The following is a 115,343-nucleotide window of genomic DNA, read 5'->3' as shown; positions in this document are numbered from 1 at the left end:
GAGCCCGTAGCCCGGCTGGCGGAGACGATGCGGGCCGAACGGTCGAGCGCGGCGGTGGCCCGCGCGCAGCGCGCCGGCGTACTGATCACCGCACCCGTCGGCTTGTGCTTTCTGCCCGCCTTCCTGGCGATCGGGGTGGCGCCGGTGGTGATCGGGCTGGCGACGGGGCTGCTTACAGCCGACTGACACAGGGCGACGGGTTCCGAGTGACGCCTGTCGGCTCCTGTCGGCTCATCAAAAAATCGACAAGTCTATTTCGGGGGTTGAAATGAGCAAGAACTTCATGGAGCGGGCGCTGGGTTCGGTGCGCCGGGTGTGGAACGGCAGGAGGGCGTGGCTGGGCAGGTTCGGACGGTCGGACCGCGGGATGACGACGTCCGAGTACGCCGTCGGAACCATCGCGGCCTGCGGGTTCGCCGCGGTGCTCTACAAGGTCGTGACGAGTGGGCCCGTGCTCTCGGCGATGCAGTCGCTGATCAAGGACGCGCTCGATGCGAAGTTCTGAGGACGGGACCGGGCGGAAAAACCGGGCGCGGGCTCCGGCCCCTCCCGGGCGGGACCGGGGTGCCGTGACGGCGGAGGCGGCGATGGTCATTCCCGCCCTTGTCGCCTTCGCGGTGGTTCTGGTCTGGGCCCTGGCGGCCGCGGCCGACCAGATCCGTTGTGTGGACGCGGCACGGGCCGGGGCGCGCGCGGCGGCCCGCTCGGAGCCCGCGGCGGCCGTGCTGGACGCGGCGCGAGGGGCGGCGCCCGGACAGGCGAGGGTCGAGGTGGAGCGGTCCGGGGAACTGTGGCGGGTCCGGGTCGAAGCGCCGACACCGGGTCCCGGCCCCTTGACGCTCACGCTGAGCGCGGAGGCGGCCGCGCTGGCGGAGGACACGGTGGGGGTGCAGCCGTGACGCGGACGGGCCAGGAGAGGGAGGCGGGGACGAGGCGCAATCCGGAGAGGGAGCCGGGGCCGAATCGGAGAGGGAAGTGCAGGCGGGGGCTGTGGCCGGGGGCCGGCGTCGGGAAGGGGTGCGGTTCCGGGGCGCGAGGGGGATGCCGGGCCGGCGATCGGGGGGTGGCGACGGTGTGGGTGGCGATGTCCACGGCCACCCTGTGCGCGGTGTTCGCGGTGGTGCTCGCCCTGGGGCAGGCCGTGGCGGCCCGGCACCGAGCCGGTGGCGCGGCGGACCTGGCGGCACTCGCTGCGGCCGACCGTGCCTTCCAGGGGCCGGCAGTCGCCTGTGAGGCGGCCGGCCGGGTTGCCAGGGCGCAGCAGGCGGTGGTGGTGCGGTGCGCCGTACAGGGGGAGATCGCCGACGTGACGGCCCGCGCCCGCTTCGGTCCGTACGAGCCGGAGATCAGGTCCCGCGCGGGGCCGCCGGGCGCGGCACGGGCTGGAGGAACGGTGGAGCCCCGGGACGGAGGGCAGTCACCGGCGCGAGGACGGTCCTGAAGGGGAGGGCTGCCGGGGGAGGGACTGACGTGGTGGGCGGCGGTCAGGGCAGCCCCGCGGCGGGCGCGGGGTGGTCAGCGGGCCTGAGGGGATTGGAAGGGGGCGGGAAGGGGGCTGGCCGCCGACGGTCGGAGGTGCGCTTCGTTACGGCTTCTGGGTGTCTTCCGGGTTTGGGCCCGAGTCCGGGTCCGGGGGTGCGGTGCGCAGGAGTTCGGTGAGGAGGCGTACGGCGCCCCGCTTGTGCAGCGGTTCGTTGCCGTTGCCGCACTTGGGGGACTGGATGCACGACGGGCAGCCCGCGTCGCACTCGCAGGAGGCGATCGCCTCACGCGTGGCCGTCAGCCATCTGCGGGCCGTGTGGAAGGCCCGCTCGGCGAAGCCGGCGCCACCCGGGTGGCCGTCGTAGACGAAGACCGTGGGCAGCAGGGTGTCCGGGTGGAGCGGCACGGAGACGCCGCCGATGTCCCAGCGGTCGCAGGTGGCGAAGAGCGGGAGCATCCCGATGGACGCGTGCTCGGCGGCGTGCAGCGCGCCGCCGAGGATCTCCGGGTTGATCCGGGCGGCGTCGAGCTGATCCTCGGTGACGGTCCACCACACGGCGCGGGTGCGAAGGGTGCGGGGCGGGAGGTCGAGCTTGGTCTCGCCCATGACCTCGCCGGTGATCACCCGGCGGCGCAGGAAGGAGACGACCTGGTTGGTGACCTCCACGGAGCCGTAACAGAGCCGCCCGTCCCCCCAAGGGATCTCGGTGTCGGTCTCCAGGACGGAGATGGCGGTGGTGTCACGTGCGGTGGTCGAGTACGGCGGACTCGCCTCCTCGACGAGGGCGACCGAGTCCTCCAGGTCAAGCTTCCGCACCAGGTACGTGCGGCCCTGGTGGAGGTGGACGGCGCCCTCGTGGACGGCGGTGTGTGCCGCCGACTCGTCGACGGTGCCGAGCAGACGGCCGGTGCCCTCCTCGACGATCTGGACGGGACGGCCGCCCCCGCCCCGGATGTCGGTGAGATCGGCCGCCCGTTCCCGGCGGGTCCAGTGCCAGCCCGCCGGCCGCTTGCGCAGCAGTTTCGCGGCCTCCAGCTGCGGCAGCAGACCGGGCACCGCGGGGCCGAAGAGTGCGATGTCGGAGTCGGTGAGCGGCAGCTCGGCGGCGGCCGCGCACAGGTGGGGGGCGAGGACGTACGGGTTGTCGGGGTCCAGGACGGTCGACTCCACGGGCTGCTGGAAGAGCGCCTCGGGGTGGTGGACCAGATACGTGTCCAGCGGATCGTCCCGGGCGACCAGCACGGCGAGTGCGCCCTGACCGGCGCGGCCGGCGCGGCCTGCCTGCTGCCACAGGGAGGCTCTGGTGCCCGGGTAGCCGGCGATGACGACGGCGTCGAGGCCCGAGACGTCGATGCCGAGTTCGAGGGCGGTGGTGGCGGCGAGGCCGAGGAGCTCGCCCGAGTGAAGGGCCCGTTCCAGGGCGCGGCGTTCCTCGGGGAGGTAGCCGCCGCGATAGGCGGCGACCCGCTTCGGCAGCGAGCTGTCCACCTCGGCCAGGCGTTCCTTCGCGATGACGGAGATGAGCTCGGCGCCGCGCCGGGAGCGTACGAAGGCCACCGAGCGGATGCCCTGGAGGGTCAGGTCGGTGAGAAGGTCGGCCGTCTCGGCCGTGGCGGTACGGCGTACGGGTGCGCCCTTCTCGCCGTGGAGTTCGGTCAGCGGGGGTTCCCAGAGGGCGAACACCAGTTCGCCGCGGGGGGAGGCGTCGTCGGCGACCTCCTTGACCGGGAGGCCGGTGAGGCGGCCCGCGGCGACCGAGGGGTCCGCCGAGGTGGCGGAGGCGAGGAGGAAGACCGGATCGGCACCGTAACGGGCACACAGGCGGCGCAGGCGGCGCAGCACCTGGGCGACGTGGGAGCCGAACACGCCCCGGTAGGTGTGGCACTCGTCGATGACGACGAATCGCAGGGCGCGCAGGAAGGAGGACCAGCGGGGATGGGAGGGCAGGATGCCGCGGTGCAGCATGTCGGGGTTGGTCAGGACGTAGTTGGCGTACTGGCGTACCCATTCGCGTTCCTCGACGGGAGTGTCACCGTCGTACACCGCCGGCCGGATCGCGTGCCCGAGGGGCGCCGCGAGGCTCTTCACGGACCGCCGCTGGTCGGCGGCCAGGGCCTTGGTGGGGGCGAGGTAGAGGGCGGTGGCCCCGCGCCCGTTCGGGGCCTGTGAGCCGTCGAGGAGGGCGCTGAGCACCGGCGCGAGGTAGGCGAGTGACTTCCCGGACGCGGTGCCGGTGGCGATCACGACGGACTCGCCGTCCAGGGCGTGCTCGGCGGCGGCAGCCTGGTGTGCCCACGGATGGCCGATTCCGGCAGCCTGGATTGCCGCGACGACTTCCGGGCGGATGCGATCCGGCCAGATGGCATGGGTTCCCGCTCGCGGGGGCAAGTGCTCCGTATGAGTGATGCGCGCGGACCGGCCCGCTCCTGCGGCGAGCCGGTCGAGGACCATGGCGGGAGAGGGGCGGGAGCCCCCGCTCTCGGGCGGTCGACTGGGGCGGTGATTCTTGGCCATCGGCACCGAGTGTGTCACTGGCGTGGCGGACAATGGTCCCAAGGCGTCGTGCATGGCTGCCGGTAAGTGATTGAATGCCATCGCGGCTGGCGATCCGTCCCCTGGCTCCGTCGGGGAGACCGAGGGGCGACCGCTCGATAGCAAGGTGCTGGAGGATCCGTGGACCTGTCCCTGTCGACTCGCAATGTGTCCGGCCCTGGTGGCGACCGTACGGTCGTCGAGGTCGGTGGCGAGATTGATGTGTATACCGCGCCCAAGCTGCGCGAGCAGTTGGTCGAGTTGGTGAATGACGGCAGCTACCACCTGGTTGTCGACATGGAAGGTGTCGATTTCCTCGACTCCACCGGCCTCGGCGTGCTCGTGGGCGGCTTGAAGCGTGTCCGAGCCCATGAGGGCTCACTGCGCCTGGTCTGTAACCAGGAGCGCATTCTCAAGATCTTCCGGATCACAGGTCTGACCAAGGTGTTCCCCATTCACACCACGGTCGACGAGGCTGTCGCGGCCACCGACTGACGTCGGAGCGGGCCGGCCTCATGGGGCCGGCCGACAGGCAGTGAGCAGTCCGGCACGCGGCAGCAGGCAGGTCGCGTCGAGCAGGTGGTCGGCCGTTGGCCGGCTGCCGGCTTTGTCGGTTTTCCGGAGGTTGGAGAGCAGGGGGACCGGGCGACACGCCCGGGCCTCTGAGAAGCACGCCCGTACGTTCGAGGGGGATCGCATGGCCACCGTTGAACTCCGCTTCAGCGCTCAGCCCGAACATGTCAGGACGGCACGCCTCGTGGCAGCCGCCGTGGCTCGCCGGGCCGGTGTCGACGAGGCGTTGCTCGACGAGGTCAGACTCGCCGTGGGCGAGGCGTGCAGCCGTGCTGTCGGGCTGCACCGCGGGCATGGCATCACCGCCCCGGTGACGGTCGTGCTCACCGACGAGGAGAAGGCCTTCTCCATCGAGGTCGGCGACGAGGTGCCCGGCCCCGGCAGCGAGGCGGCCGGCTCGTCCGGCGCCACGCCCGGCGCGCATGGCGGTTCCACGGATTTCGAGGCCGACGGTGAGGACGAGGACGAGATGGGCCTCGCGGTCATCAGCGGCCTGGTCGACGACATGGAAGTCAGGTCGGGCGCGGCCGGCGGAGTGATCCGCATGACCTGGCCGACGAAGTCCGCGGTGGCGGTTTCCTGAATCCGCGCCGCTCCGGCCGGGAGCGCGTGATCGGACGGAGGCGGGACGATCCGAGTCCCGTGTAGCCCGCCGCCCTTCCCGGGCGGCGAGTGATCGATTTCTTCAGGCCCTGCTGAGCAGGGCCTTTTTCCTTTTTGCTTGATCGGTGATCTCCCGGAAATGCTTCTGTCCCGTTACTGCATTCGGGTCAGAACGAGAGTGAGATCATTTGCCGATTGAGGGATGAAGGTCAATTCCATTACGCACCCACTGTTTTGATCGGGTTCTGCTCCCTACAATCCGTCCACGTCTTGAGCGCTGAGCGTCAAGGAGGACGTATGGCGGGGTTCTTCAACACACCACTGGCAGAACTGACGCAGTTTTCCGCACCTTCCGACCGTCCCACCTCACTCGCGGCCGCTGTTCTCACCGATGACAACCGGCTGATCATCATCGTGGTCGCGGTCGTCGCCGTGGCCGCACTGGTCGTCGCCCAGCTGCTGGTACGCCAGGTCCTGGCGGCCGGCGAGGGCACCGAGCGCATGAAGGAAATCGCGGCAGCCGTCCAGGAGGGCGCGAATGCGTATCTGGCGCGACAGCTGCGTACCGTCGGCGTTTTCGCCGTCGTCGTGTTCTTCCTGCTCCTTCTGCTGCCGGCCGACGACTGGTCGCAGCGCGCGGGACGGTCGTTGTTCTTCCTGGTGGGTGCGCTTTTCTCGGCGGCCACCGGATACATCGGTATGCGCCTCGCCGTACGCAGCAATGTGCGCGTCGCCGCAGCCGCGCGTGAGGCGACTCCGGAAGAAGGCGAACCGGAAAAGGATCTCACCGCCGTATCGCACAAGGCGATGAAGATCGCTTTCCGTACGGGAGGCGTGGTCGGCATGATCACGGTGGGTCTCGGCCTGCTCGGTGCCTCCGTGGTCGTCCTCGTGTACGCCGCCGACGCGCCCAAGGTCCTGGAGGGATTCGGTCTCGGCGCGGCGCTGATCGCCATGTTCATGAGGGTCGGCGGCGGCATCTTCACCAAGGCGGCGGATGTGGGCGCCGACCTCGTCGGCAAGGTGGAGCAGGGCATCCCGGAGGACGATCCGCGCAACGCCGCCACCATCGCCGACAACGTGGGCGACAACGTCGGGGACTGTGCGGGCATGGCGGCCGACCTGTTCGAGTCGTACGCCGTGACGCTCGTCGCCGCACTCATCCTCGGCTCGGCCGCCTTCGGGAACTCGGGACTGGCCTTTCCCCTGATCGTGCCGGCGATCGGCGTGGTCACCGCGATGATCGGCATCTTCGCGGTCGCCCCGCGGCGCGCCGACCGCAGCGGGATGACCGCCATCAACCGCGGGTTCTTCATCTCCGCGGTGATCTCGCTCGTCCTGGTGGCCGTGGCGGTCTTCGTCTATCTCCCGTCCTCGTACGCCGAACTGGAAGGCGTGACGGACAGCGCCATCGCCTCGCACGGCGGCGATCCCCGGATCTTCGCCCTGGTCGCCGTCGCCATCGGCATCGCGCTCGCCGCGCTGATCCAGCAGCTCACCGGCTACTTCACCGAAACCAACCGCCGCCCGGTCAAGGACATCGGCAAGTCCTCGCTGACCGGTCCGGCGACCGTCGTGCTCGCCGGAATCTCCATCGGCCTGGAGTCAGCCGTCTACACCGCGCTGCTGATCGGGCTCGGCGTCTACGGGGCGTTCCTGCTCGGTGGTACGTCGGTGATGCTGGCGCTCTTCGCGGTGGCCCTCGCGGGCACCGGCCTGCTCACCACCGTCGGGGTCATCGTCGCCATGGACACCTTCGGTCCGGTCTCCGACAACGCGCAGGGCATCGCCGAGATGTCGGGCGACGTCCAGGGCGCCGGGGCCCAGGTGCTCACCGACCTGGACGCCGTCGGCAACACCACCAAGGCCATCACCAAGGGCATCGCCATCGCCACCGCCGTCCTCGCGGCGGCGGCGCTCTTCGGCTCCTACCGCGACGCGATCGCCACGGCGGTCGAAGACGTGGGGGCGGGAGCGGGTGAGCTGGGGCTGAGCCTGGACATCTCGCAGCCCAACAACCTGGTGGGGCTGATCCTCGGCGCGGCGGTCGTCTTCCTGTTCTCCGGTCTGGCGATCAACGCGGTGTCCCGGTCCGCCGGGGCCGTGGTCTACGAGGTGCGGCGGCAGTTCCGCGAGCACCCCGGGATCATGGACTACACGGAGAAGCCGGAGTACGGACGTGTCGTCGACATCTGCACCAAGGACGCGCTCCGCGAGCTGGCCACGCCCGGACTGCTCGCCGTGCTGGCGCCGATCGCGGTCGGCTTCAGTCTCGGGGTCGGGGCACTCGGCTCGTATCTCGCCGGTGCCATCGCGACCGGCACGCTCATGGCCGTCTTCCTCGCGAACTCCGGTGGTGCGTGGGACAACGCCAAGAAGCTCGTCGAGGACGGTCATCACGGCGGCAAGGGCAGTGACGCCCATGCGGCGACCGTCATCGGCGACACGGTCGGAGACCCGTTCAAAGACACGGCCGGGCCCGCGATCAACCCGCTGCTCAAGGTGATGAACCTGGTGGCGCTGCTCATCGCTCCGGCGGTCGTGCAGTTCAGCTATGGGGAGGACGCGAGCGCCGGTGTGCGGGCGGTGGTGGCCGTGTTCGCCATCGCCGTCATCGTCGGTGCGGTGTACGTGTCCAAGCGGCGTGGGATCGCCATGGGAGACGAGGACGATTCCGAAGGCGGCGGAGACGGCGGGGACGACGGTGGCCGCCCCGCCAAGTCGCCGGACCCGGCGGCCATTTCCTGATCCGGGCAGGCGGCCTGGTCGCCCGGAGGGATTCCGGAGGCCGTGGTCCGAGAGCAATCGGCGGGCGGGCAAACCCTTCTGAGGGGGCGTCCGCCCGTTGTGCTGCGGTTCTTCATCCGGACCGGTGAGTTACCGCACGTGTGATCGAGCATTTGGGTGAGTTGTATCTCCTTGATTTCCCTTGGTGCAAATGGCTGCAAAAGCCCGTACATCCGACGCCCGGCGCCAGAATGTCGCCCACTTGGCGTGTAAGTTCCGGGGCCGAGAGCCTTGGAAGGGACCCAATCCGGTGAACAAGAAGCTTGCAGCCGCACTGTCCGGCGGTGCGGTACTCGTACTGACGCTGTCGGGCTGCAGCGACGACAGCGACGACAAGGTCAACGACTGGGCCAAGGAGGTCTGCGACCAGGTCCAGCCCCAGTTGCAGAAGATCGCGGACGCCAACGCCGACATCCAGCAGCAGACGCAGGACAACAGCACGCCGGCCGACGTCCAGGCGACCGACTCGGCCGCCTTCCAGCAGATCTCGCAGGCGTACAAGGCGCTGGGTTCGGCCGTGGACTCGGCGGGCCCGCCGCCCGTCGACGACGGTGAGACCACGCAGCAGGAGGCCGTGAAGGAGCTCAACGCCTCCTCGGCCGCCTACGCCGAGCTGAAGACGAAGGTCGACGCCCTCGACACGAAGGACCAGGCGAAGTTCGCCGACGGTCTCAAGGGCATCGCCGACGAGCTGAACAAGATCAGCACGAGTGGTGACCAGGCGCTGAAGAAGCTCCAGTCCGGTGAGGTCGGCGCCGCGATGGCCAAGCAGAAGGGCTGCCAGAAGCCGAAGGCGTCCTCCTCGCCGTCCGCGGGTTCCCCGGCGTCCCCCTCCGCGTCGGCGAGCAAGAAGGCATAACTGCCGCCGGGGGGAAGCCTGGCTGCGCCAGGGAAGCGTGTGACGGACCGCCCGGCAGCGGCCCGGTTGCCCTTGATGGGCGCCGGGCCGCTGCCGTTGTCGGTGGGAGCGGACACAATGGGCGGGTGAGTACGACCAGCCTTCCCGCATCCGACCGTATCCCCGCGCTCCGCGAGGCCCTGCTCTCCGCCGCGTTCACCGCGGACGGGCTTCTCGACCGGCTCGGCGCGTCCGCCTACGCCGCGCTCGCCCGCAGCGAAACGGTTCCCGCCCTGCGGGCGACCCGGGGCGAATCGCCGCTCGACACGCTGGTGCGGCTCTTCCTTCTCCAGCGCTCCGTCTCCTACGAGCGGGCCGGCGCCGCGCTTCCGGTGGAGGAGTGCGTCGAGGACGGCTGGCTGAGACGTGACGGCGACGAGGTCCGGGCGACCGTCGACGTCCGGCCGTACGGCGGACCGGAGGGCGAGGACTGGTTCATCGTGTCCGACCTCGGCTGCGCGGTCGGCGGCGCCGGCGGCATCGGGTCGCACGAGGAGGGCGTCGTCCTCGGCGTCGGCGGCGCGTCGACCACCCTCGCCGGAATCACCGTCCGTGAGCCGGTGGCCTCCGCCCTGGACGTCGGTACGGGCTCGGGCATCCAGGCGCTGCACGCATCCCAGCACGCCACCCACGTCACGGCCACGGACCTCAACCCGCGTGCCCTGGCCTTCACCCGGCTCACCCTCGCCCTGTCCGGCGCCGCCCCGGCCGATCTGCGCGAGGGGTCCCTCTTCGGACCGGTCGCCGACGAGACGTTCGACCTGATCGTCTCCAACCCGCCGTTCGTGATCTCTCCGGGCGCCCGGCTGACGTACCGGGACGGCGGAATGGGCGGCGACGACCTGTGCCGGACCCTGGTGCAGCAGTCGGGCGACCGGCTGAACGAGGGGGGTTACGCCCAGTTCCTCGCCAACTGGCAGCACGTCGAGGGCGAGGAGTGGCAGGACCGGCTGCGCACCTGGGTGCCGCGCGGCTGCGACGCCTGGATCGTGCAGCGCGAGGTGCAGGACGTCACGCAGTACGCGGAGCTGTGGCTGCGCGACAGCGGCGACCACCGCTCCGACCCTGCCGAGTACAGCGCCCGCTACGAGGCGTGGCTCGACGAGTTCGAGGCCCTGGGCACGAAGGCGGTCGGCTTCGGCTGGATCACACTCAGGAAGACCTCCGCGGCCGAGCCGTCGATCGTGATCGAGGAGTGGCCGCACCCGGTGGAGCAGCCGCTCGGCCCCGCGATCGAGGCGCACTTCGCCCGCCAGGACTACCTCAGGGAGCGCGACGACGCGGCCCTGCTGGCCGCCCACTTCACGCTCGCCGCCGAGGTCGTGCAGGAGCAGGTCGGCATGCCGGGCGCGGAGGACCCCGAGCATGTCGTGCTGCGCCAGCACCGGGGGATGCGCCGCGCGACGAAGGTCGACGCCGTCGGCGCAGGGTTCGCCGGGGTGTGCGACGGATCGCTGCCCGCCGGCCGGATTCTCGACGCCATCGCCCAGCTGATGTCCGAGGATCCGGTCCTGCTGCGCGACCGCACCCCGCAGGCGATCCGCCTGCTGGTGGAGGAGGGCTTCCTGGAGCCGATCCGGGACGGCGTATGACGTACGGGACCCGCAGGGAGCGCGAAGCCCGTGTGAAGCAGGAGGCCAGGGAGACGTGTACGGCCCGCGCGGGGTGTGGGGGCCGGGAGACGCGTACGACGTGTGAGGCGGGGCGCCGATGATCCGTATCGAACTGGACGAGGCCTCGCTCGGCGCGACACGGATCGCCGTCAGCCCGCTGTGGGACACCTTCTGCAGCATCCATCTGGCCCGCCCGCACCGGACGGTCTCCTGGCCGTACGAGGAGTGGGTGGGCCGGGCACGCGAGGTCCTGCGAGAGGACGAGCGGACACACGCCCTGCGCCTCCTGATCGAAGGTCCGGACGGCTTCCCCGATTTCATGGTGCCGAAGCCGGTCGGTGCCTCGTCCATCGGGACGGAGCTCGACATCGTCCGGGCCACGCCCGCCGATGCCGTACGGGCCGGCATCGCCGAGCACTACGCCGAACTCGGTGAACACCCCTGGGTCCGCCCCTATCTCGATGACCCCGAGGCGGCCTGCGCCGCGCTCGCCGACGCGTACGCGGCGTACTGGGAAGGCGCACTGGAACAGCACTGGCCGACCATGCGCCGCCTCGTGGAGGACGAGGTCCTCATCCGCGCGCGCACCTTCGCGACGGAGGGCGTCGACGCGCTCTTCGCCGGGCTGGAGACCCGGGCCAGATGGACACCGCCCGTTCTGGAGCTGACCAAGCACATCGACGCGGAGTACCGGGCGGGGGAGCGGCGGCTGCTGCTCGTCCCCCTCGTCTTCGCCGAGGGCTGCCGCCTCTACTCCACCGACGACCCCGAGGTCCTGACCGTCTCCTTCCAGGCCAGAGGTGCGGCAGCCCTGCGCGAACGGCCCGCCGAGCCGGCGTCGGACGGCGCCGACCGGCTGGGGCTGCTGCTCGGACGGGGCCGGGCGTCGGTCCTGCGCCAGCTCGGCGCGCCACTCACCACCGCCGGGATCTCCGACCGGCTCGGCCTCGCCCCGAGCACGGTCTCCGAGCACCTGTCGGTCCTCGCCGACTCGGACGTCGTGACCCGGCACCGCGTCGGCCGCAGCGTCTACTACCAGCTCACCGACACCGGTCGCGCCCTGCTCGCTCTCCTGTCCGGGGAGGACGTCCTGCGCGCCGTGTCCTGACGGCCTGTCCGTACGACGATTCGGTGGCCCCCGAATTGATGGCCGGAGCGGCGGCCGCCGCTCTAGCGTCGCCGCCATGCTTGCCATCGAGGCGAAGAACCTCCGCCGCACCTACACCGCCCGCACGGGCTTCCTGCGCCCGCGCCGCACCGAGACCGAGGCCGTTCGCGGTGTCACGTTCCAGGTGGCGCGCGGTGAGCTCTTCGGACTGCTCGGGCCCAACGGCGCGGGCAAGACCACGACCATCAAGATGCTCAACACCCTCCTCCTGCCGACCTCCGGGACCGCGAAGGTGCTGGGACACGACGTGGCGGCCGACCCCGTGGCCGTGCGCCGCAGGATCGGGTACGTCTTCGGGGGCGACCGGGGCCTCTACGACCGGCTCTCCGCACTCGACAACCTGCGCTACTTCGCCGAGCTGTACGGCGTCGGGCCCCGCGAACAGAAGGCCCGGATCGGCGAACTGCTGGAGCTGGTCGGGCTCACGGGCCGCGAGAAGGAGCGGGTCGAGGGCTACTCGCGCGGTATGCGCCAACGCCTGCACATCGCCCGCGGCCTGCTGCACAAGCCCGATGTCCTCTTCCTCGACGAGCCGTCCATCGGCGTCGACCCGGTGGCGGCACGCGATCTGCGCCGAACCGTCGCCGGCCTGCGGGCGGGCGGCACCACGGTCCTGCTGACGACCCACTACATGGCCGAGGCCGACGAGCTGTGCGACCGGATCGCGGTGATCGCGGGCGGCACGATACGGGCGCTCGGCACACCCGGCCGGCTCAAGTCCCGGGTCCAGGACCGCGACGTGCTGGAGATCGAGGCGTACGGGGCGTCCGACGGCGACCTCGACCGCGTCCGGGCCCTGCCCGGCGTGCGGGGCGTGGCCGTGGAGGAGCGCGGCAGCGGTCAGACCGTCACCGTGCAGACAGGGCGAGGTGCGGGCCTTCACACCGGCGTGCTGGCGGCGCTCGAAGGCGTCCGGGTCGGACGGGTCGTCACCCGTGAACCGACGCTGGAGGACGCGTACATCGCGATCGTCGAGGAGGCGAACGGACCGGGGCCCGAAACGGGCTGCCGGGAGGGCGGAGAGTCGGACGTGAGCTCCCGGGACGAGCAGGGGGCCACGGTATGAGGACCGGAACGAGCCCGCGCCGGGCCCTGCGGCTGACCCTCGTCGGAGTCCGCACGCACGTCTCGTACATGAGCAGGTCACCGCTCGAAATCACCTTCGCCGTCCTCCTGCCCCTGGTGTACGCGACTCTCGCCGTATATCTGTTCCGCGCCGCCGACGACCCCGACCGGCTCCTCACCGCAGCCGTCGGAGCGGGGCTGATGGGCATCTGGTCCTCGGTGCTCTTCGGTTCGGGCGGCGCCGTGCAGAACCAGCGCTGGCTCGGCACGCTGGAGACGCTGGTCGCCGCCCCGGCCCCGCTCTCCCTGGTGCTCCTGCCGATCACGCTCGCCACGGCCGTCATCGGTACGTATTCCATGGGCGCGACTGTCCTCTGGGGCGCGTTGCTCTTCGGCGTACCGCTGGACTTCGCGCACCCGCTGCTCTTCCTCGTCGCCGTGCCCGTATGCGTCCTGTCACTCGGCATGATGGGGCTGCTTCTGGCCGCCACCTTCGTCCTGCTGCGCAACGCGAACGCGCTCGCCAATCCGCTGGACGCGCCCGTGTGGCTGCTGTCCGGAATGCTCGTCCCCGCCACCGTCCTGCCGGACTGGACCCGTCCGGTCTCCTGGGCGCTGCCCACCACCTGGGGCTCGCGGGCCGTGCACGCGGCGACCTCGGGCGGGCCCGCCGTCGCCGAGGTGCTCGTACCGATGGGGGCGGCCCTCGCCCTCGGCGGGTGCTACGCACTGCTCGCGGTGCTGGTCCTCGGCCGGGTCGAACGCCGGGCCCGGGCCGCCGCCACCCTCTCCCTCGCCTGATGACCGGGTTGTTCCGAACCTCCAGGAGCCCTCGCATGTACTCGTCGGTCCCCGCGCCCGTGGCGGCCCTCGCCTCGGGAACCGTCCGCACGGCACGACTTGTCGTGGTCGGCGGCGCCATCTCCTACCGCGCCCTGTTCAACTGGACGACGCCGCCCATGTACGTCGGCACCCTGCTGGCCGGGCCGCTGCTGCAACTGCTGTTCTTCGTCCACCTGGGGCGCCAGCTGGGGGTGGCGGACGACCGCTTCCATCTGATCGGCAACGCGGTGCTCGCCTCGTCGACCGCCTGTGTCTACGGCGGCACCATGGCCATCTCCAACGAGCGCCGGTTCGGCACGCTGGGAGCGGTCCTTCTCAGTCCCCGCCACCGCGCTCCGCTCTGGTTCGGCCGCGCCCTGCCCTACGTGCTCAACGGGCTTCTGATCAGCAGCTTCACCCTCGCCGCCGCGTCCTTGCTGCTTGGCTTGCGGATTCCGCTCGGAGCCGTCCCGGGGCTCGCGGCGGTGCTGCTCGCCGCTTCCGCCGGCTGCTCCGCCTTCGGGCTCGCCCTGGGGGCGCTCGGGCTGCGCTTCCGCGATGTCTTCCTCGTCTCGAATGTGGCCTGTTCCCTGCTGCTCCTGCTGACCGGGGCGAACGTGCCCCGGACCGGGCTCCCTGGATGGATGGGCGGCCTCGGGGAGGTACTGCCGCTGACCCACGCCGCGGACGCGGCCCGGCAGTTGTCCGCGGGCGGTCCGCTGGACACGGGGCTGCTCGGGGCGGAGCTTGCGGTCGGCGCCGGCTACGCGCTGCTCGCCGTGGCGCTCCTCGCGCTGTTCGAACGCGGCAGCCGGCGCCGCGCGACCCTCGACGTGATGTGAGGGGGCGGGAGACGGGGCCGGGTGAGTGCTGTTCACCCGGGGTTCGTGTCGGCGACGCCCGGGCGTGGAAGCCTCCCACTGCCGGGGCGCATCACGACGACGAGTGACTTCGAGGGGCAGGCGTACGGACATGGAGAACGTCACCGCCGTTTTCGCCGGTACGGCATTCGCACTGTTCGGTGCCGCACTCCTGGTCTGGACGGGGGCGCGCACCCTGCACCGCGCGCCGGTGGCCCACGGTGTGAGCCCCGTCGCCTCCACGGCGCTCGCCACGCTCTTCGGCGCGACGTTCCTCGTCGTCGGCGTCTGGTGCTTCACCCGCGTCTGATTCCCGGTGCCGGAAGGGCCTGACCCCGGACGGGGCGCCCCCGGACGACTCCGGCGAGGGCGCATCGGCGGCACCCCGGAAAGCGCAGGCAGGAGCCGTGCGCACCGCGGACCGAGCGGTCCGGGCGGCAGGAATGGCGGAAGTCGGGTTACCGTTCGAGTGGCCGTTGCGGGCTTTTGCCGTTTGACACGGGGGCGGGTTGTACCGTCACACTCCGCAGCGACAGCACCGCGGGCAGCGTCATTGCGCTGCCCGGATGCCCACTGAGTGCCGACCGGAGAGAAGAGCGAAGTTGTCCCCGACCAGCGAGACCGCACAGGGCGGCCGCCGACTCGTCATCGTCGAGTCGCCTGCCAAGGCGAAGACGATCAAGGGCTATCTCGGCCCCGGATACGTGGTCGAGGCGAGCGTCGGGCACATCCGCGACCTCCCGAACGGCGCGGCCGAGGTGCCGGACGAGTACACCGGTGAGGTACGCCGTCTCGGCGTGGACGTCGAGAACGACTTCCAGCCCATCTACGTCGTCAACGCGGACAAGAAAGCCCAGGTCAGGAAGCTCAAGCAGCTGCTGGCCGAGTCCGACGAACTCTTCCTCGCCACCGATGAGGACCGCGAGGGCGAAGCCATCGCGTGGCACCTGCAGGAAGTCCTGAAGCCCAAGGTCCCGGTCCACCGGATGGTCTTCCACGAGATCACGAAGGACGCGATCCGGGCCGCCGTCGCCAACCCGCGCGAGCTCAACCAGCGCATGGTCGACGCCCAGGAGACCCGCCGGATCCTCGACCGCCTCTACGGCTACGAGGTGTCCCCGGTCCTCTGGAAGAAGGTCATGCCCCGTCTCTCGGCGGGCCGTGTCCAGTCCGTCGCGACCCGCCTCGTCGTCGAGCGGGAGCGCGAGCGCATCGCCTTCCGTTCCGCCGAGTACTGGGACCTGACGGGCACCTTCGCCACCGGCCGCACCGGTGACGCGTCCGACCCCTCGACGCTGACCGCCCGCCTCAGCGCGGTCGACGGCCGTCGCATCGCCCAGGGCCGCGACTTCGGTCCGGACGGGCAGCTCAAGCCGGCCTCCGGCCAGACGCTGCACCTGGACGAGACGAACGCCCGCGCCCTGGCGGCGGCGCTCGCCGATTCCACGTTCGCGGTCCGCTCCGTCGAGTCGAAGCCGTACCGCCGCTCGCCGTACGCCCCGTTCCGTACGACCACCCTCCAGCAGGAGGCCAGCCGCAAGCTGGGCTTCGGGGCCAAGGCCACGATGCAGGTCGCGCAGAAGCTGTACGAGAACGGCTTCATCACCTATATGCGTACGGACTCCACGACCCTCTCGGACACCGCGATCACCGCGGCCCGGGCGCAGGTCACGCAGCTGTACGGGGCGAACTACCTGCCGGAGAAGCCGCGCACGTACGCCGCCAAGGTCAAGAACGCGCAGGAGGCGCACGAGGCGATCCGTCCCTCGGGCGACCGCTTCCGCACCCCCGCGGAGACCGGTCTCACCGGCGACCAGTTCCGGCTGTACGAGCTGATCTGGAAGCGGACCGTCGCCTCCCAGATGAAGGACGCGGTCGGCAACTCGGTCACCGTCAAGATCGGCGGCCGCGCGAGCGACGGCCGGGACGCCGAGTTCTCGGCCTCCGGCAAGACGATCACCTTCCACGGCTTCATGAAGGCGTACGTCGAAGGCGCCGACGACCCGAACGCCGAGCTCGACGACCGCGAGCGGCGTCTGCCGCAGGTCGCGGAGGGCGACGCGCTGTCCGCCGACGAGGTCACGGTCGACGGTCACGCCACCAAGCCGCCCGCCCGCTACACCGAGGCCTCGCTGGTCAAGGAGCTCGAAGAGCGCGAGATCGGCCGCCCGTCGACGTACGCCTCGATCATCGGGACGATCCTGGACCGCGGCTACGTCTTCAAGAAGGGCACGGCGCTCGTTCCGTCGTTCCTGTCCTTCGCCGTGGTCAACCTGCTGGAGACGCACTTCGGCCGGCTGGTCGACTACGACTTCACGGCCCGCATGGAGGACGACCTCGACCGCATCGCGCGGGGCGAGGCCAAGTCCGTGCCGTGGCTGAAGCGCTTCTACTTCGGTGCGGGCGCGGACCCGGCCGGTGCGGGTTCCGCCTCCGACGCGGGCAACGGCGACGGCGACCACCTCGGTGGCCTCAAGGAGCTCGTCACCGACCTCGGTGCGATCGACGCCCGGGAGATCTCCTCGTTCCCGGTCGGCAACGGCATCGTGCTGCGTGTCGGGCGCTACGGCCCCTACATCGAGCGCGGCGAGAAGGACTCCGAGGAGCACCAGCGCGCGGACGTGCCCGAGGAGATGGCACCCGACGAGCTGTCCGTGGAGTACGCGGAGGAGCTGCTTGCCAAGCCGAGCGGTGACTTCGAGCTCGGCGCGGACCCGGTCAGCGGGAACCAGATCATCGCGAAGGACGGGCGCTACGGCCCGTACGTCACCGAGGTGCTGCCCGAGGGCACCCCGAAGACCGGCAAGAACGCGGTGAAGCCGCGGACGGCCTCGCTCTTCAAGTCGATGTCGCTGGACACGGTGACGCTGGCCGACGCGCTCAAGCTGATGTCCCTGCCGCGGGTCGTCGGTGAGGACGCCGACGGTGTCGAGATCACCGCGCAGAACGGCCGCTACGGCCCGTACCTCAAGAAGGGCACTGACTCGCGGTCGCTGACCTCCGAGGACCAGCTCTTCGACATCACGCTCGAAGAGGCCCTCGCGATCTACGCCCAGCCCAAGCAGCGCGGCCGGGCCGCCGCCAAGCCGCCGCTGAAGGAACTGGGCAACGACCCGGTGAGCGGGGCGCCGGTGGTCGTGAAGGACGGCCGCTTCGGCGCGTACGTCACGGACGGCGAGACGAACGCGACGCTGCGCAGCGACGACAGCGTCGAGGAGATCACGCCGGAGCGCGGCTACGAGCTGCTGGCCGAGAAGCGCGCCAAGGGACCCGCCAAGAAGAAGACGGCGAAGAAGGCCCCGGCCAAGAAGGCCACGGCGAAGAAGGCGACCACGGCCGTCAAGAAGACGGCGGCGAAGAAGACCGCTGCCAAGAAGACGACCACGGCCAAGACGACGACCGCGAAGAAGACGACGGCCAAGAAGACCACGGCGAAGAAGACGGCCTCGTCGGCGTCCACGGAGGACTGACCGGGGTCGAGCGACCTCACGTGCAGGGGACGGCGGGGCCTTCGGGCCCCGCCGTTTCGCGTGGGGCCACGCCCTGCGGCGGATCGTCCCGGGTTCGCCCTCCGGGCCGGGCGAGCCGGGGCCGAGGCGCTGCCGGCCGGGTTCCGGGGCGCTCGGCCCACCCCCGGCGGCCGTATGTTCGGACGGGGCCGACGGTGACCGCGCCGCTCCGGATAGGCTGGGCGGATGACGCGAGCCGAGCAGCCAACGGTCGTGAGCCCCACCTCCGACACACTTGCCGCAGACTCACGCGAGCGCGCCGTACGAGCCCTGTTGCGTGTTCCCCCGCTGAAGCGGTTGTGGAGCGCCCAGCTCGTCGGCGGTATCGGCGATGCACTCGCCCTTCTCGTGCTGGTGCTGTTGTCGCTGCAAGTGGCGGTCCTGGAGGGCTCATTCGGAGCCGGATACCGAGGGGCGGCCTTTGCCGTCGCGGCGGTGTTCGGGGTCCGGATTATTTCCACGGTGCTCTTCGGAGCCGTACTCCTGGGGCCACTCACGTCGCTCGTGGGACCCGGCGGACCGGTGGATCGGCGCTGGCTGATGATCGGGGTGGACGGGCTGCGGCTCGCGCTGCTGGTCGTCGCCCCGCTGTGGATCGACTGGGTGCCCGACAAGGCGCTCATGATGATCCTGATCACCGTCTTCGTCACCGGCGTCGGTGAACGGCTGTGGACCGTCGCGAAGGAGAGCGCGGCCCCCGCGCTGCTGCCCGCCCCGCCCATCGAGGGCGCCGCCGTGCGCCCGCTGCCCGACCACCTCGACGCACTCCGCAGGCTCTCCCTGCGCACGAACTTCCTCGCCATCCCCGCCGCGGCCGCCGCCCTGCTGATCGCCACCCTGATCGGCAATCTGCTCGGCGCCGGACTCGACTGGTTCTCGTTCCACCAGGCGGCGCTGGGCTCGTACGTCGCGGCCGGACTCTTCTCCGCCTCGATCTCGGTCCTGTACTTCCTCGAACTGCCCGCCACCCCGACGCCCCGCCCGCGCTCGCCCCTGGAGGGGCTGCGCCGTCCGGTCACCGGAACGGGACCCGACAAGGGCCGCACCGGCACGGTCCCGCTGATCGTCGGCGCCTGCGCCGCGGTCGCCGGGGCCATCGCCGCCGCCGCTGCGGTCTCCGTACTGCACGCGATCGACTTGGGCGGCGGCCCCGCCACCTTCGCGCTTCTCGTCCTGGCGCTGACCGGCGGCACCGGCCTCGGTATCCGTACCGCGCAGAAGGTGCTGCCCACCCTCTCGCGGCGCCGTCTGCTCGCGTTCTCCACCGCCGTCACCGGAGTCGCGCTGCTCGTGCTCGGGCTGGTGCCGGACACGGCGACGGGGCTGCTCCTCGCGCTCCTCGCCGGCTACGCGGCCGGTGTCGCCGCCGGTACGGGGCACACGCTCATCGACCAGGAGACGGAGGAGTTCCGGCAGGCCAGGACCACCGAACACCTCCAGGCCGTCGTGCGGGTGCTCATCGCGCTCGGTGCCGTCGGCGGCCCGCTGCTCGCCGCGGCCATCGGCCGGCACCGCCTGGCCTCCGGTGACTTCGTCTTCGCCCACGGCGGCGCCGCCTTCGCGCTGATGCTGATCGGCGCGCTGCTGCTGCCCGTCGCCGCGGTACTTCTCGCCAGGACCGACGACCGCGCGGGCGTGCCGCTGCGGCGTGACCTGCGCGAGGCGGTTCGCGGCGGCGACCCCACGGTCGCGCCCGCCGCCACCGGCTTCTTCCTCGCCCTGGAGGGCGGCGACGGAGCAGGCAAGTCCACCCAGGTCGAGGCGCTCGCCGAATGGATCCGGGCCAAGGGCCACGAGGTCGTGGTGACGCGTGAGCCGGGAGCGACGCCGGTCGGCAAGCGGCTGCGCTCGATCCTGCTCGACGTCTCTTCGGCCGGGCTGTCCAACCGGGCCGAGGCCCTGCTGTACGCCGCCGACCGTGCCGAGCACGTCGACTCGGTCGTGCGTCCGGCGCTGGAGCGCGGTGCGGTCGTCATCTCCGACCGTTACATCGACTCGTCCGTCGCCTACCAGGGCGCGGGCCGCGACCTGTCCCCGACCGAGATCGCCCGGATCTCGCGCTGGGCGACGAGCGGTCTCGTACCGCACCTGACGGTGCTGCTGGACGTGGACCCGCAGACCGCGCGCGAACGGTTCACCGAGGCGCCCGACCGGCTGGAGTCGGAGCCGCCGGAGTTCCACGCCCGGGTACGTTCCGGTTTCCTCACCCTCGCGGCGGCCGACCCGGTCCGCTACCTCGTGGTGGACGCGGGCCAGGAACCGCAAGCGATCACCACCGTCGTACGTCACCGGCTCGACCGTCTGCTTCCGCTCTCCGAGGCCGAGATCAGGGCCCAGGAGGAGGCGCGCAGGGCTGCCGAGGAGGAGGCCAGGCGCAAGGCCGAGGAAGAGGCGGCCCGCAAGGCCGAGGAGGAGCGGCTGGAGCGCGAGCGCCAGGAACAGCTCGCCAGGCTCCGCGCCGAGGAGGAGGAGCGCAAGCGCCGCGAGCTGGAGGAGGCGCGGCTGCGTGAGGCCGAACGGCAGGCCGAGGAGGCCCGGCTGCGCGCGGAGGAGGCCCGCAGGCTCGCGGAGGAGGAGCGGGTCAGGCGCGAGGCCGAGGAGCGCGTGCGCGAGGCCGAGCAGGAACGCCTTCGCAGGCAGGCCGAGGAAGAGGCGCGGCTGCGCAAGGAGGCCGAGGCACGGCGTCTGGAGAAGCAGCGCAAGGCCGAGGAGGCCCTGCTGAGGGCCGAGGAGGCACGGCGTCAGGCGGAGGCCGAGGCCGCGGCGAGGGCTGAGGCGGAGGCCGCTGCACGGGCCGAGGCCGAGGCCGCGTCCAGGGCGGAGGCCGAGGCAGCCGCCGCGGCGGAGCGTGCGGAGCGCGCACGGACGTCCGAGCGTTCCGGGCCGTCCCCGGCCGACAACGAGCTCACGGTGCCGACCCCGATCGTCGGGGCCAACGAGGTGACGCAGCCGGTGCCTTCGCCGGTGGCGCCCCCGGCCGGCCGGCCGTACTCCGACCGCTCGCACTCCGAGGCGCCCCGCCCCGGCCGTCCGGCGGCGGACGACGCCGAGACAGCCATGCTGCCGCGCGTGAACGACCCGGCCGGGCGCCGCCCGGCACGGGACGCGGACGAGACGGCGGTGCTGCCGCCCGTACGGGACGAGGCGCCGTCCGACCGCGTGCCGCCGGGAATCTTCCGTGACGAGCGCCCCGCCGCGGAGAGCGAGAACGAGCGCACGCGCGAGCTGCCGCAGATCAGCGAGGACCCCCGGGCGGCGAAGGACGCACCCGACCGTCAGGCCCGCCAGAAGCGCCCCCGTCCCGACTGGGCCGAGGAGACGCCGCTGGACGACCTGCCGTCCCTGGCCGACGAACTGCTCGGAGGCCAGGACGAGGACCCGGGCCCGTCCGGCCGGGGCCGCCGTCCGCGCGGCTGACCGATCCGTCCATCCCCGTCGGCGGGCCCGGAACTCCGGGCCCGCCGACGGCGTGGGGCGGCCGTTCCGGCAGCCGGAAAGCCGGGATTGTCAGACCCTTCCCGCACAATGGGAATCCGGCGCGGGCACCGCACGACCACACCCGCGCTCGACGCACGACCACACCACCGGAAGGGCGGTGACCCATGACCGTATGGGACGACCTCGTCGGACAGGACCGGGTCCAGGAGCAGCTCGCTGCCGCCGCCCGGGACGCCGACGCGCTGGTCACCGCCATCTCCACCGGCGTGCCCGTACCTCCGGGCTCGAAGATGACGCACGCGTGGCTCTTCACCGGGCCGCCGGGGTCCGGGCGGTCCACCGCCGCCCGTGCCTTCGCCGCCGCGCTCCAGTGCACCAGCCCGGACCGGGCGCTCGGCGGCATCCCGGGCTGCGGATTCTGCGACGGCTGCCACACCAGCCTGGTCGGTACGCACGCCGACGTCGACGTCATCCGCACCGACCAGCTGTCGATCGGTGTGAAGGAGACCCGGGAGCTGGTCCGCCGGGCCCAGCTCTCACCGGCCATCGGCCGGTGGCAGGTCATCGTCCTGGAGGACGCCGACCGCCTGACCGAAGGCGCGGGCAACGTCCTGCTGAAGGCCGTCGAGGAGCCTGCCCCCCGTACGGTGTGGCTGCTCTGCGCGCCTTCGCTCGAAGACGTCCTGCCCACGATCCGGTCCCGCTGCCGCCACCTCACCCTGCGCACACCGCCCGTCGACGCCGTCGCCGACGTCCTGATCCGGCGGGACGGCATCGACCCCGAGCGTGCCGCGTCGGCTGCCCGCGCCACTCAGGGGCACATCGGCCGGGCCCGCCGTCTGGCCACGGACGAGCGGGCCAGGGCACGCCGTGCCGCCGTACTCAGACTGCCGCTGCGGATCGACGACGTCGGCGGCTGCCTGAAGGCCGCCCAGGAGCTGATCGACACCGCGACGGAGGAGGCCAAGCAGGTCTCGGACGAGGTCGACGGCAAGGAGACCGAGGACATGAAGGCGGCCCTCGGCGCCGTCGCCGGGGGCCGGATGCCCCGGGGCACGGCGGGGGTGATGAAAGATCTGGAGGACCGGCAGAAGCGCCGCAAGACCCGTTCGCAGCGGGACAGCCTCGATCTGGCGCTCACCGACCTGACCGGCTTCTACCGCGACGTGCTGGCCCTCCAGCTCGGCTCGCGCATCGCGATCGCCAACCTCGACGCGGAGGACTCGCTCGACCGGATCGCCCGGTCGTCGACCCCCGAGCGCACCCTGCGCCGGATCGAGGCGGTGATCGCCTGCCGCCAGGCGCTCGACCGCAACGTATCGCCGCTGCTCGCCGTCGAGGCGATGACGATGGCGCTGCGGGCGGGCTGACACAGCGCGCAGGACGACGGCTCTCCGGGCCGGCTGACACAGCGGTGCAGGTGGGGCGGGTATTCACCCGAATGAGCAGGGAATCGGACGAGTCGTCACCCGGGGACTACGCTCCGGGGATGGACACCAGGCGCCTGCTCCGCACCTCCGCCATCGCGCTCGGCACTGCCGGCCTCCTCGTCTCCGGCTGCAGCAGCGGATCGTCGACGACGCGTGCGTCGGCCGCCGGAGCCTCCGCCGCCCCCGAGGATCTCAGGCCGTACTACGCGCAGAAGCTGAGCTGGCGGGAGTGCGGGGTGGAGGGTTTCCAGTGCGCCACCATGAAGGCACCGCTGGACTACGCGAACCCCGAGGAGGGGGACATCGAGCTGGCCGTCTCCCGTAAGAAGGCCACCGGGCCGGGCAAGCGGATCGGCTCGCTCCTGGTGAATCCGGGCGGCCCGGGCGGGTCGGCCATCGACTACCTCCAGGGGTACGCGGGCATCGGGTACCCGGCGCCCGTCCGCGCCCGCTACGACATGGTGGCGATCGATCCGCGGGGGGTGGCCCGCAGCGAGCCCGTCGAGTGCCTGACCGGCAAGGAGATGGACGCCTACACCCAGGTCGATCAGACTCCCGACGACGACGCAGAGGTCGGCGAGCTGAGCGCGGCCTTCGAGAAGTTCGCCGACGGCTGCGAGAAGCGCTCCCCGAGAATCCTCCCGCACGTGTCCACGGTCGAGACGGCCCGCGACATGGACGTCCTGCGCTCCCTGCTGGGCGACGAGAAGCTGCACTACGTCGGGGCGTCCTACGGCACCTTCCTCGGGGCGACGTACGCAGATCTCTTCCCGGACCGCACCGGCCGGCTGGTCCTCGACGGCGCGATGGACCCGTCCCTCCCCGCCATCGACATCAACCGGGACCAGACGGCGGGCTTCGAGGCGGCGTTCCAGTCCTTCGCCGCGGACTGTGTGAAGGAGGAGGACTGCCCTCTCGGCACCACGACCACGCAAGCGGCGGGCACCGCGCTCAAGAAGCTCTTCACCGACCTGGACGCCAAGCCGATCCCGACCGGGGAGAGCCGGAAGCTGACCGAGTCGCTGGCCACGACCGGTGTGATCGCGGCCATGTACGACGAGGCGGCCTGGCCACAGCTCCGTGAGGCCCTCGCGGGCGCAGAGAGCGGTGACGGCTCGGGGCTGCTGGCTCTCGCCGACAGCTACTACGAGCGCGACCCGAACGGCTCGTACGCCAACCTGATGTTCGCCAACGCGGCCGTGAACTGCCTCGACCTCCCCCCGGCCTTCGACTCCCCCGCAGCGGTCCACAAGGCCGTCCCCGGCTTCGAGAAGGCTTCCCCGGTGTTCGGCAGGGGCTTCGCCTGGGCGGCCCTGAACTGCGGTTACTGGCCGGCCGACCCCACCGGAACCCCTCACCGCACCGAGGCGAAGGGCGCCGCGCCGATCGTCGTGGTCGGCACCACCCGCGACCCGGCCACCCCGTACAAGTGGGCCGAGTCGCTCGCGGACCAGCTCGCCTCGGGCACCCTCCTCACCTACGAGGGAGACGGCCACACGGCGTACGGCCGGGGCAGCGACTGCATCGACACGGCGATCAACACCTACCTCCTGGAGGGCACGCCTCCCACGGACGGCAAGAAGTGCTCCTGACCGGCGACCGGCCCGTTTCCGGCCTGTGCTGACCAGGAGCTGATCCGCCTCCGGCCGGGCGTCAGGACGCGCGCCCGATCTTGTGTCCGAGCCGCGTCTGGCCCGCCCCCGACCGCCTCTGCCTCGCGTCTGACCTGCGGATACGCCTCCAGAGGCGGCCGGTACGGAGCACCCCCGGAAACTGTGTAGACTTGGGCCCGCTGCTGATCGCACCATGGTGTGTCAGGGCGTGCCGCCTTAGCTCAGTTGGCCAGAGCAACGCACTCGTAATGCGTAGGTCTCGGGTTCGAATCCCGAAGGCGGCTCAGAAAGGCCCAGGTCGGAGTACATCCGACCTGGGCCTTCTGCGTGCGGGTGGAGCCGTCGCGGCGGCCGGGTGCCAGGGGGAGACGCGTGGGTGTGGTGGAGCTTTCGACGGACCTTCCGGGGCCGCTGGTCCCGGTGGAGTGGCTCGCGGAGCGGCTGTGCGCACCGGGCGTCGTGGTGCTCGATGCATCTGTGGGTGCGGACCGGGAGGCGGACCGGCGGATCCCGGGGGCTCGGCTCTTCGACATCGACGGGGTGCTGTCCGATCACTCCGGGCCTCTGCCGCACACCATGCCCGGCGCGGATGTCTTCGCCCGGGAGATGCGGGTGCTGGGCGTCCGGGACTCCGACACCGTGATCGTCTACGACGGTGCGGGTATCTACTCCAGCGCCAGGGCCTGGTGGATGCTGCATGCGATGGGCTTCGGCCGGGTCGCCGTGCTCGACGGCGGGATGCCGGCCTGGGCCGGGGCCGGACTGCCGCTGGAGAGCGGCGGGCCGGTGTCCGCCGTGCCGGAGGGTGACTTCACCGCCCGGCCGCGTGCGGGGTTCGTCGTCGGGAGCGGTGAGGTGCTGGTGGCGCTCGCCGACCCGGGTGCTGTCGTGTTCGACGCCCGCGCCCGGGAGCGGTTCGCCGGTACGGCGCCCGAGCCGCGAGCGGGGCTGCGGGGCGGCCATATGCCCGGGGCGGTGAACCTGCCCTTCGTCGAGCTTCAGCGTGAGGGGCGGATGCTGCCGGTCGCGGAGCTGCGGGCCGCCTTCGAGGCACTCGCGGGGGAGCGGGAGAGGCTGGTCTTCAGTTGTGGGTCAGGTGTCACCGCCTGCGTACTGGCCCTGGGCGCCGAACTGGCGGGCTATCAGAACCTGTCCGTGTACGACGGATCCTGGAGCGAGTGGGGCCTTCCCTCACCGGACCGGCCCGTGGTGACCGGGCAGTGAAGGGCTGAGGCGGGGTTACTCGCGCATTCCCGCCAGTTCGACCGGCCGCGTACGCAGGGCCGCCAGGGCCGGGAGGACGGCGGAGACCGTGGCCAGGGCCGCGCTCGCCGCCAGGATCGCGCCCACGGCGCCCCAGGGCACGAGCACCGGTGAGCTCACGGAGAGCAGTTCCAGGGCGCTTTTGACGCCCAGCAGGTTCAGGGCGGCGACAGCGCCGCCGAGAAGGGCGCCCACGCTCACGACCACCAGTGCCTCGACGGCGACCACTCGCAGGACCTGTGGTTTCGTCGCCCCGGCGAGACGTAGCACCGCGAGGTCGCGGACCCGGTCCGACGTGGCCATCACCAAGGTGTTGGCGAGGGCGATGCCCGTGTACAGCAGGGCGATGCCGAGGATCAGCAACATGCCCGCGCGGGTGTTCCCGCCGGTGCGCGGGTAGTGCGCGCTCACCCAGGCGTCCTTCGTGAGGACGGGGGTGGCTGTCGGCTGTCCGGCCTTCGTGAGCAGGGCGGCGGTGGCCGAACGGTCGGCTCCCGTACGGAGTTTGATGTCGATACGGTCGATCCCGGCGCCCGCCGCGTTCTTCGGGGTCACGTACACCCCGTTGGAGCCGGTGCCGACGCGCAGGACCGCGGCGATGCGCAGCGTCACCTTGCGGCCGTCGCCCAGCCAGACGCTCACCCGCTGCCCGACGGTCCGGGTCTCCCACTCCTCGTTGACGACGATGGAGCCGTCGTCGAGATCGGTGACGCTGCCGGAGGCCACGGGGAGGGTGGCGACCTGGGCCAGGGCGGACGGGTCGACGGCCCTGGCATCGGACCGGATGAGGGCGGTGCCCTCTTCGAGGACGGTGACCGCGCTGGAACGCGAGGTGCTGGTGATCACGCCCGGGACCTCCTGGGCCCGGGCCAGGAAGCGCGGGTCCAGTGTCCGGCCCTCGTCCGCCGTCACCACCCAGTCGGCGCCGGTCTGCGCCGCCGCTTCGGCGGCCTTAGCCCCGTTGACGGTGGCCACGGTCCCCAGCAGCGAGACGGCCAGGGCGACGGTGATCAGGACCGGCGCCGCGACGGCGGCGGTGCGGCGTACCGATGTGGAGGCGTTCTGCCCGGCCAGCAGGCCCGTGGCGCCCGGGAGTCGCGCGGCCGGCCAGGTCAGCAGGCGGGTCAGCGGGCGGACCAGGAGCGGTGCGAACAGCGCGAAGCCGACGATCAGCCACATCGGCTGGAGGATGTACGTCTTCCGCTTCAGTACGTCCCCCGGATCGGTGAACAGGGCCCAGGCCAGGAGAGCCGGTCCGGTCAGCAGGACGGCGGAGCCCACCAGGAGGCGGCTCAGCGGCATGGTCCGGCTGTCGACGGAGGATTCGCGGAGTGCTTCGGTGGGGCCGATGCGCCCCGCCCGGTGGGAGGAGACCGCCACACCTGCCAGCGCGACGCACAGGCCCGTCCAGAAGGCGGTATGCAGCGGCCATGTCACGTCACTGACGGCGAACCACTCCGGCGCGATACCCGCACCCGTCATCCAGGAGGCGAGCCGGGGCGCCGCGGCGTCACCGAGCAGGCAGCCCGTCGCCGAGGCGAGCACACCGATGACGGCCGCCTCGGCGACCACCATGCGCCGGACCTGACCCGGCGTCGCGCCCGCCGTGCGGAGCAGCCCGAACTCGCGCCGCCGCTGCGCCACGGTGAAGGAGAACGTCGACGCGACGACGAAGACCGAGACGAAGCCGGTGATGCCGGCCGCGGTACCCAGCATGGCGTTGACGGCCACCAGGGCCTCGCTGTCCCGGTCCGGGTCGGGGTCGGCCCTGCGACGGTCGGCCCCGGTGAGGACGGTCATGCCGGGCACGGTCGCGACGACCTGGCGTACGGCGGTGGGGTCGGCGTGCACCACGAGCGCGTCCAGCGGCGGGGAGATGCGGGCCGCCTCGGCGTCGTCGAAGAACACGGCGCTCTCGAAGCCGGTGGCCGGAACGGTCCCCACGACGGTCCTCCGGGCGACCGTCTCGGGGGTGTCCCGGGAGGCCACACCGACCTCGACACGGTCGCCGACGCGGAAGCCGCTGCCGGGATCCGTCGCCATGACGATCTCGTGCGGGGCCTGCGGCGCACGGCCGGAGGAGAGGCGGTACGGGGTCGCGGCGGCGATCGACCAGGGGTGGCCGACGCGCGCCTCGTCCCCGACGGCCATCCGGACGGGGAACGTCCGGTCCTGCGCCGTACGGCCCAGAGCGGCGAGCCGGGAGGCCAGCCCGGCGGGCACCGGCCGGGGGTCGGCGAGTCGCTGTGTGCGTTCCCCGACCGGCGTCGCGATACGCAGTGTGTCGGACGCCCGCACCACGACCGGCGCCCCGGCGAACCGTTCCGGCCCGCGCTCCGGTGCGCCGAACGTCGCCGCGAGCGCCGTTCCCGTGGTGGCGATCAGCCCGACGCCCAGCGCCAGGGCGATGAACGAGCCGACGAACGTGACCCAGCGGGTGCGCATCGAGCGCAGTGCGAGGCTCAGCACGCGGCCACCACCCGTGCGGTCATGCGGGCGGCGATCTGTCCCGCGGTCGGCCCGTACAGCTCGTCCCGCACCGATCCGTCGGCCAGGAACAGCACCCGGTCCGCGTACGAGGCGGCCACCGGATCGTGCGTCACCATGATCACGGTCCGGCCCCGGTCGGCCATGGAGCGCAACAGGGCCAGCACCTCCCGCCCGGTCTGTGAGTCGAGCGCCCCCGTCGGCTCGTCGCCGAACAGCACCTCGGGGCGCGTGACGAGGGCCCTGGCCAGGGCCACGCGCTGCTGCTGCCCGCCGGACAGCTCGGCGGGCCGGTGACCGGCACGGCCGGCGAGACCGACCTGCTCCAGCACGTCACGCACCTCGGACCGCTTGGGCCGCCGGCCCGCCAGCCGCAAGGGGAGCGCCACGTTCTGTGCGGCCGTCAGGGAGGGCAGCAGGTTGAACGCCTGGAAGACGAATCCGATGCGGTCGCGGCGCAGCAGCGTCAACTTCCGCTCGCTGAGACCCGTCAGGTCCGTGTCCCCGAGGAGGATCTGGCCGCTGGTGGGCCGGTCCAGACCCGCCGTGCACTGGAGCAGCGTCGACTTCCCTGAGCCGGAGGGGCCCATGACGGCGGTGAAGGTTCCGGCGGGGATGGTGAGGCTGACGTCGTCGAGCGCGGTGACGGCGCCGGCGGACCTCCCGAAGGAGCGGGTCACCGAGCTGAGTCGCACGGCGGGCGGGGCGGTGGCTGGTCGCTGTTCCATGCGGACCACTCAACCGCCGCCGCGCGCGCCACACATCAGGGCGAGGGAGAGTCTTGGGGGTAGTGCCTGCCCTACCCCCAACCCCGCGCGGAACTGCTCCCGGCAGCGGGACCGGACCCCGAACGGAGGGGTTCGTGGACGGGCTCCAGCGGGTCGCCGGCGGCGGCACGGCCATGGACCCGGAGGGCGTACGCCAACTCCTCGGCCGCCGCTGCGAACCGCTGTCCCGCGCGCTTCGGATCGCTCCTGACGGAGCTGGGCCTCTCGCTCACCGGACGGGACGAACCGCCGGTGCCGGCCGTACCGCCCCTCTGCGGGGGTCGCGCCGGTCAGCCGGCCGACGAGGTGACCAGCCGGGTCGCCTCGTCCAGTACCCGCAGCTCGTCCGGGGTCTGGCACGGGTCCGCCGCCCGCAGCCGTTGCGCCCGGGCGAGTGCCTCGGGGGGTACGCCGCCGTCCTCGGCGAGCCGGCTGAGCAGTTCACCCAGCAGGGCCTGGAGGGCGGGCCCGGCGGGAAACGAAGGGTCCAGCGATACCTGGGCCAGGATCAGGCACGACATGGCCCGGTCCAGTTCAGGCGGCCCCTCCGAGGCGTTGCTCCAGTCGATCACCATCGGCCCGTGGGGCGTCAGCATCACGTTCTCGGGATGCAGGTCGAGGTGGAGGATCCGGTCGTCCGGGTCGTGGGACAGCCGGGGCGGGATCGTGTGCAGTTCGCGGAGCAGCCGTGCCAGCGTCTCGGCGCCCTCAGGCCCGCTGAGCGTGCCCGCGAACAGGGCCTCGGCCATGGTCGGACCGGTGAGCCGTTGCAGCACAAGATCGGAGACCGGCATCGCGGGACCGACGGGCGGGCCTATGCGCGGGACCGGGAATCCGGTGGCGGCGAGGTAGGCCATGACGGCCAGTTCGGGCGTGGCGTCGGTGCCGTCGCGGTAGCGGCGCAGGACCCAGGACTCGTCGATCGCGTACACATCGGCGGTGCGTCCCGAGCCCAGTGGTTGGCCTGTGTGCATGAGGGGAACCTACCCGGGCCGCCGCCCGAGGGGGGAGGCCGTACCACGTCACAGGTCGGCGGAACTGTTCCGGCCACGGTACGGGCAGTGCCCGGTCCCTGCGGAGGAGCGCTGCGGGAGGGCGTCGGTGGCCCCCATAACGCGACGTGAGGGGGCGGACGGGATCTCCTCGGACGTTCGTGCGCGCGGCTACGGTTTCGGCAATCCCCCACCCCCCGGACTCCTCGCCCCGGAGCCCGATCCCCTCACACCAAGGAGAGTTACGTGGAGATCACCGCACTCCGCAGACGCGCGCTCGCCGCGTGCACCGCCACCGCGGCGGTGGGCGCGCTCGCCCTCGCGGGTCTGACCGGAACCGCGTCCGCCGACCCGCCCGGAGCCGACACCCCCTCAACAGCCGCGGCCGAGCGGGTGTCACCCGGCCTGATCGAGGCCATGCGGCGCGACCTCGGTCTGAGCGAGGAGGAGGCGAGGAGCCGGGTGGGCAAGGAGTACCGGGCCGCGGTCGTCGCCGCGGGGCTGGAGAAGTCCCTCGGCGCCAGCTTCGCCGGAGCCCGGGTCAGCGGTGCCGGCGCCGCGCTCACCGTCGCCACGACCGACGCCGCGGAGACCGGCCGCATCACCGCCGCGGGAGCCGAGGCCGAGGTCGTCGGCCACAGCCTGGACCGCCTCGAAGCGGTCAAGGCCGCCCTGGACAGCGCGGCGCAGCGCAGGACCCCCGAGCGCGTGCCGTCCTGGTACGTCGACGTGCGCACCAACCGGGTCGTCGTCAACGCGGCGGACGCCTCTGCCGCGAACGCCTTCCTCGACACCGCCGGTGTCTCCCGCTCCCTCGTACGGGTCAACCGGTCCACCGAACGGCCCCGCGCCCTCGCGGACCTGCGCGGCGGCGACGCGTACTACATGAACGGATCGGGCCGCTGTTCCATCGGATTCCCCGTCAGGCGCGGTACGCAGAACGGCTTCGTCACCGCAGGCCACTGCGGCAGGGCCGGTACGACCACCACGGGCTCCAACCAGCAGGCGCAGGGCTCCTTCCAGGCATCCACCTTCCCCGGCCGTGACTACGCCTGGGTCGCCACGAACGCCAACTGGACGCCGCGCCCCCTGGTGAACGGCTACGGCAGGGGTGACGTGACCGTCACCGGGTCCACCGAAATGCTCGAAGGGGCCTCGGTCTGCCGTTCCGGATCGACGACCGGCTGGCACTGCGGCACCATCCAGCAGCGCAACACCAGCGTCACCTACCCCGAGGGCACCATCTCGCCGGTGACCCGCACCAGCGTGTGCGCCGAACCCGGCGACTCCGGCGGCTCGTTCCTCTCCGGCAGCCAGGCGCAGGGCGTCACCTCGGGCGGCTCCGGCAACTGCTCGTCCGGCGGTACGACGTACTTCCAGCCCGTGAACGCCGCGCTCCAGGTCTACGGGCTGACCCTGATGACCAGCGGCACACCGACGGATCCGCCCACCACCCCGACGGACCCGCCGACCGAGCCCGGTGGCACCTGGGCCGCGGGCACGACGTACGCCGCCGGTGCCACGGTGACGTACGGCGGAGCGACCTACCGCTGCCTCCAGGGCCACACGGCCCAGCCGGGCTGGCAGCCGCCCAACGTACCGGCGCTGTGGCAACGGGTCTGACGACCGCCCCGCTCGTCCGAATCCGTACCCGCACCCCGCACCACCACTCCGTACCTCCTCACCATCCGATCCGAGGAATACGCCATGACCCCAGCAGCAGGCGACGGCCCACCGGACGCGTTCGCCTCCCGTGACAGCCGGATCAGCCGCAAGAGCCTCCTGAAGGCCGCGATCGCCGCGAGCGCCGTCCCCCTGCTCGCCGGAGGAGGCGTCGCCCTCGCCCGTGACACCGGCTCCGGGGGCCGGCCGCTCGCCCTCACCCCCGCCTGCGACGACGGGGACGACCCGACGCCGCCGCAGATGGAGGGCCCGTACTTCAGGCCCCACTCCCCGCGCCGCACGAGCCTGGTGACGGCGGGGACCCCCGGCGTGCCGCTGACCGTCAGCGGTTACGTCTTCGGCCGGGCCTGCCGGCCTGTCCCGGGAGTGCTCCTCGACTTCTGGCAGGCCGATGCCAACGGGGCCTACGACATGGCGGGTTACGCGTTCCGCGGTCACCAGTTCACCGACGCGAACGGGGCCTTCACCCTCACCACGGTCGTGGCCGGGCTCTACCCCGGGCGCACCAGGCACATCCACGTGAAGGCGCAGGCGCCCGGCCGCCCGGTGCTCACCACCCAGCTGTACTTCCCGGGCGAACCGCGCAACTCCACCGACGCCCTCTTCGACCCCGCCCTGCTGATGGACGTGCGGACCGCCGGCCCCGGCCGCCAGGGCTCCTTCGACTTCGTCCTCGACATCGCCCAGACCCCCGGACCCACTGATCCGCCCACCGACCCGCCCACCGATCCTCCCGGCGGCACATGGGCTGCCGGGATCACCTACCGCGCGGGAGACCGCGTCACCTACGGCGGGGTCGCGTACCGCTGTCTGCAGGGCCACCTGGCCATGACCGGCTGGGAACCGCCCCGGGTCCCCGCGCTGTGGGAGCGCGGGTAGACGCGGCAGCAGGCGCGCACCACCGCCTCGAAGGGTTCCGTCCGCGCGGTCAGCCGCGTGGGCGGGACCCTTTGCCGCGCCGCCGGGAGCGCGCCCGGGCTCGTCGGGCGCGTCCGGGTCGCCGCCGGACGGTGCCTCCGGCGGTGAGACAGCGCACCCGCACGCGTCGTCAGTCACCCGGCCTCATTTGGCTTCCGAGTACCGCTCCACGACCGCCGTCGTGAAGGGGAACCGCACCGGTGTCTCACCGAAGGCGGTCCGCCCGGCCAGTTCCCCGGCCGCCCGGATCGCCTCCACCACGCGCTCCGCCTCCTCGGCGGGGCAGTGCACGATCACCTCGTCGTGCTGGAAGAAGACCAGCTCGGCTCGAAGCCGTTCCGCGGCGAGGGTCCGCCGCAGCGCCGCGAGCAGCAGCAGGGCCCAGTCGGCGGCGCTGCCCTGCACCACGAAGTTCCGGGTGAAGCGGCCTCGCGCCCGGGCGTTCGACGAGGCGTAGCCAGGGGTGAGTTCGGTGTCGCCCGCATCCCCGCCCCCGCCCGGTGTCTCACCGGGCTCCTGCGGAATGCCCGCCTCCTCGGCCTCACCGGCCCCGGCGGCAGGCGGGCAAGTCCGGCCCAGCCAGGTCCGTACGAGCCGGCCCTCCTCGCCGGCCTTCGCCGCATCGTCGACATAGGCGACGGCCTGCGGGAACCTCCGGCGCAGCGCGGCCAGGTTCTTCAGCCCGTCGCCGGACGTCTGGCCGTAGATCGCGCCGAGCAGGGCGATCTTCGCGTGGTCACGGTCACCGTGGAACGCCCGGTCGGAGAGGGCCTTGTAGAGGTCGCCGTCATGCCCGGCCACCTCCATCAGCCCTCGGTCCCGGGAGATCGCGGCCAGGACGCGCGGCTCCATCTGGTCGGCGTCGGCGACGACCAGCCGCCAGCCCTCGTCCGCGACGACGGCCTGCCGTATGACCTTGGGGATCTGGAGGGCGCCGCCGCCGTTGGTCGTCCACCGCCCGCTGACCGTGCCGCCCGGCTGGTACTCCGGCCGGAAGCGGCCGTCACGCACCCAGTCCTGGAGCCAGCTCCAGCCGTGCGCCGTCCAGATGCGGTACAGCTTCTTGTACGCGATCAGCGGCTCGACGGCCGGGTGGTCCAGCTCCTCCAGCTCCCAGCGCCGGGTCGACTTCACCCTGATCCCGGCCTGCGCGAACGCCTTCAGCACATCGGCGGGAAGATCGGGCCGTACCCGTCTGCCGAAGGCCGCCGACACCTCGTCCGCCAGCTCGGCCAGCCTGCGGGGCTCCCCGCCGCCCGCGTACCGCTCGCCCAGCAGCTCCTGCAGCAGGTCCCGGTGGACATCCGCCCGCCAGGGCAGCCCCGCCCTGTTCATCTCGGTGGCGACGAGCATCCCGGCCGACTCGGACGCGGTGAGCAGCCGCATCCGGCCGGGATGCTCCGCCGCGTCATGACGGCGTACCTGCTCGGCGTAGACGGCGAGCAGCGCCTCGAACGGCAGCTCCGTGCCGGACCGCGGCTCGAAGAGGGAGGACTGCGATCCCGGTTCGGCGGACCGGGGCGGCGGGTCGGCGGGTACGGCGGCGTTGTGCAGGCGGGCGAAGGCGGCGGCCGCTGAGCGGGGCTCCCCGAAGCGACCCTCGTGGCCGAGCAGGAGGAGCTCGGCGCACTCCACGTCGTAGCACCGCTCGACCCGGACACCCGCCGCGAGCAGCCGTGGATAGACCTCGGTGGTGGACCGCCAGACCCAGCGCGTCACATCGGGCCGTGACCGGACGGCCCGGACGAGGTCGGGCTCGGCGTGGACGGGTCCGGCGGGCAGCCCGTCCCGGTCCAGCGGTGCGAGCACCGCGCCCCCGCCCTCCGTCGTGGCCAGAGCCCAGCGTTCGGTCATGGTCCGAGTCTGGCACCCGTCACTGACAACGGACCGGACCCGGCGGCCCCGGCCGCCGGCGCTCAGGCGGCCGGTCCCCGGTGCCCGGCGGCCGGAAGGGCTCACGTTCCCGGGCCCCGGCACCCCACCTACCCTGACCTCATGGAACCGGTGATCGACCAGGCATTCGCAGCAGCCCTGTACGCGCGCGACGACACGGGCCTGGACACCGGCGCCTCCCTTCTCGCCGCCGCACCCGCCGCCGACGACGACGTGCACGTCCGCGGCGAGGAGTTCGTGCGCCGCGCCTGGACCCGCGGCTGGCAGCCCGCCGACGTCGTCCGGATCGTCCGCCGGGAGCTCGACGAGAGCGCCGTCGCGCTCGCGGCCGCCCTGATCACCGCCGAGACCGCAAGGTACCCGCACCTCCCGCCGCGCTGGGCCGGTCAGCTCGCCGCGCTGCCCGCCCCCGCACCCCGCAACCGGCCCGACCGCTTCTCGTACGCCTCCGCCCTCCTCGGCCTGTACCGCCTGCTGCTGGGCCTTCCCTCCATCGAGCCCGTCGGCCCGGCCCCCGGGACCGCCGCCGACCGTCTCCACCAGGCGCCCGTCCACGGTGAGTCCCGGATGCTCACGCGCATCCGCGCCCTCCTCGCGAAGGCGGAGGGCACCGGCTTCCCCGAGGAGGCCGAGGCGCTCACCACCAAGGCGCAGGAACTGATGGCCCGGCACAGCATCGACGAGGCCCTCCTCGCCGCCAGGACCCACAGCGACGAGACGCCGGGCGCGTGCCGGATCGGGGTCGACGCCCCGTACGAGACGGCGAAGGCGATCCTGCTCGACGCCGTCGCCACCGCGAACCGCTGCCAGGCCGTGTGGAACAGCGAGGCCGGCTTCTCGACGGTCGTCGGTTTCGAACCGGACCTGGAGGCCGTGGAGCTGCTGTTCACCTCCCTGCTGGTGCAGGGCACGTCCGCGATGACGAAGGCCGAGGCCGGCCAGCGAGCCGGCGGACGCAAGCGGACCAAGGCGTTCCGGCAGTCGTTCCTGATGGCGTACGCCCAGCGGCTCGGCAGCCGTCTCGCGTCCGACACGGCCCGGGTCACCGCCGCGGCCGACGCGGGCGGCGCCGCGGACGACATCGCGGGCGGCGCGGAACACGCCGCTCCGGGCAGCCTGCTGCCGGTCCTGGCGGCCAGGGACGTCGCGGTCACGGACGCGGCGGAGCGGATGTTCCCGAAGACGACCACCACCCGGGTGCGGGGCGCCACGGACATCGACGGCTGGACCCACGGCACGGCGGCCGCCGACCGGGCCCGCATGGGAGGAAGCGGCCCGGGGATCGACCGCTGAGCGGGGAGCGGGCGGCCTGGGACCGCCGAGCGGATGGCAGGCTGTCCGGTATCCGAAGCCCTTGAGCGCCCTTGCATCCCTTAAGTCGACTTTGTCGGATTACGGCTAGGCTCGGCCCATGAGCTGGCTCCGGGCGCTGAAGGAGACCGCCCGCTCGGGGCTGGCGGTCGAGCGGCGGCGCCTCGAACCGCTCATCGCGATCCGTGGGGCCGCCGGTCTCGCGCTCGTCCTCGGCACGAGCCTCGCCCTCTTCGGGCCCGTGATCGCCGCCAGCTCCGCTTTCGGTGCCTACCAGGCGGCCATCGCCACCTTCCAGCGCAGCTGGCGGCCCAGGCCCGTCCTCGCCCTGGTCTCCGGTGCCAGCCTCGCCGCCTCGACGTTCATCGGCTACCTCACCGTCTCGCACACCGCCCTGTTCGTCGCCGTGCTCGTGCTCTGGACGTTCGTGGCGGGTCTGGCCTGGGCGGCGGGGCCGACCGGCGGCATCATCGCCTCGTCCAACGTCGCGATCATGCTGGTGACGGTCACCCTGCCCACATCCGTCGCCGAGGCAGCCGTGCACGCGGCGATGATCGCGGTCGGCGGAGTGGTCCAGGCCGGGCTGATCGTCCTGTTCCCGGTACGCAGATGGGGCGCCCAGCGCGACGCGCTCGCCGACGCCCTCGCGGGCGTGGGTGACTACGCCCGACGGCTGCGCCACGACCCGCTGGCCGACTTCGACCCGGTCCTGATGATGACCGCCCGCAGTGCGGCAGCCGTCACGCCCCGGCAGGCCCGCCGCAGGCCCGCCGAACTGCACGGGGCCCGCGGGGTGGCCGAGCGGATCAGGCCGGTGCTGGCCTCGCTCGCGGACCCCGCGCTCGGCGTCCCGGTGGAGGGGCCGGAGCGCGACCGGGCCCGCGAACTGCTCGCCGCCGCCGCTTCCGTGCTCGACGCGGCGGCCCGCGCGATCCGCCACGGTGACCCGGTGCGGCTTCCCGCGCCCGCACTCGCCGCGCTCAGGACCCCCGACACCGAGGTCATCTTCACCGGCCCGCCGCGCCGCGCCGCCGACCGGCTCACCGCCCTGCTCGACGACGTCATCGAGATCGCCGAGGGCGGGGGCACGGACGAGGGGGCGTCCGCCGTCCCCGACGCCCCGCACCGCCGCCGCCCCACACTGCTGCGGCTGGTGCCCCTCGTACTGAGGTCGATGCGCCGCGAGGTGCGGCGCGGTTCACCGATCCTGCGCCACGCCATCCGGCTCTCGGCGGTCGTCGCGGCGAGCTACCTGCTCGGTGCGGCCCTGCCCTTCGGCCACGGCTACTGGGCGCCGATGGTCGCCGTCATGGTGATGCGTCCGGACTTCTCGCAGACGTACTCCCGTTCCGTGGCCCGTTTCGGCGGCACGGTCGTCGGGGTCGCCTTCGCGGGCGTCATCGTGCAGGCCGCCCACCCGGGCACCACGCTCCTGGCCGTCCTCTCGGTGCTCTGCGCCCTGCTGATGTACCTGCTGATGCGCACCGGCTACGTGATCAGTCAGATCTGTGTCTCCGCCTACGTCGTCTTCCTGCTGGGCATGGCGGGCGACGACTGGTCCCAGACCGTCACCGAGCGCGTCGGTCTGACCTTCGCGGGCGGCATCCTCGCGATGGCGGCGTACGCCGTCTACCCGGCCTGGGAGACGCCCCGGCTGCGCAACCGCCTCGCCGACTGGCTGACATCGGACGGACGCTACGCGGCCACGGTCGTCGACCAGTACGCGGATCCGGAGTCACGGAGCAACGAGGACGTGCGCAACGCCCTGCTGGCCACCCGGGAGGCCAGGGTCGCCTGGCAGGAGGCGCTGGCGACCGCACAGCACGAGCCCGTACGCCACCGGGGTATCTCCCGCTCGGCCGCAGACGACGCCCAGCACGCGCTGGCGCGGCTCGGCAGGGTGGCGATGGTGCTGGAGGCGCACCTGCCGACGGGCTCGGCCGCCCCCGTACCGGGGGCGGCCGAGCTGGCCGCCGCCCTGCGCAGGTCGACCGAGAAGGGGGCGAAGGCGGTACGGGAACGCCGCGTACCGGAGTGGGAAGCGGTGCGCGAGACGGTGGCGCACTGGGACGGCGCGGAGTCGGGCTCGCACGCCGTGACGGGAGAGGACTCCACCGGGGCGGGCCCCGCCCCGGTGGCCGCCCCCGTCGTGCGTGAGGGGGCGGGCCTGCTCCTGGAAGCGCTGGAGGAGTTCTCCCGGAGCCTCGACGCGCCGGCCACCCGGGACGACGGCAGTCGCACGCCGGGGCCCTGAGCGCACCGCGGTCGTCAGGGGGTCGGCAGGGTCGGCAGCCCGGGGGGCGGTGTCGCGCCGTCGGTCCTGGTGAGTGTGTCCTGGATCCCGGCGTCCCACGAGACGACGACGGTGGTGCCGTCGTCGGACTCGACGGACCCCGTGGTGCGCTCGGTGCCGCCGTCGGCGCACTTCAGCGTCAGCAGCACCTTGCCCTGGTCCTTCACGTCGCCCTGACAGACGTCCTGCTCGGCGACGAGCGCGACCTTGCCGGAGGCGACGGACAGCATGACGGCCTTTCCGTCGGTGAGCCCCGCCCAGGTGCCTTCGAGCTTCGACGCACCGGCACCGGGCTTCCCGGCCGGACCCGGACCCGATCCCGAGACGGAACCGGAACCGGAATCGGAATCGGAGCCGGAATCCGCACCGGAGATGGATCCCTTGCCCGGGCCGCCCTTCCGGCCGCCGTCACCGTCCCCGTCACTGCCGCAGGCCGTCAGTGCGAGTGTGGCCACAAGGCTCGCGGCGACCACGGCTCCGGTACGTACAAACCTGTCCATGCGGACCTCCCCCTGTTGGTTTCCGGTCGAAAGACCGCGCCGAACTACCAGCGCGGGAAGAAGCAACTCCCTTATCAGGGAGCCGAATAGGCGTGCCGTTCGTCTCTTCAGCGTGAGGGCGGGCGGGTGGGGCGGAAAGCTGTAATCAAAGGAACACCCCGCGTGCACGTGCATCTGCTCATGCATTGGCATATGAACACAGCTATGATCCGAGCTAGTTGACACTTGCACCTTGCAAATCGGGGAGCGTCCTGTGCACCACGTGTACAACGGCATGGCGGCCACAGAGCTTCGCGGAGTCGTCTGGCAGAAGAGCAGACACAGCAACTCCCAGGGCTCCTGCGTGGAGTTCGCGAAACTGCCCGGAGGGAATGTGGCGATGCGGAACTCACGCCACCCCGACGGGCCCGCCCTGGTCTATACGCCGGCCGAGATAGAGGCGTTGCTGCTCGGCGTCAAGGACGGGGAGTTCGACCACCTGGCGGCGGGCGCCTGACCACGCCCCCGGACGCGTGCGGCCGGCCGCGCCCGCCCGCACGGCCTTCCGCGCCACCGCCGACCGCGAGGTCTACGCGCGTCGGCGCGCAGCCGTTCACCGCCCGTCGTCGGCCGCCGTACCGTCCGGCAGCCTGAACAGTGCCCAGACGACCTTGCCGCGCAGTGCGCCCGCGGGCAGCTGCTCCCCGGCGAGTACGGGGGAGGGGTGCCAGCCCCACGAGTCGCTGAAGGACTCCACGAGGAACAGGCCGCGGCCGGATTCCGCCGAGTCTGCCGCCTGGCCGGCCACCGGTCCGCTCCGGCTGGGATCGCGCACCGCGCACACCAGGCGTGACGTCCAGTGCATCAGGTGGAGCCGCACGGGCGGGTCCTGCGGGTCCCGGGCGGCATCCGCCGGCAGGGCGTGGCGCAGGGCGTTGGTGACGAGTTCGGAGACGACCAGGGCGACGTCGTCGAACCGCTCCGTCAGCTCCCACTGGGTGAGCGTCTTCCTGGTGAACTGCCGTGCCCCGCCCACCGCTTCGTAGCGGGCCGGCAACGTGCAGGAGGCCGACCCGGCGACGGCCGAGGGGTCGGTTGGTGGAAGCCCCTGCCGTAACGGCTCGAGCATCGTCGATCCATTCGTCCCCATGCGAGGCACTCCCGGGATTCGCGGCTGTAGCGGCACTGCCTGTAGCGGTACTGCGGGGGGTACAGCGGCACAACACGAACGAGCACGCAGGTGCGCGAGGGCCATGGTTCCGAATGCGCAGGGCAGATGCAAGGGCAGATGCACGTGCACGCGCCGGACCTGCCCGACAGCGTGCCGGTTCTTACTCATTTCTTCCCCTGGGCAGATTCGAAGCTTTCTGCAAGTCTTCCCATTTCCGTAATCGAATGAGTACGGGCTGAAGCGTTTTGGTGGCAGAATCCGGCACTCGGGGTTCGGGGGAACCCTGGTGTCCGGGAAGCGATGGGGAGGGTTGGACCAGTGCCGGCAGGCGAGTCGAGTGGTTCTGTGGTGCGGCGCATCCTGCTGGGCTCTCAGCTCAGACGCCTGCGCGAGTCGCGCGGCATCACCCGTGAGGCGGCCGGCTACTCCATCCGCGCCTCCGAATCGAAGATCAGCCGCATGGAGTTGGGACGGGTGAGCTTCAAGGCCAGGGACGTCGAGGACCTGCTCACGCTCTACGGCGTCGCCGACGAGGTGGAGCGCGACTCCCTCCTCGGACTGGCCCGTGAGGCCAACGTGGCGGGCTGGTGGCACAGTTTCGGCGACGTGCTGCCCGGCTGGTTCCAGACGTACATCGGTCTGGAGGGAGCGGCTTCGCTCATCCGGATCTATGAAGTGCAGTTCGTCCACGGCCTGTTGCAGACCGAGGCGTACGCCCATGCCGTGGTCTCCCGGGGTATGCGCGGCGCCCCCGCGGCCGAGATCGACCGCCGGGTCGCGCTGCGCCTGGAGCGGCAGAAGGCGCTCGTCTCCGAGCGGGCCCCCCGCTTCCATGCCGTGCTCGACGAGGCGGCGCTGCGCCGCCCGTACGGCGAGCGCGAGGTGATGCGTGCGCAATTGCGGCATCTGATCGATATGTCGGAGCAGCCGAACATCACGCTCCAGGTGATGCCCTTCAGTTTCGGTGGCCATGCGGGAGAGAGCGGCGCTTTCACGATGCTGCGATTCCCGGAATCCGATCTGTCGGACCTGGTCTATCTGGAGCAGCTGACAAGTGCGCTTTATCTGGACAAGGCCGAGGAAGTCGCCCAGTACGAAAAGGCCATGATTCGGCTCCAGGAGGACAGTCCCGGCCCCGAGGAGAGTCGCGATCTGCTTCGCGGTCTTCTTCAACTGACGTGATTTATCAGTACGATGACGTCGTATCAGCCGTACCGGGCAGTCTGCGTCTGCAGTAAGGGATTGCATGTCCTACTTCAATGAACTGGCCCACCAGTACATCGACGGCGAGTGGCTGACCGGCAGCGGCTCGTGGGACATCATCGATATCAATCCCTACAACGGCGAGAAGCTGAGCTCGATCACCGTCGCCACCTCACTGGAGGTGGACAGGGCCTACCGCGCCGCCGAACGCGCGCAGCGGGCCTGGGCCGAATCCGGTGGGTACGCACGCCGTGCCGTCCTGAGCCGCGCCGTGGAGATCATCGAGGAGCGCGCCGACGCGATCGTCGAGACGATCGTCGACGAGCTGGGCGGCACCCGCTTCAAAGCGGAGTACGAGGTCGGCGTCTGTCAGGAGTTCCTGCGCGCCGCCGCCGGCCAGGCGCTGCGTCCCATGAGCCGGCTGCTGCCCTCACCGGTGGACGGCAAGGAGAACCGCCTCCACCGGGTGCCCGTCGGGGTCATCGGCGTGATCTCCGCCTTCAACTTCCCCTTCCTGGTGACCATGAAGTCCGTGGCGCCCGCCCTGGCCCTCGGTAACGCGGTCGTCGTCAAGCCCCATCAGAACGCGCCCATCGTCGGCGGCGCCCTGGTGGCCAGGATCTTCGAGGAGGCCGGACTTCCGGCCGGGCTGCTCAACGTGGTCGTCACGGACAGCGCGGAGATAGGCGACGCGTTCATCGCGCACCCCGTGCCCAAGGTGATCTCGTTCACCGGATCCGACCGCGTCGGCCGCCACATCGCCGCGACGGCGAGCGGTCTGTTCAAACGGGTCATCCTCGAACTCAGCGGCAACAGCGCCCTGGTGGTGCTGGAGGACGCGGACATCGACTACGCGGTCGAGGCCGCCGTGTTCAGCCGGTTCCTGTACCAGGGACAGGTCAGCATGGCCGCCAACCGCATCCTGGTGGACCGGCCGGTCGAGGCCGAGTTCACCGAGCGCTTCACCGCCGCGGTGGCTGGTCTCAGGACCGGTGACCCCCGGGATCCGGACACCCGCATAGGGCCGGTGATCAGCGCCTTCCAGGCGGACTCCCTGACGGCCCTGGTCGACCAGGCGATCGCCGACGGAGCCACGGCGCTGGTACGGGGCCGTACGCGGGGCAACCTCGTCGAGCCGACCGTGCTGGCCGGGCTGTCGGAGGACTCCCCGCTGCTGGTGCAGGAGATCTTCGGCCCGGTGGCGCTGCTGGTGCCGTTCGAGGGCGAGGACGAGGCCGTGCGGATCGTCAACGACAGCCCGTACGGACTGAGCGGCGCCGTGCACACGGGGGACGTGGAGCGCGGTGTGCGCTTCGCTCGGCGCATCGTCAGCGGGATGTTCCACGTCAACGACTCCACCGTCCAGGACGACCCGCTCGTGGCGTTCGGCGGCGAGAAGATGTCCGGGATGGGGCGGCTGAACGGCGAGGCCGCGGTGGAGGCGTTCACGACGCAGAAGTGGATGTCCATCCAGCACGGACGGACGCACTTCCCCTTCTGAGGGGGCATCTGGCGTTCCGTGTCCGGAGCCCGGCGCCTCACGTCGTGCGTCGAGGACAGTAGGTGACCGCAAGGGTTCGTAACGTGGCCGGTGTCAGGAAGAAGACGTCGGCACGGATCCCAAGGCGGTCACCATGGTCACTCACGTCCCCTCCGAGGCGCACGGCGACGAGCGCGGCGCCCTCCTGTCCTTCGTGGAGGCGCAGCGCGGCGCCCTCCGCCGCTCGGTCATCGGTCTGTCCGAGGAGCAGGCCGCGAGCCGTCCGAGCGCCAGCGGGCTCTCCCTCTCCGGGCTGCTCAAGCATGTGGCCGAGACCGAGCTGAACTGGCTCCGGATGGCGCAGGGGCGGCCGAACGAGAAGGCGCGCACCCAGGAGACCTGGGCCGACAGCTTCCGGCTGGTCGAGGGCGAGTCGGTCCCGGAGGTCCTCGCCTTCTGGGCGGACGTCGCGGCGGAGACGGAGGAGTTCATCGCCTCGGTGGACAGCATGGACGACACCTTCCCGCTCCCCGAGGCGCCCTGGTTCCCGAAGGACGGCCGGGTCTCGATGCGCTGGCTGCTGCTGCACCTCGTGGAGGAGATCGGCAGGCACACCGGTCATGCGGACATCATCAGGGAGAGCCTCGACGGCAGGACGGCCTTCGAACTGGTCGCTCTGGACGCGGGCTACGCTGAGGATGCCCCTAGTCAAAATTGAATAGAAACACTGATCGGAAAGAGTGTGGGAATGTCCGCGATCCGGCTGCTCGTCCTCGGCGCCGTGCGTCAGCACGGCCGCGCGCACGGCTATCAGGTCCGCAACGACCTGGAGTACTGGGGCGCGCACGAGTGGTCCAACGCGAAACCCGGATCGATCTACCACGCTCTCAAGCAGATGGCGAAGCAGGACCTGCTGATCGCGCACGAAGTGGCGCCGTCCACGGCCGGGGGCCCACCGCGCACCGAGTACGAGATCACAGCGGAGGGCACGCGGGAGTTCCGGGACCTGCTGCGCGAGGCGATCACCTCGTACGACCAGAAGATGGACGTGCTCTCGGCGGCCATCGGCTTCATCGTCGACCTGGAGCGCTCCGAGGCGGTCGCGCTGCTGCGGCAGCGGGTCGCGGCCATCGAGGCGTGGCGGACCGCGGTGACCGAGCACTACGTCCCCGAGGACGGCCCGGAAGTGCTCGGTCACATCGGCGAGATCATGCGCCTGTGGGTGCACTCGGCGGACTCCGGTGCCGAGTGGACACGCGGCCTGATCGACCGGATCGAGGGGGGCGCGTACACCTTCGCGGGCGAGGGGGAACCCTTCGTCGGGGTGCTCGGCGAGGGTGACGAGAACCCCTATGCCACGGGCCTCCCCGACCCCGGGGACGACCACTAATCAAGTTTGACGAATGGATCCCGGTGGGTTACCTTCCTCCGGCTAGTCAAATTTGACTACATAAGGACGGGTGAAGAGCGTGACCGACGCGATCGTCGTAGAAGGCGTTCACAAGCGGTACGGGGACAAGCGGGCGCTGGACGGGCTGGACCTGGCCGTCCGGCGCGGCACCGTGCACGGCGTACTGGGACCCAACGGGGCGGGCAAGACCACGGCCGTACGCATCCTGTCGACGCTGCTCAGGCACGACGAGGGCCGCGCCGAGGTGGCGGGGCTCGATGTGCGCGCCGACGCGCGCGGGGTCCGGCGGCGGATCGGCCTGCTGGGGCAGAACGCGGCGGTGGACGAGGAGCTGGGCGGCCGGCAGAACCTGGAGATGTTCGGCCGGCTGTACCACCTCGGCGCACGCCGGGCGGGCCTCAGGGCGGACGCGCTGCTGGAGCGGTTCGGGCTCGCCGACACCGGCCGCAAGCCGGTCAGGCAGTACAGCGGAGGGATGCGACGGCGGCTCGATCTGGCCGCCTCGCTGATCACCGACCCGGAGGTGCTGTTCCTGGACGAACCCACCACCGGCCTGGACCCCCGCGGCAGGGCCGAGGTGTGGGGCGCGGTGCGCTCCCTGGTCGGCGGCGGTACGACCGTCCTGCTGACCACGCAGTACCTGGAAGAGGCGGACCAGCTGGCCGACCGCATCTCGGTGATCGACCGGGGGAGGGCTGTCGCGGACGGGACGGCGGACGAGCTCAAGGCGATGGTGGGCGGCGACCGGATCGTCGTGGTCCTGCGGGACGCGGCCCGGCTCGGGGAGGCGGCGCGGCTCCTCGGGGACGGCGTGGCCGTGGACCAGGACCGGCGGCTGCTCAACGCACCGGCCCCGGACCGGATCGCGGCACTGACCCGGACGGTGCGGGCACTGGAGGACGCGGGCATCGAGGCCGAGGACATCGCGGTCCGGCGCCCGACCCTCGACGAGGTGTTCCTCTCCCTCACGGAACAGACGGCACACGACACGGAGGCGGCGGCATGAGCGCGGGTACGGCGACGGTGACGGTGGCGAAGGAGAGCACGGCCCGGGGCCGCGTCGGCTGGGCGCTGGCCGACTCCTGGACGATGACCCGGCGCGAACTCTCGCACTGGGCACGGCAGCCGGTGCAGGTGGTGGTCGGCCTGGTCTTCCCGGTGATGCTGCTCCTGATGTTCAACTACCTGGTCGGCGGGGGCCAGGGAGTGGACGGCGACACCACCGAGTTCCTGGTGCCGGGGATGCTCGCGCTCACCATGGCCTTCGGCCTGGAGGGGACGATGCTCGCCGTCACCCAGGACCTCGGCAAGGGTGTCATCGACCGCTTCCGCTCGATGCCGATGGTCTCCGGCACGGTCCTGGTCGGCCGGAGCGTCGCGGACATGCTCCAGTCGGTGGCGGGGCTCGCCGTGATGATGGGCGTGGGGTACGCGATCGGCTGGCGCTGGCACAACGGCCCGGCGGCCGCGCTCGGCGCGATCGGCCTCCTGCTGCTGCTCCGGTTCGCGATGCTGTGGGTGGGCATCCAGCTGGCGATGGTGGCGGGCAGGCCGGAGATGGTGCAGGCGGTACAGATCCTGGTCTGGCCGGTCGGCTTCCTCTCCAACGTCTTCGCGACCCCGGAGTCGATGCCCGGCTGGCTGGGCGCGGTCGTGGAATGGAACCCGATGTCCGCCACGGCCACGGCGGTCCGCGACCTGTTCGGCAACCCCGGTGCGGCGGGCGGCAGCTGGGCATCGGACCACGCGGGACTCCTGGCGCTGGTCTGGCCCCTGGCGCTGGCGGCGCTGTTCCTTCCCCTGGCGGTGACCCGCTTCAGGAACCTCGACAAGTAGGGCCACGCCCCCGCGGCCGGCCGGACCGCCCACCCGGTCCGGCCGCGTCCGGCCCTCAGTGGTGGAAGGCCGTGACGGCCCCCGGGTCCCGGCTCATCGGCCGGGACTGCGCCCGCAGGTCGGGCAGTACCCGGTTCAGGTCCTCCATCAGCAACTCGGCGAGATCCGACGAGAACCCGTTGCGGCACACCACCCGGAGCACCGACAGATCCTCCCGGTTGGCCGGGAAGGTGTACGCCGGCACAAGCCACCCGGACTCCCGCAGCCGCCGTGACACGTCGAACACGTCGTACGCCGTCACGTCCGGCGCCGTCGTGAACGCGAACACCGGCAACTCGTCGCCCCGGGTCAGGAGCTGGAAGTCGCCCAGGCTCTCGATCTCGGTCGCCAGCCCTCGCGCCACGTCCCGCGAGGCCTGCTGCACGGCCCGGTAACCCTCGCGCCCCAGCCGCAGGAACGTGTAGTACTGCGCCACCACCTGCGCACCGGGCCGGGAGAAGTTCAGCGCGAACGTGGGCATGTCGCCGCCCAGGTAGTTGACCCGGAAGACCAGCTCCTCGGGCAGCTCCGCGGCCGTACGCCACAACGCCCAGCCCACCCCGGGGTACACCAGCCCGTACTTGTGCCCGGAGGTGTTGATCGACGAGACGCGGGGGAGCCGGAAGTCCCACACCAGGTCCTCGTCGAGGAACGGCGCCACCATCGCCCCGGACGCCCCGTCCACATGGACGGGGATGTCCAGGCCGGTGCGCTCCTGCAGCCGGTCCAGCGCCGCGCACAGCTCCGCGATGGGCTCGTACGAACCGTCGAACGTGGAGCCGAGGATCCCGACCACCCCGATCGTGTTCTCGTCGCACAGGTCCGCGGCGGCCTGCGGGTCGAGGTGGAAGCGGCCGCCCTCCATCGGGACCTGGCGGGCCTCCACCTCCCAGAACGTGCAGAACTTGTCCCAGCAGACCTGCACGTTGACGCCCATCACCAGATTGGGCCGTGCGGTGGACGGGTAGCGGTCGGCGTTCCGGGCGGCCCAGCGCCGTTTCAGCGCCATCCCGGCCAGCATGCAGGCCTCGCTGGAACCCGTCGTCGAACAGCCCACGGCAGCCGCCGGATCCGGCGCGTGCCACAGGTCGGCGAGCATCGACACACAGCGCCGCTCCAGCTCGGCCGTGCGCGGGTACTCGTCCTTGTCGATCATGTTCTTGTCGCGGCACTCACCCATCAGGACCCCGGCCTGCGGTTCCATCCAGGTGGTGACGAACGTGGCGAGGTTCAGCCGGGCGTTGCCGTCGAGCATCAGCTCGTCGTGCACGAGCCCGTACGCCGTGGACGGCGGGAGCGGGCCGTCCGGCAGCCGGTGCCTGGGCGGCGCCGAGGTCATCCCCGCGGTGGGATCCGCCTCACCGAGGAACGGGTTGAGGGCCAGCCTGCGCCGCTCCTCCGGGGGTTCGTCCTCGTGCCCGTGGGCACCTTTGTGAAGCGGCATCGGCGGCAGCCCCTCTCGGCTCTCGGCGGTCGGGGTCTGCGCCGGACGGGATGCCGACCGGACGAGACCGCCCGAATGGGACGATACGGATATTTGCCTCAATCGGCGCGCCGGGCGGGCGTTTCCGGATCCGCCCGTCCGTCACTTCAGCGGTGTGCCGTCCTCGCGCAACTGCATCTGCGGGCGCCCCGTCACCAGCAGCCAGGCCGGCAGCGAGGCGATGCAGAGCATGGGCAGTACGGCCGTGTCGCTGACCAGGACGGCCGCGGTGAACAGGCTCAGCCAGCCCTGCCGGGTCACGGCGAGCAGGACGCCGAGCACCGCGCAGGACACGGCGAGCGCGGGCGGTACGGAGCCGACCAGGGCGTTCGCGCAGAGCCCGAGCGCGACGCCGACGAAGACGGCGGGGAAGATCCGGCCGCCCCGGAAGCCGCAGGTCGCGGCGACGACCAGCGCCGCCGTCTTGACCACCGCCATGACGGCGAACTCCCCGGCCGTCCAGTCGCCGGGATGCGCGGCGAGCACTTTCACCTCATCGAGCCCCTTGAAAAGGGTGAGGTGGCCGCCCAGCGCCCCCAGGAGGCCGAGCAGCAGCCCGCCGAGCGTCATCGCGAGCACCGGGTACCGCAGTGCCTCGAACAGCCGGTGGGCCACCGGGAACGCGTACACCGCCAGAAGTCCGAGCAGCGCGCCCGCGGAGGCGATCACGACCGAGGAGAGCAGGTCGCTCCAGGCCGGGTTCGTGTACGCGGGCAGCGAGAGGTCGAAGCTCGGGTTGGCGGTCAGTGTCATGGTGAGCGAGCCCGCCGCGCCCGCCGCGAGCGGGGCGAAGAGCCGGTCCCAGAGCGCCCCGGGGCCCGGGCGGGATGCGATGTTCTCGGTGAGGATCAGCGCTGCGGCAATGGGGGTGCCGAACAGGGCGCCTACGGTGCCGGCCGCCGCGAGGAAGATCCACATCTCGGCGGGTGCCCCGGGCAGCGCGCGGCGGCCGAGCCAGTAGGCCAGCGCGATGTTCGCGGCCGTGATCGGGTTCTCGGGCCCGAGGCTCACCCCGCCGGCCAGCGACAGCGTGGTCACCAGGAGCAGGCCGGGGAGCACGCCGGGCGCCATCGGGGTGTCCACCAGCCCGGTGGTGGCCGGGTCGGGCCCCGCGTGTCCGTGCACGGTGCGGACCACCAGGCCGACCGCGAGGCCGGTCGCGGTGAGCATGACGATCATCCACAGCGAGGAGTACCCGCCCACCCCGAGCGCGTCGGGAAGGGTCTCCCAGAGCACGTCCTGGAGCTCCTCCGCGAGCAGGCTGACGCCCAGCAGTACGAGCGCGGAGGCGACTCCCACGGCGAGCGCGGGCACGATGGCCGTCAGCAGCCGGAGGGCCGGCGAGGGTGCGGCGGGTGCGGGGGAAGGTGATTCGGTGGCCACCGGGTCACCATAACGGCGTAAAAGCCGCATACCCCTCGCGGTGTGTCCGAGGGTCGCGGGATTTCCGCCTTGCACCTCACGTGACGTCAGGCCCCAGGCTGAGGGGCGTACCGAGCAACAGAAGGGAGCGGGGAGCCGTGCACCACTCCGTGGGCCAGGTCGCCGAGTTCGCCGGGATCACGGTGCGCACACTGCACCACTACGACGGAATCGGCCTGCTGTCACCCAGCGCGCGCAGCCACGCGGGACACCGCCGTTACGACGACGACGACCTCGACCGGCTGCAGCGGATCCTGTTCTACCGGGAGCTCGGCTTCCCGCTCGACGACATCGCGGTCCTGCTCGACGACCCGGAGGCGGACCCGCAGGAGCACCTGCGCCGGCAGCACGCGCTGCTCTCCGGCCGGATCGCCGCACTGAGCAGGATGGCGGCCGCCGTCGAAACAGCCATGGAGGCGAAGAAGATGGGCATCAACCTCACACCCGAGGAGAAGTTCGAGGTCTTCGGGGGCAAGGACCCGGAGGAGTACGCGGAGGAGTCGGAGCGCCGATGGGGCGGCACCGACGCCTACGCCGAGTCGCGGCGCCGGGTCGCCCGCTACACCAAGGACGACTGGAAGCGGATGCGGGCGGAGGCCGCCGACTGGGGCGAGCGCTACAGCGCGCTGATGGCGGCGGGCGAGCCCGCCACCGGCGAGCGGGCCATGGACCTGGCCGAGGACCACCGGCAGCACATCACCACGTGGTTCTACGACTGCACGCCCACGATCCACCGCGGACTGGGCGAGATGTACGTCTCCGACCCGCGGTTCCGCGCCTCCTACGAGTCGATGAGGCCGGGTCTGGCCGAACACCTGCGGGACGCGATCGACGCCAACGCGGAGCGCCGGGCGTAGGACCCGCCGTTACGGGGGCGGGGCGCCCGCCCCCGTACCGCTCACAGCTTGCTGATCACCGCGGCCGTCCCGTACGCGCAGACCTCTGTCCCCACGTCGGCCGCCTCGGACACGTCGAACCGCATCATCAGCACCGCGTTGGCTCCGCGGGCCCTCGCCTGCTCGACGAGCCGCTCCATCGCCTGGTTGCGGGTCTCGACCAGGGTCTTCGTCAGCCCTTTCAGTTCTCCGCCGATCATCGACTTCAGCCCGGCGCCGATCTGGCTGCCCAGGTGGCGCGAGCGGACCGTCAGCCCGAAGACCTCGCCGATGACCTGTGTCACCTGATGGCCGGGAACGTCGTTCGTCGTGACGATGAGCACATCGGCGTGAGCCGTCTGTCCCCCGCCGTAATCCTCAATGCCCATGGTGGTGGCACCTCCTGGGGACAGCTTTGCCCCGGTTCGCACCCCGTGCATTTTCGCGTACGCCGTTGGAACCCGGAGGCGCTCCGCAGCGTTGATAGCTTGGGGCGGCCACGCAGCCGCCATCGATCGATCCTGGAGCCCGGACCCTTGAATACGCTTGCGCTCGGCCCGAGCTGGCTGGACCCGGATTATCTGATCAACCAGTTCGGTCTGATCGGCGTCCTCGCCATCGTCTTCGCCGAGTCCGGTCTGCTGATCGGCTTCTTCCTGCCCGGTGACTCCCTGCTGTTCACCACGGGTCTGCTGGTGACGACGGGGAAGCTGACGACCCCGCTGTGGCTGGTCTGCACCCTGGTCGCGCTGGCCGCGATCATCGGTGACCAGGTCGGCTACCTCTTCGGCCGGAAGGTGGGCCCGGCCCTCTTCACGCGCCCCGACTCCCGTCTCTTCAAGCAGGAGAACGTCGAGAAGGCCCACGACTTCTTCGAGAAGTACGGCCCGAAGTCCCTGGTCCTGGCCCGTTTCGTGCCGGTGGTGCGCACGTTCACGCCGATCATCGCCGGTGTGAGCCGGATGAACTACCGCTCGTTCATCACGTACAACATCGTCGGCGGCATCCTCTGGGGCGTCGGCGTCACCGTCCTCGGCGCCATGCTCGGCAAGATCGACTTCGTGCACGCGCACATCGAGATGATCCTCATCCTGATCGTGCTGATCTCGGTGCTGCCGATCGCCATCGAGTTCCTGCGGGCCCGTGGCAAGTCGAAGAAGGAAGCCGCACGCGGCCAGGACGACCAAGGGCAGCCCGGCGGCGGTCCCGGCTACCCGGGCGGCCCGGGTAACTCCGGCGGCCCCGGGCACTCCGACGGCGGCAGCCCGCCCTCGGGCCAGCGCGGCCGGCACGCCAAGCGCTGACCCGCCGGGCGTACGGGGCCGCCGGATCCGGTCCGCCGGACCCGGGCCCCGGAGATGTCCCGGCGCCGGAGGGCGGGTGACAGCCCTTAGAAGCCGCGCGTCCGCTTGGCCGCGCGGCGGCCCGCGCCTCCGACGGCGCCCGGCACCCGCATGAACAGCCGGGAGATCTCGCTTCCCAGGTTCACCCCGATCGCGATGGCCAGCGCCGTCGCCACCGCGGTCGACAGGGAGGCGAGACCCGCGTCCAGCTCCCCCTGGGCCACGCCCAGCAGACCGAAGTACGTCGCCGAGCCCGGCAGCAGCGGTCCGATCGCCGCCGTGATGAACGGCAGCGACGAGGTGTACCGGTAGCGGGAGAACAGCTGGCCGAAGAGCCCCACGAGCCCGGCCGCCACCGCCGTCGCCGCGACCGGGGAGATCTCGCCCGTGCGGGCCATGGCCCCGTAGATGATCCAGGCCACGCCGCCGTTCAGGGTGACCATGAGGACGGTGGAGCGCTCCTGCTGGAGCAGGACGGCGAAGGCCAGGCTCAGCGCCATCGAGGCCAGGATCTGGATCACGGGCCGGTCGACGGCCACGAAGCGTGCCTCGGGGTTCAGGCCGACCCCCAGCTGGACGCCCAGATAGAGGATCAGCAGCACCCCGGTGACGATGCCGATGAAGAAGTACATGACCTCCAGCAGCCGGGCGGCGGCGGTGATGTAGTAGCCGGTGAGGCCGTCCTGCACCCCCGCCACCAGAGCCCGCCCCGGCAGCAGCGCGAAGAGCCCACCGGTGATCACCGCGGACGGGCGGATGTCCGTGGAATGGGTCAGCGTCAGCAGGACGCCCATGGCCGCGGGCGGCATCGCCGCGACGAGGAACTGGTAGAACTCCGGCAGCCCGCGCCCCGCGCAGAGCCACGCCAGCCGGTCGCCGAGCATCGCGCCGGCCGCCGCCACGATGAAGACCAGCGCGCCACCGCCGACCAGCACCGACGCCGCACCGGCCAGCAGACCGGCCGCGCACGTCAGCACCCAGCCGGCGTACGGGTGCCGGTTACGGCGGATCTCCGCGAGCCGCCCGTAGGCGTCCTCCAGCGAGACCTCGACGTCCTCCGTCGTGATGTCGTCGACCAGCCGGAACACCGCGGCCAGCCGGGTGTAGTCCGTGCCGCGGCGGCGTACGGTCCTGCTCGCCGTCACCGGGTCGTCCACCAGCGACGGCTGGTGCGAGATGGACAGCAGCGTGAACGTGACCGTCGGCTCGCACCGGTCGAGGCCGTACGAACGCGTCACCGCGAACATGGCCGCCTCGACGTCCTCGGCACCCTCGCCACCAGCGAGGAGCAGCTCCCCGATACGCAGCGTCAGGTCGAGCACTCGGGGTACGGCCGGCCCGGTGTCGTCGGTCTTCTGGATGCTCTCGGGCGCGGGCCGCTCGGTCACCGGCATCCGCAGCATCGTGCGCATCCGGTCCTGCCAGGGGGCTTCCTTGGTCAGCCGGATCATCGGGCTGCCGTGCGCCGGGGTGAAGGCGGGCGGCGCGTGCTGGGCGCTGTACGCGCGCGGCGGCACGAAGGCGGACGTCAGCGTGTCCGAGCCCGAACCCCCACCTGTGCCCGCCCCCGGCGCCGAGGGATCCGTGTGCAGACCCGGCGGAAGGGCGAACTCCGACGTGGGATGGTCGTCCTCGCCGTGCGCGGCGGGCTTGTCCACGCCCGCGGGTGGCGCGAAGGCGCTGCGTGCCTCGTCGGACTGGGGCTTCTGGTCCTCAGGACCGCCCTGTTCCGCCACCACTCGACCTCGCTCTTCATCGGCTGCGCTTCCTCGGCTGCGCCCAGGGCTCTGTCTCGTGCCCAGTATGTGCACGGACATGACCCGGTACGCGAAACGGGCGGCACACCGGTGATGGTGTGCCGCCCGTACGCCGCCCCGCCCGGACCGTCAGGCCCGGACGGGAACCGGGGTGTTACGTCAGTGCGCGCCGCCCTGCGCCTCAAGGCGCTTGTAGGACGCCTCGATCTCGGCCTCGGCCTCGGTGCGGCCGACCCAGTCGGCACCCTCGACGGACTTGCCGGGCTCCAGGTCCTTGTAGACCTCGAAGAAGTGCTGGATCTCCAGGCGGTCGAACTCCGACACGTGGTGGATGTCGCGCAGGTGCTCCACGCGGGGGTCGGACGCCGGGACGCACAGCAGCTTGTCGTCGCCGCCGGCCTCGTCCGTCATGCGGAACATGCCGATGGCGCGGCACTTGATGAGGCAGCCGGGGAAGGTCGGCTCCTCCAGGATGACCAGCGCGTCCAGCGGGTCGCCGTCCTCGCCGAGGGTGTTCTCGACGAAGCCGTAGTCGGCCGGGTAGCTGGTCGAGGTGAAGAGTCGACGGTCCAGGCGGATCCGACCGGTCTCGTGGTCCACCTCGTACTTGTTCCGCGAACCCTTAGGGATCTCGATAACGACGTCGAACTCCACGAGTGGCTCCTCCATGATCAACACATACGACTGGTGATTAAGTGTCCCCCACGCAGATGGGTGCTCGCGAAAGGGGCTGGTCAACGGTGGCCGAGCCGGTGGAAAGACCGTCGATCCGTCCGTCGAACATGTGGGACAGGCTGAAAGACCCGAAGAACCGGAAACGGCTGATCGGGCCGGGCAGTCGGCAGTTCGTAGCAGGCTCCGTGGTGCTCGGGCTGCTCGTCGCCACCGGCGCCGTCGTCGCCGCCGGTCCCTGGGACTCCGGTCAGCGTAAGGCCGAGCGGGACCGGGTGGTCGCCGGGGAACGCACAGGTGGCGCACATCACGAGCCGGGAACCCCCGACGCGCCGCGACCGGCGCCCAGCGCCCCCGCCGTACTCACCGCACTGGGCGGCCCCGTCACCCGTACGGTCCCCGAGGACGCCGCCGCCCTCGCCGCCGCCCTCGGCCCCCTCCTGAACGGCCCCGCCCTCGGGACCCGCCCCACCGGCGCGGTCATCGACACGGCCACCGGGAAGCAGTTGTACGGACAGGGCACCGGCACCCCCATGACGCCCGCGTCCACGGTGAAGATCGCCACGACCGTCGCCGCGCTCGGCGCCCTCGGCCCCGACCACCGCATCGCCACGACCGTCCGGGCGTCCGCGGACTCGCGGACCCTCACGCTCGTCGGCGGCGGCGACCCCACCCTCGACAAGGCCGCCCTGCGCCGTCTCGCCGCCGACGCGGCGGACGCGGTGCGCAAGCAGGAGATCAGCACGGTCGAGCTCACCTACGACACCTCCCGCTACACCGGGCCCCCGCTGCACCCGATCGGCCCCAACGAGAACATCGCGCCCGTCAGCGCCCTGATGATCGACGAAGGGCGGCTCGACGGCTCCACCCACGGGCCCGCCCCGCGGACCGCCGACCCGGCGGGGGACGCCGCACGCGCCTTCGCCGCCCTGCTCGACAAGGCCGGGATCGCCACCGAGGCCGCCCCCGCCCACCGCCGCGCCCCGGCCAGGTCCCGGACCGTCGCCACCCACCGCTCGAAGCCCCTGTCGGCGCTCGTCGAGCGGGCCCTGACCAACAGCGACAACGACATCGCCGAGGCCCTCGTCCGCGAGACCGCCCTGGCGACGGGCGAGCGGGCCGACTTCGCGGGCGGCCGACGGGCCGTCACCGCACAGCTGAAGAAGCTGGGCGTGCCCACGGCCGGCGCCGACCTCGCCGACGGCAGCGGACTCGACCGCGACGACCGGGTGACGGCCGCCCTGCTCGCCGGCCTGCTGGCGCGGGCGGCGGATCCCGCCCACCCCGAGCTCCGCTCCGTCCTCACCGGCCTCCCGGTCGCCGGATTCAGCGGCACCCTGAAGGGCCGCTACACCGAGAAGTCCCGGGGCACCGGCCTGATCCGCGCCAAGACCGGCACGCTCACCGGGGTGAACACACTCGCCGGAACGGTCGTCGACACGCGGGGCAGGCTCCTGGCCTTCGCCTTCCTGGCCACCGGCACGACATCCCCGTCCGAAGCCCAGTCCGCGCTCGACACCCTGGCCACCGCTCTCGTCGACGGCTCCCGGTGAGCGGCCCAACACCACACCACCGGGCGACACCCTCACGTACGGTTGACGCATGACGAGCATCGGTGGTGCCGAGATGGTCGACTGGAATCTCGCGGTGGCGACCGCGACCCGGCTCGTACGGCCGGGGCCCGAGATCAGCCGCGAGGAGGCCCGCGCCGTCGTCGCGGAGCTCCGGCGGCACGCCAAGGCCTCGGAGGAGCACGTCCGTTCCTTCACCCGGATGATCCCGGACGGGCACGAGCCGGAGGACACCCCGGTCCTCGTCGTGGACCGGGCAGGCTGGATCAGGGCCAACGTCGCCGGCTTCCGCGAACTGCTGCGCCCCCTGCTGGGCAAGATGGAGGACCGGCGCCCCGGTGGCGCCGGCGGCGCGGTGCTCGGCGCGGTCGGCGGCAAGGTGACCGGCGTGGAGCTGGGCATGCTCCTGTCGTTCCTGGCCTCCCGAGTGCTGGGGCAGTACGAGACGTTCGCCCCCGCCACGCGTGAACTCCCCGCCTCGGCCAAGGGCGGCGGCCGACTCCTGCTCGTCGCCCCGAACATCGTCCACGTCGAGCGCGAACTCGACGTCGAACCGCACGACTTCCGGCTCTGGGTGGCACTCCACGAGGAGACCCACCGCACCCAGTTCACCGGCGTGCCATGGCTCCGCGACCACCTGAAGGGCGAGATCCAGTCGTTCCTCGAGGAGACGGACGTCGACCCGATGACCGTCGTGGAGCGGCTGCGCGAGGCGGCCCAGACGCTCTCGGGCGCGAGTCGTCCCGAGGGTGAGGAGGGCGAGGGCCGCAGCCTCGTCGAACTCGTCCAGACCCCCGCCCAGCGCGAGATTCTCGGCCGCCTGACCGCGGTGATGTCCCTGCTCGAAGGACACGCGGACTTCGTGATGGACGGCGTGGGTCCCGAGGTCGTCGGCTCGGTGGCCGAGATCCGCGAGAAGTTCCAGCAGCGCAGGGCCCGCGGCGCGAGCCGCCTGGACCAGGCGCTGCGCAAGCTCCTGGGGCTCGACGCGAAGCTCCGTCAGTACCGGGACGGGGAGCGGTTCGTCAGCGCCGTGGTCCGTGAAGTCGGTATGGACGGGTTCAACCGGGTCTGGACCTCGCCCAACACCCTCCCGACCAAGGCCGAGATCGCCGCACCGGCGGACTGGGTCGCGAGGGTGCACCGTAAGCCAGAGTCGTGATCTTGCCCCGCCCGCAGGCCGAAGAATGGCCCTTCAATCACCCATCCGAGGGACCATAGGGGCATGGGAAGGCGTGCAATGCTCGATGAACAGCTTGGCTCTGTCACCATCGACGCACTCTGAGTGACGGGACTCACGTTCTGTCCCTTCGAGGCACCCCCCGAAAATCCTTCACGAAGGGCACCGGACATGGGTCCCCATCCTGCGGTCGCGGCGATACGCCTGGCGGTTCGCCGCGTACTCCACGACGTACTCACCGAATACGACCGACACACCGACAAGACCGGCCGTGCCGAGTTCGCCGAAGCCGGCGTCGGCAGGCAGCGCGCCACACTTCCCGAACGACCCGACACCCCACTCGTGCTGGTGGCGTGTTCAGGCGGCGCCGATTCCATGGCGCTCGCCTCCGCCCTCGCCTTCGAGTCCCGCAAACTCGCCGTCCGCGCCGGCGGAATCACCGTCGACCACAACCTCCAGCCGGGGTCGGCCCTGCGCGCCGCCGAGGTCGTCACCCGGCTCGGCGCGATGGAGCTCGACCCGGTCGAAGCGGTCTCCGTCAGCGTGGGACGGGAGGGCGGCCCCGAAGCCGCCGCCCGCGACGCGCGCTACGCGGCCCTGGACGCGGCGGCCGAGCGCCACGGCGCCGCGGCGGTCCTGCTCGGCCACACCCGTGACGACCAGGCGGAAACCGTCCTGCTCGGCCTTGCCCGCGGCTCCGGCATCCGCTCGCTCTCCGGGATGGCCGCCGCCTCAGGCCCCGCCGGTCGCTACCGCCGCCCCTTCCTCCAGCTCGACCGGCAGACCGCCCGCAAGGCGTGTCTCGTCCAGTCGCTGCCCGTCTGGGACGACCCGCACAACATCGACCCGGCCTACACCCGCTCCCGGCTCCGCCACGAAGGGCTGCCCGCTCTGGAGAAGGCCCTCGGCAAGGGTGTCGTCGAAGCCCTCGCCCGTACGGCCCAGCTCTCCCGCGACGACGCCGACGCCCTCGACACCTGGGCCGCCGAGGCGGACCGTTCCGTACGCGACGACGCGGGGCAGCTGGAGTGCGCCAAGCTCCACGTCCTGCCGCCCGCGGTGCGCCGCAGGGTGCTGCGCCGGGCCCTGATCGAGGCCGGCGCCCCCGCCGGGTCGCTGTTCGCCCGTCATATCGAGGAAGTCGACCGTCTCATCACCGGATGGCGCGGCCAGCGCGCCATCAACCTGCCGGGCCGCGTCGAAGCCCAGCGGCAGGGTGGCAGACTGGTCATTCGGCAGAGCTGTAGCGCAAGCGGCTGAAGTGCAGGCGAAACGGCCCACCGGCCCGGGGCACGACTCCGGGACCGGCGGGCTAAGAAAGAGACGCGGGTGAACGAGAAGGACATGGGTACCGACCTTCAGTCGGTGCTCCTCACCAAGGAAGAGATCGACGCGAAGCTCGTCGAGCTGGCCGCGAAGATCGACGCGGAGTACGCGGGCAAGGACCTGCTCCTCGTCGGCGTCCTCAAGGGCGCGGTGATGGTCATGGCGGACCTGGCACGCGCCCTGTCCACCCCCGTCACCATGGACTGGATGGCCGTCTCCTCGTACGGCGCCGGCACCCAGTCCTCCGGGGTCGTCCGCATCCTCAAGGACCTGGACACCGACATCAAGGGCAAGCACGTCCTGATCGTCGAGGACATCATCGACTCCGGCCTGACGCTCTCCTGGCTGCTTTCCAACCTCGGCTCGCGCGAACCCGCGTCGCTCGAGGTCTGCACCCTGCTGCGCAAGCCGGATGCCGCAAAGGTCGCCATCGACGTGAAGTGGATCGGCTTCGACATCCCCAACGAGTTCGTCGTCGGCTACGGGCTGGACTACGCGGAGAAGTACCGCAACCTCCCCTTCGTCGGCACGCTCGCGCCGCACGTCTACGGGGGCTGACGGCACCGGCCGCCCGCCCTGCCCGGCCGCCCGCCCAACCGGGACGGGCGGCGGGGAACCCTCACCGGCTTCCCGCCGTTGGAGCTTCGAAGGCGGGATTTGTCAGACGTCCCCGGCAGTCGCGGGTGACAATGCTGGGGTACCGTCCGAAGAACAGTCTTTTCTCACAGCAGCATTTACCTACGGGCAGGAGGGACGGGGCGACTTCGCTCCGTATGGATGGACGTGAAGCGATACTTCCGTGGGCCGGTCATGTGGATCGTGCTGGCCGTCCTCGCCGTGGTCGTGTTGATGCAGGTCGTCGGCTCGTCGGGCGGCTACAAGACGGTAGACACCGGCGAAGTGATCCAGGCGATCAGTAAGAACCAGGTGGAGCAGGCCAAGCTCACCACTGGTGACGAGCAGATTCTCAAGATTGAGCTGAAGGACGGCCAGAAGCTCGAAGGCGAGTCCGGCAGCAAGTTCCAGGCAAGCTACATCGGCAACCAGGGCGTCGAGCTGGCGGACACCCTGCAGCAGAAGTTCGAGAACGGTGACATCGAGAAGGGTTACACCGTCTCGCCGTCGAAGCAGTCCCCGTTCGTCTCGATCCTCCTCTCGCTGCTGCCGTTCGTTCTGATCGTGGTCGTCTTCCTGTTTCTGATGAATCAGATGCAGGGCGGCGGTTCCAAGGTCATGCAGTTCGGCAAGTCCAAGGCGAAGCTGATCACCAAGGACACGCCGAAGACGACGTTCGCCGACGTGGCGGGGTCGGACGAGGCTGTCGAGGAACTCCACGAGATCAAGGAGTTCCTCCAGGAGCCGGCGAAGTTCCAGGCCGTCGGCGCCAAGATCCCCAAGGGTGTCCTGCTGTACGGGCCTCCCGGTACGGGCAAGACGCTGCTGGCCCGCGCCGTCGCCGGCGAGGCGGGAGTCCCGTTCTACTCGATCTCCGGTTCCGACTTCGTCGAGATGTTCGTCGGTGTCGGTGCCTCCCGAGTGCGTGACCTCTTCGAGCAGGCCAAGGCGAACGCCCCGGCGATCGTCTTCGTCGACGAGATCGACGCAGTAGGCCGGCACCGCGGTGCCGGAATGGGCGGCGGTCACGACGAGCGCGAGCAGACCCTCAACCAGCTGCTCGTCGAGATGGACGGCTTCGACGTGAAGGGCGGCGTCATCCTGATCGCCGCCACGAACCGGCCGGACATCCTCGACCCGGCGCTGCTGCGCCCGGGACGCTTCGACCGGCAGATCGCGGTCGACCGTCCGGACATGCTGGGCCGTCTCGAAATCCTCAAGGTGCACAAGAAGGGCAAGCCGGTAACCGACGACGTCGATCTCAACGCCGTCGCCCGCCGTACCCCCGGCTTCACCGGTGCCGATCTGGCGAACGTGCTGAACGAGGCCGCGCTCCTCACGGCGCGCAGCAACAAGACGCTGATCGACAACGCCATGCTCGACGAGGCCATCGACCGCGTCGTGGCGGGTCCGCAGAAGCGGACCCGGATCATGTCCGAGAAGGAAAAGAAGATCACCGCATACCACGAGGGCGGACACGCCCTGGTCGCGGCGGCTTCTCCCCAGTCGGACCCGGTCCACAAGATCACGATCCTCTCCCGCGGCCGCGCCCTCGGTTACACGATGGTGCTCCCGGAGGAGGACAAGTACTCCACGACGCGCAACGAGATGCTCGACCAGCTCGCGTACATGCTGGGCGGGCGCGCGGCCGAGGAGCTGGTCTTCCACGACCCGACCACCGGCGCTGCGAACGACATCGAGAAGGCCAGTGCCACGGCCCGCGCGATGGTCACGCAGTACGGCATGACGGAGCGGCTCGGCGCGATCAAGTTCGGTGGAGACAACACCGAGCCGTTCGTGGGCCGTGAGATGGGCCACCAGCGCGACTACTCGGAAGAGGTCGCCGCGCTGGTCGACGAAGAAGTCAAGAAGCTCATCGAGACCGCGCACAACGAGGCCTGGGAGATCCTCGTCGAGAACCGCGACATCCTCGACGCCCTGGTCCTCGAACTCCTCGAGAAGGAGACGCTCGGCAAGGAGCAGATCGCCGAGATCTTCGCTCCGATCGTCAAGCGTCCCGCCCGCCCGGCCTGGACCGGCTCCTCGCGGCGCACGCCGTCGACGCGGCCGCCGGTCCTCTCTCCCAAGGAGCTGGCCCTCACCAACGGCATCACCACCGCCAACGGTTCGGCCGCCCCGGCGGAGATCGCCCCGAAGGACATCGCCCCGGCAACGGAGTCGATCCCGGAGGAGCGTCCGGAGAGCTAGTCCCGTACCGACACCGGTGGGGCCCGTCACGGGCCTCCCACCAGGCCCGGAATGGATGCCGCGTCCCCCAGGTTTTAGCCTGTGGGGGCGCGGCTTTTCGTATGCCTGCGAGGTTTGCGCGAGCACGCGCACGTGACAGCACGAGGAACGAGGACAGATGACCGACCCGGTGACGCTGAACGGCGAGGGCACGATCGGCGAGTTCGACGAGAAGCGGGCCGAGGCCGCCGTACGCGAACTGCTCATCGCGGTCGGGGAGGACCCGGACCGCGAAGGCCTGCGCGAGACGCCGGGACGGGTGGCGCGTGCGTACAAGGAGATATTCGCCGGGCTGTACCAGGAGCCCGAGGACGTCCTGACGACGACGTTCGATCTCGGCCACGACGAGCTCGTGCTGGTGAAGGACATCGAGGTGTTCAGCACGTGTGAGCACCACCTGGTGCCGTTCAGGGGTGTCGCGCACGTCGGATACATCCCGGCGACCACCGGCAAGATCACCGGGCTGTCCAAGCTGGCCCGCCTGGTCGACGTCTACGCGCGCCGTCCGCAGGTCCAGGAGCGGCTGACCACGCAGGTCGCCGAGGCGCTGATGGAGATCCTGGAGCCGCGGGGGGTCATCGTCGTGATCGAGTGCGAGCACATGTGCATGTCGATGCGGGGGATCCGCAAGCCGGGTGCCAAGACGATCACCTCGGCGGTCCGTGGCCAGCTCCGCGACCCCGCGACACGCGCCGAGGCCATGAGCCTCATCATGGCCCGCTGACGCCCGGAGGGCGTCCGCCTAGGCGGACGCCGCGCTCCGGTCGCCGTCGTCCTTGTCCTCGGGCAGTTTGCAGACGCGCTCCAGGAACAGGGCGGCGGCGATGACCGCGATGCCCGCCAGGACCGCGAAGCCGGCGTAGATGGCCTGCTCGCGGCGGGGCGGGATGTCCAGGGAGGCGAGCAGGAAGGCGCCCGTGCCCCCGTACATTCCGGCGACGATGGCTGCGACGAGGGCGCTGGCCTGTCCGAAAACGACCGCGCGGGCCGCCATCAGCGGCTCGACCCCCTTGGCACCCGGCCGCCGTTCCCGCTGGGCCCGCAGCCGGGTCCGGATGGAGAGCGCCGTCGCGAGCAGGATCACGGCGATGGCGCCGAGAACCACCGGGGCGGCGAGGGGGACGGCCGGCAGGGTCCCCAGGGAGTCCCAGAGCCGGGCCGCGCCCCAGGACAGCACGCCGGCGGCGGCGAAGAGTCCGGCCAGTACACCGAGCCGTAGTTGCTTCACCGAGAGAGCCGCCCTTCGCCGCCGGGTGTCCGTGGAGTACCTGTGATGCGTGTTCGTCGAGCCTAACGACTACTCGGGCAGACGAAGTTCCAGGTCGGCCCGGGGGAGTACGCCCGCATCGCCGATGCCGGTGAGCAGGTCGGCGACCGTACCGGCGCCCGGCAGCTCGGCGTCGGGATCGACGTCGTGCCAGGGAGCGAGCACGAAGGCCCGCTCACGGGCGCGGGGGTGGGGCAGCGTGAGCTGCGGGTCGTCGGAGACCACGTCGGCGTACGCGACGATGTCGACGTCGATGGTGCGCGGACCCCAGCGCTCCTCGCGGACCCGGTCGAAGGCTTCCTCGATGGCCTGGCCGCGCTCCAGCAGAGAGGAGGGGGGCAGTGTCGTCTTCACGACGACCACCGCGTTGAAGTACGAGGGCTGCGAACCGGGAGCGACGCCCCAGGGCTCCGTCTCGTACACCGGGGAGACCGCCTTGACCCGGAGGCCCGGGGTGTCCTCCAGGGCGTCGATGGCGCCCTGGAGCGTCTCCAGGCGGTTGCCGAGGTTGGAGCCCAGGGAGAGTACGGCCCGTTTGGGGTTGGAAAGGGTCATGTCCGCGGCATCCACCTGCTCGACGACGGCGGCGGGAACCGGCTGTACGGTCGGGTCGCTCTGCCCCTCGGTGGAAAATGCAGTCATGCTCGGCTCCGGGTGATGGTGATGGTCACGTCGTCGAAGGGGACGGTGATGGGGGCGTCCGGCTTGTGGACGACCACCTCGACCTCCTGGACGCCCTGGTGCCTGAGGCACTGCTGGGCGATGCGTTCCGCGAGGGTCTCGATCAGATCGACCGGTTCGCCCTTGACCACGTCGACGACCTCTTCCGCGACCACGCCGTAGTGCACGGTCTTCGTCAGATCGTCGGAGGCCGCCGCGGGGCGGGTGTCCAGACCGAGCACCAGGTCGACGATGAACGTCTGACCTTCCTCCCGCTCCTTGGGGAACACACCATGGTGCCCACGGGCCTTGAGGCCGCGCAGCGCGACACGATCCACGCGAATCACTCCTGCTGTCGTTGGTCTTGGGGCACCCGGCTGCGTGCGGGCGGCGAAGTGCCGTCTTTCGAATCTACCCGCGAGCACCGACAGCGCCCGCTCGCGGGGCTTCCGACAGGCCACTGCGGGCTGGTAGCCGCCCCTACCCCAGAGCCTGCGAACCGAACCTCATATGAACACGTACCCACTCAGGTGGGGGTGTCTTCGTCCTCGTCCTCACCGGTTTCGGCCAGTACGGGCGAGCCGTGGTGGGACCACAGCTTCCAGCCGTCGGGTGTGCGGCGGAACACGTTGGTCGCGACGACGAGCTGGCCGACGAGCGGGCCGAGCGCGTTGCCCTCCTCGGCCGGTCCGCCGCTGAGGATGTTCTCGGTGCAGGTCACGAGGGCCGTGTCGCCGGTCATGGAGACGCCGACATCGGTCAGGAAGAACTGGATGTACTCCGTGTTCGCCATGATCAGCGCGTAGCTGCGCAGCACCTCGCCGCGCCCGGTGAGCACCGGCCATCCCGGGTGCACGCAGGAGATGGTGAGGTCCTCACCGGGCAGCCAGAGGCCGGAGAGCGTGTCGTAGTCACCGCGTTCCATCGCCTCGTAGAAGGCGGTGTTGGCCCGTTCGACGGCCTCGATGTCGGCCGCTGCCTCGGCGTGCTCGTCGTGCTGCCCGCTCACGCCGCTCCCTCGATGGCGCGGGCGACCCGTACGGCGTCGGCGGTGGCCCGGACCTCGTGCACCCGTACGGCCCACGCGCCCGCCTGGGCCGACAGGGCGGAGATCGCCGCCGTGGCGGCGTCGCGTTCGCGGGCGGGGGGCGGAGCGGCTCCCTCGCCGGCCAGGACGTGGCCGAGGAACCGCTTGCGGGAGGCGGCCACCAGCAGCGGGCGGCCCAGGGTGTGCAGCGCGTCGAGGTGGGCGACGAGGGAGAGGTCGTGGGAGGCGTCCTTGGCGAATCCGAGACCGGGGTCGATCACGATCCGTTCGGGGGACACCCCGCCCGCGATCACGGCCTCCATCCGGGCACGCAGTTCCGAGACGACCTCGCCGACGACGTCCTCGTACACGGCTCTGCTGTTCATGGACTCGCTGAAGCCGCGCCAGTGCATGACGACGAACGGGACGTCCGCCGCCGCGACGACCGGGACCATGTCCGGGTCGGCGAGGCCGCCGCTCACGTCGTTGACGAGTGCCGCGCCGGCGGCGACCGCCTGCTCGGCGACGCGGGCGCGCATGGTGTCGACGGAGACCGTGACCCCCTCGGAGGCCAGCCCCCGCACGACCGGGACCACGCGCCGCAGCTCCTCGGACTCGTCCACCCGGCTGGCGCCGGGGCGGGTCGACTCACCGCCGACATCGATCAGGTCGGCGCCCTCACCGGCCAGCACGAGGCCGTGCTTGACCGCGGCCGTGGTGTCGAACCACCGTCCTCCGTCGGAGAAGGAGTCGGGCGTCACATTGACGACCCCCATGACCGCACACCGGTCCCACTCCGGCAGGTCCTGCACCGTGCCGCGTCCGCGCAACGTACTCATACGCCCAGCGTAGGCCCGCCGGGAGCCCTCTCGCGCCGCGCCGTGCGCGCGTTCCCGGCGCGCCGGGAGCGGGCGGCGGCCGTCAAGGGGCCGTCGCCGTCACGCCCGCCACGCTCTCCACGGCGACGTTCGCGCGCGGTACGTCCTGGGCGTCCGCGTCGATCGAGCGGCGCAGCGCCTCGTGGAGGCGGGCGGGGGTGAGGACGCCGAGGAAGCGGCCGGCGCTCTCCTCGTCGATCACCGCGATCCAGCCGGCGTCGTGCTGGAGCATCGTGGCGAACGCCTGTTTGAGCGGCGCGCCGATCGGGAGCCACGCCTCCATCCGGCGGGCGTGCTCGCGGACGGTGCCCCTGGAGTCGGCGGTGGCGGCGTCGACGGCCGGGATCCAGCCATGGAGATTGTCCTCCCCGTCGAGCACGACGGCCCAGCGCGCGCCCTCGGCCCGCAGCCGCCCGGTCGCCTTCGCGAGGGGGTCGTCGAGGTGGACGACCGGCGGCTGCTCCAGGTCGCTCTCCTCGATGGGGGTGACGGAGAGCCGCTTCAGCCCGCGGTCGGCGCCGACGAAGTCCGCCACGTACGGGGTCGCGGGGGCGCCGAGGACGGTGGCGGGGGAGTCGAACTGGTCGATGCGGCCCTGCCCGTACACGGCGATCCGGTCACCGAGCCTGACGGCTTCCTCGATGTCGTGGGTGACGAACAGGATTGTTTTGCGGACCTGTGCCTGGAGCTTCAGGAATTCGTTCTGCAGGCGTTCCCGTACGACGGGATCGACCGCGCCGAATGGTTCGTCCATCAACAGCACGGGCGGGTCGGCGGCCAAGGCGCGTGCTACGCCCACGCGTTGACGCTGACCACCGGACAGTTGTTCCGGATAGCGGTCACCATAGACGGAGGGGTCGAGTCCGACGAGGTCGAGGAGTTCGGCGGCCCGTTCGCGCCCCTTTCCGCGTTTCCAGCCCAGGAGATGGGGGACTGTGGCGGTGTTCTCCAGCACGGTCCGGTGCGGGAAGAGGCCGACCTGCTGGATGACATAGCCGATGCGGCGCCGGAGCTGGACGGGGTCGATGGCGGATATGTCGTCCCCGTCGAGGAATATCCGTCCCTCGGTCGGTTCGATCAGCCGGTTCACCATCTTCATGGTGGTCGTCTTGCCGCAGCCGGAAGGTCCGACGAGCGTGACCAGTTCACCCTCGCCGACCTCGAAGGAAAGGTCGTCGACGGCGGTGGTGCCGTCGGCGTACCGCTTGGTGACGTGCTCGAAACGGATCATGGTTCCCCATTGTGAAGCGCGTTCTGTGAAGGCCGTGTTGCCGGAATGCGACGGCCTCGGCGATTGTCAGTGGTCGAGGATAGGGTCGCCAGACATCAGTTCGGTACAGGAATCGCGACGGTGAATCAGGGAGGTGGGGACGGGTGGCCGGAGAGAACTGCCTCGTGGCGAACGACTGGATCTGCGGTGAGTATCTGCGTTCCCGCAGCCAGGAGTTGACCGACGCGACCGTCCAGCACATCTGGATCACGGGCGTCTCCGTGCTGATCGGACTGGCCGTCGCCTTTCCGCTGGCCCTTCTCGCCCGGCGCGGACGGCACTTCGCGGGACCGGTGCTCGGACTGACGACAGTGCTCTACACCGTGCCGTCGCTGGCGATGTTCTCGCTGCTGCTGCCGCTGTTCGGGCTCTCGGCGGCCCTCGTCGTCACCGGCCTGGTGCTCTACTCGCTGACCATCCTCGTACGGAACATCCTGGCGGGCCTCGAAGCGGTCCCCCAGGAGGCGAAGGAAGCCGCCAAGGGCATGGGGTACGGGCCGGCGCGGATGCTGTGGGAGGTCGAACTGCCCCTCGCGCTGCCCGCGTTGATGGCGGGTCTGCGCATAGCCACCGTGTCGACGGTCGCGCTGACGACCGTCGGCTCGCTCGTCGGCAAGGGCGGCCTCGGCAATCTCATCGAGGACGCGCTGCCGAGCCTCTTCAAGGCCCAGGTGCTCACGGCGTCGGTGCTCTGCGTGCTGCTCGCGGTCGCGGCCGATCTGCTGCTGCTCGGCCTGCAGCGCCTGCTCACGCCCTGGACCCGCGTACGCGCGACCCCCGGCCCCGGCAGCGGGCCCCTGGTCGCGAAGGTGGAGGCGGGCTGATCCGTGGGAGTCGTCGCAGACGCCTGGACCTGGCTCACCACCGGGTCGAACTGGTCGGGGGAGAGCGGTGCCGCCCACCGGCTCGCCGAGCATCTGTACGTCAGCGGGGTGGCGCTGGCCCTGGCCTGCGCGCTCGCACTGCCGCTCGCGCTGTACCTGGGACACCTCGGCAAGGGGGGCGCGCTCGCGGTCAACATCTCCAACGTGGGGCGCGCCGTACCCGTCTTCGCGGTGCTGGCCCTCTTCATGCTGACACCGCTCCGCAACTCCGGCTACTGGCCCACGATCATCGCGCTCGTGCTGTTCGCCGTGCCGCCGCTGCTCACCAACGCCTACGTCGGGATGACGGAGGTGGACCGTTCCGTGGTCGAGGCGGCGCGAGGCATGGGGATGTCCGGTCCGCAGCTCTTCGCCCGGGTCGAGCTCCCGCTCGCCTACCCCATGATCATGACCGGGCTGCGCTCCGCCGCCGTGCAGGTGGTGGCCACCGCCTCCATCGCGGCGATGGTCGGCCTCGGCGGCCTGGGCCGGATCATCACCGCCGGCTTCAACACGTACGACACCGCGCAGGTCTTCGCGGGCGCGGTGCTGGTCGCCGGGCTCGCCCTGGTGGTCGAGGGGACGCTGATGGCGCTGGACCGGCTGCTGTCCCCGCTGCGCCACCGGCGGAGCGCCTGATGCGGCGCAGCTTTTTGTCACCCTTTCGCTGTGGACGGAGAACATCATGAGCAGGACCTCGCGCATAGCGGGTGCGATCGTCGGAGTGGTCGCGCTGGCAGGGTCGCTCGCCGCGTGCGGCGGCGACAGCCTGGAGGAGGAGAAGGGCGGACCGGCCGCGGCGCCGGACGCCAAGAAGGGCTCGCTCGTCGTGGGCGCCGCGTCCTTCACCGAGTCCAAGGTGCTCGCCGAGCTCTACGCGCAGATTCTCGGCGACGCCGGATACAGCACCTCGATCACCACGGTGAAGAACCGGGAGCTGTACGAACCCTCCCTGGAGAAGGGCGAGATCGACGTCGTACCGGAATACGCGGCGACGATCGCCGAATTCCTCAACGCCAAGGTGAACGGGGCGAGTGAGGCGGCGAAGAAGCCCGTCGCCTCCGGGGACGCCGCCGCCACGGTCGCCGCGCTGGAGAAGCTCGCCACGCCCCTCGGTCTGAAGGTGCTCCCGGCGGGCGAGGCCGTCGACCAGAACGCCTTCGCCGTGACCAAGGAATTCGCCGAGAAGAACAAGCTCACCACGCTTTCGGACCTCGGCAGGTCGAAGATCAAGGTGACGATCGCCGCCGGTGACGAGTGCGAGGTCCGGCCGTTCTGTGCTCCGGGTCTGAAGAAGACGTACGGCATTGATGTCGCCGGAATCGACCCGAAGGGCGTCGGCACTCCTCAGTCGAAGCAGGCCGTCAAGGACGGCAAGGACCAGCTGGTTCTGACGACGACCACCGACGCGGTGCTGGAGAGTTACGGCCTGGTGTTCCTGGAGGACGACAAGAAGCTCCAGAACGCCGACAACGTCCTGCCGGTGCTCAATGCGAAGGACGCGGGCGCGCAGGACATTGCCGATGCGCTCGGGAAGCTCACCGGGGCACTCACCACCGAGGACCTCGCGGAACTGAACCGCAAGGTCGACGCCGAGCGCGCCAAGCCCGCGGATGTCGCCAAGGAGTATCTCCGGGCGAAAGGCTTGCTGAAGAAGTAGAAGCGAGGATTCCGGTGCTTCGGGAGGCCGTCAGGTAACCGGCGGGGAACAGATTGCCGGGCGGTCTCCCAAGTAACCCGTACGCACGGTAAATTTTGAGCCATGCCACGTGGACGTCACCGCCATTCGCCGCCCCTGCACAGGATCCTGCCGCCTTCCCTTGTGGCCGGAGTGTCGGTCGTCTGTGCCGCCGGAGCCTGGCTGCTCGCCGAACCGGTCGCCCTGCGCGGCCTGGTGGCGGCCACCGCGGCCGCCGCCGTCTCCGGCGCGTACCTGATGCGCAGCTGGGACCGGGCCGCGGGGCTGCGCGTCGCGGACCTGACGCGCGCCCGCGCCAGCGACGAGTGGAAGACCGAGGAACGCATAGCCGAACTGGAGTCCGACCTGGAGGAGTCCAGGGAGCTGCGCACCCGGCTGGAGACGAAGCTGCGCCGCAAGCGGGTGGAGCTCGCCGGACTGCGGGGCGAACACGCCGCGCTGCTGCGCCGGTACGCGAACGCCGAGACGGAGCGGGCCACCGCGCTCGAGGGCCGCAGGCAGCTGGCGCTCGAAGCCGCTGCCACGCCCCGGGAGCTGCCGGCCGCGGGCTCGACGCCCACCCCGGGCGCGTACCTCCGTGCCTCCGAGGCGCTGCGGGACCTCACACGCAACGGCGCCCTCCAGGAGGCCCGCCGCACCGCCGAACGGGCCAGGCAGCGCGACCTCGCCGAGCGGGCCGGCACCCGGGACGCGGAGGCGGACGGCCCGAAGGGGAAGCACGCGGCGGCCGCCGGGGAGGGCGACCATCAGCACCGCCGCCCGTCGGCCGCCCTGCCCGCCCCGCAGCTCGCACCCGTCCCCGCGCCTCGTCCGATCCCGGCCGCGTCGGCCATCGTCCCGTACGCGGCCGCGCGCCGGCACCTCGTCCCGCAGGGCAGCTTCGACTTCTTCGGTACGCAGAAGGTGAACGCCGCGATCGAGGCCGTGCAGAACGAGGACCTGGCCGACGTGGTGGGCGAGGAAGCGCTCGCCGCCCACCGGACGGGAACGGCGGAGAACCGTGCCGTGGGCAAGGTCATCGACCTCACCGCGCACGACGAGACGGAACAGCTGGACGTCGCCGGGCTGCGCAGCGCCATCTCCTCGTAGCGGCACTCCCGGCGAGGGCTCCCGCGGGCCCTACTTGTCGATGTCGCCGACGACGAAGAAGAGCGATCCCAGGATGGCCACCATGTCGGCGACCAGCGTGCCGGGCAGCAGCTCGGTCAGGGCCTGGATGTTGTTGAACGAGGCGGAGCGGAGCTTCAGCCGGTACGGGGTCTTCTCGCCCTTGGACACCAGGTAGTAGCCGTTGATGCCGAGCGGGTTCTCGGTCCACGCGTACGTGTGGCCCTCCGGTGCCTTCAGCACCTTGGGCAGCCGCTGGTTGATCGGTCCGGGCGCCAGAACGGCCATCCGGTCCAGGCAGGCGTCCGCGAGATCCAGCGCGTTGTGCGACTGGCCCAGCAGGCACTCGAACCGCGCCAGGCAGTCGCCCTCGGTCGCGGTGACGACCTTGAGCGTGTCCTGGAGCTCCCCGTAGGCGAGATACGGCTCGTCACGCCGCAGGTCGAAGTCGACCCCCGAGGCGCGGGCGATCGGACCGGACACCCCGTACGCGTGCACGGCCTCGGCGGAGAGCACACCCACTCCGCGGGTCCGGGCCCGGAAGATCTCGTTGCCCAGCACCAGGTCGTCGTACACGTTCATCCGGGAGCGCACCGAGGCGATCGCGTCGCGGGCGCGGCCGAGCCAGCCCGCGGGAAGGTCCTCCTTGAGCCCGCCGACGCGGTTGAACATGTAGTGCATCCGGCCGCCGGAGACCTCCTCCATCACGGCCTGGAGTTCCTCGCGTTCCCGGAACGCGTGGAACATCGGGGTGATCCCGCCCAGTTCGAGGGGGTAGGAGCCGAGGAACATCAGGTGGTTCAGTACCCGGTTGAGTTCGGCGAGCAGCGTCCGCGTCCACACGGCGCGCTCGGGGACCTCCATGCCGAGCATGCGCTCGACGGCCATGACGACACCGAGCTCGTTGGAGAACGCCGACAGCCAGTCGTGGCGGTTGGCGAGCATCACGATCTGCCGGTAGTCGCGCGCCTCGAACAGCTTCTCGGCGCCCCGGTGCATGTAGCCGATGACCGGTTCGGCGTGCTGGATGCGCTCGCCGTCCAGGACGAGCCGCAGGCGGAGCACCCCATGGGTCGAGGGGTGCTGGGGGCCGATGTTGAGCACCATGTCGGTGCTCTCTGCCGCGCCGCCGATGCCGACCGTCGTCTCCGTCATGCCGGACAGTATCCCCCGGGTCCCCGGGGCTTCGCCCGTGACCCCGCTCCTCAGCCGCCGGAGGCGGCGGACGGCACACGTACCCGCTGCGAGAGCCAGCCGAAATCGCCCAGTCCGCCGCGCGCGGTGAGCTCCGCCGCCTCGCCCGACGAGGAGAGCGCCCGGAGGTACCCGGCCGGGTCGGCCGACGCCATGGAGAGCGGTGGCCTTTCACCGCTGACCCCCAGCTCCCGGAGCGCCGCGCGCTGGTCACGCACCTCGGCCGGTACGCCGGCGACGGCGCTCCCCGCCTCCGCGCACGCGTCCAGCGCCACATGGGACGTGAGGTCGCAGCTGCCGTCCGGCACCGGGTGTACCTCGCGCCCCGCCCGGAAGCCGGTCAGCGTCCCGAACGGCGGCCTCGACTCCCGTACGTGCGCGTAGTCGACCGCCACCGCCAGGCCCTCCGCCAGCGAGGCGACCGCCCGCGCCCACGCCTCGTCGCGCGGCCGGCCGATCTCCGCACGGTCGCCCGGGTCCGTCAGCGGCCACCAGCGCCGCAGCCATTCCGCGTCCGCCGCACCGACCGGGTCACCCAGCCGTTCCGTGCCGTCCGCCCGCACGAGGACCTGGCGCGCCACCCCGTCGGCGTCGGCCTCCGCGATGTCCACCGGGACGTTGTCCAGCCACTCGTTGGCGAACAGCAGCCCGGTGACGCCCTGCGGAGGCTCGGCACACCACTCGATCCGCGGGTCGAGACCGGGTGGGCGCCCGGCGATCTCCACCGCGTACGCCCGCACCTTCAGCCCGGCGGGCACCGCCGCCAGCACCCCGGTCAGCAGCTCGCCGCGCCCCGCGCCCACGTCCACCAGGGCGACCTCTTCGGAGTCCAGCTCCCGCGCCGTCCCTGCGAGCAGCCGGGCTACGGCGGCGGCGAAGAGCGGGGAGGCGTGCACCGACGTGCGGAAATGTCCCGCGGGTCCTTCCGGCCGCCGGTAAAAGCCCTCGTCCCCGTACAAAGCGGTCTCTGCCGCTTCCCGCCAACCGCACCAGTCATCCATCACGTAGGCAAGTCTCCACCTTGGGGAGTACGGTCCCAGGATCTGGATCGGCCCTCCGGCTGACCCGGTCACCGATCTGCTGTCCCTACGCTGGGTTACGTGCAGCGCCTCTACGACTTCATCCGCAGACACCCGACGGGCGTCGACAGTTTCTGGGCTGTCTTCCTCCTCGGGCTCTCCGGCGTGTCGATCGTGGCCGGCCAGAACGGCGGCGGACGGGAGATGGCCCTGGCGGTGCCGGTCACGCTCGGCCTGTGCACGGTCGTCGCGCTGCGCCGGCGCGCTCCCGAGAAGATGCTGCTGCTCGCCGTGGCGATGGGGCTCGCACAACTGGTCCTGGACGTCAGGCCGGGCATCGCGGACTTCGCCCTCCTCGTGATCACGTACACCGTGGCCACCGTCGGGGAGCGCTGGGCCTCGCGGCTCGCCCTGGCGTGCAGCCTCGTCGCGGCCGGGCTCTCGCACCTCCGCTGGCCGGAGCGCACCGATGAGCACTGGGCGCAGTCCATCTTCGTCGTGGTCGTGATGACGGTGCCGTTCGTCCTGGCCTGGGTGCTCGGCGACTCGATGCGGACCCGCCGTGCCTACTTCGACCAGCTGGAGGAGCGCGCGGCCCGGCTGGAACGGGAGCGTGAGGCGCAGTCGAAGGTCGCGGTGGCCGCCGAGCGGGCCCGGATCGCCCGCGAGCTGCACGACGTCGTCGCCCACAACGTCTCCGTGATGGTGGTCCAGGCCGATGGCGCCGCGTACGTCATGGACGCAGCGCCTGAGCAGGCGCGGCAGGCGCTGGAGACCATTTCGAGCACCGGCCGCCAGGCACTCGCGGAGATGCGAAGGCTGCTCGGCGTGCTGCGCACCGGCGATGCCCCGGAGAGCGGGGAGTACGTGCCGCAGCCCGACGTCGGGCAGATCGAGGACCTGATCGAGCAGGTCAGGCGGACCGGCCTGGCGGTGGACTTCAAGATCGAGGGCACGCCGCGCCCGCTCCCGAGCGGGGTGGAACTGACCGCGTACCGCATCGTGCAGGAAGCCCTCACCAACACGCGTAAGCACGGCGGCCCGGACGCCGGTGCGAGCGTGCGGCTGGTCTACTTCGACGACGGCCTCGGGCTCCTCGTGGAGGACGACGGCCGGGGGGCCGCGCACGAGCTGTACGAGGACGGCGGGGCCGACGGAGCCGGCCACGGCATGATCGGTATGAGGGAGCGGGTCGGCATGGTCGGCGGCACGCTGGACGCGGGCCCGCGTCCCGGCGGCGGATTCCGGATCAGCGCCCTGCTGCCGCTGAAGCCCGGCCACTAGACATCCGTGACCCACCCGCTGGAAGCCCGACCCATCCACTGACCAGGAGAACAGGACACCTCATGGCGATCCGCGTGATGCTCGTCGACGACCAGGTGCTGCTGCGCACCGGATTCCGGATGGTGCTCGCCGCCCAGCCGGACATGGAGGTCGTCGCCGAGGCCGGTGACGGCGCCGAGGCGATCGAGGTGCTGCGGGCCACCGCGGTGGACGTCGTGCTGATGGACGTCCGTATGCCGAGGCTGGACGGCGTCGAGGCGACCCGGCGCATCTGCGCGCAGACCGACCCGCCCAAGGTGCTCATCCTGACCACGTTCGACCTGGACGAGTACGCCTTCTCCGGGCTGAAGGCGGGGGCCAGCGGCTTCATGCTCAAGGACGTGCCGCCCGGCGAGCTGCTCGCCGCGATCCGCGCCGTGCACAGCGGGGACGCGGTCGTCGCGCCGTCCACCACGCGCCGGTTGCTCGACCGCTTCTCCTCGATGCTGCCGACCAGCGGCAAGGACCCCAGCCACAAGCACATCGAGAAGCTCACCGAGCGGGAACGCGAAGTGATGATGCTGGTCGCGCAGGGCCTGTCGAACGGTGAGATCGCCGCGCGGCTCGTGCTGTCCGAGGCGACCGTGAAGACGCATGTCGGCCGCATCCTGACGAAGCTGAACCTGCGCGACCGGGTGCAGGTCGTCGTGCTCGCGTACGAGACGGGCCTCGTCCGGGCCGGCGGCGGAGCGGGCTGAGGGTGACTGCGGCCTCGCCGGCCCCCGACCCGCCCTAACGCAGGATCCCCTCCAGGAAGTCGCTGCCGAGCCGGGTCACCGCGGTCAGGTCCAGCTGGTGCAGCACGTAGCGGCCGCGCCGCCGGGTGGTGACCAGACCGGCCTTCTTCAGTACCGAGAGGTGGCGCGAGACCTCGGGAGCCGTGATCCCGTGCGAGTCGGCGAGTTCGCCGGTGGAGTACGGGGAACGGGCGAGGTTGCGGCACAGGCGCATCCGCATCGGGTGCGCCAGGGCCTCCATCCGGAGCTGGAGCAGCTCGACGGAGGCGGGGGACGGCAGGTCGGGCCGGTGCACCGGGTAGTGGATCACCGGCCGCCAGTCCGGGGCGTGCAGCACCATGAGGTGCGGCCAGCCGAACGTGGTCGGGATGAGCGTGAGTCCGGGGCCGACGGCCGGGTCGGTGGCGTTGGTCCGGCCCTCGGACAGCTTGTCGACGCCGATCCTGGTCCCGTCGTCGTTCAGCGACAGGGCGGCGGAGACCGCACGCACCGCCTCGTCGAGCCCCTTGCGCCGCAGCAGTTCCGTCTTGTGCCGGGCGTCGGCGACGAGCTGGACCCGCACCCGCCGCCAGGTGTCCGCGAAGAACGCCTGCTCGCAGTCCTCGAAGAGCCGCCGGACCCAGCCGCGTACGGCGAGCGGATCAGCCAGCAGCTGCTGGGTGAAGTGCGCCTGCTGCGGTCCGCGGGCGGCCGCCATGTCCAGTGCGCGGGCCCGCATCGTCGCGTCGGTCAGCGGGGACGGCGCCCCGGTGCCGTAGTGGCTGGCGCAGGTGAATTCCAGAGCGGCGGCGACGAACCGCTCGTCGTCCAGTTTGTCGAGGATGTCCAGGTCCTCGGCGAGCGTCGCCCCGGTCCTGCCGTCACCGCCGCGCACCCCGGCGAACGGCATGAAGATGTCCGAGAAGGTGTTGCGCCAGAGGAACTCGGCCTCGTGGAGCCGGTCCGCGAGGGCGGGCTCCAGGGAGGCGGCGGTCGCTGTCGCCCAGCCGTGCAGTCCCGGATGGTGGCCGGGCTCCGAGAGCGCATGGAGAGCCAGCCCCAGCTCGGCCAGGGGAGAGGTCTCGAAGACGATGGCTTCGGCGGGCAGACCCGCGATGTCGATGTTCACGCTCACGCCTCCATAGTGCGGGGTGCCGGGACGGAGGCCCCCGACGTTTGACGGTGCTGGTCAATCGACGCGCCGGCCGGCCGCGACCGGCTCACGCTGGAGACATGGACGCGATTCAGCAGCACATGCTCGACAGCTACCGCGCGGCCCGGCACGGCGAGCCCCCGCCGCCACCGCCCGGCCGTCACGACCGTGAGGTCCTGCGGGCCCTCCGGGACCGTCTTCGGTCCCGGACGGCCGCACCCCGTCCGCGGCCCGGCCCGTAGACACAGGCGAACCACCGCCTGACATCACAGGGGCATCCACCGCCCGTGATCCCAGGCGATCCACCGCCCGCGGCAACCGCCCGTGATCGCAGGCGATCCACCGCCCCGCGGCAACCACCGCGATCACCGCTCGTCCCGCCGGCGGCCGTCGGCGCTCCTCCTGCCTGCCGGTGTCCGTCGTGGGACGATCGACGTCCGGGCGACCGACAGCGCGCCCGGCGCCGTCCGACCGGATTTCCGCCGGAGCCGCAGAGTTACCCACAGGCTGTGGACAGCCGTGAGGCGGCGCGAAACGCTGGCGTAGCATTCAGAGAAATCGTCCGGTACCCCCCGCGGACTGGAACGGAAGGCCATCGCCGCGTGAATACGACAACTTCGAAGGACCCCCTCGACGCGAGGGACCGCCCCGCCCGCCTCACGGTCGGCGTCGTCGGTGCCGGACGGGTCGGCCCCGCCCTCGCCGCCTCGCTCCAGCTCGCGGGACACCGCCCGGTGGCCGTATCGGGCGTCTCCGACGCATCGGTACGCCGAGCGGCCGCCCTCCTGCCCGACGTACCCCTGGTGACGCCCGCCGAGGTGCTGGCGCGCGCCGAGCTGGTGCTGCTGACCGTCCCCGACGACGCGCTGCCCGGCCTGGTCGAAGGCCTCGCCGAGACCGGGGCCGTACGGCCGGGACAGCTGATCGTCCACACGTCGGGGCGCTACGGGACCAAGGTGCTCGATCCGGCCAGGCGGGCCGGGGCGCTGCCCCTCGCCCTGCACCCGGCCATGACGTTCACCGGCAGTTCGATCGACGTCCAGCGGCTCGCGGGCTGCTCGTTCGGTGTCACCGCACCCGGGGAGCTCAGACTCGCCGCGGAGGCGCTGGTCATCGAGATGGGCGGCGAGCCCGAATGGATCGCGGAGGAGTCCCGCCCGCTCTACCACGCGGCCCTCGCGCTCGGCGCGAACCACCTGGTCACGCTGGTCGCCGAGGCCATGGAGCTGCTGGCCAAGGCCGGGGTGTCCGCCCCCGACCGGATGCTCGGCCCGCTCCTCGGGGCCGCCCTCGACAACGCCCTGCGCTCCGGCGACGCGGCACTGACCGGACCCGTCGCCCGCGGCGACGCGGGCACCGTGGCGGCGCATATCGGCGAGCTGCGCGCGCACGCCCCGCAGACGGTGGCGGGATACGTCGCGATGGCCCGCGCCACCGCCGACCGGGCACTCGCGCACGGGATGCTGAAGGCGGAACTGGCCGAGGACCTGCTCGGAGTCCTGGCCGACGGGAGCCGCACGATCCCGCCCTCCGGAACCGAGGGCACCGGACCGAGGGAGGCCCGATGAGCACCCCGGAACCCGGTGCGCCGGCTGCGACGCCGGTCACCGCCACCACCCCCGTCCTCCTGCACACCGCGGCCGAGCTCGACGCCCTGCGCCGTCCGGCCGGGGCCAGGCGCGTCGTCGTCATGACCATGGGCGCGCTCCACGAAGGCCACGCCACCCTCATCCGTACGGCACGCTCAGCGGCGGGCCCGGCCGGCCAGGTCGTCGTCACGGTCTTCGTGAACCCGCTCCAGTTCGGCGAGGCGGCAGACCTCGACCGCTACCCGCGCACCCTCGACGCCGACCTCGTGGTCGCCGCCGCCGCGGGCGCCGACGCGGTCTTCGCACCCTCGGTCGACGAGGTCTACCCCGGGGGCGAACCCCAGGTCCGCATCACCGCCGGTCCCATGGGCGAGCGGCTCGAAGGCGCCGCGCGCCCCGGGCACTTCGACGGGATGCTCACCGTCGTCGCCAAGCTGCTCCACCTCACCCGCCCCGACGAGGCGCTCTACGGGCAGAAGGACGCGCAGCAGCTGGCGCTCATCCGCCGCATGGTGCGCGACCTCGACTTCGGCGTCGTGATCACGGGCGTACCCACCGTCCGCGACCCCGACGGCCTGGCCCTCTCCAGCCGCAACCGTTTCCTCTCCGCCGAGGAGCGGCGCACCGCGCTCGCACTGCCCCGGTCCCTGTTCGCGGCGCGCGACCGGCTGGCCGCCCAGCAGGCCCTGCACGAGCGCGCGACGGCGACCACGGCCAGCGTGAGCCGGGTCGCCGGTCTCGCCGCGCTCGGTGAGTCCCGCGCCGCGGCCGACACCCAGGCGGTCGCCCTGGCCCGGCCGAGCGGCGGGCCCGCCGCGGTCCGCGCCGCGGCCCGCCTCGTCCTGGACGACGCGTCCAAGGAGCAGCCGCCGCTCGCCGTGGACTATCTCGCCCTCGTCGACCCGTCGGACTTCACCGAGATCCCCGACGACCGCGACCACGGCGAGGCGATCCTCGCCGTGGCGGCACGCGTGGGCGCCACCCGACTGATCGACAACATCCCGCTGACCTTCGGAGCGCTCACGTGACCGGAATACGGCTGACCGCCCCCGCCCCCGGCTGGTCCATCGACGCCGACGTCGTCGTGGTCGGCTCGGGCGTGGCCGGTCTCACCACCGCACTGCGCTGCGCCGCCGCGGGTCTCGCCACCGTCGTGGTGACCAAGGCGCGGCTGGACGACGGGTCCACCCGCTGGGCGCAGGGCGGTATCGCGGCGGCACTCGGCGAGGGCGACACCCCCGAGCAGCACCTGGCCGACACCCTCGTCGCGGGCGCGGACCTGTGCGACGAGACGGCGGTTCGGGCCCTGGTCACCGAAGGCCCCGACGCCGTACGCCGGCTGATCGAGACCGGCGCGCTCTTCGACAAGACGGAGAGCGGCGACATCGCGCTGACCCGCGAGGGCGGCCACCACCGCCGCCGCATCGCGCACGCCGGGGGCGACGCCACCGGAGCCGAGATCTCCCGCGCCCTGGTCGAGGCGGTGCGCTCGGCGGCCCTGCACACCGTGGAGAACGCCCTGGTCCTGGACCTCCTCACGGACGCCGAAGGCCGTACGGCGGGAGTCACCCTGCACGTCATGGGCGAGGGGCAGCACGACGGAGTGGGCGCGGTCCGCGCCCCCGCGGTCGTCCTCGCCACCGGCGGCATGGGCCAGGTCTTCTCCGCCACGACCAACCCGTCGGTCTCCACCGGCGACGGCGTTGCCCTGGCGCTGCGGGCCGGCGCGGAGGTCTCGGACCTGGAGTTCGTCCAGTTCCACCCGACGGTCCTGTTCCTGGGCGCCGACTCGGAGGGCCAGCAGCCCCTCGTGTCCGAAGCGGTACGGGGCGAGGGCGCCCACCTCGTCGACGCGTCCGGCACCCGCTTCATGCTCGGGCAGCACGAGCTCGCGGAGCTGGCCCCGCGCGACATCGTCGCCAAGGCGATCACCCGCCAGATGCACCGGCACGGCACCGAGCACATGTACCTGGACGCCCGGCACTTCGGCGCCGAGATGTGGGAGCACCGCTTCCCCACGATCCTGGCCGCCTGCCGGGCCCACGGCATCGACCCGGTCACCGAGCCGATCCCGGTCGCCCCGGCCGCGCACTACGCCTCGGGCGGCATCCGGACCGACCTCACCGGCCGTACGACGGTTCCCGGGCTCTACGCCTGCGGCGAGGTCGCCTGCACGGGCGTGCACGGCGCGAACCGGCTGGCCTCGAACTCCCTCCTGGAGGGCCTGGTCTTCGCGGAGCGCATCGCGGCCGACATCGTGCGCGACAGGCCGGAGCGGACCGAGGCGGTGGAGCCCGTCGGCGGGAGCACCTCGCCGCTCCTGGTCCCCGAGTCCCGGGCGGCGATCCAGCGGATCATGACGAAGGGCGCCGGAGTCATCCGTTCCGCGGCCAGTCTCGCCACCGCGGCCGAGGAGCTGCAGGCCCTGCAGCGCACGGCCGCCGACGACGCGGACGCGGCCGAACCCAAGGTGGCGGTACCGGGCGTGGACGCCTGGGAGGCCACCAACCTCCTCCTGGTCTCGCGGGTCCTGGTCGCCGCGGCCCGTGAGCGCGAGGAGACCCGCGGCTGCCACTGGCGCGAGGACCGGCCCGAGCGGGACGACGAGAACTGGCGCCGCCACCTCGTCGTACGGATCGCCCCGGACCGGCGGCTGGTCGTCAGCCGTACGGAGACCGCCGCATTCCCGCCCGTACGCGCCACAGAGACACCAGACTGCTCAAGCACCACGAACCACCCCGCCCACGCCCCTGAGGAGCCGCAACCGTGAGCACGCCCGAAGAGAATCCGCGCCCCACGCCCGTGGACGTACCGCTGATCCATATCGGCGCGCCCGCTCCCGCCACGGACGGCTGCGGCGACGGCTGCGGCTGCGGCGACGGTTACGACCCCGACGGCCTGGAGTGCGGTCTCGACCCCGCCCTCGCCCAGCTGCTCGCCGAAGCGGGCCTGGACCCCGTCCAGGTCGAGGACGTCGCCCATGTCGCCATCGAGGAGGACCTCGACGGCGGCGTGGACGTCACGACCGTGGCGACGGTCCCCGAGGACGCCGTGGCGACCGGTGACTTCACCGCGCGCGAGGCGGGCGTCGTCGCCGGCATCCACATCGCGGAAGCGGTGCTCTCGATCGTCTGTACGGAGGAGTTCGAGGTCGAGCGGCACGTCGAGGACGGTGACCGCGTCGTCGCCGGCCAGAAGCTGCTGACGGTCACCACCCGCACCCGTGACCTGCTCACCGGCGAGCGCAGCGCCCTCAACCTGCTCTGCAGGCTCTCGGGCATCGCGACCGCCACGCGTGCCTGGGCCGACGTGCTCGAAGGCACGAAGGCCAAGGTCCGCGACACCCGCAAGACGACTCCCGGCCTGCGCGCGCTGGAGAAGTACGCGGTGCGCTGCGGCGGCGGCGTCAACCACCGCATGTCGCTCTCGGACGCGGCGCTCGTCAAGGACAACCACGTCGTCGCGGCGGGCGGCGTCGCGGAGGCGTTCAAGCGGGTCAGGGCCGCGTTCCCGGACGTGCCGATCGAGGTCGAGGTCGACACGCTGGAGCAGGTCCGCGAGGTCCTCGACGCCGGCGTCGACCTGATCCTGCTGGACAACTTCACCCCCGCGCAGACCGTGGAGGCCGTCGCCCTGGTCGGCGGCCGCGCCGTCCTGGAGTCCTCCGGCCGGCTCTCGCTCGCGTCCGCGCGCGCCTACGCTGAGGCGGGCGTCGACTACCTGGCCGTGGGCGCGCTCACCCACTCCTCGCCGATCCTCGACATCGGTCTGGACTTCCGGGACGCCGACGGGGCCGGCATCTGATGCTGCTCACCATCGACGTCGGCAACTCGCACACGGTCCTCGGCCTGTTCGACGGCGAGGAGATCGTCGAGCACTGGCGGATCTCGACCGATTCCCGCCGCACGGCCGACGAGCTCGCCGTGCTGCTCCAGGGCCTGATGGGGATGCACCCGCTGCTCGGTATGGAGCTCGGTGACGGCATCGAGGGCATCGCGATCTGCTCCACCGTCCCGGCCGTCCTGCACGAGCTCCGTGAGGTCACCCGCCGCTACTACGGCGACGTCCCGGCGATCCTCGTGGAGCCGGGCGTCAAGACCGGCGTGCCGGTCCTGATGGACAACCCCAAGGAGGTCGGCGCCGACCGCATCATCAACGCGGTCGCTGCGGTCGAGCTCTACGGCGGTCCGGCGATCGTCGTGGACCTCGGAACGGCCACCACCTTCGACGCGATCTCGGCGCGCGGCGAGTACACGGGCGGCGTGATCGCGCCCGGCATCGAGATCTCGGTGGAGGCGCTGGGGGTCAAGGGCGCCCAGCTCCGCAAGATCGAGCTGGCCAGGCCGCGCAGCGTGATCGGCAAGAACACGGTCGAGGCCATGCAGTCCGGCATCGTCTACGGCTTCGCGGGCCAGATCGACGGCGTCGTGTCCCGCATGAAGAAGGAGCTGGCGGCGAACCCCGACGACGTCACCGTCATCGCGACCGGTGGCCTTGCTCCGATGGTGTTGCAGGACGCCACGGTCATCGACGAGCACGAGCCCTGGCTGACGCTCATCGGTCTGCGCCTCGTGTACGAGCGCAACGTCGCGCGGCTCTGAGGCACGCGCCCGCACCTGCGGGAATGTCCTGGGCGGCACGGCGGAATACGCCGCGCCGCCCACGGCCAGTTAAGAGGATTTTGTCCATTTAGCACGTATTCTCACGTTATGCCCACGCCCTACGGATCACGCGGCGGCATGGCGTTCAGCGCGGACGAGCTGCGTGTGCTCCGACGCGTCCTCGCCATCGCCCTGTACCCCACGCCCTTGCCCGAAGAGGATGTCCAGGACTGCCTGCGGCTCGCGGAGGCCGTGGACGAGGCGGTCGGTGAGGCGGGCAGGCTGCGCGCCTTCCTCCTCGCCGACCTCGCCCGCTACCGCGAAGCCCTCCCCGGTTCCGTCTCCGGCTACCTCGAACTCCTCCAGGACGCCCTGGCCGCCGGATACGACCCCCGCCCCGACGATCTCGCGGCCCTGCGCGCCCTGCGCGGGAAACCCCTCGCGGCGGCCCTCCTGGACCGCTGCCAGGTGCTCGCCGAGCGCTCGGTGCGCGCCCGGCTCGCCGGGCGCGCCGTCTCCGCCACGGCCCCGGCCCCGCGCAGCCGCCTGACGGCGCTGCCGGGCGGGCTCGCCCTCGCGAAGGAACCCGACCGCCCGAAGGCCCCGCCGGCCCCGGCCCCGGCCCGCCCGCCCGCCCCTGCGGAGCGCCCCGCGCCGAAGCCGTCCGAGGTCTTCCCGCCCCGCCGCCGCCCCGTCACCCCGTCCGAGGAGCGCGCCGCGGGCTGACCGGTCCGCCGCGTCCTCCGCCGGGAGGGCGCGGCGTCCGGCCGCAGGGGGCTCGCTACTCTGGACGGCATGGACTACGTATCCGCGCTTCTGCCCCCCGTGGTGATGGCCGCATTCTTCATCGGTCTCGTCGTGACGATCGTCAAGAGTCAGGGCGGTCCCAACAAGACCAAGGAGGACGCGGCCGTGGACGCCGCGATCTCCCGCGCGGAGTCGGTCCAGCAGACCCCGCGGGCCGAAGGCGCCTGACTGCGCCCCACCCGGACCCGAGAAGGGCGTACGGCTCGTGAGTGACGAGCTGTACGCCCTTTTATTATGTAAATAACCGCTCATTCCAGACATCTAGCACTAAGGTGACGCTGTGCCTCGCCAATTGGGAGAGCTGGAAGACGCCGTGATGACACGGGTCTGGCAATGGAACCGGCCGGTTACCGTCCGGGAAGTTCTCGAGGACCTTCAGCGGGAACGGTCCATCGCGTACACGACCGTCATGACGGTAATGGACAATCTCCATCAGAAGGGCTGGGTGCGCAGGGAAGTCGACGGCCGCGCATATCGATATACGGCGGTCTCCACCCGTGCCGCGTACTCGGCCGCACTGATGAACGAAGCCTGGTCGCGCAGCGACAACCCCGCCGCCGCTCTGGTCGCCTTCTTCGGCATGATGTCGGCCGAACAGCGCGAGGCCCTGCAGGACGCCACGCGCATGGTTCTGCCCACCTTCCCCGAAGCCCCCGCGAGTCCGGCCGGTGAGACAACCCCGGCCGATGACACGGAGCCGGAGACCGGGCGATAGCGTCGGGGCATGTCGTCAGAGCTGCCGCAAACCCAGTCGGATACCGAGTTTCAAACCGACCCGTCGGTAAATAGGCCGGCCATCACCGTCCGCCGTGCCAGGACGACCGATGTGACGTCGGTCCGCGGGCTCCTTGACGGGTACGTCTCCGAAGGCATCCTGCTCGACAAAGCGACGGTGACTCTTTACGAGGACATCCAGGAGTTCTGGGTCGCTGAACGCGACGAGGACGCCCGTGTCATCGGCTGCGGCGCACTCCACGTGATGTGGGAAGACCTCGCCGAAGTGCGCACACTCGCCGTCGATCACAGCATCAAGGGCGCGGGAGTCGGGCATCAAGTGCTGGACAAGCTCTTGCAGACCGCGCGCTGGCTGGGGGTGCGGCGGGTTTTCTGTCTGACCTTCGAAGTGGACTTCTTCGCGAAGCACGGCTTCGTCGAGATCGGAGAGACGCCGGTCGACACAGATGTCTACAGTGAGCTGCTGCGTTCCTATGACGAGGGCGTCGCGGAGTTCCTGGGTCTCGAACGAGTGAAGCCGAACACCTTGGGCAACAGCCGGATGCTTCTGCACCTGTGATCGGCACAAGCCTTCGCTGCCCTATGTCCGAATCGCGCATGTTTCCCGCGTTCTTGCACTCCCGGACCTCTCCCAGGGGTTTGTGTTTTCCGGGGAAAAGCGGTTTCCTTTCCGCGTACTACATTTTCGATGAAAGGAAATCCAGTGGCACAGAAGGTTCAGGTCCTTCTTGTCGATGACCTCGACGGCGGCGAGGCGGACGAGACAGTGACGTTCGCACTTGACGGCAAGACGTACGAGATCGACCTCACCACGACCAACGCGGACAAGCTCCGTGGTCTTCTTGAGCCGTACACCAAGAGTGGCCGTCGTACCGGTGGCCGCGCCGCGACCGGTCGTGGCAAGGGCCGCGCCGTCACGGGTGGCAACAAGGACACCGCAGAGATCCGTAAGTGGGCTCGCGAGCACGGCCACAATGTGAATGACCGGGGCCGTGTTCCCGCAGAGATTCGTGAGGCTTACGAGAAGGCCAACGGCTGAGCTGTCGGCCTATAGGTCAGCAGCCCGGACCGGGCTCGCGTCAGTCGCGCCCGGTGGCATTCCGTCGCGGCCACGTCCACCAGCCGTGCGAGATCGGGAACATCCCCACCCCTGTTCCCGAAGCCGACGAGGGCCGGCAGCGTCGGTCCGACCTCCTGTCTCGGCTCGGGGGGCCGCAGCCAGAAGGCGGCCCCCGGCGAGCCGGCCGCACAGCCGGGCGGCGCCGGGGCGGTGATGCGCCCGCCGGTGCCCACGGCGGTCAGATCGAGGGCGATTCCGCCCCACTCCAGCCAGTCGAGCAGCCCCGGCAGCTCATCGGCGCTTCCCGCGGCTACCAGCAGTGCCATGCGCCGCCCGGCCAGCACCACCGGACCCGTGCGCCCCAGCCGTCTCAGCACGGCGTGACCGGCCTCGGCGGGCAGTTCCAGCACATCGAAGCGCAGCCCGGTCAGCAGACGCACCGGTGTGCCCTCCGCGGTGGCCCAGCCGAGTTCACGCTCGTACCGCAGTGCCCAGTCGTCGGTGCCGGGCGACGAGCGGGGAGTCGGAACGGTGAGGGCCATGCCCGATGAACCGCCGAACCGGCCCCATGGTTACGCGGAGTGGCTCACGGATTGCCCAGGGTGCCCGGTATGGGGGTGTGCGGACATATTCGGGGGCGCAAAGATGTTCGCCCGTAGCTGAGGGAACCGGGTCGCGCCGCATGGACTGTCAGTAGTTGCGGGTAAGACATCCCTAGTGGGAAGGGGCGACACGCAGGTCGATACGTCTCACGTTCGCCATCGGCGTACTGGCGAAAGGGGTATCTGCCTGGCCTGCGGGAACATCGTCTCGCACCATCGGGTTGGAGCAGTTGTCGGCGTTCCGGGCAGGAGGCCAAGAACGGGTGTCGGCAGTTGGAATGAGCGGTCCCCGCTTGCGGGACTAAGCTGCGGAAGGACAGGGAGGGGACCGACCCCTTACTGCCTGACCGCTCTGAGGAGCGATTAACGATGTTCGAGAGGTTCACCGACCGCGCGCGGCGGGTTGTCGTCCTGGCTCAGGAAGAAGCCCGGATGCTCAACCACAACTACATCGGCACCGAGCACATCCTCCTGGGCCTGATCCACGAGGGTGAGGGTGTCGCCGCTAAGGCCCTGGAGAGCCTCGGGATTTCGCTCGAGGCGGTCCGCCAGCAGGTGGAGGAGATCATCGGTCAGGGCCAGCAGGCCCCGTCCGGACACATCCCCTTCACTCCCCGAGCCAAGAAGGTCCTGGAGCTCTCGCTCCGCGAGGCCCTTCAGCTGGGCCACAACTACATCGGCACCGAGCACATCCTGCTCGGCCTGATCCGCGAGGGCGAGGGCGTCGCAGCCCAGGTCCTCGTGAAGCTGGGCGCCGACCTGAACCGGGTTCGGCAGCAGGTCATCCAGCTGCTCTCCGGGTACTCGGGAGGCAAGGAGGCGGCCACAGCAGGCGGCCCCGCCGAGGGCACGCCCTCGACGTCCCTGGTGCTCGACCAGTTCGGCCGGAACCTCACCCAGGCCGCTCGTGAATCCAAGCTCGACCCGGTCATCGGGCGCGAGAAGGAGATCGAGCGGGTCATGCAGGTGCTGTCCCGCCGTACCAAGAACAACCCGGTCCTCATCGGCGAGCCCGGCGTCGGCAAGACGGCGGTCGTCGAGGGCCTGGCACAGGCGATCGTCAAGGGCGAGGTGCCCGAGACCCTCAAGGACAAGCACCTCTACACGCTCGACCTCGGCGCCCTGGTCGCGGGTTCCCGCTACCGCGGTGACTTCGAGGAGCGCCTGAAGAAGGTCCTCAAGGAGATCCGCACCCGCGGCGACATCATCCTGTTCATCGACGAGCTCCACACCCTGGTGGGTGCGGGCGCCGCCGAGGGCGCGATCGACGCCGCGAGCATCCTCAAGCCCATGCTGGCGCGAGGCGAGCTCCAGACCATCGGTGCCACGACGCTCGACGAGTACCGCAAGCACCTGGAGAAGGACGCCGCTCTCGAGCGACGCTTCCAGCCCATCCAGGTCGCGGAGCCGTCGCTGCCGCACACCATCGAGATCCTCAAGGGTCTGCGCGACCGTTACGAGGCCCACCACCGGGTCTCCATCACGGACGAGGCGCTGGTCCAGGCCGCGACGCTGGCCGACCGGTACATCTCGGACCGCTTCCTGCCGGACAAGGCGATCGACCTGATCGACGAGGCCGGTTCCCGGATGCGCATCCGCCGGATGACCGCGCCGCCGGACCTCCGCGAGTTCGACGAGAAGATCGCGGGTGTCCGTCGCGACAAGGAGTCGGCGATCGACTCCCAGGACTTCGAGAAGGCGGCGTCTCTCCGCGACAAGGAGAAGCAGCTGCTGGCGGCGAAGACCAAGCGCGAGAAGGAATGGAAGGCCGGCGACATGGACGTCGTCGCCGAGGTCGACGGCGAGCTCATCGCCGAAGTCCTGGCCACGGCCACCGGCATCCCGGTCTTCAAGCTGACGGAGGAGGAGTCCTCCCGTCTGCTGCGCATGGAGGACGAGCTCCACAAGCGCGTCATCGGGCAGAAGGACGCCATCAAGGCCCTTTCGCAGGCGATCCGCCGTACGCGAGCCGGTCTGAAGGACCCGAAGCGCCCCGGTGGTTCGTTCATCTTCGCCGGTCCGTCCGGTGTCGGTAAGACCGAGCTCTCCAAGACGCTCGCCGAATTCCTCTTCGGCGACGAGGACGCACTGATCTCCCTCGATATGTCGGAGTTCAGCGAGAAGCACACGGTTTCCCGTCTCTTCGGTTCGCCCCCCGGCTACGTGGGCTACGAAGAGGGCGGACAGCTCACCGAGAAGGTGCGCCGCAAGCCGTTCTCCGTCGTCCTCTTCGACGAGGTCGAGAAGGCCCACCCCGATATCTTCAATTCCCTGCTCCAGATTCTGGAAGACGGTCGCCTGACCGACTCCCAGGGCCGGGTCGTGGACTTCAAGAACACGGTCATCATCATGACGACCAACCTCGGGACCCGGGACATCTCCAAGGGCTTCAACCTGGGCTTCGCCGCCCAGGGCGACGTCAAGACGAACTACGAGCGGATGAAGGTCAAGGTCAACGAAGAGCTCAAGCAGCACTTCAGGCCCGAATTCCTCAACCGTGTCGACGACACGGTCGTCTTCCACCAGCTGACCGAGGAGGACATCATCCAGATCGTCGACCTCATGGTCGACAAGGTGGATGAGCGCCTCAAGGACCGCGACATGGGCATCGAGCTCAGTGCCGAGGCCAAGGCCCTCCTGGCGAAGAAGGGCTACGACCCCGTGATGGGCGCCCGGCCGCTGCGCCGGACGATCCAGCGCGAGATCGAGGACATCCTCTCCGAGAAGATCCTCTTCGGTGAGCTGCGCCCCGGTCACATCGTGGTCGTCGGTACGGAAGGCGAGGGCGAGGAGAAGAAGTTCTCGTTCCGCGGCGAGGAGAAGTCGGCACTGCCCGACGTTCCTCCGATCGAGCAGGCGGCAGGCGGCGCCGGCCCGAACATGACGAAGGACGCGTAACCGCGTCGTAGTCAGCAGATACGAAGGGGCTGCCCCGGACCGTTCATCGGTTCCGGGGCAGCCCCTTTTTCGTACGGCTCCCAAGGATCGGAGCGTGACGGCGATGCCCTCGTCGCCGACGATCTCCGAATGCGCGCCGTTGACGGTGACCCGGCAGCCGGGCAGGGCCCGGAGGGGCCCAGGTTGAACGGGTGCGGTGGGTTCGGACCCAGACGTATGCGGAGCGAGGTCAGGGACGGAGACGTCCTGACGACCGCGTCGAGCACGCTGCCAGCCGGTGACGTGCGGGAGGGGTTCCTCGGCCAGGAGCTGGAGCAGGGCGGGCGCCGAGACTTCGAGACCGGTGAGACCGGGGCTGGTGCGCAGGGCCTCGGACAGTCCGGCGGTGGGGGACTCGTTGTGGAGGTCAGGCTCTTCCACGCGTCGAGGCCTCCCAGGCGGTCCGCGGACGTCGATGTCAGCCTCAGCCGCGGCGTGCGTCGCTGAGCGAGCCCAGCGCCTCGATCGCCCTGTCCGGCAGCTCCTCGGTGTCCAGCTCTGCCGCCGTGCCTGCGGGAGAATTCCGACTGGCCTTCGCGCACCAGCCGAACGGGGAGTGCGGGCGAGGTCGCGCAGGGCGGTGTTCCGGGTGAACCGGTGCGCCAGGTCCTGTTCCAGTTCGGTCGGATGCTCGTGGTCGTCCCAGTCCAGCCGGGCAGCTGTGCCACGCCCCCACAAAGGACCGGATGTCCTCCTTCCGTAATCGGCAGGAGCCGTAGCTCCTCGAAGTCCGGCGACGTCAGCCAGTCCGGCCCGTCCAGCCCTCCGCCGGGTCGTCGAACGGCAGCCGGGCAGCGGTAGGCAGCCCGGCGGGCCCCGGGAAGGTGCCGGCCAGGGCGCGCACGTGCGCAGAGGGACGACGAAGGGCGCCAGGCCGTTCATCAGGGCCTCCAGCCGCCGGGGGAGGGTGCGCGCCGCCGCGTGGGCGGCCGGCCACCAGATCAGGGTGGTCTTCCCGCCGCCCGCGTTGCCCCGCAGCGGAACCCGGGCGCGGCCGGGGAGGAGGGTGTCGATGCGCTGCGGCACCGACGGTGAGGGACGCCCCGCGCCGGCGTCGGGAGGCTGGGCCTCCAGGCTTCGCGGAGGGACTCGACGGCGTCGGCGGGCTCGATGCCCGCCGGGTCGTCGGTGCCGTCGCCGGTCATGGTTCCCCCGGGTGCTCGACCGCTTTCTTGTCAGTGCGGTGGGCCCACAGGCCGAAGGTCCCGAAACGGACAGCCTTTGGGCCCACCGGCGGTGACAAGGCGCACAGGCCCCTGGAGGCCTACTAGCCGCCTTAGGAGGAGCGGGCATGATCGCGGGAGGGACCTTCGGCCCCGGCGGCGGGGGGCCCTTCGGCGAAACGGGGTGATGTGCCCGGAAGGCCGCCCCGTGTCCGTTTAGGGCCGTTTCGAACTGGGCTTAAACCCGATCCGGAAATTAGTTTTCCGGGCGTCGCGAGGGTCTGCGCGAAGGACCGTCAGCGATGAATTCCCGGTGTCCTGACTACGGCTTTTCTTCGTAGATGGGGGGTTTGAACCGAAGCGGGGGCGCGGGTTACCAAGGTGGAGCACGTCCGGCAGAACGCCGGTTCCACTCACCACCGGAGGACTTCCCCGTATGTCGAAGCGCGTTACGTTCCAGCAGTCCGCCCGCCCGTCCCTGTCCCGAGTCCGTGGCACCGTGGTCGCCGCTTCCGTGGGTGCATCGATGGTGCTCGGTGCGGGCGCGGCGTTCGCGGCCTCCGGTACGGCGAACACCACCGGCACCCCGGTTCTCGCCGGCGCCGCCCACTCCGTCGCCCAGCAGGCGGAGGCGCAGAGCAAGGCCGCCACGTCCGCGAAGAAGGCGGCGGCCGAGAAGTCGGCCAAGGCGAAGGAGGCGGCGAAGAAGAAGGCCGCCGCCGCGAAGAAGAACGCCAAGAAGAAGGCCTCCTCCTGGGAGGCCCCCGTCGAGAAGTACACGCTGAGCGCCACCTACGGCACCGGCGGCGCCCGCTGGGCCGCCAAGCACTCCGGTCAGGACTTCGCCGTCCCGATCGGCACCAAGGTCGAGGCCGCGCACGCCGGCACGGTCGTCAAGGCCGGTCCGAACGGCGGCGGCGACGGCCCCGCGTACGGCAACGCCATCGTGATCAAGCACTCCAACGGCAAGTACTCGCAGTACGCGCACCTGTCGAAGATCAACGTCAACATCGGCCAGACCGTGAAGACGGGCCAGAAGATCGCGCTTTCCGGCAACACCGGAAACTCCAGCGGCCCGCACCTCCACTTCGAGATCCGGACCACCCCGAACTACGGTTCCGCGCTCAACCCGGTCTCGTTCCTTCGCTCCATGCACGTCACCCTCTGACGCGTACCTACGCGTGATGACCCGGGTCGTGTGCCCGGGTGACCAGTTCGAAGGCGACCTCGAGGACAGCCATGCGCTTCTCCTCCGGGTCGCCTTCGACGTCTCTGAGGGCGAACATGCCGGCGTGCATCGTCAGGAGCGCGCTGATGCAGCGCACCTGGTCGGTGAGTGACGCCTCGGGGTCCTTGATCAGGTCGATCAGTCCGATGACCCGGCCCTTGATGGTCTCGCCGATGCTCAGGTCGCGTACGGTCGCCTGGTTCTCCTGCATGAAGCGGAAGAGCGGGGCCGCACTCGCGAGCGCGGCGCTGTAGCGGACCAGGATCTCCTTCTTCGTCTCCAGGGTGCGGGGCTGCTCCTTGCCCCAGACCAGCAGCTCCTCGATGGGCCGGTTGAGGTCCTCGAAGATGCTGTTGAGGATGTCTTCCTTGGTCTTGAAGTGGTAGTACAGCGCGGCCTTGGTGACGTCGAGGTGCTCGGCGATCTCGCGGAGCGACGTCTTCTCGTACCCCTGGTCGGCGAAGAGCTCCAGAGCCACGTCCTGGATGCGCTGGCGCGTGTTGCCGCGCCTGGGCTGCGGCGTGCTGCCCGTGCTCATAATGCTCTCCCATTACTTACTTGACGACCGGCTAGTTACGGGTCTAGCTTTCCCAGTGTAGTGAGCTAGCCGGGCGGCAAGTAAGTCCCCTGGCGGGCGGGGACAGTGAACCGGGGAACAGGGGAGTGGGGACCATGGCGGACCTGAAGAAGGCGGCGGACAGCACGGCGCCGGTGAAACCGGAACCGCAGGCGCGCAGCGTGCGGGTGGTGATCCTGGCGCTGATGATCGCGATGCTGCTGGCCATGCTCGACAACCTGATCGTCGGTACGGCGATGCCGACCATCGTGGGCGACCTCGGCGGCATGGAGCACCTGTCGTGGGTGGTCACCTCCTACACCCTGGCCACGGCCGCCTCGACCCCCATCTGGGGCAAGCTCGGCGACATGTACGGCCGCAAGGGCATCTTCCTCGCTTCCATCGTGATCTTCCTGATCGGCTCGGTCCTGAGCGGCATGGCCCAGGACATGAACCAGCTGATCGGCTTCCGGGCGATCCAGGGTCTCGGCGCGGGCGGTCTGATGGTCGGCGTGATGGCGATCATCGGCGATCTGGTGCCGCCGCGTGAGCGCGGCAAGTACCAGGGCATGATGGCCGGCGTCATGGCGATCGCCATGATCGGCGGCCCGCTGGTCGGCGGCACCATCACCGACCACCTGGGCTGGCGCTGGAGCTTCTACATCAACCTGCCGCTCGGCGTGGTCGCGCTGGCCATGGTCACCGCCGTACTGCACCTGCCGAAGACGCAGCGCAGGAAGGCCCAGGTCGACTACCTGGGTGCCGCGCTGCTGACCGTGGGCATCACCGCGATCGTGCTGGTCACCACCTGGGGCGGTACCGAGTACGCCTGGAGCTCTGCCGTGATCATGGAGCTCATCGCCCTCGGCGTGGTCTCCCTCGTCGGCTTCGTCCTCGTCGAGACGAAGGCCGCCGAGCCGATCATTCCGCTGCACATCTTCCGCAATCTCAACTTCACGCTGATGTCGGTCATCGGCTTCATGGCCGGCTTCGTGATGTTCGGCGCCGTGCTCTTCCTGCCGCTCTTCCAGCAGTCGGTCCAGGGCGCCTCGGCTACCAACTCCGGCCTGCTGCTCCTGCCCATGCTGCTCGCGATGATGATCGTCTCGCTGATCGCCGGCCGGGTCACCACCAGCACCGGCAAGTACAAGATCTTCCCGATCGTCGGCAGCGCCCTGATGGTGACCGGACTGTTCCTGCTCGCGCAGATGGACACCGGTACGACGGAGCTCATCTCCGGCCTCTACATGGCGGTGCTCGGTGCCGGTATGGGCTTCCTGATGCAGATCACGATGCTCGTCGCACAGAACAGCGTGGAGCTCAAGGACATGGGCGTCGCCTCGTCCGCGACCACCCTCTTCCGCACGCTCGGCAGCTCCTTCGGTGTCGCGATCATGGGCGCCCTGTTCACCGGGAGGGTGCAGGACGAGATGGCGGCGCGCGGCGGCGCGGGCGCGACCGAGAAGTCCGCGCAACTGGACGCGGCGAGCCTGCAGAAGCTCCCGGTCCCCGTGCGCGAGGCGTACGAGTTCGCCGTGGCGTCCGGCACGCACATCGCCTTCCTGGTCGGCGGCTCGGTCGCCGTGATCGCACTGGTGGCGGCGTTCTTCGTCAAGGAGGTTCCGCTGCGGGGCGCGGCGTCTCCCGCCGCCCCCGCCGACGAGCCGTCCCCGACGGCCAAGGAGTCGCAGACCGTCTAAAGGGCTGTCCCGTAACCCCTGGCGGGCGCACGACGACAGCTACGGCACCTCGCCGCGTTGTCGGAACGCCCGAATACATCCAGTATGCGGACGTCCCTCCGCCTTGCGATGCACCGCATCTGACGCCGCGCGCTGATCCACCAGGAGTTACGGGACAGCCCTTAAGACACGCTCACCGGGTCCGCCCGATCCCCGTCGCGTCCTCGGCACCCGGACGGGCTCGGTTCTCCGAGCCCGTCCGCTGCTTCCTGAGCCCGCCCCGCTTCCGCGGCCCGTCGGGGCGGCGCTGCTCCGCCGGCTTCAGCACCGGGAAGCTGCCGGTGTCCGTCGGCGCGTGTTCGGGCAGCCACAGCACGGCGATCGCGCCGCCTGCGCCCTCGGCCTCGTCCTCCCGCGCCGTGTTGCGGAAGGTGAGCCGCGCTCCCAGCACCCGTGCCTGGCCCGCCGCGATCGTCAGTCCCAGCCCGTGCCCCTGCCCGGCCCGGTCGCTGCTCCCGGTACGGAAGCGGCTCGGCCCCTCCCGCAGCAGCTCCTCCGGGAACCCCGGCCCGTGGTCGCGCACCCGCACCACCCGGCCCTCGACCGTGACCTCCACCGGCGAGGCCCCGTGCTTGGCCGCGTTCCCCAGGAGGTTGCCCAGAATGCGTTCCAGGCGCCGCGGGTCCGTGGAGACCCACGACTCGTGGATCACCCGCACGGTCACGTCGGGGCCCAGGCGGGCGATGCGCCGGCTGACGAACTCGCCCAGCTGGAGTTCCTGAAGCTCCGCCCGCTCCGACGCGCTGTCCAGCCTGGCTACCTCCAGCACGTCCTCGACCAGCGTCCGCATCGCCTGTGCCCGGTCCCGTACCAGCTCGGTGGGGCGGCCCGGCGGCAGCAGCTCGGCGGCCGTGAGGAGCCCCGTCACCGGTGTCCGCAGCTCGTGGGCGATGTCGGCGGTGACGCGGCGCTCCGCCTCGATGCGTTCGTTCAGCGCGTCCGTGAGCGCGTCCACCGCTCCGGCCAGCTCATCGGTCTCGTCGCGGACGACTCCGCCGACGGCCTCTCTGACCCGTACCTCCGTATTGCCCTGCGCCACCTTGCCCGCCGCCGCGGCGGCCTTGCGCAGCCGCCGCGACAGCTGTCCGCCGATGAGCACACCCAGCGCGGAGCCGCCCAGCACGGCGCAGAGCGAGCCGATGATCAGCGCCCGGTCGAGGTCGCTCATGATCGTGGCGCTGCGGTCGGCGAAGCGGGTGTGCAGCGAGAGGATGTCGCCGTTGGCCAGCGGGACGGCCGCCCAGACGTCGGGCACGCCGTCCTCGTACTCGTCCACATGGGTGGCACGGCGGTTGCCGCGCACCTCCTCGCGCAGACTCCTGGGCATGGCGGGGTCGTTGAGCTTCGCACCGAACTTGGGCGTGCTGTTGTTCGCGCTCGTCGCCTCGTACAGCCGCTGGGCGAACAGGAGCTGCTTCAGCTGCACCTCGCGCGCGTTCTCGATCATCGAGACACGGGCCGCGTTGTGCACGACCAGGCTCAGCGACACCGCGACGAGCGCGCCCACGGCGGCGATCGCGATGCTGATCTTCCAGCGGACTCCGGTCCGCAGGGCCCACCCGTTCATGCTCTGAGCTTGTAACCGAAGCCGCGGACCGTCTCGATCCTGTCCTGCCCGATCTTGGTCCGCAGCCGCTGCACATGCACGTCCACGACCCGGGTGTCCCCGCCCCAGCCGTAATCCCATACCCGCTCCATCAGCTTGTCGCGCGAGAGCACGGTGCCGGGCGTGGAGGAGAACTCCAGCAGCAGCCGCATCTCGGTGGGAGTGAGGCCGACCTGCCGCCCCTCGCGGCGCACCTCCATGCCCTCGGTGTCGATCTCCAGGTCACCGAAGACCAGTACGCCGTCGCTCCCGTACGGCGAATCGCCGCCCGCGCCGCCCTGCTGCCCGCCCGTCCCGGCCGCGTGGCCGAAGCGCCGCAGCACGGCACGGATGCGGGCGACGAGCACCGCACCGTCGAACGGCTTGGTGACGTAGTCGTCCGCCCCGGCCTCCAGGCCGAGCACCACGTCGATCGAGTCGGCACGCGCCGAGAGCATGATCACGGGAACGGTCGACTCGTCCCGGATGCGGCGGCACAGGCTGACCCCGTCCAGGCCCGGCACCATCACGTCGAGAAGCGCGATGTCCGGGCGGTCGGCCCGGAACGCCTCCAGTCCGGAGAGGCCGTCCGGCATCGCGGTGACGGCGAATCCGTCCCGCTCCAACGCGAGCTGGGTGGCCTCGCGGATCACGTCGTCGTCCTCGACGAAGAGGACGTGGGTCTCGGCCATGCGACTGCTTTCCGTACGGTCGGTCTCGGTCAGTTCCTGGACGGCTCGACCTGCGTGGGGAGCTCGCCCTCCCCGCTGCTGACGGCCCGGTTGAAGTCGTTGTGCACCCGGTCGTGCTCGCTGAACCGGTCGTCCGCCCAGCGGTAGGTGATCACTTCCTCGCCCGAGGGGTACGCGACCGAGTCCGTCGATCCGTACACCTGCGTGGTCACCACCAGATCACCGCGGTCGATCGTGCCGTAGACCGCGGGCATCTCGGCCGCGAAGACGTTCTCGTACGAGCCGTCCTCGCGCGGCCGGTAGACATAGGTGCCGAGCCCCACCGAATCGCCGCAGCTCAGCACGTTGACCACGACATCGGCCGCCGGGCCGTCGGTCAGTGATCCGTACGAGGTGTCGACGGGGTAGTCGTCCCCCGAGCAGGGGCGGAGACCGCCCCTGACCTGCGGGCTCACCTTCGAGTCCCCCTTGAGGAGCGCCACGGCGTTCACCCGCCGGGTCGGCTGCGCGGTCGTCGAGGGCGAGGCGAGCGAAGGCGTGACCTGGGCGACCTGCTGCGAACCGGCCGGGCCCTCGTCGCGGGTGCCCGTACCGCCCGCCGAGCAGCTGACGCCGAACAGTCCGAAGGCGGCGAGCCCGGCCATCGCCGTGCTGCTCGCCGCCAGTCCGGCACGGACTCCGGTGCGCCGTCGTGCGGTGCGGTCCGTTGCCCGGCCCTCGTACGGTGCGCCGTCGTCCGTGCGGTCACCGCTGTCTGTCAGGCCGCGCACCGCTCCCGCCCCCGTTCGTCATGACGCCCGTCGTGCCGCGCCGGTGTGTGCGCACGCACCGGCCCTCCGGTCGTACGGCTCGCGGCCGCCTCGCGGCCGCGTGCCTCCTGGCTCGCCGCCTCGCGGCTCTCCAGCTCTTGGCGCAGTCGCGCCAGCGCCCGGTGCAGCGTGCTCTTCACCGTACCCGCCGACATTCCGAGAGCGGCGGCCGTCTCCTCCGTGCTCATCTGCTCCCAGTGTCGCAGCACGACGACGCTGCGCTGCTTGGGAGCCAGGACACCCAGGACGTCCATCAGCAGGGCGCGGTCGGCCCGCTGTTCCGAACCGTCCTCGACGCTGGCGTCGGGAAGCTGCTCGGTGGGGACCTCCTCCAGCTTGCGGGCCCGCCACCACTCCGTACGGGTGTTGATCATGACGCGGCGCAGATAGGCGTCGGCGAGGGACTTGTCGGCGATGCCGTCCCAACGGCCGTACGTACGCACCAGAGCGGTCTGCAGCAGGTCCTGCGCGTCCACGGGGTCGGGAACGAGGCGCCGCGCGCTGCGCAGCAGCGCGTCCTGCCGGGTGCGTACGTAGTCCTCGAATGCGAGCACCTCGCCCTGCGCCATTACAACCGCCTCCGTCCCCGTGGGTCCCCGTGTGCACTGCTGTCGGCGACGCTACGGAGGCGTTGTCACGAGGCTGTCCGGAGCAGCCATACGCGGACGCACGGCTGCCCATCGGTTGTGTAACAGCGGGGGCGGACCGGCTCAGGTCAGCGGCAGCCGGTACTGACCCTCGGGCAGCGGTTCCACCAGGCCGTCGGCGACCAGTCCGTCGAGCGCCCGCGCCCGCTGGACGGGTTCGTCCCACACCGCGTCGAGCGCGGACTGCCGGACCGGTGCCACCGCCTCGCGGAGGACGGCGAGCAGCCGGCCCCGCACCTGCCGGTCCGTACCGGCGTACGTCTGGCCCCGGCGCGGCGGTCCCTCGTGTGCGGGCTTACCGGCCAGCAGCCAGGCGCACTGCCCGGAGATGGGGCACTTCGAGCAGTCCTCGTTCCTGGCGGTGCACACCAGCGCGCCGAGCTCCATCGTCGCGGCGGCCCAGCGCGCGGCGCGCTCGTCCTCCTCGGGCAGCAGCGCCCGGGCGAGCTTGCGCTCGGCGGCGGTGGTCGCGTTCGGCGGGTACTGGATGCCGGTCGCGGCGCGGGCGAACACCCGGCGGACGTTCGTGTCGAGCACCGCGTGGCGCTGGCCGTACGCGAACGAGGCCACGGCCGCCGCCGTGTACTCGCCGATGCCCGGCAGTGCCAGCAGCTGGCTGTGCTCACTCGGCACGTCGCCGCCGTGCCGTTCCGTTATCGCCTGCGCGGCCCCGTGCAGGCGCAGGGCCCGGCGGGGGTAGCCGAGACGGCCCCAGGCGCGGACGGCCTCACCCGGCGCGTCGGCGGCCAGGTCGGCGGGGCGCGGCCAGCGGGCCAGCCACTGCTCGTATACGGGGAGAACGCGGCTCACCGGGGTCTGCTGCAGCATGAACTCGCTCACCATCACACCCCAGGCGCCCGCTTCGGGGCGGCGCCAGGGGAGATCGCGGGCGTGCTGCTCGAACCACCCGATGACGGGGGTGTGGAGGGATGCGGGGGGCGTGTGTGTCGAAGTCGTCGCAGTCATCGCACCCACGATCCTGGCACGGAAGCGAGGGCGATGGTCACGGGCGCAGGGGTGTCGCCCTTCCGAGGCGCCCATGGGGTGACGACGCCACCCGTTCTGTCCCCTGTGCCCGTGTCGTGGACCTGTTCGCGGGTATTCCATGATGATGATCGGCAAAACTTCGCGATCAGAGCGGCGGGTGGGGCCGGAGTCGGGCCGGATCTCTCGTAGAGTTTGCGCCGTGGGATCTATGCGCAATCCGGTCGGGCCGCTTCCCTCCTCCATCTACTGGCGACGGAGGGCAGTCGCGGCATCCCTGATCGCGCTGTTCGCCCTGCTGATCGCATGGGCCGTCACCTCCGGCGGCGGCGAGGGGAACAAGGGCGACGCGAAGGCCGGCGGCCCTGATCCCGCACCCTCGATCACGCCGGGACCCTCGGGCTCGGGGCCGGCGATCAGTCAGCAGCCGGGCGGACGCGACGAGTCCGGCTCCGGCGGGGACGCGGGTTCGGACGGCAGCAACGGCGACACGGGGCCGGGCGCCGGCGGTTCGGACGGCGGGGGCGGCGCTTCGGCCGACGCGTCCGCTTCCGCTGCGGGCGGTGCTTCGGACGGCACTTCGGGCGGTGCTTCGGGCGCCGAGCAGGTACCTGCCGGTTCCCCGCTCCCCGACTGCACGTCAGGATCGTTGCGGCTGAGCCTGAAGACGGCGGTCAGTTACGGCCCCGACGACAAGCCGGTGTTCCAGCTGATCGCCAAGAACACCTCGGCCTCCGCCTGCAAGGCGGACCTCGGCCCGAAGAACACGGTGCTCACCATCACGGAGGCCGGCGGCGAGGACGACCGGATCTGGTCCTCCGAGGACTGCCCGGCCGCGTCCGGTCACCTCTACCTGAAGGTCCCCGCGGGTGCGACGGTCGTCCACACGGTGGAGTGGGACCGCAGGAAGAGCAGCCCCGGGTGCGCGTCCTCCGCCCCGACGAAGGAGGCGGGCCCCGGCACGTACCTCCTGGAGGCCAAGTCCCCGGGCGAGCCCCTGCAACGAGCGTCCTTCGTCCTTCCGAAGGACTAGGGCCTGCCGTTCGGATGCTGCCGGGTCGCGGGGCCCGGCCCGGTCCGAGCGAAAGGCGCTCCCGGGTCCCGTCCGGCGTGCGAGGGCCGCCGCTGACGCGGCGGCACCCGCCCCACCCCGCGCAGCCGTATCAGACGTACCGCTCGAGAATCGAAGACTCCGCCAGCCGCGAAAGCCCCTCGCGCACGCTCCGCGCGCGGGCCTCGCCGACTCCGTCGACCGTCTGCAGGTCGTCCACGCTCGCGGCAAGCAGCTTCTGCAGACCACCGAAGTGCTCCACCAGCCGCTCGATGATCGCCCCCGGCAGCCGCGGCACCTTGGCCAGCAGCCGGAAGCCACGCGGCGACACCGCCGAGTCCAGCGTCTCCGGCGAACCGCTGTACCCCAACGCCCGTGCGACGACCGGAAGTTCCAGCAGTTCCGGGTGGGAGAGCGCGTCCAGCTCGGTCAGCGCCTCGGCGACCGTACGGGATCGTTTCGCCGTCGGCTCCGGCACGTAGTCGCGCACGACCAGCTCCCGCTCCGGCTCCACGCCCGCGATCAGCTCGTCCAGCTGAAGCGACAGCAGCCGGCCGTCGGTGCCCAGCTCCACCACGTACTCCGCGATCTCCGTCGCGATCCGGCGGACCATCTCCAGGCGCTGCGCGACGGCCGTCACGTCCCGGACGGTCACCAGGTCCTCGATCTCCAGCGCGGAGAGCGTGCCGGCGACCTCGTCCAGCCGGAGCTTGTAGCGCTCCAGCGTGGCGAGCGCCTGGTTGGCACGCGACAGGATCGTGGAGGACTCCTCCAGGACCCGGCGCTCGCCGTCCACGTACAGCGCGATCAGGCGCATCGACTGGGAGACCGATACGACCGGGAAGCCGCAGGCCTTCGACACCCGGTCCGCGGTGCGGTGCCGGGTGCCGGTCTCCTCCGTGGGGATCGACGCGTCCGGGACCAGCTGCACGCCGGCCCGCAGGATCTTCGTCATGTCCTTGTCGAGGATGAGAGCGCCGTCGAGCTTGCACAGCTCACGCAGGCGCGTCGCGGTGAACTCCACGTCCAGCACGAATCCGCCGGTGCACATCGATTCGACGGTCTTGTCCATGCCGAGCACGATCAGCCCGCCGGTGTTGCCCCGGAGAATGCGCTCCAGGCCGTCCCGCAGGGCCATTCCGGGCGCGACCGCGCTCAACGAGGCGCGCATGAGCGCCTCGTTACCGGTGCCTTGGCCGGACTTTCCGGGCGATGCCGCCCGGTCGTTGGCTGCCACTGCACTCCTCCGGTCACAGGTTTGCGATGCCCTTGCGTCCCTCATACCGTTCGTACGGGCGGGCGAGACCAGGGCAAAGTCTACCGGCGCACATTGTCCTCCTGTGGTCCCTCCGGACGAGACCGTCGCGGGAGCACTCTGAGGGCATCGCCCATGTCGGCGACTTCCGTGACCTTCATACCGGAAGGCACCTTCCCCGGGTCGCTCGGCACGAGTGCGTGCGTGAACCCGAGGCGGTACGCCTCGGCCAGCCTGCGCTGCACCCCCGTCACCCGCCTGACCTCGCCCGCAAGCCCCACTTCGCCGATCGCGACCAGGTTCTTGGGGAGCGGGGTGTCGCTCGCCGCACTGGCCAGCGCGAGGGCGATCGCCAGGTCCGCGGCCGGCTCGGTGAGCTTCACACCACCGACCGTCGCGCTGTAGATGTCCCGCTTCCCGAGGGCGCTGATCCGCCCCCGCTGCTCCAGGACCGCCAGCATCATCGACACCCGGGACGTCTCCAGGCCGGAGGTGGTGCGCCGGGGCGAGGGGATCTGCGAGTCGACCGTCAGTGCCTGCACCTCGGCGACGAGCGGCCGCTTGCCCTCCAGCGTGACCGTCAGGCAGGTCCCCGGAACCGGCGCGTCGCGCCGGGTGAGGAAGAGGCCCGAGGGGTCGGCGAGCCCGGTGATCCCCTCGTCGTGGAGCTCGAAGCAGCCGACCTCGTCCGTCGCCCCGTAGCGGTTCTTGACACCCCGGACGAGCCGGAGGCGGGCGTGGCGGTCCCCCTCGAAGGACAGCACCACGTCGACGAGGTGCTCCAGGAGCCGTGGCCCGGCGATGGCGCCGTCCTTGGTGACATGGCCGACCAGCAGCGTCGCCATGCCGCGCTCCTTGGAGGCCCGGATGAGTGCCCCGGCCACCTCGCGGACCTGCGCCATTCCGCCGGGCGCGCCCTCGATCTCGGGCGAGGCCACGGTCTGGACGGAGTCGAGGACGAGCAGGGACGGCTTGACCGCGTCCAGATGCCCGAGCACAGCCGACAGGTCGGTCTCCGCCGCGAGGTAGAGATGGTCGTTGATGGCCTTGATCCGGTCGGCGCGCATGCGCACCTGGCTCGCGGACTCCTCGGCGGTGACGTAGAGCGTGCGGTGGTCCTCGCTCGCCGCCTTGGCCGCCACGTCCAGCAGGAGCGTCGACTTCCCGACGCCCGGCTCCCCCGCGAGCAGCACGACGGCGCCCGGCACGAGCCCCCCGCCCAGGACGCGGTCGAGCTCGCCGACGCCGGTCGAGCGGGCGGTTGCCTGCCGGCTGTCGACCTGGCCGATGGGAACGGCGGCGGTGGAGACCCGTCCCGCGGCCGTCGTACGCACGGCGGGGGCACCGCCGAATTCCTCGACCGTCCCCCATGCCTGGCATTCGGGGCAGCGGCCGAGCCACTTGGCGGTCGTCCAGCCGCACTCGGTGCAGCGGTAGGACGGCCGGTCCTTCGCGGATTTCGTACGGGCAGCCATGGCGCCACCGTATAGGTGAGGTCCGACAGTCCCGACCGGCGCAGGGGCGCGCGCGGGGGCTTCCGCCAAAATCCGGAATCGCTGTCCTCTTTTGAGGGATACGTTCACCCGTAAGGATTAAATGTGCTCAAGAGGTGCTATAGGTGTGCCTCCGCCTGCCTACGGTCGCAAGGTGACGAGCACCAGGCTGGAGACCCCCGTACACACCACCGGCGCACACCGGGCGCACCGCCGCGCTCCCCACTCGTCGGCTCAGCGACCGCCCGCACGTTACGAGCCCTATCTCGACGGCCTCTTCACCTACTGCCTCTCCGTGCTGTGTGATCACGAGGCCGCGACGGAGGCGCTGGGCGCGGTCCTCGCCATCGCCGAACGGCAGGAGAGCCGGTGCCCGGCCGGCGAGGAGGAACGTAAATCCTGGCTGTACGCCCTGGCCCGCTGGACGTGCCTGCGCAAGCTCACCGAGCAGAAGCGCGGCCGTCAGGCACACCGCCGGCCGGCCAAAGGGGGAGCGCGTACCCCCCGCCGTACGCCGAGGAGCGCACCGGAATCCCCCTCACCCGCACCCTCGGGCCCCGAGGAAGCGGCCGTTCCCGCGCCCTCCGAGTCCCCCGCAGCCGAGGCACGCCGCCGCGAGCTCGCCCAGCTGGCCTGGCCCGAGGCGGCAGGCACCACCCCGGAGCAGCGCGAAGCACTGGAGCTGGCGGTACGCCACCAGCTGACCCCGCGCGCCGTGGCCGCCGTCCTCGGCCTCGAAGCGGTCGTGGCCCGGGAGCTCCTGGCCGCCGCGGCCTGCGAGGTGGAGCGGACCCGCGCCGCCCTCGCGGTCGTCGAGACCGGCAACTGTCCCACCGTCGCCCGGCTCACCGGCGACCACCAGGTGCTGCTCTCCGCCGCCCTGCGCCGCGAACTCGTCCGGCACGTCGACGACTGCCCGCGCTGCCGCCGAGCCGCCGAACGGGCCGGTGCCGCCGGCCCCTGGCCCGGCGCCGCCGTCAGCCGGACCGCCGCGCTCCCCGTCGTCGGGGCGCCGCTCCCCTCCGTCCAGGTCGCCATGGTCCACGCCCAGCGGTCCAGGTCGGGCGGCCCGCGCTTCGACCGGGCGGGCTTTCCGCTGGACCCCAAGGACCACGCCGCCCGCCGGGACCGGCTGCGCGCCCGGGTCCTGACGACGACCGTGGTCGCGACCGTCGTCGCCGCACCCGTGATCGCCCTGTGGGCCGCCTACCGCGGGGCGCCGCAGACCGGGGAAGGCCACGCCGGTTCCACGGTCGCAGCGACGGAGAGGGACGCCGCGGGCGCCATGGAAGGCGAGGCGTACGACCACTACGAGAACGCCGGCAACGCCCGCCCCGACAAGAACGGCCGCTTCACGCCCGGCGCCCGGACCCCGGACGTCTCGGCCGAGGTGATCAGCGCCGGCGGCCGGCACGGCCCCGGCAGCCTGGCCGTCAAGGCCCGTACGTCAGGCGACCTGACGACGATCACCCTCACCGCCTCCGGCAGCGAACCGGTCTCCTGGACGGCCTGGGTCGACGCGCCCTGGCTCCGCCTGAGCAGCACGTCCGGCACGATCGCCCCCGGCCGGAGCGTCACGCTCAGGGTCACCGTGAACCACGCGGCCGAGCCGGACGGACCGTGGCGTGCACGGGTCGGCCTCGACCCCGAGGGATCCGTGGTCGTGATCGACGGGTACGGGGCCACGGCGCCGCCGTCGTGGGACCCGACGGAACCGACGAAGCCCGTACCGACGGAACCCGCGAAGCCCACCCCGTCCGAGCCGGCGGAACCGACGCCGACGCCCACACCCACGGACCCGACGCCGTCACCGGACCCGACGACGCCGACCCCCACGGAGCCGACGCCGACCCCCACCGAGCCGACCGACCCGCCGTCGTCACCCGGCCCGAGCGACACGGCCGCGCCCACGGACCCCGGGACGAGCCCGGCGACCGCGGATCCGGCCGGCTGACGGAGAGCCCGGGAACCCGGTCAGCCCGTCGGGTCGGCCGGGTGCGGTGCCATCGGCAGGAGCGAGGACAGCCGCTCCTCGCACAGCTCGACCAGCCGGTCGTAGGCCGGCTTGCCCATCAGTTCGATGAGCTCAGGCCGGTAGGTGACGTACACCGGGTCCCCGGCGCCGTGCGCGGACGTAGCCGAGGTGCACCACCAGTGCAGGTCGTGGCCGCCCGGGCCCCAGCCCCTGCGGTCGTACTCCCCGATCGACACCTGGAGCACCCGGGTGTCGTCGGGACGGTCGATCCACTCGTACGTACGCCGGACCGGCAGCTGCCAGCACACGTCCGGCTTCGTCTCAAGGGGCTCCTTGCCCTCGCGCAGCGCGAGGATGTGCAGGGAGCAGCCGGCACCGGCCGCGAAGCCGGGCCGGTTCTGGAAGATGCACGAGCCCTCCCAGCGCCGGGTCTGCCGCTCGCCGTCCTCGTCGACGCCGACCCAGCCCGTCTCCGTACCGACGTCGTGGAACTGCCACAGGTCCGGAGTCAGGCGGGCGACGTGGCCCGCCACCCGCTTCTCGTCGTCCTCGTCGGAGAAGTGGGCGCCGAGCGTGCAGCACCCGTCGTCCGCGCGGCCGGCCTGGATGCCCTGGCAGCCGCTGCCGAAGATGCAGTTCCACCGTGAGGTCAGCCAGGTCAGGTCGCAGCGGAAGACCTGCTCGTCGTCCGCCGGGTCGGGGAACTCCACCCAGGCACGCGCGAAGTCGATGCCCGTCTCATCGGGCCTGTCGGGCGCATCAGCTTCCGGATGCTGTGTCTCCCGGTTCGTTTTCTGCTTCTTCGTGACTTTGTCCGGCTTCGCCTTTTTCGTCTTTGGCACGCGCCAAGAGTAAGTCCGCCGGAGCAGTAGCGTTCCGGGTATGAGACTCGGAGTCCTCGACGTGGGGTCGAACACGGTTCATCTGCTGGTGGTGGATGCCCACCCCGGCGCCCGCCCGCTGCCCGCGCACTCGCACAAGGCGGAGCTCCGTCTGGCCGAGCTCCTCGACGCGGACGGGGCGATCGGCCCGGAGGGCGTGGAGCGGCTCGTGTCGACGATCGCAGACGCGGTCCAGGCCGCCGAGGACAAGGGCTGCGAGGACGTCCTGCCCTTCGCCACCTCAGCTGTCCGGGAGGCGACCAACGCCGACAAGGTGCTGGCGCGGGTGCGGGACGAGACGGGTGTCGACCTCGCCGTCCTCAGCGGTGAGGAGGAGGCGCGTCTCACGTTCCTCGCGGCCCGCCGCTGGTTCGGCTGGTCGGCGGGGAAGCTGCTCGTCCTGGACATCGGCGGCGGCTCGCTCGAGGTCGCGTTCGGGATGGACGAGGAGCCGGACGCCGCGGTGTCGCTCCCGCTGGGCGCGGGGCGGCTCACCGCGGCGTGGCTGCCCAGCGACCCGGCGGACCCGCTGGAGGTCAAGGCGCTGCGCCGGCATGTGCGGGCCAGGATCGCCCGGAGTGTCGGCGAGTTCACCCGATTCGGTGGCCCCGACCACGTCGTCGGTACCTCCAAGACGTTCAAGCAGCTCGCCAGGATCGCGGGCGCCGCCCGCTCCACGGAGGGCCTGTACGTACAGCGCGTCCTCACCCGGAAGGCGCTGGAGGAGTGGGTCCCGAAGCTGGCGGCGATGACGATCGACCAGCGGGGCAGCCTGCCCGGGGTGTCCGAGGGGCGGTCGGCGCAGCTGCTGGCCGGGGCGCTGGTCGCGGAGGGGGCGATGGACCTGTTCGGCGTCGAGGAGCTGGAGATCTGTCCCTGGGCGCTGCGCGAGGGCGTCATCCTGCGCCGGCTGGACCACCTTCCGACAGGGCAGGCAGCCCTGAACTGACTGGGCCACCCGCCATGGCCCTGGTCACTTTCGGTCAAGATCCCCCGGCGGCGCGCACCGCTGCCCGTACCCTGTTCTGGTGGCAGAACCAGTGGTGCGCGTTCCGGATGCGAAGGTCGCCCTGTCGACTGCTTCGGTCTATCCGGAGTCGACGGCGACGGCCTTCGAGATCGCTGCGCGCCTCGGCTACGACGGCGTCGAGATCATGGTCTGGACCGACCCCGTCAGCCAGGACATCGAGGCGCTGAAGCGGCTGTCGGACTACCACCAGGTGCCGATCCTGGCGGTGCACGCCCCCTGTCTCCTCATCACGCAGCGCGTCTGGTCCACCGACCCGTGGGTGAAGCTCCAGCGGGCGAAGGCGGCGGCGGAGAAGCTCGGGGCGTCGACCGTCGTGGTCCACCCGCCGTTTCGGTGGCAGCGCAACTACGCGCGCGACTTCGTCACCGGAATCTGGCGCATGGCCGACGAGACGGACGTCCGGTTCGCCGTCGAGAACATGTATCCGTGGCGCTACCGGGACCGCGAGATGCTCGCGTACGCCCCCGACTGGGACGTCACGAACGGCGACTACCGGCATTTCACGGTGGACCTCTCGCACACCGCGACCGCCCGCACCGAGGCACTGGCCATGGTCGAGCGGATGGGCGACCGGCTCGCCCACATCCACCTCGCCGACGGCAAGGGGTCGGGCAAGGACGAGCACCTGGTGCCGGGCCGCGGTGACCAGCCCTGCGCCGAACTGCTGGAGGGGCTCGCCCGTACGTCCTTCGACGGCCACGTCGTCATCGAGGTCAACACCCGCCGCGCGATGTCCTCCGCCGAACGGGAGGCCGACCTCGCCGAAGCGCTGGCCTTCACCCGGCTGCACCTGGCGTCCTCGGCCCAGGCCCCCCGCGCATGACTCCGGACGCCCCGGCCCCCCGCCGCAGGGGCCGTCCCTCGCGTACGGCGGAGGCGACCGGCCCCGACGCCCGTACCCGCATCCTCGAAGCGGCCCGCACCGAATTCGCCGAGCGCGGCTACGACAAGACATCGATCCGGAGCATCGCCAAGGCCGCGGGCGTGGACGCGGCACTGGTCCACCACTACTTCGGTACGAAGGACGAGGTCTTCGCGGCCGCCATCGAGGTCTCCTTCGAGCCCGCGCTGGTGGTCCCCGCCATCCTCGAAGGCCCCGCGGACGGCCTGGGGGAGCGGCTGGCCCGCTTCTTCATCTCCGTATGGGAGAACCCGGCGACGCGGGCCCCGCTGCTGGCCGTCATCCGCTCCGCCCTCACCCACGAGGCGGCGGCGAAGGTGCTGCGGGGCTTCGTGCTGCGGCGGCTGCTGGAGCGGATCGCGGCGGAGCTGGACGTCCCCGATCCGACCTTCCGCGCGGAACTGGCCGCCTCCCACATGATCGGCATCGCGATCCTGCGGTATGTCATCCAGGCCGAACCGCTGGCGTCGGCGGACCCGGAGAAGATCATCGCCATGGTGGCGCCGACGCTCCAGAGATACCTGACCGAGGCCTGACGGGCGGGCAGTGCGCCGCCCCGCGCGGAGCCCGGACGCCCCGGGCCGGCGCCCACGTACCGAGCACCACATCCCGCATTCCGGACACATTGTCCAGATCTTGGAGCCGGGGCGTACGCTCGGAGGCAGTCTTTTCTGTCGAAGGAGCGAGCGCGATGCCCCAGCTGAGGTCCCGCACTGTCACCCACGGCCGCAACATGGCGGGCGCCCGCGCTCTTATGCGGGCCTCGGGCGTAGCGAGCGAGGACATCGGCAAGCCGATCATCGCGGTGGCCAACTCCTTCACCGAGTTCGTCCCGGGCCACACCCACCTCGCCCCGGTCGGCCGCATCGTCTCCGACGCGATCCTGGCGGCGGGCGCCGTTCCGCGTGAGTTCAACACGATCGCCGTCGACGACGGCATTGCGATGGGTCACGGCGGCATGTTGTACAGCCTCCCGTCCCGGGACCTGATCGCCGACTCCGTCGAGTACATGGTCGAGGCGCACTGCGCGGACGCGCTCATCTGCATCTCCAACTGCGACAAGATCACGCCCGGAATGCTGATGGCGGCCCTGCGCCTCAACATCCCGACGATCTTCGTCTCCGGCGGCCCGATGGAGGCCGGCAAGGCCACGCTGGTCGACGGAACGGTCCGCAGTCTCGACCTGGTCGACGCGATGTCCGACGCGGTCAACGACAAGGTCTCGGACGAGGACATGCTCCGGATCGAGGAGAACGCCTGTCCGACCTGCGGCTCCTGTTCCGGCATGTTCACCGCCAACTCGATGAACTGCCTGGCCGAGGCCATCGGCCTGGCCCTCCCCGGCAACGGTTCGGTCCTCGCCACGCACACCGCGCGCAAGGCCCTGTACGAGAACGCCGGCCGCACGATCGTCGAGATCACCGCGCGCCACTACGAGCAGGACGACATGAGCGTCCTGCCGCGCAACATCGCCACGCGCGCAGCCTTCGAGAACGCCATGGCCCTCGACATCGCCATGGGTGGTTCCACCAACACGATCCTGCACCTGCTGGCCGCCGCCCAGGAGGCCGAGCTGGACTTCGGCCTCGCTGACATGGACGCGGTGTCGCGCCGCGTCCCGTGTCTGGCCAAGGTCGCCCCGAACGTCGCCCCCGGTGGCACGTACTACATGGAGGACGTGCACCGGGCGGGCGGCATCCCCGCCATCCTCGGCGAACTCCACCGTGGCGGAATGCTGAACGAGGACGTGCACACCGTCCACTCGGCCACGCTCACGGAGTGGCTCAAGACGTGGGACGTGCGCGGCGGTTCACCCTCCGCCGAGGCCGTCGAGCTGTGGCACGCGGCGCCCGGCTGCGTCCGCTCGGCGACCGCCTTCTCGCAGTCCGAGCGCTGGGACACCCTGGACACGGACGCCGAGGGCGGCTGCATCCGCTCCGTCGAGCACGCGTACTCCAAGGACGGCGGCCTGGCCGTCCTCAAGGGCAACCTCGCCGTGGACGGCTGCGTCGTGAAGACCGCCGGTGTCGACGAGTCGATCTGGACCTTCGAGGGACCGGCCGTCGTCTGCGAGTCCCAGGACGAGGCCGTCGACAAGATCCTCCGCAAGGAGATCACCCACGGGGACGTCGTCGTCATCCGTTACGAGGGTCCGCGCGGCGGCCCCGGGATGCAGGAGATGCTCTACCCGACCTCCTTCCTGAAGGGCCGCGGCCTCGGCAAGACCTGCGCCCTGATCACGGACGGCCGCTTCTCCGGCGGCACGTCGGGGCTCTCCATCGGCCACGCCTCACCCGAGGCGGCATCGGGCGGCACGATCGCGCTCGTCGAAGACGGTGACCGGATCAGGATCGACATCCCGAACCGCTCCATCGAGCTCCTCGTCCCCGAAGCCGAGCTCGCCACCCGCCGCGAGGCGCTGGACGGCGTCTACGCTCCGAAGAACCGCGAGCGCAAGGTCTCGGCCGCCCTGCGCGCCTACGCGGCGATGGCGACCAGCGCCGACCGGGGCGCCGTGCGCGACGTCTCCAGGCTCGGCTGACCCGACGTCACACCGCGGGCCCTGGGCACCGGTCGTCCGACCGGCTCCCAGGGCCTCACCAGTCGGCGGGAGCGCGCCCGTCGACCGCGAACACGGAGCCGTCGGGGGACGTTCCGTAAACGGTCCGGCCGAGAGCCACGGGCGCGGGAAGCGCCGAGGCGTACGTGAGTTTCCCGGCCCGCAGCCGGGGCCGCGTCTGGCCGAGCAGTGTTCCGTGCTCCGTGTCCACGGCCAGCAGCCTGCCGTCGGCCGCCGAGAAGCACAGCCGGCTCCCGCCCGCCAGCACGGGCGGTGAGGTCCGCCCGGCAGCGGTCTCCAGGTGCCAGAGCTCGCCCTTCCCGCCACCCGCCTCCGTGTCGCCGGGACCACTGGTGTCCATGGCGAGGAGCGTGCCGTTCCTGGCGAGAAGATAGGCCGTGTCCCCGCCCATCACCACTTCCGGTTCGTTCATACGGAAGGGCAGTGCCAGCCGGGTGACCGCCGTGCGCGCCGGCTCGTAGCGGACGAGCCCCACGGTCTGCGCCTCCTCGTTCATGGCCGTCAGCACCAGCGCACCGCCCGGAGCGCCGACCGGGGTGAGCGTCCCGTCCAGCCGGTGCTGCCACGCCGTGCGTCCCGTGGCGGTTTCGAGCGCCGTGACGAGTGTCGTCGTGCCGTTCGCCGCGTGCTCGAAGGCGTACGCGATCCCGGAGCGCTCGTCGTACAGCGCGTAGTCGGGCCGCAGATGACCGGGCACCTCCCGCACCCAGCGGGACTTCCCGGTCCTGCCGTCCAGTCCTTCGGCGGACCCGTTCTCCCGGGTCATCAGCAGGGTGTCCCCGGCAGAGAAGGGGACACCGAGGTACGCGGACAGGTCCGCGTCCCACAGCTCGGCGCCCTTGTCCGCGTCGTACACCCGGAGCCGTTCACCGGGATCGGACGCGTGGACGACCCCGCTCGTCAGCGCCCCCACCGACGGCACCTCCCCGGAGGACTCCGGATGGGACCAGACGACCCGGCCGTCCACCGGATCGAGCAGCCCCGTACCGAACCCGGCGGCCGCGCAGTACACCCCGCCACCCGCCCCCGAGCAGACCGGTGTGGACCCGCCCGCCGAAGACAACGGCGTCACCCACGGCGCGAAAGCGGCCGGTGGCCCGGGCTCGGAGTTCCCCGCCCGTGCCGGACCGCCCGGCGATCCGTTCCCGCCCGGGAGGCCGGCCACGGCGGCGACGCCTGCGGCGGCGAGGGCGAGCACCACGACACCGACGACGCTCCACCGGGACCTTCGGGCCCGCCACTTCCGCCGCACGGAACCGGCACCCGCACCGGACACCCGCACATGCGTCGACGTCTCCGCACCGGGGCCGGCCCCGGTGCCGGTCCCCGCTTCCGTCGCCGCCCCCGGCACCAACGCCCGCACCGGCCCCCGTACCGGCGCAGCCCGGCGCTGCGCCGGTATGAACGCGGCGGCCTCGTACGACGGGGGCTGCAGCGCCAGCGCCGCCATGATCTCGTCCGGTGTGGGCCGCTCCGCCGGGTCCTTGGCCAGACACCGCGCGACCAGCGGCGACAGATCCGCCGGTACCCCGGCGAGATCGGCCTCGTCGTGCACCACCTGGTAGGCCACGATGTACGGACTGTCCGAGTCGAAGGGCCCACGGCCGGTGGAGGCGTGGACCAGCACGGCGCCCAGGGCGAACACGTCCGCCGCGGGTCCGACCTCGCGCGGCCGCTGGAACTGCTCGGGCGCCATGTAGGGCGGCGAGCCGATCAGCTTCCCCGTCTCCGTACGCAGATCACTGTCGTACGGCCGGGAGATACCGAAGTCGATGACCTTGGGCCCCGAGTCGGAGAGCAGCACGTTGCTCGGCTTGAGATCGCGGTGGATGACACCGGCCCGGTGGATGTCCCGCAGCGCCTCGGCCAGACCCGCGGTGAGCCTGCGCAGCTCGGCGGGGGCCAGCGGCCCGTTCCGCTTCACCTGTTCGGAGAGCGTGGGGCCGGGCACGTACAGCGTCGCCATCCAGGGCAGAGCGGCGGTCGGATCGGCGTCGACGACCGGCGCCGTGAAGGCGCCGCTGACCCGTCGGGCCGCCGCGACCTCCTGCCGGAAACGCGCCCGGAACTCCGGGTCGGCCGCGTGCTGCCGGTGCACGATCTTCACGGCGAGCTGGAGCCCGGAAGGGGAGCGGGCAAGGTGCACCACACCCATGCCGCCCGCCCCGAGACATGCGTCGAGCCGGTACTGCCCGGCGTACTCAGGATGCTCCGCTTCCGGATCGGATCCGGTCCCTCGCAGCGGCGGCATCGCCCACCCCCGTGTGTTCGTGCGCAAGCGCGACGCACGGAGCCTAGTCGATGGTGTGTGCGACGGGGGTGGGGCTTGTTAGCCTGCGCGTCGCACGAAACGTTTCCAACGGGGGAGGCCCTCATGGCCATGGAAGAGATCGTCACCACGGAGAGCGCGACCATCGCGTCGGACGGTGTCACGCGCTATCCGATCGCACCGGGATACCGGGTCAACGTCCGGCGCGGACCGGGCACCAAGTACGGGATCGTGCGGACGCTTCCGTACGGAATGAGCGTCCCGGTGTACTGCCAGAAGCCGGGGGAATGGATCGCCGGCCCTTACGGCACCACCAATCTCTGGGACAACATCGCCGACGGCGAGTTCGTGTCGGACGCGTACGTGAAGACGGGCAGCGACGGATACGTCGCCCCGCGCTGCGACTGACGTACGGGCGCCCGCGCTGCGACTGACGTACGGGCGCCCGCGCTGCGACTGACGTACGGGCGCCCGCGCTGCGACTGACGGCTACCGGCGCCGCACGGGGATAATCGATCCCGTGAGCGAGAAGAGTGAGAACAGCGGCAACAGCAGGAACAGCAAGCCCGGCGAGACGCCCAGCCCCGGCCCCGAGCACACCGGCTCCACCGTGGCAGGCCCGCAGCCCGAGCCCATCCGTTTCTTCGGCACGACCTGGGTCGGCCACGACGGCGGTTACGGGCTGCGGAGGGCCGGCGTCGCCGCCGGCTCGCTCGCCGCGGCCGTCGTCGCCTGCTTCGTGCTCCGCTTCGCCTATCAGGGCCTGGAGATCGCGGACGTCGGCGGCTTCGTCGGACTCCTCGTCATCCTGATGTTCGCGATCTGCAGTGCCATCGCCTTCCGCAAGACCTGGGAGGGCTTCGGCCGCCGTCCGGTGGACCCGGCCCGCGAGGACAATCTGCGCGGCCTCAAGACCATCGGCTTCATCGGCTCGCTGCTCGCCTACTTCTTCCGCTCGCTCACAGAAGCCCCGGGCGAGAAGCTGCGGCGCACGGAGTACGAGACCGCGCTCGCGCAGTACGCGAAGCGCCGCTCGGCCCGCACCGGGAACCCGGCGGCCCGCAAGCGCCCCAAGCGCAAGTAGGCCGACCCGCCGGGCCGTGTCCTCGACCCGTCGCCGGGCCGAGAACCGTCGCCGCCGCGGAGCGTCGCCGACCGCGCCGCCAAGACACGGCCTAGGGCACCACACCGGCGCCCGCGCGCCGCACCCGTACACCCGCCTCCCGCTCCCCCGCCCACGCCTCGAGCGCGGCCGCGGACGCGTGGTCCGTGTGCCGCAGCCCGCTGAGATCCAGCTCCACACCACGGTCGTGGGGCAGGGCCTCCAGGGCGTCGAGCAGCTTCGGCAGCCGGAGAAAGGTCGCGTTGCCCACCACCCGCACCCGCAGCGCGCCGCCCGGCCGCTCCGCGCCCGTCACCTCCACATGGACGTGGCTCGTGTCCCACGCCGTCTTGGCGACCGCCAGCAGCAGCCCGACAACGACACCCTCGAAGAGGTTCGTGGCGACGATCGTCCCGGCCGTCGCCCCCAGCACCAGCGCCTCACCGCGATGCTCACGCCACAGCGGCCTCAACGCCCGTACGGGTACGAGCTTGCAGCCCGCGTGGACGAGCACCCCGGCAAGCGCGGCCACCGGGATCACGCCCAGCGCCGAGGGCAGGGCGGCGACGAACACCAGCAGCCACACCCCGTGCAGCACCCGTGATGCCTTGGTCCGCGCCCCCGCGTGCACATTGGCCGAGCTGCGCACGATGACGGCCGTCATCGGCAGCGCGCCCAACGCCCCGCACACCGCGTTCCCAGTGCCTTGGGCGATCAGTTCCTTGTCGTAGTCCGTACGCTTCCCGCCGTGCAGCCGGTCCACGGCCGCCGCGCTGAACAGCGACTCCGCCGAGGCGATCAGCGCGAACGCGAGCACCGTGCCGATCACCCCGGCCTCCATGAGCCGGGCCCATTCGCCCGGGCCCGGAAGCCGTACGGCGTCGAGCACCCCGCTCACCTCCACCCGCCGCACCGGCAGCCCGAACAGTGCCGTCGCCCCGGCCGCGAGCCCCACGGCGACCAAAGGCGCGGGCACGATCCGCGCGGCCCGCCGCCACCTCGGCCACACCACCAGGACGACGACGGCGCCCACGCCCACCGCGACGGCGGTGCCCGTCACCCCCGTACCGAGCAGCAGCCCGGGCAGGCCGCTGAGCTTGCGGCCCATCGAGCCGGGAGGCGTCGCGTCCGCGAGCGCGTACAGCTGCCCGGCGACCAGGACGAGTCCGATTCCGGCGAGCATCCCCTGCACGACCGAAACCGAGACGGCCCGGAACCACCGGCCGAGCCGCAGCACCCCCAGCAACACCTGCACGGCGCCCGCGGCCAGCACCAGGACTCCGAGTGCGGCGGCCCCGTACAGCTGAACCGCTTCGTAGACCAGCACGGTCAGCCCGGCCGCGGGCCCGCTGACCTGGAGGCTGCTGCCGGGCAGCACCCCGGCGACCAGCCCGCCGACGATTCCGGTGATCAGCCCGAGCTCGGCGGGGACCCCGGAGGCGACGGCCACACCCACGCACAGCGGAAGCGCGACGAGGAACACGACGAGCGAAGCGGTGAAGTCGGCGCGAGAGACCGGGAAGCCACGCACGAAGAGGGCACCTCCATCTGTGGAAACCATCAGGGACGAGGGCGGGAGATGCGTCGGCACGGGGCCGGAGCGGTGAAAACGATTCTCCTTCAGCGAAGCCCACCGGCGGGCTCGGAAAGTTGATCAGCGGACGCGCAAAGGAGTGATTCGTTCCCGCCCCGCACGCCCCCCGCCCGCGCGCGCCCCACCGATCTCTTGACGTGGACACCCGGCCGGAACAATATTCATCACATGATGAATTCTCTTCCCGTGGACACCTCCGAGCCTCCCGAGGGAACGCCCGTACCCGCCCCAGCCATCGAGGCCCGCGCCCTCACGGTCGTACGAGGCGACCGCACCGTCCTGCGCGGCCTCGACTTCACCGTCGAACCCGGCAGCATCACCGGCCTGCTCGGCCCCTCCGGCTGCGGCAAATCCACTCTCATGCGCGCCGTCGTCGGCACCCAGGCCGAGGTCACCGGCACCCTGGACGTCCTCGGCCACCCGGCCGGCCATCCCGCGCTGCGCCCGCGCATCGGCTACGTCACCCAGGCCGCGTCCGTCTACACCGACCTCACCGTCCGGCAGAACCTGGACTACTTCGCGGCCGTACTCCAGCCGGGCCGCCGCCGGCGCGAAGCCCGCGACGAGGCCGTCACCCGAGCCATCGACGACGTCGACCTCGCCTCCCACGCGGACGCCCTCGCCGGCACCCTCTCCGGCGGTCAGCTCAGCCGCGTATCCCTGGCCGTCGCGCTCCTCGGCACACCCGAACTCCTCGTCCTCGACGAACCGACCGTCGGACTCGACCCCGTCCTGCGCCGCGACCTGTGGAACCTCTTCCACACACTCGCCGCCGAGCGCGGCACGACGATCCTCGTCTCCTCCCACGTCATGGACGAGGCCGAGCGCTGCCACCGCCTCCTGCTGATGCGCCAGGGCGAGCTCCTCGGAGGGGGCACGTCCGGGCCGGAGACCGGGGGAGACACCCCCGCGAGCCTGCGCGCCCGCACCGGCTCCGACACCGTCGAGGCGGCCTTCCTCCACCTCGTCGACCAGGCATCCGCACCAGCCACCCGCCAGGAGACGACCCGATGAACACCACCACCCCACGTGCCCTGACCCCCGCCCGCACCGCGGCCACCGCCACCCGCGTCCTGCGCCAGCTCCGTCACGACCCCCGCACCATCGCGCTGCTGCTGCTCATCCCGGTCCTGATGATCACGCTGCTCCGGTACGTCTTCGACGGCAGCCCGCAGACCTTCGACGCCATCGGCGCCTCGCTGCTCGGCATCTTCCCGCTCATCACGATGTTCCTGGTGACCTCCATCGCCACCCTGCGCGAACGCACCTCCGGCACCCTCGAACGCCTCCTCGCGATGCCCCTCGGCAAGGGCGACCTGATCGCCGGCTACGCGCTGGCCTTCGGCGCGGTCGCGGTCGCCCAGTCCCTCCTGGCCACCGCGCTCTCCGTCTGGGTCCTGGGCCTCGACGTCACCGGCTCACCCTGGCTGCTGCTCCTGGTCGCCCTGCTCGACGCCCTGCTGGGCACGGCGCTCGGCCTGTTCGTCTCCGCCTTCGCGGCGTCCGAGTTCCAGGCCGTCCAGTTCATGCCGGCCGTGATCTTCCCGCAACTGCTCCTGTGCGGCCTGTTCACCCCGCGCGACCAGATGGCACCCGCACTGGAAGCGATCTCGAACGTCCTGCCCATGTCGTACGCCGTCGACGGTATGAACGAGGTACTCCTCCACACCGACATCACCGCCGACTTCGTCCGCGACATCCTCGTCGTCGCGGGCTGCGCACTCCTCGTCCTTTGCCTGGGCGCTGCCACACTGCGTCGCCGCACGCCGTGACGGCCCGATGCGAGGATGACGCCGAGAAGACGAACAGAGCACCGCCCGGAGGGTGAACCCATGACCCAGACAGTCGCAGTCCTCGGCACAGGCAAGATCGGCGAGGCCCTGCTCAGCGGCATGATCCGGGCGGGCTGGCGCCCGGCCGACCTCCTCGTGACCACGCGCCGCTCCGAGCGCGCCGAAGAACTCCGCACCAGGTACGGGGTCGAGCCCGTCAGCAACGCCGACGCCGCCAAGAACGCCGACACCCTCATCCTCGCGGTCAAGCCCCAGGACATGGGCAAGCTCCTCGAAGAACTGGCTCCCCACCTCACCGCCGACCGCCTCGTCATCAGCGCCGCGGCCGGCATCACGACCGCGTTCATCGAGGAACGCCTCGCCGAGCACACCCCGGTCGTACGCGTCATGCCTAATACCCCGGTCCTGGTGGACGAGGGCATGTCCGTCATCTCCGGAGGCAGCGACGCCACCCAGGGGCACCTCGCCCACACCGAGGAGATCTTCGGCAGCGTCGGCAAGACCCTGCGCGTCCCCGAGTCCCAGCAGGACGCGTGCACGGCGCTGTCCGGCTCGGGCCCCGCGTACTTCTACTTCCTCGTCGAAGCGATGACCGACGCCGGAATCCTCCTGGGCCTGCCCCGCGCCCAGGCCCATGACCTGATCGTCCAGGCGGCCATCGGCGCCGCCGTCATGCTCCGCGACAGCGGCGAACACCCGGTCAAGCTCCGCGAGGCCGTCACCAGCCCGGCCGGCACCACCATCAGCGCCATCCGGGAGCTGGAGAACCACGGCGTACGGGCCGCCCTCATCGCCGCCCTGGAAGCAGCCCGGGACCGCAGCCGCGAACTGGCCGGCGGAAACGGCTGACGGTCTCCCCGCTGCCTCGACCGGCTCCCCACCCCGCACCACCCGCGCGAACCCACCGCCGTGCGACGACACGGCGGTGGTTCCGCACCGGCTGATCGCCCGACGGATCGCCGCAGCCGAGAAGCTCCCTGAACCCTCGACTCGGCGCCCAGGCCGGGGGTTGACACACCCGGCACCGATCCGTAATGTACTCCGAGTTGTCCGACGTGAGCGCCGACCCCGGTCGGTCCCCGGACAGCCATTCCGCAAGAACCACGTCAAGCGAGCGACAGCTGTCGCACGCTTTCTGTGCGCATTTGCGAAATGAAGAATCCGCGTTCGAACGAGCGTGACCCGATTAGCGTCGGGGCCCGGGATTCGCTAAAGTCTCACTCGTCGGAACGGCCCAACGGCCGGGAAGACAAACCCCACTGACTGGGAATCAGGCCCGAAAGGATCTGATAGAGTCGGACTCGCCGGAAAGGGAAAACGCGAAAGCGAAGAACTGGAAAGCGAAACCCGCTTCGACCGGGAATCGGACACGAAAGAGTCTGATAGAGTCGGAAACG

General features: G+C 71.3%; 102 protein-coding genes and 1 tRNA gene (1 of these 103 running past the window's edge). 70 read left to right on the top strand and 33 right to left on the bottom strand.

The features are described from left to right. The 4 genes from AB0C82_RS30550 to AB0C82_RS30535 form a co-directional block, all read left to right on the top strand. On the top strand, positions 1-186 hold the final stretch of the coding sequence (locus tag AB0C82_RS30550; RefSeq protein WP_362848588.1) for a type II secretion system F family protein. 570 nt of this gene lie to the left of the window's left edge; the window shows 186 of its 756 coding nt (coding positions 571-756); its start codon lies off the left edge, out of view; its stop codon occupies positions 184-186. Positions 187-283: 97 nt separating this feature from the next. Beyond that, entirely contained in the window at positions 284-505 is a 222-nt protein-coding gene (locus tag AB0C82_RS30545) for a DUF4244 domain-containing protein (protein ID WP_362848586.1), read from the top strand. Positions 506-587: 82 nt separating this feature from the next. Further along, complete coding sequence (locus AB0C82_RS30540) at positions 588-899, top strand: TadE family type IV pilus minor pilin (protein WP_362848583.1); 312 nt, start codon at positions 588-590, stop codon at positions 897-899. A 164-nt stretch (positions 900-1,063) separates the two neighbouring features. Continuing rightward, positions 1,064-1,441, top strand: coding sequence for an Rv3654c family TadE-like protein (locus AB0C82_RS30535; RefSeq protein ID WP_362848223.1), 378 nt, complete (start codon positions 1,064-1,066; stop codon positions 1,439-1,441). A gap of 144 nt (positions 1,442-1,585) precedes the next feature. Here the strand turns inward: AB0C82_RS30535 and AB0C82_RS30530 are convergent, their stop codons facing one another. After that, positions 1,586-4,078, bottom strand: a complete 2,493-nt coding sequence (locus AB0C82_RS30530; protein ID WP_362848220.1) for a DEAD/DEAH box helicase — start codon at positions 4,076-4,078, stop codon at positions 1,586-1,588. Positions 4,079-4,156: 78 nt separating this feature from the next. Here AB0C82_RS30530 and AB0C82_RS30525 point away from each other — a divergent pair, with 78 nt between their 5' ends. From AB0C82_RS30525 to AB0C82_RS30450, 16 genes are all read left to right on the top strand, one after another. Next, positions 4,157-4,510: an STAS domain-containing protein gene (locus AB0C82_RS30525; protein ID WP_003967428.1), complete on the top strand. Its 354-nt coding sequence runs from the start codon at positions 4,157-4,159 to the stop codon at positions 4,508-4,510. A gap of 202 nt (positions 4,511-4,712) precedes the next feature. Beyond that, positions 4,713-5,171 carry an ATP-binding protein gene (locus AB0C82_RS30520; RefSeq protein ID WP_362848217.1) on the top strand — a complete coding sequence of 153 codons (459 nt, stop codon included), beginning with the start codon at positions 4,713-4,715 and terminating at the stop codon, positions 5,169-5,171. 317 nt (positions 5,172-5,488) lie between these two features. Then, the gene (locus tag AB0C82_RS30515) at positions 5,489-7,939 is read left to right on the top strand and encodes a sodium-translocating pyrophosphatase (RefSeq protein WP_362848215.1); all 2,451 of its coding nucleotides are present in this window, start codon (positions 5,489-5,491) and stop codon (positions 7,937-7,939) included. Between the two features lie 289 nt (positions 7,940-8,228). Next, a complete protein-coding gene (locus AB0C82_RS30510; protein ID WP_362848212.1) occupies positions 8,229-8,837 on the top strand; it encodes a small secreted protein in 609 nt (202 codons plus the stop codon). Positions 8,838-8,962: 125 nt separating this feature from the next. Then, entirely contained in the window at positions 8,963-10,468 is a 1,506-nt protein-coding gene (locus tag AB0C82_RS30505; RefSeq protein ID WP_362848209.1) for a methyltransferase, read from the top strand. 118 nt (positions 10,469-10,586) lie between these two features. Continuing rightward, the gene (locus AB0C82_RS30500) at positions 10,587-11,597 is read left to right on the top strand and encodes a helix-turn-helix domain-containing protein (RefSeq protein WP_362848206.1); all 1,011 of its coding nucleotides are present in this window, start codon (positions 10,587-10,589) and stop codon (positions 11,595-11,597) included. A 76-nt stretch (positions 11,598-11,673) separates the two neighbouring features. Next, positions 11,674-12,723 (top strand): ABC transporter ATP-binding protein, encoded by a 1,050-nt coding sequence (locus tag AB0C82_RS30495; RefSeq protein ID WP_362848203.1) that lies wholly within the window; start codon positions 11,674-11,676, stop codon positions 12,721-12,723. Beyond that, positions 12,720-13,523, top strand: a complete 804-nt coding sequence (locus tag AB0C82_RS30490; RefSeq protein WP_362848201.1) for an ABC transporter permease — start codon at positions 12,720-12,722, stop codon at positions 13,521-13,523. Before AB0C82_RS30495 ends, AB0C82_RS30490 begins: the two co-directional genes overlap by 4 nt. Positions 13,524-13,558: 35 nt before the next feature. Beyond that, positions 13,559-14,386 carry an ABC transporter permease gene (locus AB0C82_RS30485; protein ID WP_362848198.1) on the top strand — a complete coding sequence of 276 codons (828 nt, stop codon included), beginning with the start codon at positions 13,559-13,561 and terminating at the stop codon, positions 14,384-14,386. A gap of 130 nt (positions 14,387-14,516) precedes the next feature. Further along, positions 14,517-14,714, top strand: coding sequence for a hypothetical protein (locus AB0C82_RS30480; RefSeq protein WP_362848195.1), 198 nt, complete (start codon positions 14,517-14,519; stop codon positions 14,712-14,714). Positions 14,715-15,006: 292 nt separating this feature from the next. Continuing rightward, positions 15,007-17,874: a type I DNA topoisomerase gene (topA, locus tag AB0C82_RS30475; protein WP_362848192.1), complete on the top strand. Its 2,868-nt coding sequence runs from the start codon at positions 15,007-15,009 to the stop codon at positions 17,872-17,874. Positions 17,875-18,099: 225 nt separating this feature from the next. Beyond that, positions 18,100-21,330 (top strand): dTMP kinase, encoded by a 3,231-nt coding sequence (gene tmk / locus AB0C82_RS30470; protein ID WP_362848189.1) that lies wholly within the window; start codon positions 18,100-18,102, stop codon positions 21,328-21,330. A gap of 185 nt (positions 21,331-21,515) precedes the next feature. Beyond that, positions 21,516-22,721, top strand: a complete 1,206-nt coding sequence (locus AB0C82_RS30465) for a DNA polymerase III subunit delta' (protein WP_362848186.1) — start codon at positions 21,516-21,518, stop codon at positions 22,719-22,721. 119 nt (positions 22,722-22,840) lie between these two features. Further along, positions 22,841-24,373: an alpha/beta hydrolase gene (locus AB0C82_RS30460; protein WP_362848183.1), complete on the top strand. Its 1,533-nt coding sequence runs from the start codon at positions 22,841-22,843 to the stop codon at positions 24,371-24,373. A gap of 231 nt (positions 24,374-24,604) precedes the next feature. Next, positions 24,605-24,678: transfer RNA gene (locus AB0C82_RS30455), tRNA-Thr, on the top strand. Between the two features lie 94 nt (positions 24,679-24,772). Beyond that, on the top strand, positions 24,773-25,618 hold the full coding sequence (locus tag AB0C82_RS30450) for a sulfurtransferase (RefSeq protein WP_362848180.1): 846 nt from the start codon (positions 24,773-24,775) through the stop codon (positions 25,616-25,618). A gap of 15 nt (positions 25,619-25,633) precedes the next feature. Here the strand turns inward: AB0C82_RS30450 and AB0C82_RS30445 are convergent, their stop codons facing one another. The 3 genes from AB0C82_RS30445 to AB0C82_RS30435 all read right to left on the bottom strand — a co-directional run bounded on the left by AB0C82_RS30445 (position 25,634) and on the right by AB0C82_RS30435 (position 29,885). Beyond that, positions 25,634-28,126 carry an FtsX-like permease family protein gene (locus AB0C82_RS30445; protein ID WP_362848177.1) on the bottom strand — a complete coding sequence of 831 codons (2,493 nt, stop codon included), beginning with the start codon at positions 28,124-28,126 and terminating at the stop codon, positions 25,634-25,636. Beyond that, positions 28,120-28,872, bottom strand: a complete 753-nt coding sequence (locus tag AB0C82_RS30440) for an ABC transporter ATP-binding protein (RefSeq protein WP_362848174.1) — start codon at positions 28,870-28,872, stop codon at positions 28,120-28,122. Before AB0C82_RS30440 ends, AB0C82_RS30445 begins: the two co-directional genes overlap by 7 nt. A 329-nt stretch (positions 28,873-29,201) precedes the next feature. Further along, positions 29,202-29,885 carry a phosphotransferase gene (locus tag AB0C82_RS30435; RefSeq protein ID WP_362848171.1) on the bottom strand — a complete coding sequence of 228 codons (684 nt, stop codon included), beginning with the start codon at positions 29,883-29,885 and terminating at the stop codon, positions 29,202-29,204. A 264-nt stretch (positions 29,886-30,149) separates the two neighbouring features. On the opposite strand from AB0C82_RS30435, the gene AB0C82_RS30430 reads away from it, so the two are divergent. After that, on the top strand, positions 30,150-31,526 hold the full coding sequence (locus AB0C82_RS30430) for a carbohydrate-binding protein (protein ID WP_362848168.1): 1,377 nt from the start codon (positions 30,150-30,152) through the stop codon (positions 31,524-31,526). A gap of 84 nt (positions 31,527-31,610) precedes the next feature. Then, positions 31,611-32,465 carry a carbohydrate-binding protein gene (locus tag AB0C82_RS30425; RefSeq protein ID WP_362848165.1) on the top strand — a complete coding sequence of 285 codons (855 nt, stop codon included), beginning with the start codon at positions 31,611-31,613 and terminating at the stop codon, positions 32,463-32,465. A gap of 183 nt (positions 32,466-32,648) precedes the next feature. Here AB0C82_RS30425 and AB0C82_RS30420 read toward each other — a convergent pair whose 3' ends face one another. Beyond that, positions 32,649-34,358, bottom strand: a complete 1,710-nt coding sequence (locus AB0C82_RS30420; RefSeq protein ID WP_362848162.1) for a bifunctional 3'-5' exonuclease/DNA polymerase — start codon at positions 34,356-34,358, stop codon at positions 32,649-32,651. 141 nt (positions 34,359-34,499) lie between these two features. Here AB0C82_RS30420 and AB0C82_RS30415 point away from each other — a divergent pair, with 141 nt between their 5' ends. After that, positions 34,500-35,690 (top strand): DUF2786 domain-containing protein, encoded by a 1,191-nt coding sequence (locus tag AB0C82_RS30415; RefSeq protein ID WP_362848159.1) that lies wholly within the window; start codon positions 34,500-34,502, stop codon positions 35,688-35,690. Between the two features lie 118 nt (positions 35,691-35,808). Beyond that, on the top strand, positions 35,809-37,962 hold the full coding sequence (locus tag AB0C82_RS30410) for an FUSC family protein (RefSeq protein ID WP_362848157.1): 2,154 nt from the start codon (positions 35,809-35,811) through the stop codon (positions 37,960-37,962). A gap of 14 nt (positions 37,963-37,976) precedes the next feature. Here the strand turns inward: AB0C82_RS30410 and AB0C82_RS30405 are convergent, their stop codons facing one another. Beyond that, the gene (locus tag AB0C82_RS30405) at positions 37,977-38,501 is read right to left on the bottom strand and encodes a hypothetical protein (RefSeq protein WP_362848155.1); all 525 of its coding nucleotides are present in this window, start codon (positions 38,499-38,501) and stop codon (positions 37,977-37,979) included. Between the two features lie 253 nt (positions 38,502-38,754). Between AB0C82_RS30405 and AB0C82_RS30400 the strand changes: the two genes are divergently transcribed. Then, positions 38,755-38,997 (top strand): DUF397 domain-containing protein, encoded by a 243-nt coding sequence (locus AB0C82_RS30400; protein WP_099173559.1) that lies wholly within the window; start codon positions 38,755-38,757, stop codon positions 38,995-38,997. 96 nt (positions 38,998-39,093) lie between these two features. On the opposite strand, the gene AB0C82_RS30395 is transcribed toward AB0C82_RS30400, so the two are convergent. Beyond that, positions 39,094-39,609 (bottom strand): ATP-binding protein, encoded by a 516-nt coding sequence (locus AB0C82_RS30395; RefSeq protein WP_362848581.1) that lies wholly within the window; start codon positions 39,607-39,609, stop codon positions 39,094-39,096. 342 nt (positions 39,610-39,951) lie between these two features. Between AB0C82_RS30395 and AB0C82_RS30390 the strand changes: the two genes are divergently transcribed. The 6 genes from AB0C82_RS30390 to AB0C82_RS30365 all read left to right on the top strand — a co-directional run bounded on the left by AB0C82_RS30390 (position 39,952) and on the right by AB0C82_RS30365 (position 45,581). Next, positions 39,952-40,833 (top strand): helix-turn-helix transcriptional regulator, encoded by an 882-nt coding sequence (locus tag AB0C82_RS30390; protein ID WP_173313818.1) that lies wholly within the window; start codon positions 39,952-39,954, stop codon positions 40,831-40,833. 64 nt (positions 40,834-40,897) lie between these two features. Then, positions 40,898-42,355 carry an aldehyde dehydrogenase family protein gene (locus AB0C82_RS30385; RefSeq protein WP_362848151.1) on the top strand — a complete coding sequence of 486 codons (1,458 nt, stop codon included), beginning with the start codon at positions 40,898-40,900 and terminating at the stop codon, positions 42,353-42,355. Positions 42,356-42,488: 133 nt separating this feature from the next. Further along, positions 42,489-43,052 carry a DinB family protein gene (locus AB0C82_RS30380; RefSeq protein ID WP_362848149.1) on the top strand — a complete coding sequence of 188 codons (564 nt, stop codon included), beginning with the start codon at positions 42,489-42,491 and terminating at the stop codon, positions 43,050-43,052. Between the two features lie 30 nt (positions 43,053-43,082). Next, positions 43,083-43,724 (top strand): PadR family transcriptional regulator, encoded by a 642-nt coding sequence (locus AB0C82_RS30375; RefSeq protein ID WP_362848146.1) that lies wholly within the window; start codon positions 43,083-43,085, stop codon positions 43,722-43,724. Between the two features lie 79 nt (positions 43,725-43,803). Further along, complete coding sequence (locus AB0C82_RS30370) at positions 43,804-44,751, top strand: ATP-binding cassette domain-containing protein (protein WP_362848144.1); 948 nt, start codon at positions 43,804-43,806, stop codon at positions 44,749-44,751. Continuing rightward, positions 44,748-45,581 (top strand): ABC transporter permease, encoded by an 834-nt coding sequence (locus AB0C82_RS30365; RefSeq protein WP_362848141.1) that lies wholly within the window; start codon positions 44,748-44,750, stop codon positions 45,579-45,581. Before AB0C82_RS30370 ends, AB0C82_RS30365 begins: the two co-directional genes overlap by 4 nt. A 55-nt stretch (positions 45,582-45,636) precedes the next feature. Here AB0C82_RS30365 and AB0C82_RS30360 read toward each other — a convergent pair whose 3' ends face one another. Both AB0C82_RS30360 and AB0C82_RS30355 read right to left on the bottom strand, forming a co-directional pair. Next, a complete protein-coding gene (locus tag AB0C82_RS30360; protein WP_362848138.1) occupies positions 45,637-47,064 on the bottom strand; it encodes a glutamate decarboxylase in 1,428 nt (475 codons plus the stop codon). Between the two features lie 141 nt (positions 47,065-47,205). Continuing rightward, a complete protein-coding gene (locus tag AB0C82_RS30355; protein ID WP_362848136.1) occupies positions 47,206-48,486 on the bottom strand; it encodes an ion channel protein in 1,281 nt (426 codons plus the stop codon). Positions 48,487-48,623: 137 nt separating this feature from the next. Between AB0C82_RS30355 and AB0C82_RS30350 the strand changes: the two genes are divergently transcribed. Then, a complete protein-coding gene (locus AB0C82_RS30350) occupies positions 48,624-49,382 on the top strand; it encodes a MerR family transcriptional regulator (protein WP_362848133.1) in 759 nt (252 codons plus the stop codon). 41 nt (positions 49,383-49,423) lie between these two features. Here the strand turns inward: AB0C82_RS30350 and AB0C82_RS30345 are convergent, their stop codons facing one another. Then, positions 49,424-49,789 (bottom strand): YbjQ family protein, encoded by a 366-nt coding sequence (locus AB0C82_RS30345; RefSeq protein WP_362848130.1) that lies wholly within the window; start codon positions 49,787-49,789, stop codon positions 49,424-49,426. A 147-nt stretch (positions 49,790-49,936) separates the two neighbouring features. Here AB0C82_RS30345 and AB0C82_RS30340 point away from each other — a divergent pair, with 147 nt between their 5' ends. After that, positions 49,937-50,704 (top strand): VTT domain-containing protein, encoded by a 768-nt coding sequence (locus AB0C82_RS30340; RefSeq protein WP_362848127.1) that lies wholly within the window; start codon positions 49,937-49,939, stop codon positions 50,702-50,704. An 86-nt stretch (positions 50,705-50,790) separates the two neighbouring features. Here the strand turns inward: AB0C82_RS30340 and AB0C82_RS30335 are convergent, their stop codons facing one another. Both AB0C82_RS30335 and AB0C82_RS30330 read right to left on the bottom strand, forming a co-directional pair. Beyond that, on the bottom strand, positions 50,791-52,482 hold the full coding sequence (locus tag AB0C82_RS30335) for a threonine/serine exporter family protein (RefSeq protein ID WP_362848124.1): 1,692 nt from the start codon (positions 52,480-52,482) through the stop codon (positions 50,791-50,793). Positions 52,483-52,659: 177 nt separating this feature from the next. Further along, positions 52,660-53,154: an inorganic diphosphatase gene (locus AB0C82_RS30330; RefSeq protein ID WP_014155500.1), complete on the bottom strand. Its 495-nt coding sequence runs from the start codon at positions 53,152-53,154 to the stop codon at positions 52,660-52,662. Positions 53,155-53,282: 128 nt separating this feature from the next. On the opposite strand from AB0C82_RS30330, the gene dacB reads away from it, so the two are divergent. The 6 genes from dacB to folE all read left to right on the top strand — a co-directional run bounded on the left by dacB (position 53,283) and on the right by folE (position 60,835). After that, on the top strand, positions 53,283-54,725 hold the full coding sequence (gene dacB / locus AB0C82_RS30325; protein WP_362848579.1) for a D-alanyl-D-alanine carboxypeptidase/D-alanyl-D-alanine-endopeptidase: 1,443 nt from the start codon (positions 53,283-53,285) through the stop codon (positions 54,723-54,725). A 49-nt stretch (positions 54,726-54,774) separates the two neighbouring features. After that, entirely contained in the window at positions 54,775-55,905 is a 1,131-nt protein-coding gene (locus AB0C82_RS30320; RefSeq protein ID WP_362848121.1) for a zinc-dependent metalloprotease, read from the top strand. Positions 55,906-56,094: 189 nt separating this feature from the next. Next, positions 56,095-57,183 (top strand): tRNA lysidine(34) synthetase TilS, encoded by a 1,089-nt coding sequence (gene tilS / locus AB0C82_RS30315; protein ID WP_362848118.1) that lies wholly within the window; start codon positions 56,095-56,097, stop codon positions 57,181-57,183. An 84-nt stretch (positions 57,184-57,267) separates the two neighbouring features. Beyond that, a complete protein-coding gene (gene hpt / locus AB0C82_RS30310; RefSeq protein WP_030593143.1) occupies positions 57,268-57,807 on the top strand; it encodes a hypoxanthine phosphoribosyltransferase in 540 nt (179 codons plus the stop codon). Between the two features lie 219 nt (positions 57,808-58,026). Next, positions 58,027-60,072 carry an ATP-dependent zinc metalloprotease FtsH gene (gene ftsH, locus AB0C82_RS30305; RefSeq protein WP_362848115.1) on the top strand — a complete coding sequence of 682 codons (2,046 nt, stop codon included), beginning with the start codon at positions 58,027-58,029 and terminating at the stop codon, positions 60,070-60,072. A 157-nt stretch (positions 60,073-60,229) separates the two neighbouring features. Further along, on the top strand, positions 60,230-60,835 hold the full coding sequence (folE, locus tag AB0C82_RS30300) for a GTP cyclohydrolase I FolE (protein ID WP_362848112.1): 606 nt from the start codon (positions 60,230-60,232) through the stop codon (positions 60,833-60,835). Positions 60,836-60,853: 18 nt separating this feature from the next. Here the strand turns inward: folE and AB0C82_RS30295 are convergent, their stop codons facing one another. The 6 genes from AB0C82_RS30295 to AB0C82_RS30270 form a co-directional block, all read right to left on the bottom strand. Then, on the bottom strand, positions 60,854-61,339 hold the full coding sequence (locus AB0C82_RS30295) for a DUF3180 domain-containing protein (RefSeq protein ID WP_362848109.1): 486 nt from the start codon (positions 61,337-61,339) through the stop codon (positions 60,854-60,856). A 69-nt stretch (positions 61,340-61,408) separates the two neighbouring features. Continuing rightward, positions 61,409-62,020 (bottom strand): 2-amino-4-hydroxy-6-hydroxymethyldihydropteridine diphosphokinase, encoded by a 612-nt coding sequence (folK, locus tag AB0C82_RS30290; protein ID WP_362848107.1) that lies wholly within the window; start codon positions 62,018-62,020, stop codon positions 61,409-61,411. Beyond that, the gene (folB, locus tag AB0C82_RS30285; RefSeq protein WP_362848105.1) at positions 62,017-62,376 is read right to left on the bottom strand and encodes a dihydroneopterin aldolase; all 360 of its coding nucleotides are present in this window, start codon (positions 62,374-62,376) and stop codon (positions 62,017-62,019) included. The genes folK and folB overlap by 4 nt, the downstream gene beginning before the upstream one ends. A gap of 188 nt (positions 62,377-62,564) precedes the next feature. Next, entirely contained in the window at positions 62,565-63,047 is a 483-nt protein-coding gene (locus AB0C82_RS30280) for a nuclear transport factor 2 family protein (RefSeq protein ID WP_362848102.1), read from the bottom strand. Next, positions 63,044-63,841, bottom strand: a complete 798-nt coding sequence (gene folP / locus AB0C82_RS30275; RefSeq protein WP_362848576.1) for a dihydropteroate synthase — start codon at positions 63,839-63,841, stop codon at positions 63,044-63,046. Before folP ends, AB0C82_RS30280 begins: the two co-directional genes overlap by 4 nt. A 145-nt stretch (positions 63,842-63,986) precedes the next feature. Further along, a complete protein-coding gene (locus tag AB0C82_RS30270; protein WP_362848099.1) occupies positions 63,987-65,174 on the bottom strand; it encodes a betaine/proline/choline family ABC transporter ATP-binding protein in 1,188 nt (395 codons plus the stop codon). A 143-nt stretch (positions 65,175-65,317) separates the two neighbouring features. On the opposite strand from AB0C82_RS30270, the gene AB0C82_RS30265 reads away from it, so the two are divergent. The 4 genes from AB0C82_RS30265 (at position 65,318) to AB0C82_RS30250 (ending at position 68,864) form a co-directional block, all read left to right on the top strand. Beyond that, a complete protein-coding gene (locus AB0C82_RS30265; RefSeq protein ID WP_362848096.1) occupies positions 65,318-66,037 on the top strand; it encodes an ABC transporter permease in 720 nt (239 codons plus the stop codon). A gap of 3 nt (positions 66,038-66,040) precedes the next feature. After that, positions 66,041-66,715 (top strand): ABC transporter permease, encoded by a 675-nt coding sequence (locus tag AB0C82_RS30260; RefSeq protein WP_362848094.1) that lies wholly within the window; start codon positions 66,041-66,043, stop codon positions 66,713-66,715. A 46-nt stretch (positions 66,716-66,761) separates the two neighbouring features. Beyond that, positions 66,762-67,736, top strand: coding sequence for an ABC transporter substrate-binding protein (locus tag AB0C82_RS30255; protein ID WP_362848092.1), 975 nt, complete (start codon positions 66,762-66,764; stop codon positions 67,734-67,736). A gap of 102 nt (positions 67,737-67,838) precedes the next feature. Then, entirely contained in the window at positions 67,839-68,864 is a 1,026-nt protein-coding gene (locus AB0C82_RS30250) for a hypothetical protein (RefSeq protein ID WP_362848089.1), read from the top strand. Between the two features lie 30 nt (positions 68,865-68,894). Here AB0C82_RS30250 and AB0C82_RS30245 read toward each other — a convergent pair whose 3' ends face one another. Both AB0C82_RS30245 and AB0C82_RS30240 read right to left on the bottom strand, forming a co-directional pair. Further along, positions 68,895-70,037 carry an NADH-quinone oxidoreductase subunit D gene (locus AB0C82_RS30245; RefSeq protein ID WP_362848087.1) on the bottom strand — a complete coding sequence of 381 codons (1,143 nt, stop codon included), beginning with the start codon at positions 70,035-70,037 and terminating at the stop codon, positions 68,895-68,897. 50 nt (positions 70,038-70,087) lie between these two features. Further along, positions 70,088-71,080: an SAM-dependent methyltransferase gene (locus AB0C82_RS30240; protein ID WP_362848084.1), complete on the bottom strand. Its 993-nt coding sequence runs from the start codon at positions 71,078-71,080 to the stop codon at positions 70,088-70,090. Between the two features lie 96 nt (positions 71,081-71,176). On the opposite strand from AB0C82_RS30240, the gene AB0C82_RS30235 reads away from it, so the two are divergent. Continuing rightward, on the top strand, positions 71,177-72,379 hold the full coding sequence (locus tag AB0C82_RS30235) for a sensor histidine kinase (protein ID WP_362848081.1): 1,203 nt from the start codon (positions 71,177-71,179) through the stop codon (positions 72,377-72,379). Between the two features lie 62 nt (positions 72,380-72,441). Beyond that, a complete protein-coding gene (locus AB0C82_RS30230) occupies positions 72,442-73,116 on the top strand; it encodes a response regulator transcription factor (protein ID WP_362848078.1) in 675 nt (224 codons plus the stop codon). A gap of 34 nt (positions 73,117-73,150) precedes the next feature. Here the strand turns inward: AB0C82_RS30230 and AB0C82_RS30225 are convergent, their stop codons facing one another. Next, entirely contained in the window at positions 73,151-74,263 is a 1,113-nt protein-coding gene (locus AB0C82_RS30225) for a DUF5937 family protein (protein WP_362848574.1), read from the bottom strand. Between the two features lie 104 nt (positions 74,264-74,367). On the opposite strand from AB0C82_RS30225, the gene AB0C82_RS30220 reads away from it, so the two are divergent. From AB0C82_RS30220 to AB0C82_RS30170, 11 genes are all read left to right on the top strand, one after another. Further along, positions 74,368-74,529, top strand: coding sequence for a hypothetical protein (locus AB0C82_RS30220; protein ID WP_362848075.1), 162 nt, complete (start codon positions 74,368-74,370; stop codon positions 74,527-74,529). Between the two features lie 360 nt (positions 74,530-74,889). Then, complete coding sequence (locus AB0C82_RS30215; RefSeq protein WP_362848072.1) at positions 74,890-75,855, top strand: DUF2520 domain-containing protein; 966 nt, start codon at positions 74,890-74,892, stop codon at positions 75,853-75,855. Next, positions 75,852-76,904, top strand: a complete 1,053-nt coding sequence (gene panC, locus AB0C82_RS30210) for a pantoate--beta-alanine ligase (RefSeq protein ID WP_362848069.1) — start codon at positions 75,852-75,854, stop codon at positions 76,902-76,904. The genes AB0C82_RS30215 and panC overlap by 4 nt, the downstream gene beginning before the upstream one ends. Beyond that, entirely contained in the window at positions 76,901-78,646 is a 1,746-nt protein-coding gene (locus AB0C82_RS30205) for an L-aspartate oxidase (RefSeq protein WP_362848066.1), read from the top strand. Before panC ends, AB0C82_RS30205 begins: the two co-directional genes overlap by 4 nt. Next, on the top strand, positions 78,643-79,680 hold the full coding sequence (nadC, locus tag AB0C82_RS30200) for a carboxylating nicotinate-nucleotide diphosphorylase (RefSeq protein WP_362848063.1): 1,038 nt from the start codon (positions 78,643-78,645) through the stop codon (positions 79,678-79,680). The genes AB0C82_RS30205 and nadC overlap by 4 nt, the downstream gene beginning before the upstream one ends. Continuing rightward, on the top strand, positions 79,680-80,477 hold the full coding sequence (locus AB0C82_RS30195) for a type III pantothenate kinase (protein WP_362848060.1): 798 nt from the start codon (positions 79,680-79,682) through the stop codon (positions 80,475-80,477). The genes nadC and AB0C82_RS30195 overlap by 1 nt, the downstream gene beginning before the upstream one ends. Before the next feature lie 138 nt (positions 80,478-80,615). Continuing rightward, on the top strand, positions 80,616-81,203 hold the full coding sequence (locus AB0C82_RS30190; protein WP_362848571.1) for a hypothetical protein: 588 nt from the start codon (positions 80,616-80,618) through the stop codon (positions 81,201-81,203). A gap of 69 nt (positions 81,204-81,272) precedes the next feature. Next, complete coding sequence (locus AB0C82_RS30185) at positions 81,273-81,452, top strand: hypothetical protein (RefSeq protein WP_362848058.1); 180 nt, start codon at positions 81,273-81,275, stop codon at positions 81,450-81,452. 112 nt (positions 81,453-81,564) lie between these two features. Beyond that, positions 81,565-81,999 carry a BlaI/MecI/CopY family transcriptional regulator gene (locus AB0C82_RS30180; protein WP_362848056.1) on the top strand — a complete coding sequence of 145 codons (435 nt, stop codon included), beginning with the start codon at positions 81,565-81,567 and terminating at the stop codon, positions 81,997-81,999. A gap of 9 nt (positions 82,000-82,008) precedes the next feature. Next, a complete protein-coding gene (locus tag AB0C82_RS30175; protein ID WP_362848053.1) occupies positions 82,009-82,578 on the top strand; it encodes an amino-acid N-acetyltransferase in 570 nt (189 codons plus the stop codon). A gap of 144 nt (positions 82,579-82,722) precedes the next feature. Next, on the top strand, positions 82,723-83,058 hold the full coding sequence (locus AB0C82_RS30170; protein WP_362848051.1) for an Lsr2 family protein: 336 nt from the start codon (positions 82,723-82,725) through the stop codon (positions 83,056-83,058). Here the strand turns inward: AB0C82_RS30170 and AB0C82_RS30165 are convergent. Next, positions 83,037-83,621: an SCO3374 family protein gene (locus AB0C82_RS30165; RefSeq protein ID WP_362848049.1), complete on the bottom strand. Its 585-nt coding sequence runs from the start codon at positions 83,619-83,621 to the stop codon at positions 83,037-83,039. The two genes, AB0C82_RS30170 and AB0C82_RS30165, sit on opposite strands and share 22 nt — an antisense overlap. 429 nt (positions 83,622-84,050) lie before the next feature. Here AB0C82_RS30165 and AB0C82_RS30160 point away from each other — a divergent pair, with 429 nt between their 5' ends. Further along, positions 84,051-86,579 (top strand): ATP-dependent Clp protease ATP-binding subunit, encoded by a 2,529-nt coding sequence (locus AB0C82_RS30160; protein ID WP_362848046.1) that lies wholly within the window; start codon positions 84,051-84,053, stop codon positions 86,577-86,579. A 1,638-nt stretch (positions 86,580-88,217) separates the two neighbouring features. Next, positions 88,218-88,949, top strand: a complete 732-nt coding sequence (locus tag AB0C82_RS30155; protein WP_362848043.1) for a M23 family metallopeptidase — start codon at positions 88,218-88,220, stop codon at positions 88,947-88,949. Between the two features lie 7 nt (positions 88,950-88,956). Here the strand turns inward: AB0C82_RS30155 and AB0C82_RS30150 are convergent, their stop codons facing one another. After that, on the bottom strand, positions 88,957-89,547 hold the full coding sequence (locus AB0C82_RS30150; protein WP_362848040.1) for a helix-turn-helix domain-containing protein: 591 nt from the start codon (positions 89,545-89,547) through the stop codon (positions 88,957-88,959). Positions 89,548-89,681: 134 nt separating this feature from the next. On the opposite strand from AB0C82_RS30150, the gene AB0C82_RS30145 reads away from it, so the two are divergent. After that, positions 89,682-91,265: an MDR family MFS transporter gene (locus AB0C82_RS30145; RefSeq protein ID WP_362848037.1), complete on the top strand. Its 1,584-nt coding sequence runs from the start codon at positions 89,682-89,684 to the stop codon at positions 91,263-91,265. A gap of 172 nt (positions 91,266-91,437) precedes the next feature. Here the strand turns inward: AB0C82_RS30145 and cseC are convergent, their stop codons facing one another. From cseC to AB0C82_RS30120, 5 genes are all read right to left on the bottom strand, one after another. After that, positions 91,438-92,871 carry a two-component system sensor histidine kinase CseC gene (cseC, locus tag AB0C82_RS30140; protein WP_362848034.1) on the bottom strand — a complete coding sequence of 478 codons (1,434 nt, stop codon included), beginning with the start codon at positions 92,869-92,871 and terminating at the stop codon, positions 91,438-91,440. Continuing rightward, entirely contained in the window at positions 92,868-93,581 is a 714-nt protein-coding gene (gene cseB, locus AB0C82_RS30135; protein WP_362848031.1) for a two-component system response regulator CseB, read from the bottom strand. The genes cseC and cseB overlap by 4 nt, the downstream gene beginning before the upstream one ends. A gap of 29 nt (positions 93,582-93,610) precedes the next feature. Next, on the bottom strand, positions 93,611-94,351 hold the full coding sequence (locus AB0C82_RS30130; protein ID WP_362848029.1) for a hypothetical protein: 741 nt from the start codon (positions 94,349-94,351) through the stop codon (positions 93,611-93,613). Further along, a complete protein-coding gene (locus tag AB0C82_RS30125; RefSeq protein ID WP_362848026.1) occupies positions 94,339-94,959 on the bottom strand; it encodes a SigE family RNA polymerase sigma factor in 621 nt (206 codons plus the stop codon). Before AB0C82_RS30125 ends, AB0C82_RS30130 begins: the two co-directional genes overlap by 13 nt. Positions 94,960-95,100: 141 nt before the next feature. Further along, positions 95,101-96,003: an A/G-specific adenine glycosylase gene (locus tag AB0C82_RS30120; protein WP_362848024.1), complete on the bottom strand. Its 903-nt coding sequence runs from the start codon at positions 96,001-96,003 to the stop codon at positions 95,101-95,103. Positions 96,004-96,232: 229 nt separating this feature from the next. On the opposite strand from AB0C82_RS30120, the gene AB0C82_RS30115 reads away from it, so the two are divergent. Continuing rightward, entirely contained in the window at positions 96,233-97,054 is an 822-nt protein-coding gene (locus AB0C82_RS30115) for a hypothetical protein (RefSeq protein WP_362848569.1), read from the top strand. A 130-nt stretch (positions 97,055-97,184) separates the two neighbouring features. Here the strand turns inward: AB0C82_RS30115 and disA are convergent, their stop codons facing one another. Both disA and radA read right to left on the bottom strand, forming a co-directional pair. After that, on the bottom strand, positions 97,185-98,309 hold the full coding sequence (gene disA / locus AB0C82_RS30110; protein WP_185300133.1) for a DNA integrity scanning diadenylate cyclase DisA: 1,125 nt from the start codon (positions 98,307-98,309) through the stop codon (positions 97,185-97,187). A gap of 80 nt (positions 98,310-98,389) precedes the next feature. After that, positions 98,390-99,802 carry a DNA repair protein RadA gene (radA, locus tag AB0C82_RS30105; protein WP_362848021.1) on the bottom strand — a complete coding sequence of 471 codons (1,413 nt, stop codon included), beginning with the start codon at positions 99,800-99,802 and terminating at the stop codon, positions 98,390-98,392. Between the two features lie 121 nt (positions 99,803-99,923). On the opposite strand from radA, the gene AB0C82_RS30100 reads away from it, so the two are divergent. After that, complete coding sequence (locus AB0C82_RS30100; RefSeq protein WP_362848018.1) at positions 99,924-101,774, top strand: hypothetical protein; 1,851 nt, start codon at positions 99,924-99,926, stop codon at positions 101,772-101,774. Positions 101,775-101,794: 20 nt separating this feature from the next. Here AB0C82_RS30100 and AB0C82_RS30095 read toward each other — a convergent pair whose 3' ends face one another. Next, positions 101,795-102,637, bottom strand: a complete 843-nt coding sequence (locus AB0C82_RS30095) for a hypothetical protein (RefSeq protein ID WP_362848015.1) — start codon at positions 102,635-102,637, stop codon at positions 101,795-101,797. 40 nt (positions 102,638-102,677) lie between these two features. Here AB0C82_RS30095 and AB0C82_RS30090 point away from each other — a divergent pair, with 40 nt between their 5' ends. The 4 genes from AB0C82_RS30090 (at position 102,678) to ilvD (ending at position 107,149) form a co-directional block, all read left to right on the top strand. Beyond that, on the top strand, positions 102,678-103,625 hold the full coding sequence (locus AB0C82_RS30090) for a Ppx/GppA phosphatase family protein (protein ID WP_362848012.1): 948 nt from the start codon (positions 102,678-102,680) through the stop codon (positions 103,623-103,625). Between the two features lie 91 nt (positions 103,626-103,716). Further along, positions 103,717-104,529 carry a sugar phosphate isomerase/epimerase gene (locus AB0C82_RS30085; protein ID WP_362848566.1) on the top strand — a complete coding sequence of 271 codons (813 nt, stop codon included), beginning with the start codon at positions 103,717-103,719 and terminating at the stop codon, positions 104,527-104,529. Beyond that, on the top strand, positions 104,526-105,143 hold the full coding sequence (locus AB0C82_RS30080) for a TetR family transcriptional regulator (RefSeq protein ID WP_362848009.1): 618 nt from the start codon (positions 104,526-104,528) through the stop codon (positions 105,141-105,143). The genes AB0C82_RS30085 and AB0C82_RS30080 overlap by 4 nt, the downstream gene beginning before the upstream one ends. Before the next feature lie 155 nt (positions 105,144-105,298). Then, entirely contained in the window at positions 105,299-107,149 is a 1,851-nt protein-coding gene (gene ilvD / locus AB0C82_RS30075) for a dihydroxy-acid dehydratase (RefSeq protein ID WP_362848007.1), read from the top strand. A 55-nt stretch (positions 107,150-107,204) separates the two neighbouring features. On the opposite strand, the gene AB0C82_RS30070 is transcribed toward ilvD, so the two are convergent. Continuing rightward, positions 107,205-109,439: a protein kinase gene (locus AB0C82_RS30070; RefSeq protein ID WP_362848004.1), complete on the bottom strand. Its 2,235-nt coding sequence runs from the start codon at positions 109,437-109,439 to the stop codon at positions 107,205-107,207. A gap of 123 nt (positions 109,440-109,562) precedes the next feature. Here AB0C82_RS30070 and AB0C82_RS30065 point away from each other — a divergent pair, with 123 nt between their 5' ends. Then, entirely contained in the window at positions 109,563-109,865 is a 303-nt protein-coding gene (locus tag AB0C82_RS30065) for an SH3 domain-containing protein (protein ID WP_362848002.1), read from the top strand. 202 nt (positions 109,866-110,067) lie between these two features. After that, positions 110,068-110,541: a hypothetical protein gene (locus AB0C82_RS30060; protein WP_362848563.1), complete on the top strand. Its 474-nt coding sequence runs from the start codon at positions 110,068-110,070 to the stop codon at positions 110,539-110,541. Positions 110,542-110,632: 91 nt separating this feature from the next. Here the strand turns inward: AB0C82_RS30060 and AB0C82_RS30055 are convergent, their stop codons facing one another. After that, a complete protein-coding gene (locus tag AB0C82_RS30055; RefSeq protein WP_362847999.1) occupies positions 110,633-112,090 on the bottom strand; it encodes a SulP family inorganic anion transporter in 1,458 nt (485 codons plus the stop codon). A gap of 234 nt (positions 112,091-112,324) precedes the next feature. On the opposite strand from AB0C82_RS30055, the gene AB0C82_RS30050 reads away from it, so the two are divergent. The 3 genes from AB0C82_RS30050 to proC are packed head-to-tail and all read left to right on the top strand — an operon-like array spanning position 112,325 to position 114,795. Further along, positions 112,325-113,167 (top strand): ABC transporter ATP-binding protein, encoded by an 843-nt coding sequence (locus AB0C82_RS30050; protein ID WP_362848560.1) that lies wholly within the window; start codon positions 112,325-112,327, stop codon positions 113,165-113,167. Further along, positions 113,164-113,925 carry an ABC transporter permease gene (locus tag AB0C82_RS30045; protein WP_362847998.1) on the top strand — a complete coding sequence of 254 codons (762 nt, stop codon included), beginning with the start codon at positions 113,164-113,166 and terminating at the stop codon, positions 113,923-113,925. Before AB0C82_RS30050 ends, AB0C82_RS30045 begins: the two co-directional genes overlap by 4 nt. Positions 113,926-113,985: 60 nt before the next feature. After that, complete coding sequence (gene proC, locus AB0C82_RS30040; RefSeq protein ID WP_362847995.1) at positions 113,986-114,795, top strand: pyrroline-5-carboxylate reductase; 810 nt, start codon at positions 113,986-113,988, stop codon at positions 114,793-114,795. Positions 114,796-115,343 lie beyond the last annotated feature (548 nt).

Origin of the sequence: Streptomyces sp. NPDC048560, from assembly GCF_040650955.1 — a bacterium.
Lineage (GTDB): Bacteria > Actinomycetota > Actinomycetes > Streptomycetales > Streptomycetaceae > Streptomyces.
This window is presented reverse-complemented; position numbering and strand designations above follow the sequence as displayed.

Excerpts from the sequence above, each read along its gene's own strand:
- AB0C82_RS30365 (WP_362848141.1), top strand. The coding sequence starts at position 44,748 with ATGAGCGCGGGTACGGCGACGGTGACGGTGGCGAAGGAGAGCACGGCC.
- AB0C82_RS30425 (WP_362848165.1), top strand. The coding sequence starts at position 31,611 with ATGACCCCAGCAGCAGGCGACGGCCCACCGGACGCGTTCGCCTCCCGT.
- AB0C82_RS30220 (WP_362848075.1), top strand. The coding sequence starts at position 74,368 with ATGGACGCGATTCAGCAGCACATGCTCGACAGCTACCGCGCGGCCCGG.
- AB0C82_RS30500 (WP_362848206.1), top strand. The coding sequence starts at position 10,587 with ATGATCCGTATCGAACTGGACGAGGCCTCGCTCGGCGCGACACGGATC.
- AB0C82_RS30380 (WP_362848149.1), top strand. The coding sequence starts at position 42,489 with ATGGTCACTCACGTCCCCTCCGAGGCGCACGGCGACGAGCGCGGCGCC.
- AB0C82_RS30270 (WP_362848099.1), bottom strand. The coding sequence starts at position 65,174 with ATGATCCGTTTCGAGCACGTCACCAAGCGGTACGCCGACGGCACCACC.
- AB0C82_RS30440 (WP_362848174.1), bottom strand. The coding sequence starts at position 28,872 with ATGGAACAGCGACCAGCCACCGCCCCGCCCGCCGTGCGACTCAGCTCG.
- AB0C82_RS30120 (WP_362848024.1), bottom strand. The coding sequence starts at position 96,003 with ATGACTGCGACGACTTCGACACACACGCCCCCCGCATCCCTCCACACC.
- AB0C82_RS30065 (WP_362848002.1), top strand. The coding sequence starts at position 109,563 with ATGGCCATGGAAGAGATCGTCACCACGGAGAGCGCGACCATCGCGTCG.
- AB0C82_RS30050 (WP_362848560.1), top strand. The coding sequence starts at position 112,325 with ATGAATTCTCTTCCCGTGGACACCTCCGAGCCTCCCGAGGGAACGCCC.
- AB0C82_RS30255 (WP_362848092.1), top strand. The coding sequence starts at position 66,762 with ATGAGCAGGACCTCGCGCATAGCGGGTGCGATCGTCGGAGTGGTCGCG.
- AB0C82_RS30520 (WP_362848217.1), top strand. The coding sequence starts at position 4,713 with ATGGCCACCGTTGAACTCCGCTTCAGCGCTCAGCCCGAACATGTCAGG.
- AB0C82_RS30530 (WP_362848220.1), bottom strand. The coding sequence starts at position 4,078 with ATGGCATTCAATCACTTACCGGCAGCCATGCACGACGCCTTGGGACCA.
- AB0C82_RS30165 (WP_362848049.1), bottom strand. The coding sequence starts at position 83,621 with ATGGCCCTCACCGTTCCGACTCCCCGCTCGTCGCCCGGCACCGACGAC.
- panC (WP_362848069.1), top strand. The coding sequence starts at position 75,852 with ATGAGCACCCCGGAACCCGGTGCGCCGGCTGCGACGCCGGTCACCGCC.
- AB0C82_RS30320 (WP_362848121.1), top strand. The coding sequence starts at position 54,775 with ATGACGAGCATCGGTGGTGCCGAGATGGTCGACTGGAATCTCGCGGTG.
- AB0C82_RS30155 (WP_362848043.1), top strand. The coding sequence starts at position 88,218 with ATGTCGAAGCGCGTTACGTTCCAGCAGTCCGCCCGCCCGTCCCTGTCC.
- AB0C82_RS30100 (WP_362848018.1), top strand. The coding sequence starts at position 99,924 with ATGTGCTCAAGAGGTGCTATAGGTGTGCCTCCGCCTGCCTACGGTCGC.
- AB0C82_RS30185 (WP_362848058.1), top strand. The coding sequence starts at position 81,273 with ATGGACTACGTATCCGCGCTTCTGCCCCCCGTGGTGATGGCCGCATTC.
- AB0C82_RS30540 (WP_362848583.1), top strand. The coding sequence starts at position 588 with ATGGTCATTCCCGCCCTTGTCGCCTTCGCGGTGGTTCTGGTCTGGGCC.
- AB0C82_RS30415 (WP_362848159.1), top strand. The coding sequence starts at position 34,500 with ATGGAACCGGTGATCGACCAGGCATTCGCAGCAGCCCTGTACGCGCGC.
- AB0C82_RS30345 (WP_362848130.1), bottom strand. The coding sequence starts at position 49,789 with ATGGGCATTGAGGATTACGGCGGGGGACAGACGGCTCACGCCGATGTG.
- AB0C82_RS30080 (WP_362848009.1), top strand. The coding sequence starts at position 104,526 with ATGACTCCGGACGCCCCGGCCCCCCGCCGCAGGGGCCGTCCCTCGCGT.
- hpt (WP_030593143.1), top strand. The coding sequence starts at position 57,268 with ATGGGTACCGACCTTCAGTCGGTGCTCCTCACCAAGGAAGAGATCGAC.
- AB0C82_RS30360 (WP_362848138.1), bottom strand. The coding sequence starts at position 47,064 with ATGCCGCTTCACAAAGGTGCCCACGGGCACGAGGACGAACCCCCGGAG.
- AB0C82_RS30410 (WP_362848157.1), top strand. The coding sequence starts at position 35,809 with ATGAGCTGGCTCCGGGCGCTGAAGGAGACCGCCCGCTCGGGGCTGGCG.
- AB0C82_RS30190 (WP_362848571.1), top strand. The coding sequence starts at position 80,616 with ATGGCGTTCAGCGCGGACGAGCTGCGTGTGCTCCGACGCGTCCTCGCC.
- AB0C82_RS30115 (WP_362848569.1), top strand. The coding sequence starts at position 96,233 with ATGCGCAATCCGGTCGGGCCGCTTCCCTCCTCCATCTACTGGCGACGG.
- AB0C82_RS30480 (WP_362848195.1), top strand. The coding sequence starts at position 14,517 with ATGGAGAACGTCACCGCCGTTTTCGCCGGTACGGCATTCGCACTGTTC.
- AB0C82_RS30545 (WP_362848586.1), top strand. The coding sequence starts at position 284 with ATGGAGCGGGCGCTGGGTTCGGTGCGCCGGGTGTGGAACGGCAGGAGG.
- dacB (WP_362848579.1), top strand. The coding sequence starts at position 53,283 with ATGTGGGACAGGCTGAAAGACCCGAAGAACCGGAAACGGCTGATCGGG.
- AB0C82_RS30160 (WP_362848046.1), top strand. The coding sequence starts at position 84,051 with ATGTTCGAGAGGTTCACCGACCGCGCGCGGCGGGTTGTCGTCCTGGCT.
- AB0C82_RS30070 (WP_362848004.1), bottom strand. The coding sequence starts at position 109,439 with ATGCCGCCGCTGCGAGGGACCGGATCCGATCCGGAAGCGGAGCATCCT.
- ilvD (WP_362848007.1), top strand. The coding sequence starts at position 105,299 with ATGCCCCAGCTGAGGTCCCGCACTGTCACCCACGGCCGCAACATGGCG.
- folK (WP_362848107.1), bottom strand. The coding sequence starts at position 62,020 with ATGACTGCATTTTCCACCGAGGGGCAGAGCGACCCGACCGTACAGCCG.
- AB0C82_RS30045 (WP_362847998.1), top strand. The coding sequence starts at position 113,164 with ATGAACACCACCACCCCACGTGCCCTGACCCCCGCCCGCACCGCGGCC.
- radA (WP_362848021.1), bottom strand. The coding sequence starts at position 99,802 with ATGGCTGCCCGTACGAAATCCGCGAAGGACCGGCCGTCCTACCGCTGC.
- ftsH (WP_362848115.1), top strand. The coding sequence starts at position 58,027 with ATGGACGTGAAGCGATACTTCCGTGGGCCGGTCATGTGGATCGTGCTG.
- AB0C82_RS30435 (WP_362848171.1), bottom strand. The coding sequence starts at position 29,885 with ATGCACACAGGCCAACCACTGGGCTCGGGACGCACCGCCGATGTGTAC.
- AB0C82_RS30460 (WP_362848183.1), top strand. The coding sequence starts at position 22,841 with ATGGACACCAGGCGCCTGCTCCGCACCTCCGCCATCGCGCTCGGCACT.
- AB0C82_RS30375 (WP_362848146.1), top strand. The coding sequence starts at position 43,083 with ATGTCCGCGATCCGGCTGCTCGTCCTCGGCGCCGTGCGTCAGCACGGC.
- AB0C82_RS30495 (WP_362848203.1), top strand. The coding sequence starts at position 11,674 with ATGCTTGCCATCGAGGCGAAGAACCTCCGCCGCACCTACACCGCCCGC.
- AB0C82_RS30420 (WP_362848162.1), bottom strand. The coding sequence starts at position 34,358 with ATGACCGAACGCTGGGCTCTGGCCACGACGGAGGGCGGGGGCGCGGTG.
- AB0C82_RS30490 (WP_362848201.1), top strand. The coding sequence starts at position 12,720 with ATGAGGACCGGAACGAGCCCGCGCCGGGCCCTGCGGCTGACCCTCGTC.
- cseC (WP_362848034.1), bottom strand. The coding sequence starts at position 92,871 with ATGAACGGGTGGGCCCTGCGGACCGGAGTCCGCTGGAAGATCAGCATC.
- AB0C82_RS30150 (WP_362848040.1), bottom strand. The coding sequence starts at position 89,547 with ATGAGCACGGGCAGCACGCCGCAGCCCAGGCGCGGCAACACGCGCCAG.
- AB0C82_RS30090 (WP_362848012.1), top strand. The coding sequence starts at position 102,678 with ATGAGACTCGGAGTCCTCGACGTGGGGTCGAACACGGTTCATCTGCTG.
- AB0C82_RS30395 (WP_362848581.1), bottom strand. The coding sequence starts at position 39,609 with ATGCTCGAGCCGTTACGGCAGGGGCTTCCACCAACCGACCCCTCGGCC.
- AB0C82_RS30125 (WP_362848026.1), bottom strand. The coding sequence starts at position 94,959 with ATGGCGCAGGGCGAGGTGCTCGCATTCGAGGACTACGTACGCACCCGG.
- folE (WP_362848112.1), top strand. The coding sequence starts at position 60,230 with ATGACCGACCCGGTGACGCTGAACGGCGAGGGCACGATCGGCGAGTTC.
- folP (WP_362848576.1), bottom strand. The coding sequence starts at position 63,841 with ATGGGGGTCGTCAATGTGACGCCCGACTCCTTCTCCGACGGAGGACGG.
- AB0C82_RS30195 (WP_362848060.1), top strand. The coding sequence starts at position 79,680 with ATGCTGCTCACCATCGACGTCGGCAACTCGCACACGGTCCTCGGCCTG.
- tmk (WP_362848189.1), top strand. The coding sequence starts at position 18,100 with ATGACGCGAGCCGAGCAGCCAACGGTCGTGAGCCCCACCTCCGACACA.
- AB0C82_RS30245 (WP_362848087.1), bottom strand. The coding sequence starts at position 70,037 with ATGACGGAGACGACGGTCGGCATCGGCGGCGCGGCAGAGAGCACCGAC.
- AB0C82_RS30405 (WP_362848155.1), bottom strand. The coding sequence starts at position 38,501 with ATGGACAGGTTTGTACGTACCGGAGCCGTGGTCGCCGCGAGCCTTGTG.
- proC (WP_362847995.1), top strand. The coding sequence starts at position 113,986 with ATGACCCAGACAGTCGCAGTCCTCGGCACAGGCAAGATCGGCGAGGCC.
- AB0C82_RS30385 (WP_362848151.1), top strand. The coding sequence starts at position 40,898 with ATGTCCTACTTCAATGAACTGGCCCACCAGTACATCGACGGCGAGTGG.
- AB0C82_RS30145 (WP_362848037.1), top strand. The coding sequence starts at position 89,682 with ATGGCGGACCTGAAGAAGGCGGCGGACAGCACGGCGCCGGTGAAACCG.
- AB0C82_RS30515 (WP_362848215.1), top strand. The coding sequence starts at position 5,489 with ATGGCGGGGTTCTTCAACACACCACTGGCAGAACTGACGCAGTTTTCC.
- AB0C82_RS30465 (WP_362848186.1), top strand. The coding sequence starts at position 21,516 with ATGACCGTATGGGACGACCTCGTCGGACAGGACCGGGTCCAGGAGCAG.
- AB0C82_RS30250 (WP_362848089.1), top strand. The coding sequence starts at position 67,839 with ATGCCACGTGGACGTCACCGCCATTCGCCGCCCCTGCACAGGATCCTG.
- AB0C82_RS30230 (WP_362848078.1), top strand. The coding sequence starts at position 72,442 with ATGGCGATCCGCGTGATGCTCGTCGACGACCAGGTGCTGCTGCGCACC.
- AB0C82_RS30485 (WP_362848198.1), top strand. The coding sequence starts at position 13,559 with ATGTACTCGTCGGTCCCCGCGCCCGTGGCGGCCCTCGCCTCGGGAACC.
- AB0C82_RS30390 (WP_173313818.1), top strand. The coding sequence starts at position 39,952 with ATGGGGAGGGTTGGACCAGTGCCGGCAGGCGAGTCGAGTGGTTCTGTG.
- AB0C82_RS30175 (WP_362848053.1), top strand. The coding sequence starts at position 82,009 with ATGTCGTCAGAGCTGCCGCAAACCCAGTCGGATACCGAGTTTCAAACC.
- tilS (WP_362848118.1), top strand. The coding sequence starts at position 56,095 with ATGGGTCCCCATCCTGCGGTCGCGGCGATACGCCTGGCGGTTCGCCGC.
- cseB (WP_362848031.1), bottom strand. The coding sequence starts at position 93,581 with ATGGCCGAGACCCACGTCCTCTTCGTCGAGGACGACGACGTGATCCGC.